General features: G+C 68.7%; 119 protein-coding genes and 1 tRNA gene (2 of these 120 only partly in view). 86 read left to right on the top strand and 34 right to left on the bottom strand.

What is annotated here, in order from left to right:
• From QE374_RS11235 to QE374_RS11285, 11 genes are all read right to left on the bottom strand, one after another.
• On the bottom strand, positions 1–394 hold the start of the coding sequence (locus QE374_RS11235; RefSeq protein WP_309734920.1) for a low specificity L-threonine aldolase. The gene continues 734 nt to the left of window position 1, outside the view; only the first 394 of its 1,128 coding nucleotides appear in the window; its start codon is at positions 392–394; the stop codon falls past the left edge of the window.
• Positions 395–583: 189 nt separating this feature from the next.
• Positions 584–2,032 carry a DUF6421 family protein gene (locus tag QE374_RS11240; protein WP_309734922.1) on the bottom strand — a complete coding sequence of 483 codons (1,449 nt, stop codon included), beginning with the start codon at positions 2,030–2,032 and terminating at the stop codon, positions 584–586.
• A gap of 83 nt (positions 2,033–2,115) precedes the next feature.
• A complete protein-coding gene (locus QE374_RS11245) occupies positions 2,116–3,609 on the bottom strand; it encodes a CoA-acylating methylmalonate-semialdehyde dehydrogenase (RefSeq protein WP_309734925.1) in 1,494 nt (497 codons plus the stop codon).
• A gap of 35 nt (positions 3,610–3,644) precedes the next feature.
• Positions 3,645–4,946, bottom strand: a complete 1,302-nt coding sequence (locus QE374_RS11250) for an aspartate aminotransferase family protein (protein WP_309734928.1) — start codon at positions 4,944–4,946, stop codon at positions 3,645–3,647.
• A gap of 57 nt (positions 4,947–5,003) precedes the next feature.
• Positions 5,004–6,179: an ABC transporter substrate-binding protein gene (locus QE374_RS11255; RefSeq protein WP_309734930.1), complete on the bottom strand. Its 1,176-nt coding sequence runs from the start codon at positions 6,177–6,179 to the stop codon at positions 5,004–5,006.
• Positions 6,180–6,231: 52 nt separating this feature from the next.
• Positions 6,232–7,014, bottom strand: coding sequence for an ABC transporter permease subunit (locus QE374_RS11260; protein WP_309734933.1), 783 nt, complete (start codon positions 7,012–7,014; stop codon positions 6,232–6,234).
• Entirely contained in the window at positions 7,011–7,805 is a 795-nt protein-coding gene (locus QE374_RS11265) for an ABC transporter ATP-binding protein (RefSeq protein WP_309734935.1), read from the bottom strand. Before QE374_RS11265 ends, QE374_RS11260 begins: the two co-directional genes overlap by 4 nt.
• A complete protein-coding gene (locus QE374_RS11270) occupies positions 7,802–8,692 on the bottom strand; it encodes an ABC transporter permease subunit (protein WP_309734937.1) in 891 nt (296 codons plus the stop codon). Before QE374_RS11270 ends, QE374_RS11265 begins: the two co-directional genes overlap by 4 nt.
• Positions 8,692–9,708, bottom strand: coding sequence for a TIGR03842 family LLM class F420-dependent oxidoreductase (locus QE374_RS11275; RefSeq protein ID WP_309734939.1), 1,017 nt, complete (start codon positions 9,706–9,708; stop codon positions 8,692–8,694). The genes QE374_RS11270 and QE374_RS11275 overlap by 1 nt, the downstream gene beginning before the upstream one ends.
• A gap of 122 nt (positions 9,709–9,830) precedes the next feature.
• Positions 9,831–11,267: a dihydropyrimidinase gene (gene hydA / locus QE374_RS11280; RefSeq protein ID WP_309734940.1), complete on the bottom strand. Its 1,437-nt coding sequence runs from the start codon at positions 11,265–11,267 to the stop codon at positions 9,831–9,833.
• Between the two features lie 14 nt (positions 11,268–11,281).
• The gene (locus tag QE374_RS11285) at positions 11,282–12,130 is read right to left on the bottom strand and encodes a nitrilase-related carbon-nitrogen hydrolase (protein ID WP_309734943.1); all 849 of its coding nucleotides are present in this window, start codon (positions 12,128–12,130) and stop codon (positions 11,282–11,284) included.
• A 146-nt stretch (positions 12,131–12,276) separates the two neighbouring features.
• Between QE374_RS11285 and QE374_RS11290 the strand changes: the two genes are divergently transcribed.
• The 5 genes from QE374_RS11290 to QE374_RS11310 all read left to right on the top strand — a co-directional run bounded on the left by QE374_RS11290 (position 12,277) and on the right by QE374_RS11310 (position 18,009).
• Positions 12,277–13,638, top strand: coding sequence for an aminotransferase class I/II-fold pyridoxal phosphate-dependent enzyme (locus tag QE374_RS11290; RefSeq protein ID WP_309734945.1), 1,362 nt, complete (start codon positions 12,277–12,279; stop codon positions 13,636–13,638).
• 59 nt (positions 13,639–13,697) lie between these two features.
• On the top strand, positions 13,698–14,864 hold the full coding sequence (locus QE374_RS11295) for a histidine kinase (protein ID WP_309734947.1): 1,167 nt from the start codon (positions 13,698–13,700) through the stop codon (positions 14,862–14,864).
• Entirely contained in the window at positions 14,861–15,505 is a 645-nt protein-coding gene (locus tag QE374_RS11300) for a response regulator transcription factor (protein ID WP_309734949.1), read from the top strand. The genes QE374_RS11295 and QE374_RS11300 overlap by 4 nt, the downstream gene beginning before the upstream one ends.
• Before the next feature lie 285 nt (positions 15,506–15,790).
• Positions 15,791–16,558: an ABC transporter ATP-binding protein gene (locus QE374_RS11305; RefSeq protein ID WP_309734951.1), complete on the top strand. Its 768-nt coding sequence runs from the start codon at positions 15,791–15,793 to the stop codon at positions 16,556–16,558.
• Between the two features lie 65 nt (positions 16,559–16,623).
• On the top strand, positions 16,624–18,009 hold the full coding sequence (locus QE374_RS11310; RefSeq protein ID WP_309736676.1) for an FtsX-like permease family protein: 1,386 nt from the start codon (positions 16,624–16,626) through the stop codon (positions 18,007–18,009).
• Positions 18,010–18,046: 37 nt separating this feature from the next.
• Here QE374_RS11310 and QE374_RS11315 read toward each other — a convergent pair whose 3' ends face one another.
• Entirely contained in the window at positions 18,047–18,544 is a 498-nt protein-coding gene (locus QE374_RS11315) for a hypothetical protein (RefSeq protein ID WP_309734953.1), read from the bottom strand.
• A 75-nt stretch (positions 18,545–18,619) separates the two neighbouring features.
• On the opposite strand from QE374_RS11315, the gene QE374_RS11320 reads away from it, so the two are divergent.
• Complete coding sequence (locus QE374_RS11320) at positions 18,620–19,228, top strand: 2-phosphosulfolactate phosphatase (protein ID WP_309734955.1); 609 nt, start codon at positions 18,620–18,622, stop codon at positions 19,226–19,228.
• Positions 19,229–19,232: 4 nt separating this feature from the next.
• Here the strand turns inward: QE374_RS11320 and QE374_RS11325 are convergent, their stop codons facing one another.
• The 3 genes from QE374_RS11325 to QE374_RS11335 form a co-directional block, all read right to left on the bottom strand.
• On the bottom strand, positions 19,233–19,721 hold the full coding sequence (locus QE374_RS11325) for a SprT-like domain-containing protein (RefSeq protein ID WP_309734957.1): 489 nt from the start codon (positions 19,719–19,721) through the stop codon (positions 19,233–19,235).
• Positions 19,722–19,758: 37 nt separating this feature from the next.
• Positions 19,759–20,286, bottom strand: coding sequence for a hypothetical protein (locus QE374_RS11330; protein WP_137418079.1), 528 nt, complete (start codon positions 20,284–20,286; stop codon positions 19,759–19,761).
• A 207-nt stretch (positions 20,287–20,493) separates the two neighbouring features.
• Positions 20,494–21,360: a fused MFS/spermidine synthase gene (locus tag QE374_RS11335; RefSeq protein WP_309734959.1), complete on the bottom strand. Its 867-nt coding sequence runs from the start codon at positions 21,358–21,360 to the stop codon at positions 20,494–20,496.
• A 33-nt stretch (positions 21,361–21,393) separates the two neighbouring features.
• On the opposite strand from QE374_RS11335, the gene pxpA reads away from it, so the two are divergent.
• From pxpA to QE374_RS11365, 6 genes are all read left to right on the top strand, one after another.
• Positions 21,394–22,149 (top strand): 5-oxoprolinase subunit PxpA, encoded by a 756-nt coding sequence (gene pxpA / locus QE374_RS11340; protein ID WP_309734961.1) that lies wholly within the window; start codon positions 21,394–21,396, stop codon positions 22,147–22,149.
• The gene (locus QE374_RS11345; RefSeq protein WP_309734962.1) at positions 22,143–23,678 is read left to right on the top strand and encodes an urea amidolyase family protein; all 1,536 of its coding nucleotides are present in this window, start codon (positions 22,143–22,145) and stop codon (positions 23,676–23,678) included. The genes pxpA and QE374_RS11345 overlap by 7 nt, the downstream gene beginning before the upstream one ends.
• A gap of 248 nt (positions 23,679–23,926) precedes the next feature.
• Positions 23,927–27,430, top strand: coding sequence for a DNA-directed RNA polymerase subunit beta (locus QE374_RS11350; RefSeq protein ID WP_309734964.1), 3,504 nt, complete (start codon positions 23,927–23,929; stop codon positions 27,428–27,430).
• A 44-nt stretch (positions 27,431–27,474) separates the two neighbouring features.
• Entirely contained in the window at positions 27,475–31,350 is a 3,876-nt protein-coding gene (gene rpoC, locus QE374_RS11355) for a DNA-directed RNA polymerase subunit beta' (RefSeq protein ID WP_243233149.1), read from the top strand.
• A gap of 120 nt (positions 31,351–31,470) precedes the next feature.
• Complete coding sequence (locus QE374_RS11360; protein ID WP_309734966.1) at positions 31,471–32,205, top strand: alpha/beta fold hydrolase; 735 nt, start codon at positions 31,471–31,473, stop codon at positions 32,203–32,205.
• Between the two features lie 62 nt (positions 32,206–32,267).
• Complete coding sequence (locus QE374_RS11365) at positions 32,268–32,879, top strand: hypothetical protein (protein ID WP_309734968.1); 612 nt, start codon at positions 32,268–32,270, stop codon at positions 32,877–32,879.
• 6 nt (positions 32,880–32,885) lie between these two features.
• Here QE374_RS11365 and QE374_RS11370 read toward each other — a convergent pair whose 3' ends face one another.
• Positions 32,886–33,473: a hypothetical protein gene (locus QE374_RS11370; RefSeq protein WP_309734970.1), complete on the bottom strand. Its 588-nt coding sequence runs from the start codon at positions 33,471–33,473 to the stop codon at positions 32,886–32,888.
• Between the two features lie 113 nt (positions 33,474–33,586).
• On the opposite strand from QE374_RS11370, the gene QE374_RS11375 reads away from it, so the two are divergent.
• The 10 genes from QE374_RS11375 to QE374_RS11420 all read left to right on the top strand — a co-directional run bounded on the left by QE374_RS11375 (position 33,587) and on the right by QE374_RS11420 (position 43,045).
• Positions 33,587–34,564, top strand: coding sequence for an ABC transporter (locus tag QE374_RS11375; RefSeq protein ID WP_309734971.1), 978 nt, complete (start codon positions 33,587–33,589; stop codon positions 34,562–34,564).
• On the top strand, positions 34,564–35,049 hold the full coding sequence (locus QE374_RS11380) for a hypothetical protein (protein ID WP_309734973.1): 486 nt from the start codon (positions 34,564–34,566) through the stop codon (positions 35,047–35,049). Before QE374_RS11375 ends, QE374_RS11380 begins: the two co-directional genes overlap by 1 nt.
• Before the next feature lie 69 nt (positions 35,050–35,118).
• Entirely contained in the window at positions 35,119–35,781 is a 663-nt protein-coding gene (locus tag QE374_RS11385; RefSeq protein WP_309734975.1) for a spermidine/putrescine ABC transporter substrate-binding protein, read from the top strand.
• A gap of 12 nt (positions 35,782–35,793) precedes the next feature.
• Entirely contained in the window at positions 35,794–37,347 is a 1,554-nt protein-coding gene (locus tag QE374_RS11390) for a DUF5684 domain-containing protein (RefSeq protein WP_309734976.1), read from the top strand.
• 288 nt (positions 37,348–37,635) lie between these two features.
• Positions 37,636–38,004, top strand: a complete 369-nt coding sequence (gene rpsL, locus QE374_RS11395) for a 30S ribosomal protein S12 (RefSeq protein ID WP_036318318.1) — start codon at positions 37,636–37,638, stop codon at positions 38,002–38,004.
• Between the two features lie 5 nt (positions 38,005–38,009).
• Positions 38,010–38,480, top strand: a complete 471-nt coding sequence (rpsG, locus tag QE374_RS11400) for a 30S ribosomal protein S7 (RefSeq protein ID WP_137418066.1) — start codon at positions 38,010–38,012, stop codon at positions 38,478–38,480.
• Positions 38,481–38,548: 68 nt separating this feature from the next.
• Positions 38,549–40,663 carry an elongation factor G gene (gene fusA, locus QE374_RS11405; RefSeq protein ID WP_137418065.1) on the top strand — a complete coding sequence of 705 codons (2,115 nt, stop codon included), beginning with the start codon at positions 38,549–38,551 and terminating at the stop codon, positions 40,661–40,663.
• Positions 40,664–40,827: 164 nt separating this feature from the next.
• Positions 40,828–42,021: an elongation factor Tu gene (gene tuf / locus QE374_RS11410; RefSeq protein WP_137418064.1), complete on the top strand. Its 1,194-nt coding sequence runs from the start codon at positions 40,828–40,830 to the stop codon at positions 42,019–42,021.
• A gap of 88 nt (positions 42,022–42,109) precedes the next feature.
• Positions 42,110–42,430 carry a hypothetical protein gene (locus QE374_RS11415; RefSeq protein ID WP_309734977.1) on the top strand — a complete coding sequence of 107 codons (321 nt, stop codon included), beginning with the start codon at positions 42,110–42,112 and terminating at the stop codon, positions 42,428–42,430.
• Positions 42,431–42,505: 75 nt separating this feature from the next.
• On the top strand, positions 42,506–43,045 hold the full coding sequence (locus QE374_RS11420) for a VanZ family protein (RefSeq protein ID WP_309734978.1): 540 nt from the start codon (positions 42,506–42,508) through the stop codon (positions 43,043–43,045).
• Positions 43,046–43,073: 28 nt separating this feature from the next.
• Here the strand turns inward: QE374_RS11420 and QE374_RS11425 are convergent, their stop codons facing one another.
• The 3 genes from QE374_RS11425 to QE374_RS11435 are packed head-to-tail and all read right to left on the bottom strand — an operon-like array spanning position 43,074 to position 45,741.
• Positions 43,074–43,595, bottom strand: coding sequence for a DapH/DapD/GlmU-related protein (locus tag QE374_RS11425; RefSeq protein ID WP_309734979.1), 522 nt, complete (start codon positions 43,593–43,595; stop codon positions 43,074–43,076).
• A complete protein-coding gene (locus QE374_RS11430; RefSeq protein ID WP_309734980.1) occupies positions 43,592–44,728 on the bottom strand; it encodes an acyltransferase in 1,137 nt (378 codons plus the stop codon). Before QE374_RS11430 ends, QE374_RS11425 begins: the two co-directional genes overlap by 4 nt.
• Positions 44,725–45,741 carry a hypothetical protein gene (locus QE374_RS11435; protein WP_309734981.1) on the bottom strand — a complete coding sequence of 339 codons (1,017 nt, stop codon included), beginning with the start codon at positions 45,739–45,741 and terminating at the stop codon, positions 44,725–44,727. The genes QE374_RS11430 and QE374_RS11435 overlap by 4 nt, the downstream gene beginning before the upstream one ends.
• A gap of 137 nt (positions 45,742–45,878) precedes the next feature.
• Here QE374_RS11435 and QE374_RS11440 point away from each other — a divergent pair, with 137 nt between their 5' ends.
• Complete coding sequence (locus tag QE374_RS11440; protein WP_309734983.1) at positions 45,879–47,237, top strand: hypothetical protein; 1,359 nt, start codon at positions 45,879–45,881, stop codon at positions 47,235–47,237.
• On the opposite strand, the gene QE374_RS11445 is transcribed toward QE374_RS11440, so the two are convergent.
• Genes QE374_RS11445 through QE374_RS11455 form a run of 3 tightly spaced genes read right to left on the bottom strand, consistent with a single transcriptional unit; the run spans position 47,223 to position 50,286 of the window.
• Complete coding sequence (locus QE374_RS11445; protein ID WP_309734984.1) at positions 47,223–47,786, bottom strand: acyltransferase; 564 nt, start codon at positions 47,784–47,786, stop codon at positions 47,223–47,225. The two genes, QE374_RS11440 and QE374_RS11445, sit on opposite strands and share 15 nt — an antisense overlap.
• Positions 47,787–47,797: 11 nt before the next feature.
• The gene (locus QE374_RS11450) at positions 47,798–49,324 is read right to left on the bottom strand and encodes a hypothetical protein (RefSeq protein ID WP_309734986.1); all 1,527 of its coding nucleotides are present in this window, start codon (positions 49,322–49,324) and stop codon (positions 47,798–47,800) included.
• Positions 49,321–50,286, bottom strand: coding sequence for a glycosyltransferase family 2 protein (locus QE374_RS11455; RefSeq protein WP_309734988.1), 966 nt, complete (start codon positions 50,284–50,286; stop codon positions 49,321–49,323). The genes QE374_RS11450 and QE374_RS11455 overlap by 4 nt, the downstream gene beginning before the upstream one ends.
• Positions 50,287–50,415: 129 nt before the next feature.
• Here QE374_RS11455 and QE374_RS11460 point away from each other — a divergent pair, with 129 nt between their 5' ends.
• Positions 50,416–51,453, top strand: a complete 1,038-nt coding sequence (locus QE374_RS11460) for a glycosyltransferase (RefSeq protein ID WP_396653330.1) — start codon at positions 50,416–50,418, stop codon at positions 51,451–51,453.
• Here QE374_RS11460 and QE374_RS11465 read toward each other — a convergent pair.
• Positions 51,432–52,616 (bottom strand): glycosyltransferase family 4 protein, encoded by a 1,185-nt coding sequence (locus tag QE374_RS11465; RefSeq protein WP_309734991.1) that lies wholly within the window; start codon positions 52,614–52,616, stop codon positions 51,432–51,434. The two genes, QE374_RS11460 and QE374_RS11465, sit on opposite strands and share 22 nt — an antisense overlap.
• On the opposite strand from QE374_RS11465, the gene QE374_RS11470 reads away from it, so the two are divergent.
• The 34 genes from QE374_RS11470 to rplQ all read left to right on the top strand — a co-directional run bounded on the left by QE374_RS11470 (position 52,616) and on the right by rplQ (position 73,740).
• Positions 52,616–54,619 carry a DUF4012 domain-containing protein gene (locus QE374_RS11470; protein WP_309734993.1) on the top strand — a complete coding sequence of 668 codons (2,004 nt, stop codon included), beginning with the start codon at positions 52,616–52,618 and terminating at the stop codon, positions 54,617–54,619. The two genes, QE374_RS11465 and QE374_RS11470, sit on opposite strands and share 1 nt — an antisense overlap.
• Positions 54,620–54,712: 93 nt before the next feature.
• Positions 54,713–55,921 (top strand): sugar transferase, encoded by a 1,209-nt coding sequence (locus QE374_RS11475; RefSeq protein ID WP_309734994.1) that lies wholly within the window; start codon positions 54,713–54,715, stop codon positions 55,919–55,921.
• 1 nt (position 55,922) lies between these two features.
• On the top strand, positions 55,923–56,207 hold the full coding sequence (locus tag QE374_RS11480; RefSeq protein ID WP_309736681.1) for a sugar transferase: 285 nt from the start codon (positions 55,923–55,925) through the stop codon (positions 56,205–56,207).
• Between the two features lie 188 nt (positions 56,208–56,395).
• Positions 56,396–56,962 carry an LPXTG cell wall anchor domain-containing protein gene (locus QE374_RS11485; RefSeq protein WP_309734996.1) on the top strand — a complete coding sequence of 189 codons (567 nt, stop codon included), beginning with the start codon at positions 56,396–56,398 and terminating at the stop codon, positions 56,960–56,962.
• Positions 56,963–57,376: 414 nt separating this feature from the next.
• The gene (gene rpsJ / locus QE374_RS11490) at positions 57,377–57,685 is read left to right on the top strand and encodes a 30S ribosomal protein S10 (protein ID WP_045246810.1); all 309 of its coding nucleotides are present in this window, start codon (positions 57,377–57,379) and stop codon (positions 57,683–57,685) included.
• An 8-nt stretch (positions 57,686–57,693) separates the two neighbouring features.
• Positions 57,694–58,353 carry a 50S ribosomal protein L3 gene (gene rplC, locus QE374_RS11495; RefSeq protein ID WP_137418052.1) on the top strand — a complete coding sequence of 220 codons (660 nt, stop codon included), beginning with the start codon at positions 57,694–57,696 and terminating at the stop codon, positions 58,351–58,353.
• A gap of 4 nt (positions 58,354–58,357) precedes the next feature.
• On the top strand, positions 58,358–59,017 hold the full coding sequence (gene rplD, locus QE374_RS11500; protein ID WP_274286321.1) for a 50S ribosomal protein L4: 660 nt from the start codon (positions 58,358–58,360) through the stop codon (positions 59,015–59,017).
• Entirely contained in the window at positions 59,014–59,313 is a 300-nt protein-coding gene (rplW, locus tag QE374_RS11505) for a 50S ribosomal protein L23 (RefSeq protein WP_137418050.1), read from the top strand. The genes rplD and rplW overlap by 4 nt, the downstream gene beginning before the upstream one ends.
• Before the next feature lie 24 nt (positions 59,314–59,337).
• On the top strand, positions 59,338–60,177 hold the full coding sequence (gene rplB, locus QE374_RS11510) for a 50S ribosomal protein L2 (RefSeq protein ID WP_274286320.1): 840 nt from the start codon (positions 59,338–59,340) through the stop codon (positions 60,175–60,177).
• Between the two features lie 11 nt (positions 60,178–60,188).
• Complete coding sequence (rpsS, locus tag QE374_RS11515) at positions 60,189–60,470, top strand: 30S ribosomal protein S19 (RefSeq protein WP_053546372.1); 282 nt, start codon at positions 60,189–60,191, stop codon at positions 60,468–60,470.
• 23 nt (positions 60,471–60,493) lie between these two features.
• On the top strand, positions 60,494–60,889 hold the full coding sequence (gene rplV / locus QE374_RS11520; protein WP_137418048.1) for a 50S ribosomal protein L22: 396 nt from the start codon (positions 60,494–60,496) through the stop codon (positions 60,887–60,889).
• Entirely contained in the window at positions 60,889–61,647 is a 759-nt protein-coding gene (rpsC, locus tag QE374_RS11525) for a 30S ribosomal protein S3 (protein WP_137418047.1), read from the top strand. The genes rplV and rpsC overlap by 1 nt, the downstream gene beginning before the upstream one ends.
• The gene (gene rplP / locus QE374_RS11530) at positions 61,647–62,066 is read left to right on the top strand and encodes a 50S ribosomal protein L16 (RefSeq protein ID WP_137418046.1); all 420 of its coding nucleotides are present in this window, start codon (positions 61,647–61,649) and stop codon (positions 62,064–62,066) included. Before rpsC ends, rplP begins: the two co-directional genes overlap by 1 nt.
• On the top strand, positions 62,066–62,377 hold the full coding sequence (rpmC, locus tag QE374_RS11535; protein WP_307322597.1) for a 50S ribosomal protein L29: 312 nt from the start codon (positions 62,066–62,068) through the stop codon (positions 62,375–62,377). Before rplP ends, rpmC begins: the two co-directional genes overlap by 1 nt.
• Positions 62,377–62,709: a 30S ribosomal protein S17 gene (rpsQ, locus tag QE374_RS11540; protein WP_267955120.1), complete on the top strand. Its 333-nt coding sequence runs from the start codon at positions 62,377–62,379 to the stop codon at positions 62,707–62,709. Before rpmC ends, rpsQ begins: the two co-directional genes overlap by 1 nt.
• A 34-nt stretch (positions 62,710–62,743) precedes the next feature.
• The gene (rplN, locus tag QE374_RS11545) at positions 62,744–63,112 is read left to right on the top strand and encodes a 50S ribosomal protein L14 (protein ID WP_045246799.1); all 369 of its coding nucleotides are present in this window, start codon (positions 62,744–62,746) and stop codon (positions 63,110–63,112) included.
• 5 nt (positions 63,113–63,117) lie between these two features.
• Positions 63,118–63,477: a 50S ribosomal protein L24 gene (rplX, locus tag QE374_RS11550; RefSeq protein ID WP_137418043.1), complete on the top strand. Its 360-nt coding sequence runs from the start codon at positions 63,118–63,120 to the stop codon at positions 63,475–63,477.
• Complete coding sequence (gene rplE, locus QE374_RS11555; protein WP_137418042.1) at positions 63,477–64,067, top strand: 50S ribosomal protein L5; 591 nt, start codon at positions 63,477–63,479, stop codon at positions 64,065–64,067. The genes rplX and rplE overlap by 1 nt, the downstream gene beginning before the upstream one ends.
• 88 nt (positions 64,068–64,155) lie before the next feature.
• On the top strand, positions 64,156–64,554 hold the full coding sequence (gene rpsH / locus QE374_RS11560) for a 30S ribosomal protein S8 (RefSeq protein ID WP_137418041.1): 399 nt from the start codon (positions 64,156–64,158) through the stop codon (positions 64,552–64,554).
• 6 nt (positions 64,555–64,560) lie between these two features.
• Positions 64,561–65,097 (top strand): 50S ribosomal protein L6, encoded by a 537-nt coding sequence (gene rplF, locus QE374_RS11565; protein WP_137418040.1) that lies wholly within the window; start codon positions 64,561–64,563, stop codon positions 65,095–65,097.
• Between the two features lie 2 nt (positions 65,098–65,099).
• Positions 65,100–65,459 carry a 50S ribosomal protein L18 gene (rplR, locus tag QE374_RS11570; protein ID WP_137418039.1) on the top strand — a complete coding sequence of 120 codons (360 nt, stop codon included), beginning with the start codon at positions 65,100–65,102 and terminating at the stop codon, positions 65,457–65,459.
• Complete coding sequence (gene rpsE / locus QE374_RS11575; protein ID WP_396653331.1) at positions 65,456–66,148, top strand: 30S ribosomal protein S5; 693 nt, start codon at positions 65,456–65,458, stop codon at positions 66,146–66,148. The genes rplR and rpsE overlap by 4 nt, the downstream gene beginning before the upstream one ends.
• A complete protein-coding gene (gene rpmD, locus QE374_RS11580) occupies positions 66,148–66,333 on the top strand; it encodes a 50S ribosomal protein L30 (RefSeq protein WP_137418037.1) in 186 nt (61 codons plus the stop codon). The genes rpsE and rpmD overlap by 1 nt, the downstream gene beginning before the upstream one ends.
• Positions 66,333–66,893 carry a 50S ribosomal protein L15 gene (gene rplO / locus QE374_RS11585; RefSeq protein ID WP_234074509.1) on the top strand — a complete coding sequence of 187 codons (561 nt, stop codon included), beginning with the start codon at positions 66,333–66,335 and terminating at the stop codon, positions 66,891–66,893. The genes rpmD and rplO overlap by 1 nt, the downstream gene beginning before the upstream one ends.
• Before the next feature lie 138 nt (positions 66,894–67,031).
• On the top strand, positions 67,032–68,357 hold the full coding sequence (gene secY, locus QE374_RS11590) for a preprotein translocase subunit SecY (protein WP_137418035.1): 1,326 nt from the start codon (positions 67,032–67,034) through the stop codon (positions 68,355–68,357).
• Entirely contained in the window at positions 68,354–68,944 is a 591-nt protein-coding gene (locus QE374_RS11595) for an adenylate kinase (protein WP_309735019.1), read from the top strand. The genes secY and QE374_RS11595 overlap by 4 nt, the downstream gene beginning before the upstream one ends.
• A gap of 3 nt (positions 68,945–68,947) precedes the next feature.
• Positions 68,948–69,775: a type I methionyl aminopeptidase gene (map, locus tag QE374_RS11600; protein ID WP_309735021.1), complete on the top strand. Its 828-nt coding sequence runs from the start codon at positions 68,948–68,950 to the stop codon at positions 69,773–69,775.
• Between the two features lie 11 nt (positions 69,776–69,786).
• Positions 69,787–70,458, top strand: a complete 672-nt coding sequence (locus QE374_RS11605) for a DsbA family protein (RefSeq protein ID WP_309735023.1) — start codon at positions 69,787–69,789, stop codon at positions 70,456–70,458.
• A gap of 167 nt (positions 70,459–70,625) precedes the next feature.
• Positions 70,626–70,847, top strand: a complete 222-nt coding sequence (gene infA, locus QE374_RS11610; protein WP_017201569.1) for a translation initiation factor IF-1 — start codon at positions 70,626–70,628, stop codon at positions 70,845–70,847.
• A gap of 58 nt (positions 70,848–70,905) precedes the next feature.
• Entirely contained in the window at positions 70,906–71,022 is a 117-nt protein-coding gene (rpmJ, locus tag QE374_RS11615) for a 50S ribosomal protein L36 (RefSeq protein WP_005050492.1), read from the top strand.
• A 209-nt stretch (positions 71,023–71,231) separates the two neighbouring features.
• Complete coding sequence (gene rpsM / locus QE374_RS11620) at positions 71,232–71,606, top strand: 30S ribosomal protein S13 (RefSeq protein ID WP_137418031.1); 375 nt, start codon at positions 71,232–71,234, stop codon at positions 71,604–71,606.
• A gap of 33 nt (positions 71,607–71,639) precedes the next feature.
• Positions 71,640–72,038, top strand: coding sequence for a 30S ribosomal protein S11 (gene rpsK / locus QE374_RS11625; RefSeq protein ID WP_039395885.1), 399 nt, complete (start codon positions 71,640–71,642; stop codon positions 72,036–72,038).
• Positions 72,039–72,163: 125 nt separating this feature from the next.
• Positions 72,164–73,153 carry a DNA-directed RNA polymerase subunit alpha gene (locus tag QE374_RS11630; RefSeq protein WP_137418030.1) on the top strand — a complete coding sequence of 330 codons (990 nt, stop codon included), beginning with the start codon at positions 72,164–72,166 and terminating at the stop codon, positions 73,151–73,153.
• 35 nt (positions 73,154–73,188) lie between these two features.
• Positions 73,189–73,740 (top strand): 50S ribosomal protein L17, encoded by a 552-nt coding sequence (rplQ, locus tag QE374_RS11635; protein WP_309735027.1) that lies wholly within the window; start codon positions 73,189–73,191, stop codon positions 73,738–73,740.
• A gap of 121 nt (positions 73,741–73,861) precedes the next feature.
• On the opposite strand, the gene QE374_RS11640 is transcribed toward rplQ, so the two are convergent.
• Positions 73,862–75,796 carry an acyltransferase family protein gene (locus tag QE374_RS11640; RefSeq protein ID WP_309735028.1) on the bottom strand — a complete coding sequence of 645 codons (1,935 nt, stop codon included), beginning with the start codon at positions 75,794–75,796 and terminating at the stop codon, positions 73,862–73,864.
• An 84-nt stretch (positions 75,797–75,880) separates the two neighbouring features.
• Between QE374_RS11640 and truA the strand changes: the two genes are divergently transcribed.
• Both truA and QE374_RS11650 read left to right on the top strand, forming a co-directional pair.
• Positions 75,881–76,720, top strand: a complete 840-nt coding sequence (gene truA / locus QE374_RS11645) for a tRNA pseudouridine(38-40) synthase TruA (RefSeq protein WP_309735030.1) — start codon at positions 75,881–75,883, stop codon at positions 76,718–76,720.
• A gap of 64 nt (positions 76,721–76,784) precedes the next feature.
• Complete coding sequence (locus QE374_RS11650; RefSeq protein WP_309735032.1) at positions 76,785–77,480, top strand: endonuclease/exonuclease/phosphatase family protein; 696 nt, start codon at positions 76,785–76,787, stop codon at positions 77,478–77,480.
• A 6-nt stretch (positions 77,481–77,486) separates the two neighbouring features.
• Here QE374_RS11650 and QE374_RS11655 read toward each other — a convergent pair whose 3' ends face one another.
• Complete coding sequence (locus tag QE374_RS11655) at positions 77,487–79,250, bottom strand: DUF4012 domain-containing protein (RefSeq protein ID WP_309735033.1); 1,764 nt, start codon at positions 79,248–79,250, stop codon at positions 77,487–77,489.
• A 66-nt stretch (positions 79,251–79,316) separates the two neighbouring features.
• On the opposite strand from QE374_RS11655, the gene QE374_RS11660 reads away from it, so the two are divergent.
• The 3 genes from QE374_RS11660 to QE374_RS11670 all read left to right on the top strand — a co-directional run bounded on the left by QE374_RS11660 (position 79,317) and on the right by QE374_RS11670 (position 82,430).
• Positions 79,317–79,934: a hypothetical protein gene (locus QE374_RS11660; protein ID WP_309735035.1), complete on the top strand. Its 618-nt coding sequence runs from the start codon at positions 79,317–79,319 to the stop codon at positions 79,932–79,934.
• Positions 79,935–80,071: 137 nt separating this feature from the next.
• Positions 80,072–80,785, top strand: a complete 714-nt coding sequence (locus tag QE374_RS11665) for a fructose 1,6-bisphosphatase (protein WP_309735037.1) — start codon at positions 80,072–80,074, stop codon at positions 80,783–80,785.
• A gap of 226 nt (positions 80,786–81,011) precedes the next feature.
• Positions 81,012–82,430: a glycosyltransferase family 2 protein gene (locus QE374_RS11670; protein WP_309736685.1), complete on the top strand. Its 1,419-nt coding sequence runs from the start codon at positions 81,012–81,014 to the stop codon at positions 82,428–82,430.
• A 66-nt stretch (positions 82,431–82,496) separates the two neighbouring features.
• Here QE374_RS11670 and QE374_RS11675 read toward each other — a convergent pair whose 3' ends face one another.
• Positions 82,497–83,495, bottom strand: coding sequence for a response regulator transcription factor (locus QE374_RS11675; RefSeq protein ID WP_309735039.1), 999 nt, complete (start codon positions 83,493–83,495; stop codon positions 82,497–82,499).
• 118 nt (positions 83,496–83,613) lie between these two features.
• A complete protein-coding gene (locus tag QE374_RS11680; RefSeq protein WP_309735041.1) occupies positions 83,614–84,648 on the bottom strand; it encodes a glycoside hydrolase family 6 protein in 1,035 nt (344 codons plus the stop codon).
• Positions 84,649–84,706: 58 nt separating this feature from the next.
• Here QE374_RS11680 and QE374_RS11685 point away from each other — a divergent pair, with 58 nt between their 5' ends.
• From QE374_RS11685 to QE374_RS11715, 7 genes are all read left to right on the top strand, one after another.
• On the top strand, positions 84,707–85,537 hold the full coding sequence (locus QE374_RS11685) for a universal stress protein (protein ID WP_309735043.1): 831 nt from the start codon (positions 84,707–84,709) through the stop codon (positions 85,535–85,537).
• A 91-nt stretch (positions 85,538–85,628) separates the two neighbouring features.
• A complete protein-coding gene (locus tag QE374_RS11690) occupies positions 85,629–85,835 on the top strand; it encodes a hypothetical protein (RefSeq protein ID WP_309735046.1) in 207 nt (68 codons plus the stop codon).
• 257 nt (positions 85,836–86,092) lie between these two features.
• Positions 86,093–86,230 carry a hypothetical protein gene (locus QE374_RS11695; RefSeq protein WP_309735047.1) on the top strand — a complete coding sequence of 46 codons (138 nt, stop codon included), beginning with the start codon at positions 86,093–86,095 and terminating at the stop codon, positions 86,228–86,230.
• 176 nt (positions 86,231–86,406) lie between these two features.
• Entirely contained in the window at positions 86,407–87,129 is a 723-nt protein-coding gene (locus QE374_RS11700; RefSeq protein ID WP_307322654.1) for an L-ribulose-5-phosphate 4-epimerase, read from the top strand.
• Positions 87,126–88,700: an FGGY-family carbohydrate kinase gene (locus QE374_RS11705; RefSeq protein WP_309735050.1), complete on the top strand. Its 1,575-nt coding sequence runs from the start codon at positions 87,126–87,128 to the stop codon at positions 88,698–88,700. Before QE374_RS11700 ends, QE374_RS11705 begins: the two co-directional genes overlap by 4 nt.
• A 20-nt stretch (positions 88,701–88,720) precedes the next feature.
• Positions 88,721–90,232, top strand: coding sequence for an L-arabinose isomerase (gene araA / locus QE374_RS11710; protein ID WP_309735052.1), 1,512 nt, complete (start codon positions 88,721–88,723; stop codon positions 90,230–90,232).
• Positions 90,232–91,176: an aldose 1-epimerase family protein gene (locus QE374_RS11715; RefSeq protein ID WP_309735054.1), complete on the top strand. Its 945-nt coding sequence runs from the start codon at positions 90,232–90,234 to the stop codon at positions 91,174–91,176. Before araA ends, QE374_RS11715 begins: the two co-directional genes overlap by 1 nt.
• 155 nt (positions 91,177–91,331) lie before the next feature.
• On the opposite strand, the gene QE374_RS11720 is transcribed toward QE374_RS11715, so the two are convergent.
• Entirely contained in the window at positions 91,332–91,529 is a 198-nt protein-coding gene (locus tag QE374_RS11720) for a hypothetical protein (protein ID WP_137418015.1), read from the bottom strand.
• A gap of 115 nt (positions 91,530–91,644) precedes the next feature.
• Here QE374_RS11720 and QE374_RS11725 point away from each other — a divergent pair, with 115 nt between their 5' ends.
• The 6 genes from QE374_RS11725 to QE374_RS11750 all read left to right on the top strand — a co-directional run bounded on the left by QE374_RS11725 (position 91,645) and on the right by QE374_RS11750 (position 95,870).
• A complete protein-coding gene (locus QE374_RS11725; protein WP_309735057.1) occupies positions 91,645–92,073 on the top strand; it encodes a YdeI/OmpD-associated family protein in 429 nt (142 codons plus the stop codon).
• Positions 92,074–92,151: 78 nt separating this feature from the next.
• Positions 92,152–92,841 (top strand): asparagine synthase, encoded by a 690-nt coding sequence (locus QE374_RS11730; RefSeq protein WP_309735059.1) that lies wholly within the window; start codon positions 92,152–92,154, stop codon positions 92,839–92,841.
• Positions 92,842–92,918: 77 nt separating this feature from the next.
• Positions 92,919–92,991 (top strand) — tRNA-Arg (locus tag QE374_RS11735).
• Between the two features lie 146 nt (positions 92,992–93,137).
• Positions 93,138–94,547 (top strand): ferric reductase-like transmembrane domain-containing protein, encoded by a 1,410-nt coding sequence (locus tag QE374_RS11740; protein WP_309735062.1) that lies wholly within the window; start codon positions 93,138–93,140, stop codon positions 94,545–94,547.
• A gap of 13 nt (positions 94,548–94,560) precedes the next feature.
• Complete coding sequence (locus tag QE374_RS11745) at positions 94,561–95,073, top strand: FMN-binding protein (RefSeq protein WP_309735063.1); 513 nt, start codon at positions 94,561–94,563, stop codon at positions 95,071–95,073.
• A complete protein-coding gene (locus QE374_RS11750; RefSeq protein WP_309735066.1) occupies positions 95,070–95,870 on the top strand; it encodes an FAD:protein FMN transferase in 801 nt (266 codons plus the stop codon). Before QE374_RS11745 ends, QE374_RS11750 begins: the two co-directional genes overlap by 4 nt.
• A 9-nt stretch (positions 95,871–95,879) precedes the next feature.
• On the opposite strand, the gene QE374_RS11755 is transcribed toward QE374_RS11750, so the two are convergent.
• Together QE374_RS11755 and QE374_RS11760 are read right to left on the bottom strand one after the other, a co-directional pair.
• Positions 95,880–96,839, bottom strand: a complete 960-nt coding sequence (locus tag QE374_RS11755) for a HAMP domain-containing sensor histidine kinase (protein ID WP_309735068.1) — start codon at positions 96,837–96,839, stop codon at positions 95,880–95,882.
• Positions 96,836–97,510: a response regulator transcription factor gene (locus tag QE374_RS11760; protein ID WP_309735069.1), complete on the bottom strand. Its 675-nt coding sequence runs from the start codon at positions 97,508–97,510 to the stop codon at positions 96,836–96,838. Before QE374_RS11760 ends, QE374_RS11755 begins: the two co-directional genes overlap by 4 nt.
• Before the next feature lie 55 nt (positions 97,511–97,565).
• Between QE374_RS11760 and QE374_RS11765 the strand changes: the two genes are divergently transcribed.
• The 4 genes from QE374_RS11765 to QE374_RS11780 are packed head-to-tail and all read left to right on the top strand — an operon-like array spanning position 97,566 to position 102,920.
• Entirely contained in the window at positions 97,566–98,144 is a 579-nt protein-coding gene (locus tag QE374_RS11765; protein WP_309735071.1) for a hypothetical protein, read from the top strand.
• A 50-nt stretch (positions 98,145–98,194) separates the two neighbouring features.
• Entirely contained in the window at positions 98,195–100,612 is a 2,418-nt protein-coding gene (locus QE374_RS11770; RefSeq protein ID WP_309735073.1) for an FdhF/YdeP family oxidoreductase, read from the top strand.
• 7 nt (positions 100,613–100,619) lie between these two features.
• Positions 100,620–101,483, top strand: a complete 864-nt coding sequence (gene fdhD, locus QE374_RS11775; protein WP_309735076.1) for a formate dehydrogenase accessory sulfurtransferase FdhD — start codon at positions 100,620–100,622, stop codon at positions 101,481–101,483.
• Positions 101,484–101,522: 39 nt separating this feature from the next.
• Complete coding sequence (locus QE374_RS11780) at positions 101,523–102,920, top strand: L-serine ammonia-lyase (protein ID WP_309735077.1); 1,398 nt, start codon at positions 101,523–101,525, stop codon at positions 102,918–102,920.
• Between the two features lie 8 nt (positions 102,921–102,928).
• On the opposite strand, the gene QE374_RS11785 is transcribed toward QE374_RS11780, so the two are convergent.
• Positions 102,929–103,363 (bottom strand): MarR family winged helix-turn-helix transcriptional regulator, encoded by a 435-nt coding sequence (locus tag QE374_RS11785; RefSeq protein WP_234074534.1) that lies wholly within the window; start codon positions 103,361–103,363, stop codon positions 102,929–102,931.
• A 39-nt stretch (positions 103,364–103,402) separates the two neighbouring features.
• Here QE374_RS11785 and QE374_RS11790 point away from each other — a divergent pair, with 39 nt between their 5' ends.
• Both QE374_RS11790 and QE374_RS11795 read left to right on the top strand, forming a co-directional pair.
• Entirely contained in the window at positions 103,403–105,223 is a 1,821-nt protein-coding gene (locus QE374_RS11790; protein WP_309735080.1) for a DUF2207 family protein, read from the top strand.
• 180 nt (positions 105,224–105,403) lie between these two features.
• The gene (locus QE374_RS11795) at positions 105,404–106,582 is read left to right on the top strand and encodes a nitrate/nitrite transporter (protein WP_396653350.1); all 1,179 of its coding nucleotides are present in this window, start codon (positions 105,404–105,406) and stop codon (positions 106,580–106,582) included.
• Here QE374_RS11795 and QE374_RS11800 read toward each other — a convergent pair.
• Entirely contained in the window at positions 106,579–107,616 is a 1,038-nt protein-coding gene (locus tag QE374_RS11800) for an alpha/beta hydrolase (RefSeq protein ID WP_309735082.1), read from the bottom strand. The two genes, QE374_RS11795 and QE374_RS11800, sit on opposite strands and share 4 nt — an antisense overlap.
• A gap of 109 nt (positions 107,617–107,725) precedes the next feature.
• On the opposite strand from QE374_RS11800, the gene QE374_RS11805 reads away from it, so the two are divergent.
• Entirely contained in the window at positions 107,726–108,847 is a 1,122-nt protein-coding gene (locus QE374_RS11805) for an AraC family transcriptional regulator (RefSeq protein ID WP_309735084.1), read from the top strand.
• On the opposite strand, the gene QE374_RS11810 is transcribed toward QE374_RS11805, so the two are convergent.
• On the bottom strand, positions 108,731–109,345 hold the full coding sequence (locus QE374_RS11810; RefSeq protein WP_309735086.1) for a GNAT family N-acetyltransferase: 615 nt from the start codon (positions 109,343–109,345) through the stop codon (positions 108,731–108,733). The two genes, QE374_RS11805 and QE374_RS11810, sit on opposite strands and share 117 nt — an antisense overlap.
• A 72-nt stretch (positions 109,346–109,417) precedes the next feature.
• Between QE374_RS11810 and QE374_RS11815 the strand changes: the two genes are divergently transcribed.
• A complete protein-coding gene (locus tag QE374_RS11815) occupies positions 109,418–110,032 on the top strand; it encodes a TetR/AcrR family transcriptional regulator (RefSeq protein ID WP_309735087.1) in 615 nt (204 codons plus the stop codon).
• 209 nt (positions 110,033–110,241) lie between these two features.
• Here QE374_RS11815 and QE374_RS11820 read toward each other — a convergent pair whose 3' ends face one another.
• The gene (locus QE374_RS11820; RefSeq protein WP_309735089.1) at positions 110,242–110,988 is read right to left on the bottom strand and encodes an alpha/beta fold hydrolase; all 747 of its coding nucleotides are present in this window, start codon (positions 110,986–110,988) and stop codon (positions 110,242–110,244) included.
• A gap of 159 nt (positions 110,989–111,147) precedes the next feature.
• Here QE374_RS11820 and QE374_RS11825 point away from each other — a divergent pair, with 159 nt between their 5' ends.
• Together QE374_RS11825 and QE374_RS11830 are read left to right on the top strand one after the other, a co-directional pair.
• Positions 111,148–111,294, top strand: coding sequence for a hypothetical protein (locus QE374_RS11825; RefSeq protein WP_309735091.1), 147 nt, complete (start codon positions 111,148–111,150; stop codon positions 111,292–111,294).
• 168 nt (positions 111,295–111,462) lie between these two features.
• Positions 111,463–112,061, top strand: the 5' portion of a protein-coding gene (locus tag QE374_RS11830) for a phosphatase PAP2 family protein (protein ID WP_309735093.1). It continues 25 nt past the right edge of the window; 599 of the gene's 624 nt are visible here — the first part of the coding sequence; its start codon is at positions 111,463–111,465; the stop codon falls past the right edge of the window.

The following is a 112,061-nucleotide window of genomic DNA, read 5'->3' on the forward strand; positions in this document are numbered from 1 at the left end:
AGCCCCAGGCCTCGCGGTCGACGAGCTCGGGGGTGAGCTTGCCGTCGGGCGAGGGGACCGTGAGCAGCTTCATGCCGCCCACGCGCTCCGGCGCACCGCCCTCGTCGACGTTGATGTGCGCGGTGGATGCGGCGATGACCGCACCCCAGCGAGGCAGCATCGACTGCAGGCCGGTGACGTTCGCACCCGTGCCGTTGAAGACGGGGAATGCCTCCGCGCGCTCGCCGAAGTGGGCGCGGACGACCTCCTGCAGGCGGGCCGTGTAGGCGTCCTCGCCGTAGGCGATCTGGTGCCCCGCGTTGGCGGCGGCGATCGCGGCCAGCACCTCGGGGTGCACGCCGGAATAGTTGTCGGAGGCGAAGCCGCGCACGGCGGTGTCATGCAGAGTCGTCACAGTCGTCCAATCTACGTCGGGTCGCCCCCGCATCCGCACGCCGGCTGCGGCGCACCGTGTCCCACTTTCTGCAGAAATCGGAGCCGAAACCTGCAGGAAGTGGGACACGGATTGCCGTAAGTGGGACATGCACTGCGGCAAGTGGGACATGCCGGAGGGGCGGATGCGGCGGCGGGCCGCTCGGGCGGGTCAGTCGGCGGCGCGGATGCCGGCGGTGGAGGCGATGACGTCGCGCATCTTCTTCTCCAGCGCCTCGTAGAACATCGACAGCGGGAACTCGTCGGTCAGCACCTGATCGGTGAAGCCCGCGGGCGGCCCCGACAGCACCTCGTCGGGAAGGCCCCGCGCCCACACGGAGGCCGGATGCGGGGTCACGACCGAGCTCACGAGTTCATACGCGGCCAGCCAGTGCGCCGTCTTCGGGCGGTCGATCGAACGCCAGTACAGCTCGTCGATCGCGTCCGCCAGCGCGACGACCGCGTCCGGGACCTGATCCCAGTCGATGCGCAGCCGGGTGTCCGTCCAGTGCAGCACGCCGCGGCGGTGCAGCCACGCGAACAGCAGCTGGCCGCCGAGCCCGTCGTAGTTGCGCACCCGGGTGCCGGTGATCGCGAAGCGGAAGATGCGATCGAAGAGCACCGCGTACAGCACGAGTCCGGCGTGCTCCCGCATCCGTTCGTCGACGTCGCTCAGCTGCTCGCCGGCAGCGACACGCTCGTCGAGGCGCCGGCGGATCAGCACGCACTCGCGGAACGCGGTCAGATCGCACCGCAGCTCCTCCAGCGAGTACAGGAAGTACGGCATGCGCTGCTTGATCATGAACGGGTCGAACGGCAGATCGCCGCGCATGTGGGTGCGATCGTGGATGAGATCCCACATCACGAAGGTCTGCTCGGTCAGAGCCTGATCCGTCAGCATCCGCGCCGCGTCCTCGGGCAGCTCGAGCTTCGTGATCTCGGATGCTGCCGCCACCACCCTGCGGTAGCGCGCCGCCTCTCGGTCCTGGAAGATCGCTCCCCACGTGAACGCGGGCACCTCGCGCATCGAGACGGTCTCGGGAAACAGCACGGCCGAGTTCGTGTCGTAGCCCGGCGTGAAGTCCACCAGTCGCAGCGATACGAACAGGGCGTTCGTGTACTGCGTCTCGAGCTGTGCGATGAACTCGGGCCAGATGACCTCGACGAGCACGGCCTCGATGTACCGGTTCGGCGAGCCGTTCTGCGTGTACATCGGGAACACGACGAGGTGGCGCATCCCGTCCACCCGGTGCCGCTGCGGCTGGAAGGCGACGAGGGCGTCGAAGAAGTCCGGCACGCCGAAGTCCTCCGCCGACCAGCGCAGGAAGTCCCCCACGAGGGCCTGCAGGTAGTCGGCGTCGTGCGGGAAGCGCGGGGCGAGCTCCTGCACGGCGGCGACGATCCGCTCGACCTCCACGCGTGCCGTCGTGCGGTCCTCCGCCTCGGGCACCGAGCCGTCCTTCGCCTGCACTGCCTGCAGCGCGACGGCAGCGTCCTTCAGCTCGAGCCAGGCCGGATCGTCCTCCACGCCGATCGCGAGGCTCGCTGCGTCCTCGACGACCTCGGGCTCGCCGATGATCGCCTTGAGCTCACGGGAAGGGTGGGCGGCGTCGATGGACATGGGAACCTCCGATCGTCGAAGTCGGCCGCGGATGCGGCGTGGTGATGGTGCGAACAGGCTACGCGGCCCGGGAGCGGGCGCGCTCAGGCGTTCTGCGGGAATCCGAGGTTGAGGCCGCCGTGCGAGGGGTCCAGCCAGCGGCTCGTGATCGCCTTCTCCTGGGTGAAGAAGGAGACGCCGTACGGGCCGTACGCCTTCGCGTCGCCGAACAAGGACGCTTTCCAGCCGCCGAACGAGTGGTAGGCGACCGGCACGGGGATCGGCACGTTGACGCCGATCATCCCCACCTGTACCTCGCGCTGGAAGCGGCGGGCAGCGCCGCCGTCGTTCGTGAAGATCGCGGTGCCGTTGCCGTAGGGCGAGGCGTTGATGATGTCGACCGCCTCCTCGTAGCCGCTCACACGGACGATCGACAGGACGGGGCCGAAGATCTCGTCGCGGTAGACGGCGGAGTCCAGCGGTACGCGGTCGATGAGCGAGGGGCCGAGCCAGAAGCCGTCCGCTTCGCCGTCGACATCGATGCCCCGCCCGTCGACGACGACCGTCGCGCCGTCGGATGCGGCCTGATCCAGGTACCCGGCGACCTTGTCGCGGTGCTCGCGGGTGATGAGCGGACCCATGTCGCAGCCGCGGGTGCCGTCTCCGGTGCGCAGCGTCGACATCCGCTCGGTGATCTTGGCGACGAGCGCGTCGGCGACCGCATCCACCGCCAGGATCACCGAGACCGCCATGCAGCGCTCGCCGGCCGAGCCGAAGCCCGCGTTGACCGCCGCATCCGCGGCGAGGTCGAGATCGGCGTCGGGCAGCACGAGCATGTGGTTCTTCGCGCCGCCCAGGGCCTGAACGCGCTTGCCGGCCGCGGCGGCGGTCGCGTAGATGTACTGCGCGATTGGGGTCGACCCGACGAACGAGATCGAGCGGATGTCGGGGTGCACGAGGAGGGCGTCGACCGCCTCCTTGTCGCCGTTGACGACGGTGAGCACGCCCTCGGGCAGCCCCGCCTCGGCGAACAGGCGCGCGAGCCAGATGGACGCGGACGGGTCCTTCTCGCTGGGCTTGAGCACCACGGCGTTGCCGGCCGCGAGCGCGATCGGCAGGAACCAGAGCGGCACCATCGCGGGGAAGTTGAAGGGGCTGATGACGCCCACGACACCCACCGGCTGGCGCAGCGTGTACACATCCACGTCCGTGGAGACGTTCTCCGAATAGGTGCCTTTCAGCAACTGGCCGACGCCGCAGGCGAAGTCGACGACCTCGAGGCCGCGGGCGATCTCGCCGAGCGCATCGGAGAGCACCTTGCCGTGTTCGGCCGTGAGGATCTCGGCGAGCTCCTGCTTGCGGGCGTTCAGCAGCTCGCGGAACGCGAACAGCACGGAGGTGCGCTTGGCGATCGAGGCGTCGCGCCAGGAGGGCCAGGCGGCCACGGTGGCGGCCACGGCCGCATCCACGTCGGTCGTGCTCGCCAGTCGCACCTGCTTGGTCACCGTGCCCCGTGCGGGGTTGTAGACCGGCGCCGTGCGCTCGGAGGCTCCGTCCCAGTCGCTTCCCGATACCCAGTGTCCGAGGGTGTGGGTCATGTCGTTTCTCCTGTCACGTCGTCGTGGGTGGGGGATCAGAGGGCCGCGAGCGCAGCGTCGTAGATGCCGATGGCCTCATCGACATCCTCGTCGGTCACGATGCACGGGGGAACGACGTGGATGCGGTTGTCCTGCACGAAAGGGAGCAGCCCGCGTCCGATGACGTCCTTCTTGAGCGCGCCCATCGCGGCGGCGGCGAGGGGCTCGCGCGTCGCACGGTCGGCGACGAGCTCGAGCGCCCAGAACACGCCCTCGCCGCGCACCTCGCCGATCACCTCGTGCTTCTGGGCGAGCGCATGCAGCGCGGGACCCAGGACGTCGCGTCCGATGCGCGCCGCATTCTCGACGATCCCCTCCGCCTCCATCGCGTCGAGGGTCGCGACGATGGAAGCCGCCGCCAACGGATGGCCGGAGTAGGTGAGGCCGCCCGGGAAGACGCGTTCGTCGAAGGCCGCTGCGATCGGGTCGGAGATGATGACGCCGCCCACCGGGACGTAGCCGGAGTTCACCCCCTTGGCGAAGGTGATGAGATCGGGCACCACGTCGTGGCCCTCGAAGGCGAACCAGCGGCCGGTGCGACCGAAGCCCGCCATCACCTCGTCGAGGATCAGCATGATGCCGTAGCGGTCGCAGATCTCCCGCACGCCGGCGAGATAGCCCGGCGGCGGTATGAGCACGCCCGCGGTGCCCGGCACCGACTCCAGCAGGATGGCGGCGATCGTCGCCGCACCCTCGGCCTGCACGACGCGTTCGAGGTGGTGGAGGGCGCGGGCGCATTCCTCCTCGGGCGTCGTCGCCCAGAACTCCGAACGGTAGAGGTAGGGGCCGAAGAAATGCACGTGCCCGCGTGCGAACTCGTTCGGGATGCGGCGCCAGTCGCCCGTGGCGACGATGGCCGCGCCGGTGTTGCCGTGGTAGGAGCGGTAGCGGGAGAGCACCTTGTCGCGTCCGGTCACGAGGCGGGCCATGCGGATCGCGTTCTCGTTCGCGTCGGCGCCGCCGTTGGTGAAGAACACCTTGTGGAATCCGTGGGGGGCGCGCGCGATGATGCGCTCGGCCGCCTCGCCCCGCGTGAGGTTCGCCGTGGACGGCGCGATCGTCGTGAGCAGTTCCGCCTGACGGGTGATCGCCTCGACGACGGCCGGATGCTGGTGGCCGATGTTGACGTTGACGAGCTGGCTCGAGAAGTCGAGGTAGCGCGTGCCTGCGTGATCCCAGACGCGGGTGCCCTCCCCACCGGCGATGACGAGCGGATCGAGGGCCGCCTGCGCCGACCAGGAATGGAACACGTGGGCGCGGTCGAGGTCCCAGGCGCGGCGGTCGAGATCGGTGGTCATGCTCTTCTCCTTCGATGAGCGGTGGGGGCGATGCGCGCATCACCCCCACCGCGGATCCTACTTACCGCCTTCGGTGAGCGTCACGTCGATGGGTGTGTAGGTCCCCTTGACCGCGACCCCTTCGGCTTCGAGCTCCTGCAGCGCCTTCTCGATGTACTCGTTGCTGTACGCGGTGTCGGCGGGTTCCTCGGTGATGAGGTTCAGGCCGTCCTGGTTGACCGCCTTGAGCGCGCCCGCGACCGTCTTCTTCCACGCGTCCTCGTTCACGACGCCGAAGTCGCTGTCGGTCCAGATCAGCTTGTTGACCTCGTTCATCTGCCACAGCTGGTGCACGGGGCCGACGGGGAAGGCGGCCTCGGCGTTGATCGCCGCGTCGTAGGTGATGGATGCCGCTTCTTCGGGGTTGTCGCGCGCGAAGATCCATCCCTTCGTGACCGCCTTCAGGAACCGCACGGCGGCGTCCGCGTAGGCGGGGTCGTCGGCCAGGCGTGCCGTGTCGGCCCAGAGGGCGTCCTGGAGCATGGCGCCCTCGGTGTCCTCGTACGAGATGACGTTGAAGTCCTCCGGCTGGTAGAGCTTGCCCGTCGCGGGGTTCACGACCTCCAGCACCTGCGCCCACTCGTTGTAGGTCATCGCCTGCGCCGCATCCACGTCGCCGTCCAGCAGCGCGTTCATGCTGAAGTCCTGCGTCGTGATCGAGACCGACGTGGAGTCGAGGTCGTCCGCAGCCATGGCGGCGAAGATCTCCCACTCGTTGCCGAAGCCCCACGAGCCGATCCGCTTGCCCTCGAAGTCGGCGACGGACGTGATGCCGCTGTCGGCCCAGGAGACCTGGAGCGTTCCGGACTTCTGGAACACCTGCGCGATGTCGGTGAGCTCGGCGCCCGTTGCCTCGAGGGTGCCGAGAACCTTGGGCACCCACGCGACGGCGAAGTCGACGTCGCCCGCGACGAGTGCGTCCTGCGGGACGATGTCGCCGCCGGAGGGCACGATCTCGACATCGTCGAAGCCCTCCTCTTCGAAGTAACCCTTGTCGAGGGCGACGTAGTAGCCGGCGAACTGCGCCTGGGGCAGCCATTGCAGCTGCAGCTTGAGTGAGGTGAGCGGCTCGAAGTCCGGGTCTCCGGAGGCGGCCGGTGCGCCGGAGTCTCCGCCTGCGCAGGCAGCCAGCGCCATCGAGGCGATGCCGACGGCGGATACGGCGACGAGGGTGCGTCGAATGCTGTGTCTCATGCTGTTCCTTTCGGGTTCGGTGGTGCCGGGTGGTGCGATGGAACGCCTCCGGTCAGACCGGGGCCCGCCTCGTCGACAGCCGCTCGAGGAGGCTGGTCACGAGGAAGAAGAGAAGGCCGATGAGGATGCCGCCGAGAACGAACGCCCACGCGAGGGCTGCGCGGCCCGATTTCGCGTAGCTCGCGATGGCGGTGCCGATGCCGTCGGCGGGGCCGCCGAAGTACTCGGCCACCAGAGCGGAGATGACCGCGAGGGATGCGGCGATCCGGATCCCGGACATCAGGTACGGCAGGGCGGTGGGCAGGGTGAGGAACCGGAAGGTCTGCGAGCGGGAGGCCGCGGCCGCGCGCAGGAGGTCGCGCTGCACCGGGCGCGTCTGGCGAAGCCCGCGCAGCACGTTGACGAACACGGGGACGAAGGCCGCGATCGTCGCCACGGCCTGGCGCCCGAACTGGCTCGAGGCGCCGAACATCGTGTTCAGGATGGGGGTGAGCGCGACGATCGGGATGACGGCCAGGGCGGCGACGAGAGGAGCGAGCATGCCGTCGATCGGTCGGGCCGACGCCGCCAGGGCGGCCAGCAGGATCGCGAGGAGCGTGCCGGCGACGAGTCCCACGAGGGCGTTGGTCGCGGTGATCGCCATGTCGGGCGCGATGATCGACCAGCGGGCGAAGAACTCCTCCAGGATGGCGATCGGGCTCGGGAGCATCCGCGGTGCTGCATCGGCGACATCGACGATGAGCACCCACACCACCAGCCCGATCAGGGCGACGCCCGCGGGTGCTGCGACCCGGAGCCATGAGGGCAGCCGGCGATCGACTCTCGCGGTGCTCATCGTTCGTTCGCCCTGGTCGCCGGCGTTCCGTGCAGGGCCTCGCGCACCTCGGTGACCTTCGCGAAGTAGGCGCTCGATTCCCGCAGCGCCTCGTCGCGCTCGCGCTCGAAGCTCGTCGCGATGACCGTCGTGATGCGCCCGGGGCGCGGACTCATCACGACGACCCGATCCGAGAGGAACACCGCCTCCGGGATCGAGTGCGTCACGAAGACGACGGCGGCGCCGGTCTCGGCCGCGATGCGGGTCAGCTCCGCCTGCAGCCGCTCGCGGGTCATCTCATCGAGCGCTCCGAAGGGCTCGTCCATGAGCAGAAGCTTCGGCCGGGTCGCGAGAGAGCGGGCGATCGCGACGCGCTGCTGCATCCCGCCCGAGAGCTGGTCCGGGTAACGCTGCACGAAGTCGGTCAAGCCGACGAGCTCGGCGAGTTCGGCGACCCGCGCTGCGCGCTCCGCCTTCGTGACCCGCTGGATCTGAAGGGGGAGCGCGATGTTCTCGGCGATCGTGCGCCAGGGGAGGAGCCCTGCCTGCTGAAAGGCCATGCCGTAGTCCTGGTCGAGCCGGGCGGTGGCGGCCGGCTTGCCGAAGATCTCCAGGGTGCCCGCGGTGGCGGCGTCGAGGTCAGCGATCAGGCGCAGCAGCGTTGACTTGCCGCATCCGGACGGGCCGATCAGCGAGACGAACTCGCCCGGCGCGACGTCGAGATCCACATCGGTGAGCGCGACGACATCGCCGGTTCGGGTCGGGAAGATCTTGCCCACGCCTCGGGCGCGGACGGCGGGTGCGGTCTTCATGCGGTCTCCTCGCCTCTGCGATAGTTCTTGAGCCCGGCGCCTACGAGGGCCACGGATGCGGCGGCGACGAGCCCGAGCGCGATCGTGCCGAAGGTGGGGCCCCACGGAGCTGCCGGATCGGACGATGCTTGACCTGCGAGCTGGATGAGCATGCGTCCGATGCCTCCGCGCATCCCGATGGAGACCTCGGCGACCACCGCCCCGACGACCGCGGCCGCGGCCGCCAGTCGCAGCGCCGGCAGCAGATACGGCACCGCCGCGGGCAGTCGCAACCGCCAGAGCGTCGTCCCGTAGCCGGCCGCGTACGTGCGGAGGAGATCGACGTGGATGCTGTCGGGTGCCTGCAGACCGCGCAGCATGCCGATCGCGACGGGGAAGAAGGCGAGATAGGAGGCGATGACGGCGACCGACAGCCACTGCGGCCAGGGGATCCCCTCACGCGCCAGTTGTCCTCCGAGGGCGTTCACGACCGGCGCGAACGCGATCAACGGCACGGTCTGGCTGACCACGATCCAGGGCAGCAGGCCCCATTCGATGAGCCGCCACCGCTGCATCGCGATCGCGAGGACGCCGCCGACGAGAACGCCGATCACCCACCCCGCTGCCGCGATACCGAGCGTCACGCCTCCCGCCGACAGCACCGACACCCACAGCGGCGGGGTGTCGCCGCCACTCGTCGAGGCGAACAGTCGCGCGATCATGTCCCACACGTGCGGCATGGCGCGGTCGTGGGTGCGGGGCAGGATCATCACGCCGCTGCCGGTCGAACCGTCGCTGCCGATGGTCACCCCCTCGGCGGGACCCAGAAGTTTGTAGAGCTCCCAGAGCGCGATGACGGCCGCGACGCCCACCACGCCCCAGATCGCGGCGGCCGCGCGGCGCGTCATCATCGCTTCGCCGTGATGTGCTCGGTCAGGGCGGGGATGACGCGCTCGCCGTACACGCGCATCGTCTCCTCCTTGTTGTCGTGCTGCAGATAGCCCGCGAACTGGGTGACCCCGATCTCCCGCAACGCCTCGAGCTTGGCGATGTGCTGCTCGGCGGTGCCCAGCAGGCAGAACCGGTCGACGATCTCGTCCGGAACGAAGTCGACGTGATCGTTGGCCGCCCGGCCGTGGCTGTTGTAGTCGTAGCCGGTGCGCCCCGCGATGTAGTCGGTGAGTGCTTGCGGCACCTCGCCCGACGTGCCGTACTTGGCGACGATGTCGGCGACGTGGTTGCCGACCATGCCGCCGAACCACCGGCACTGGTCGCGCATGTGCTCAAGGTCTTCGCCGATGTACATGGGTGCCGCCACGCAGAACGCGATGCTGTCGGGGTCACGGCCGGCAGCGGCGGCGGCGTCCTTGACGACCTTGATCATCCAGCTCGCGATGTCGAGGTCGGCCAGCTGCAGGATGAAGCCGTCGCCGACCTCTCCGGTCAGCTTCAGTGCGAGCGGGCCGTACGCGGCCACCCAGACGTCGAGCTCCGATCCCCGGCTCCAGGGGAACTGCAGCGTCGCGCCCTTGTACTCGACGGGGCGCGAGTTGGCCAGCTCCCGGATGACGTGGATCGACTCGCGCAGCTCCGACATCGAGACCGGTTTGCCGTTCGTGACCCGCACGGCGGAGTCCCCGCGTCCGATCCCGCAGATGGTCCGGTTGCCGTACATCTCGTTGAGCGTCGCGAACACGGATGCGGTCACGGTCCAGTCGCGGGTGGCCGGGTTGGTCACGAAGGGGCCGACCGTGATGCGTCTGGTCGCGTTCAGGATCGCGGAGTGCACCACGTAGGGCTCTTCCCACAGCAGGTGCGAGTCGAAGGTCCACACGTGGCTGAAGCCGTGCGCCTCGGCCAGCTGCGACAGCTGGACGGTGCGGGATGCGGGCGGGTTGGTCTGCAGGACGACGCCGAAGTCCATGGGTCACACCTTCCGGTCGTTGAGCGAGCGCAGCGAGCTGAGCCCCCGGTCGTTGAGCGAGCGCAGCGAGCTGAGCCCCCGGTCGTTGAGCGAGCGCAGCGAGACGAAACGCAGACGTGTCATCAGATCAGGTACTGGCTCAGGCCGCGCTTGACGAACCGGCCGTCGCCGGCCCGCCCCAGGTACCGGCCGGCGTCGACGACGACCTTGCCGCGCGCCATGACCGTGTCGACGTGACCGTCGATCTCGAATCCCTCCCAGGCCGAGTGGTCCATGTTCATGTGGTGGGTCTTGTCGACGCCGATCGAGGTGTGCCCGTTCGGGTCGTAGATCACGATGTCCGCATCCGCGCCGGGCGCGATGACGCCCTTCTGCCCGTACATGCCGAACATGCGCGCGGGGGTCGTGCTGGTCAGCTCGACCCAGCGTTCGAGCGTGATCTCGCCGGTCACGACTCCCTGGTACATGAGGTCCATGCGGTGCTCGACCGAGCCGATCCCGTTGGGGATCGCGCGGAAGTCGCCGAGACCGAGCTCCTTCTGCCCCTTCATGCAGAACGGGCAGTGGTCGGTGGACACCATCTGCAGGTCGTTCGTGCGCAGGGCCCGCCACATGTGGTCCTGGTGGCCCTCCGCCCGTGCGCGCAGCGGTGTGGAGCAGACCCACTTGGCACCCTCGAACGCCCCCCACTGTTCGCTCGAGGCCCCCAGCTGCTCCTCCAGGGAGAGGTACAGGTACTGCGGACACGTCTCGCCGAAGACGTTCTGGCCCTTGTCCCGCGCCGTAGCGAGCTGCTCGACGGCCTGCTTCGCGCTCACGTGCACGACGTACAGCGGCGCGCCGGTGAGGTTCGCGAGCATGATCGCGCGATGCGTCGCCTCCTCCTCGGCCTGCCAGGCGCGAGCGATCCCGTGGAAGTACGGATCGGTCTTGCCTGCTTCGACCAGCTGCTCGGCGAGCACATCGATCACGGGGCCGTTCTCGGCGTGCATCATCGTGAGCAGACCCGTGTCGGCGGCGACCTGCATGGCGCGCAGGATCTGCGCGTCGTCCGCGTAGAAGACGCCGGGGTACGCCATGAACATCTTGAAGCTCGTGATGCCTTCGTCGATGAGCCCCGGAAGGGCCGCCAGCGCGTCCGCATCCACGCCGCCGACGATCTGGTGGAACCCGTAGTCGATCGCGCAGTTGCCCGCGGCGAGCTCGTGCCAATGGGCGAGTCCGTCCTGCACGCGCTCGCCGGTGCGCTGGACGGCGAAGTCCACGATCGTGGTCGTGCCGCCCCAGGCTGCGGCGCGCGTGCCCGTCTCGAAGGTATCGGACGCACTCGTGCCGCCGAAGGGCAGCTGCATGTGCGTGTGGGCGTCGATACCCCCGGGGATGACGTACTTCCCCGTCGCGTCGATGACGGTGTCGACGGATGCGGTCAGGTCGCTGCCCAGCAGCTGGGATCCGGGCGCGAGTACGGCGACGATGCGTTCGCCGTCGACGAGGACGTCGGCCGTCACGCGGCCGGTGGCGGAGACGACGGTGCCGCCGGTGATGAGTGTGGTGGTCATGATCGCTCCGCCTCTCAGGGTGCCGTGATCTCGTCGTAGGTGTCGGGGCGGCGGTCGCGGAAGAACTGCCAGTCGTCGCGCATCTGCTGCACGAGATCCATGTCGAGATCGCGGATGAGGATCTCCTCGTGCTCGCCCGAGCCGAGCTCGCCCACGTAGTTGCCTCGGGGGTCGACGATCTGGCTCTTGCCGTAGAAGGTGACGGCCTCGTCGCCGTACTCGTTGTCCTCGCGGCCCACGCGGTTCGGTGCGAGCACGAAGTAGCCGTTCGCAACCGCCGCAGCCGGCTGCTCGACCTCCCACAGACGATTCGAGAGGCCGGGCTTGGTCGCATTGGGGTTGAAGGCGAGGTGCGCGCCGTTCAGGCCGAGCTCGCGCCACGCCTCGGGGAAGTGACGGTCGTAGCAGATGATCACGCCGACCTTGCCGACGGCGGTGTCGAAGACGGGGTAGCCGAGGTTTCCGGGACGGAAGTAGAACTTCTCCCAGAACTTCTCGACGTGCGGGATGTGGTTCTTGCGGTAGATGCCGGCGATCGAGCCGTCCGCGTCCACCACGACGGCGGTGTTGTAGTAGACGCCGGTCTGCTGCTCCTCGTAGATGGGCAGCACCATCACGAGCGACAGCTCCTTCGCCAGCGCGGCGAACCGCTGCACGATGGGTCCGTCCACGGGCTCCGCGTAGCGGTAGTACTTCTTGTCCTGGGTGATGCCGAAGTAGGGGCCGTAGAACAGCTCCTGGAAGCAGATCACCTGGGCGCCGGCGGCTGCCGCATCCCGAGCGAACTGTTCGTGCTTGTCGAGCATGGATGCCTTGTCGCCCGTCCACGTCGTCTGCGTGATCGCTGCGCGTACCGTCGTCATGATCGCCTCCCGGTTGTTTCTCGTGGAGGACCCTGGCAGCGACGGGGACCGGAGTGGTTCCGGCGGGTCATCCCCGTTCTGTTATCTTTCTGACTGAACATTTCTCTTCGGTTTCAGCCTGTGACGTGATGGTTAATGGTGCACCCGTGAGTGATTCGGCGAAAGACCCGGTCGGAGCGCGGATCGCCGCGGCCGGAGAGCGCAGTCCCGAGGGGATCGCCCGCGAACTGGGCCGCCTGGTGACCGACGGCGTGCTTGCGCCCGGCGATCGTCTGCCCACGGTGCGCGAGGTCGCTGCGCAGCTCTCGGTGAGCCCCGCGACGGTCAGCGCTGCCTGGCAGGCCCTCGCGCGCGCCGGCGTCATCGTGTCGCGGGGGAGAGCGGGAAGCTTCGTGCGTGCGCCTCGTCGTGCATGGCTCACCCCGCGCGTGAAGGGTCTGTCGGGGGCGGCCCCGGCCGGCTGGGATCTGGCGTCCGGCATGCCCGACCCCGCCCTCCTGCCCCCCTTGCGTGCAGCCTTCGAGCGTGTCGATCTGCGGGCGGGGGCGGGGCGTTACCACGACGTCCCGGTGCTTCCCGAGCTGGCGGACGTGCTGCGGGAGGGCTGGCCGTCGCGGGTGGAGACGCTGACCGTCGTCGACGGCGCGATGGACGGCATCGCGAGAGTGATGGAACAGACCGTGCGCTTCGGCGACCGCGTGGCGATCGAGTCTCCCGGGTACCCCTATTTCTTCGATCTGCTGGATGCTCTCGGAGCCGAAGCCGTGCCGGTCGAGGTCGACGACGAGGGCATGGTGCCCGCATCCCTCACCCGGGCCCTCGCCCGGCATCCGTCGGCGGTGCTGCTGCAGCCGCGGGCTCAGAACCCGACCGGTGCCTCGATGACCTCGATGCGGGCCCAGCAGCTCGCGGGCGCGATCGGCGCGGCGCGCGACGGCGGCCGGGTGCTCGTCGTCGAGGACGACCACTCCGGACTGATCGCGATGGCGCCAGCGGTGACGCTCGCGCGTTGGCTGCCCGATCAGGTCGTCCAGGTGCGCAGCTTCTCGAAGTCGCACGGCCCCGACCTCCGCATCGCTGCCATGGGCGGGCCGGCCCACGTGCTGGACCGCGTCATCGCGCGCAGGATGCTGGGGCCGGGGTGGACCTCGCGCCTCCTGCAGAGCGTGCTGCTGGACATGCTCACCCGGCCGGATTCCGTGTCGGCCGTGAAGCGCGCCCGCCTGGCCTACCGGGACCGGCAGGAGGCGATGGTGGGGGCGCTGCGCCGAGAGGGCATCCCCCTCGTGCCGCCGGACGGGATCAACCTCTGGGTGCCCGTGCTCGATGAGCGCGCGGCCCTGGTCGAACTCGCCGCCGCCGGGATCGTGGTCGCCGCGGGGGCGCCGTTCGTCGCGGGGGAGGCGCACGCGCCGCACGTGCGCGTGACGGCGGGGCTCATCGCATCCGCTGACGCCGAGGGCGCGGCGGCCGCCCTCGCCGCTGCCGCGCGGGCAACGGGTCGCTGAGCACCGGATACATCGCTGGGCGGATGCGGGCTCTATCGCCGTCCGCGTAGCGTGTCAGGGTGTTCCGCCAGCTCTCGCCCGTGCAATGGCTCGTGGACGCCGTCCTGGCGTTCGGGTTCTTCGGCCTCACGGGCTTCCTGTTCTACACACCCTCCTCGGGCGACCAGGTGTGGGGCGTGCTGGTGTCGCTCGGCATGGCGGTGGCGCTGGGGCTGCGCCGGTTCTCGCCGTTCCTGGCGTTGGCCGTCGCGTGGGTGAGCGCGCTCGCACAGATGGCGCTGGGTCTGCAGCCCATGCTCAGCAACGTCGCGATCTTCGTCGTGCTCTACGCGACAGCCGCCTACGGGACGCGGCTGTTGTTCTGGCTCGGCTTCTCCTCCGCGGTCGCCGGCTCCGCGGCCATCGCGATCTACCTCGTCTTCGTCAACTCCTACGTCGCCTCGTCCGGGCTCGACTGGCGGAGCCTGCCGATCGCCGTGTTCGTGATGCTCGCCGCGCTGTTCGCCCTCGGGCTGTCGTGGACAGCGGGCGCGCTGGTGCGCACCGCGGCGCGTGCCAGGGAGACACGGCAGGCGAGGGATGCGGCGCGCGCGCAGGTGGCCATCGAGTCCGAGCGGATGCGGATCGCCCGCGACATGCACGACATCGTCGCGCACTCCCTCGCGGTGGTGATCGCGCAGGCCGACGGCGCCCGCTACGCGGCGGCGGCCGACCCCGCTGCTGCGACGACCGCCCTCGGGACGATCTCTTCCACCGCGCGTTCCGCGCTGACGGATGTACGCCTGCTCCTCACCCAGCTGCGCCATCAGCAGGGGGCCGGGCCGCAGCCGACACTGGCGGATCTCGACGGCTTGTTCGCCCAGGTCCATGCGGCGGGCGTGGATCTGCGGGTGCAGATCGCGCCGGTGCCGCCGCAGGATGTGCCGGCGGCCGTGCAGCTCGCCGTGTTCCGCATCCTGCAGGAAGCGCTCACCAACGCCCTGCGGCACGGCGAGGGCCCCGTGGAGGTCTGGCTCGCGTGGCAGAGTGATCATGTGCGAGCAACCGTGCGCAATGCGCTGCGTTCCCCGGCCCGTGAGCAGCAGCGGATGCTCGAGGACGCCGGCGGGCACGGCGTCGTCGGGATGCGCGAGCGCGCGCAGCTGGTCGGCGGAACATTGTTCGCCGGTGCCACCGACGGCGCCTTCGTCGTCGACGCGCATCTGCCGATCGGGGTCGCGGCGTGAGCGCACCGGTACGCGTCGTCCTCGTCGACGACCAGGCGCTCTTCCGCGCCGGCATCCGCATGCTGGTGGATTCGCAGCCCGACCTGAGCGTCGTGGGCGAGGCGGGCGACGGCGTCGAGGCCATCGAGGTGGTGCGCCGAGAGCGCCCCGATGTCGTGCTGATGGACATCCGGATGCCGCGTCTCGACGGTCTTGCGGCCACGGCGGAACTGCTGCGCGACGCCGACGCGCCCCGCATCGTGATGCTGACGACCTTCGATCTGGATGAGGCGGCTGCTCGCGCGATCCGAGAGGGGGCCAGCGGGTTCCTGCTGAAAGACGCGGATCCCGAGTTCCTGCTCGCCGCCATCCGCACGGTGCACGCGGGATCCGCTGTCATCGCCGCGAGTGCTACGCGCGACCTGTTCGCACAGTTCTCGCCCCCGGCCGTCGCAGTGCCGCCGGCCTGGCAGGCGCTCACCGACCGCGAGCGGGAGATCTTCGCGCTCGCCGCCCGGGGGCTTTCCAACGCCGAGATCGCGGAGCGGGAGTTCCTGTCCGAGGCGACCGTGAAGACGCACATCAGCCGCATCCTCGCCAAGCTCGCCCTGCGCGATCGCGTGCAGCTCGTCGTCTTCGCCTTCGAACACGGCCTCGTCTGACCCGCCCCCGCCGCCCCGCGCCGCCCGCCCGCGCCGCCCGCGGTGCCCGAGCCCGGTGCCCGAGTTGCGTCGCAGTTGCGCAGATGCGCCACTTTTGCGCAGATGCCACTGTCAGTAACTGGCGCGGATGCGGAAAGGTGTGGCGTCGTCCGCAACGACTGGCGCGGATGCGGAAAAGTGTGGCGCCGTCCGCAGACGCGACCCCCGACGAATCATCCGGCAGAAGGATGCGGATACACCGGGCGGGCGACGCGTCGATCCCGGCCGATTCATAGCGTCGAAGACATGCACATCTCCTCCAGCGAACTCGGCCTCGCCGCGCGCGTCTCGCGGCTCACGAAGACCTACGGCAGCGGCGCCGGCACCGTCCGCGCCCTCGACGACGTCGCGGTCGGCATCCGACGCGGCGAGTTCACCGCCATCATGGGAGCCTCCGGCTCCGGTAAGTCGACGCTCATGCACATCATGGCCGGCCTCGACGCCCCGACGAGCGGATCCGTGTGGATCGGCGACACCGACATCACCGGCCTCGGCGACCGGGAGCTGACCGTCCTGCGGCGTCGTCGGGTGGGCTTCGTCTTCCAGTCCTTCAACCTCGTGCCGACGCTCGACGTCATCGGCAACATCACACTCCCCTTCGACCTCGACGACCGCCGCCCGTCGGCGATCGAGCGCGCGCGGATCGACATGCTCGTCGAGACGCTCGGCCTGCGTTCACGTCTCACGCATCGTCCCCACGAGCTCAGCGGCGGCCAGCAGCAGCGGGTGGCGATCGCCCGCGCGCTCGCCACGGCGCCCGATCTGCTCTTCGCCGACGAGCCGACCGGCAACCTCGACTCCCGAACCGGTCGCGAGGTGCTGGCACTGCTCCGGGCGGCGAGCAGCGAGCACGGGCAGTCGATCGCGATGGTCACCCACGATCCGATCGCCGCGAGCCACGCGGACCGCGTTATCTATCTGGGCGACGGCCGCGTCGTCGCCGACCACCGAGGGCAAAGCGCCGAGCAGATCGCCGCGTTCATGCTCGCCGCGGAGCAGGGAGCCGTCGCGTGAGCGCCGTCGTGCTGCCCGCATCCGGCAGAGGCGCAGCGCCCCTCGCCTGGCTGCGCGAGCGCGGGATGGGGGCGAGCATCCTCGTCTCCGCCATCTCCACGGCGTTCGGGGTCATCCTCATCTCCGCCACCGGATACATCGCCGCGCTCCTGCGGGCGGACCCTTACATCGGCGACAGCGGCACGCTCGCGTTCGTGCTCAGCTTCCTCACCGTCCTGCTGGTGGGCGTCGCGGTCTACGTGGCCGGGGTCGTCACGGCCAACACCTTCGCCACGGTCGTCGCCGGCCGGACGCGGCGGATCGCCCTGCTGCGCCTCATCGGCGCATCGGCGCGTTCGCAGCGTACGGAGCTCGCGCGACAGGGCCTGATCGTGGGCGCGATCGGGGCGGTCGTCGGTCTCGTCGGCGGAACGCTGGTCGCGATCATCGGGGTCGGAGCGGCCGATTGGATGCTGGGGCTCGACGTCTCCTTCACGCCCGTCGAGCCGATGCTCGTCGTCCCCGCGGTGATCGTCGCGCTCACCACGTGGGTCGCCGCATGGGCGGGTTCGCGGCGGGTGCTCACGGTGACGCCCCTCGAGGCGCTCGGCGGCTCCGTGGAAGCGCCCTACGCCCGCGCCGCCCGCCGCACCGGACGCAACGTCACCGCGTTGGTACTTCTGGTTCTGGGCGCGCTCCTTCTCGCCGGCGGAATCGCCTTCGGGCTTCTCAACCCCACCGGCGTGATCATCGCCTTCTTCGGCGGAGTGCTGTCCTTCACGGGGCTCGCGCTCGGCGCGACGTTCGTGATGCCACCCGTCCTGCGCCTGGTCGGCTCGATCTTCGGCCGTTCGGCCATGTCACGCCTGGCTGCCCAGAACGCACTCCGCTACCCCGAGCGCTCGAGCCGCATGGCGATCGGCGTCGTCATGGGCGTCACGCTCATCACGATGTTCGCCGTCGCCATCGCTTCGACGAAGGCGGTGCTCACCGCCGAAGGCGGAGGATCCATGCCGGACGAACTTTCGCGTGTGCTCGACACGTTCTCCGCCGTGATGATGGGACTCGTGGCCGTGTCGGCTGTCATCGCGGGTGTGGGGCTGGTCAACCTGCTGACACTGGGCGTCGTGCAGCGGCGCCGCGAGCTGGGACTGCTGCGCACCCTCGGCGTCTCGAACGCGCAGCTGCGAGCGATGGTGCTGCGCGAGGCCGCCCACATCACGATCGCGGCCACCGCGACCGGGTTGCTGCTCGGCATCGTCTACGGCTGGGCCGGAGCGCAGTCGCTGCTCGGCTCCATTCCGATCGATCCCACCCGCCCGTCAGACCCCACCTTCGTGCTGCCGGCCATCCCGCCGATCCCTGTGCTCGCGATCGTCGCGGCGACGACCGTGCTCACCCTGGTGGCGGCCGTCGTGCCGACCCGGCTCGCCACGCGCGTCGCCCCCATCGAGGCGCTCGCCGAGGCGTGAGTCGTAGGCGGGTCCGTGCCGCGCGGTGCGGACCCGCTCAGGCGGAGGCGGCGGCTTCCGGATCGTGGGCCCACGACGGCGCGAGCGCACGGATGCGGGAGGCCCGCCACTGCCACGTCGCCCACAGCACCGGCCAGAACAGCGGAGCGGTCCGCCCCTCGATCACGAGCCGCTCGCGCCAGAGTGTGCGGCCGTATCCCGCGGGGCTCACCGCCATCTGGTGGTCCCACACATCCAGCGAAGCGAGCGGACCGGTCAGCGGAGCACCGGAGTCGCGGAAGATCCGCACCGGACCGCGGAGCTCGTCGACCGCGCGGTCGCTGACCGAGATGAGCTGGGTCCCGAGGGGCAGGAGCCCACCGGCGAACAACCCCACGGCGACGTCCTGACCGCTCTCCCAGCTGGTCGGTAGCGGGCTGAGCGGCTGCATGTCGATCACAGGGCCGTAGAGCTCGGCGACGGCGCGCGGCGAATGCAGCGCCCGCCAGGCCGCATCCGGATCGCAGTCGATGACGAACTTCAGCAGGATGCGCATGACCCCAGTCTGCCCCGCGCGTCTCGTGACGTCACGCGGCTCGGCGCCGGCGCGGGGTCGTCCTAGTCTGGACGGATGCTCGAGTCCGCCGACCAGTCGCGCTATCAGATCCGCTTCGAGTGGGGGTCGCCGGGGGTGCGCCGGCTCGCCGCATCCGACGTGGTCGTGATCGTGGACGTGCTGTCCGCCTCGACCGAGGTCGTGGATGCGGTCGCCGCCGGCGGCGCGGTCCCGCTCACCGAGACGGGCCTCGCCGAGCTCGCGGGCACCGCCCACGATGCCGGTGCGATCGTCCTGCTCGGCGCGCTGCGCAACGCGGCCGCCGTCGCCGCGGCGGTGCTGGCGGAGCAGCAGCGTCGTGGCGCGCGCACCTCCGTGGCGGTGATCGCCGCGGGAGATGCGGATGCGGCCGGCTGGCGCGTGGCCGTCGAGGATCAGTTCGGCGCGGGGGCCGTCATCGACGCGCTCGGTGCGCTCGGGCTCGACCACACCTCGCCCGAGGCCGCAGCTGCGTGCGAATCGTTCCGCGGGCTGGGCAGCGCGGTGCGGCACCTGCTCACGGCGAGCGCGAGCGGGCAGGCGCTTCTGGAGGCGGGGGCGCGCGAGGCGGTGCTGTCCGCGGCGACGCTCGATGCCGCATCCGCGGTTCCGGTTCTGCGGGACGGCGTCTTCGTCGCGGCGTGAGCGCTCAGCGCGGCGTGGATGCCGCCATCCGCGCGGCACGTGTGATCTCGCGCCGGGTCCAGGTGAACGCGAAGCGCGGGTCGTAGCGCGGCGCGCAGCTCGCGCAGGAGGTCTGGCGGGTCGCCTTGCGGTGCCGGTAGACGACGTGTCCGTTGGGGCACACGCCCACCCAGGGGGCGAGATCCGTGGCCGTCTCGCCGTGGTGGGTGGCGCCGCCGACGTATCCGAGGTCGCGAGCGATGCGCTTCCAGGCCGGGCCGTGTCCGGCGGCCGAGCCCGCCAGCGCGTGCGCGACCTCGTGCAGCAGCGTCTGGTGATTGGTGTCGTCGTCGTAGCGGGCGCTCAGATAGCGCGAGAGGCTGATGCGGCGCTTCGTGTAGTCGCACAGACCCGCGCGGCGCTTCGCATTGTCGAAGCCGAAGCTCCAGCCGTCATCGAGATGCAGCGCGATCAGGGCTTCCGCCCAGACGCGCACGCGCTGCAGATCCGACATGGGAAGAGCGTAGAACGGGCCGCGGACAGCGGGCGGGTCAGCTGGCGACGCTCGCCGCGATGCGGCGGCGATCCACCGTGTCGATGGCGAGCAGCGTCGTCTCGAGCTGCTCCTCGGGCGCGCCGGCCTGCTGGCGCAGGAACAGCGTGCGCTTGAAGTCGGCGCGGGCCGCATCCAGGTCCTCGCCGTCCAGGTGCACCTTGCCGCGGTGCTGGTAGGCGAACGCGGCGATGCCCGCCCAGCCCTGACCCTCGGCCTCCTCGGCGCAGGTCGTGAGCTCGTGCGCCGCGGCGCCGAGCTGTCCGCGCTCCTGCTGGACGGTGGCGTGCAGGATGCGGGCGCGCAGCAGATCCTTGCGGGTGCCGGCCATCCGGGCGGTCCGCACCGTCTGTTCGGCCACGAGGAGCGCCTCATCGAGCTGGTCGGTCACCTTCAACAGCCAGACACGCTCCATCAGCGCGGCGAGGCTGCGCTGCGAGCCGATCTCTTCGAGCCGCTCCAGGCATTCCCGCTCGTCGACGATCTCACGCAGCGTCTCCGGGTGGTGCCCCCTGATATAGCTCACGTTGCTCCCTTCGTGCCGGCGCCGCATCCAGTGTCGCCGACCTCCGCCGCCGGGCGCTTCAGGCACGCCGCATCCACGCCTCCACGGTTCCCCGCGAGACTGCATTTCCCTGACGAGATCACGGGGTTCACCCGTGATCTCGTGCTCGAGATGCAGTCTCGCGGTCAGAGACGACGCTGAGGGGGCGCGGGCGCGCGCAGGCCGGGCTCAGAGCTCGAAGAGGGATGCGGCGGGCTTGGGAGAGGGGGTGGCGGTCGCATCCGTCGCGGGAACCGCGCCGCGCACGAACTCCTCGAGCTCCGCACCGGTCGCGACCTTCGCCGGATGCGGCCCCGCCGCCATCAGGCGCGGCAGCCATGCCGTCGGCAGGGGAGCTGCGGATGCGGCGATCACGAGGTTGCCGAAGCGTCGTCCCTTGAGCGTTTGCACCTCCGCGAGCAGCGCGATCTCCGGCAGAACCTCCCGCACGGTGGCGACCTGCCGCCGTGCGAAGGCGAGTCCCGCGCCGTCGGCGACGTTCACGAGCAGCACCCCGTCCGGGGCGAGCAGGCGGGCGGCGTCGCGGTAGAACTCCACGGTGGTCAGGTGGGCGGGCGTCTGCGCTCCTGCGTACACGTCGGACACGAGGAGATCGACGTTGCCCGCCAGCGATTCTGGCAGCCGCGCGAGTCCCGCCCTGGCGTCCCCGATGCGCACCCGGATCTGCGCCCCGCGCGGCAGCGGGAGGTTCGTGCGCACGAGGTCGACGAGGGCCTGCTCGAGCTCGATGACCTGCTGACGGGATCCGGGACGCGTGTGCGCGACGTAGCGGGGGATGGTGAGCGCGCCGCCGCCCAGATGCACAGCGGTCAGCGGCTGACCGGGCAGGCGCAGCTGGTCGATGACGGCCGCCATCCGTCCGATGTACTCGAAGTGCAGGTGGGTCGGATCGTCGAGGTCGACGTGCGACTGCGGCGTGCCGGCGACATCCAGCTCGAATCCGCTCGTGAACGACGAGGGGACGATGCGGGCGATCGAGCCGTCCGACAGTCGCGCCTCGGGATGCGAGACGTGCTCGTAACGCGCGCGGGCCATGAGTCCACAGTACGGCGGCACTACCGTGTGCACATGCCCTCGATCGATCTGAACGCGGACCTCGGCGAGACCGTCGAGGGAGAGCCGACCGCAGACGATGCGGCGATGTTCGCGCTCATCTCCAGCGCCAGCGTCGCGTGCGGCGGCCACGCCGGCGACCCCGACGCGATGCGGGCTGCGGTGGCGCTGGCCGCGGCGCGGGGCGTCGCCATCGGAGCGCACCCCTCGTATCCCGACCGCGCCGGATTCGGGCGCCGGGAGATGCGGATCGCGCCCGCCCGGCTGCGACGCGAACTCGCGACGCAGCTGCGTGCGCTGCGTGCGGCCGGCGCGGACATCCGGTACGTGAAGCCGCATGGAGCGCTGTACCACGCGGCCGGCGGCGATCCGCTGACGGCGGCGGCGGTCGTCGCCGAGATCGCCGCCCTCGCCGACGGACTCGGCCGACCCGTTCCCGTGCTGGGCCTCGGCGATCGCCTGCGCGAAGCGGCGGCGGATGCGGGCGTCCCGTTCTTCGGCGAGGCGTTCCTCGACCGCGGGTACCTGCCCGACGGCACGCTCGTGCCGCGGGGCATGCCGGGGGCGCTGCTCCACGACGCCGAGCAGGTCGCCGCGCGCGCGGTGCGCCTGGCGACGGCGGGGGAGGTCGTCGCGGTCGACGGCACCGTTGTGCGCACCGAAGCCGTCTCGCTGTGCCTGCACGGCGACACTCGCGAGGCGGTGGAGATGGCCGGAGCCGTCCGCGCGGCGCTGACGGCGGCGGGCGTCGAGGTCCGGGCGCCGTGGTGACCGGCGGGCGGCGCATCCTGCCGTACGGGGCGGGCGGCCTGCTCATCGAGCTCGACGACCTGGATGCGGTGCTGGGGCTGCACGCGGGTCTTGCCGCATCCGTTCCGGGCGGCGTCGAGGAACTCGTCGCAGCCGCGCGCACGGTGCTCGTCCGTTTCGATCCGCGCCGGATCCCGGCGCAGGCGGTGCGGGCGTGGATCGCGGCGACGGATGCGGCGGCGTCGCGGACGGATCCCGGTGCGCCGGAGGTGACGCTCCCCACTGTCTACGACGGCATCGACCTGGCCGCCGCGGGGGACTGGGCGGGGGTGTCGCCCGCGGAGCTCGTCGAGCGGCACGTGCGCACGCCCTGGCGGGTCGCGTTCACGGGGTTCGCTCCCGGATTCGCCTATCTGGTGGGGGAGGCGTGGGACCTCGACATCCCGCGCCTGGATGCCCCGCGCACGCGCGTTCCCGCCGGTGCCGTCGCGCTCGCGGCGGGCTTCACGGGAACCTATCCGCGCTCGACTCCCGGCGGATGGCGCCTCATCGGAACGACCCCCGCGCCGCTCTTCGACCCGGATGCGGTCGCCCCGGCACTGTTGACCGCCGGGACGCGGGTGCGCTTCCAGCCCGAGCGGGCGCGCGTCGCGCTCCCCGCCCCGCCGGCGCCCGCGACGTCGGGCGCGCCGGCGCTGCGCATCGACGCCCCCGGACCGCTGGCGAGCATCCAGGACCTCGGGCGACCCGGCGCCGGCGCGATGGGCATCGCCCTGTCGGGGGCAGCCGATCGTCGCGCGGCGGCCCTCGCCAATCGCCTCGTCGGCTCCGTGCAGACGGCCGCCGTCATCGAGATCCTCCTGGGGCCGTTCCGAGCGACGGCGCTGGCCGATCGATGGATCGCGGTGACGGGCGGCCTGGGCGCGATGCGTATCGACGGCAGGGCCGCCGACCCGCACCGTGCCGTGTTCTGGCCCGCGGGCTCCGTGCTCGAGATCGGCCCCCTCGCCACCGGCCTGCGCGCCTACCTTGCGGTGCGCGGCGGCATCGATGTGCCCCGCAGGGCGGGCTCCCGAGCCACGGACACCCTCGCGGGTCTCGGTCCCGCCCCGCTCGCCGCGGGCGACGAGATGCCCACGGCAGCGGAGATTGCGGGCGAGGTGCCGCCGATCGACGCCGTCGCATGGACGGCGCCCGCTCCCGGTGACGTGACCGTGGAGGTGGTGCCGGGACCGCGCGCCGACTGGTTCGCGGCCGACGCCGGACGCACGCTCTTCGCCGGTCCGTGGCGCGTGTCCGCGGACGCTGATCGGGTCGGTGTGCGTCTGGAGGGCCCCGGTCTGACCCGCATCCGCGCGGGGGAGCTGGCGAGCGAGGCCATGGTCCCCGGTGCGCTGCAGGTGCCGCCGGACGGGCGGCCGGTCGTGCTCGGAGTGGACGGTCCGGTCACCGGCGGCTACCCGGTCATCGCCGTCGCCACGGCCGAGTCCCTGGACCGCCTCGCGCAGGCGAGGCCCGGCACCCGCGTGCGGATCAGGCCCGTCGGATGAGGCCCGGCGGGGTCGACGCGCGGTTATACCGCAGGTCGTGAAACTCGTCAAGAATTCGACTGGACACGGCGCGTCATCTGACATATAGTTGGTCTTTGCGCTCCCTCCTCCCATGCCCTCATATGGTGGTCGGCCTGCGTGCGTGCCCCCGCAGATAGCGGCGTGCGGTGCGAACGCGTCGGGAAGATCGAGCACTCCATCTGACATCAGAATCACGAGCCCCCGCCCGGGCCCATGGAGGTTATCCCTTGGCTGCCGCGCCTCACGCAAGCACCCCCACCACCAAGACCCCCAAGAACGGACGCGGCGCTTCGCGTCTGTCCTTCGCGAAGATCACCGACACGCTGACGGTCCCCGACCTTCTCGCGCTGCAGACGGAGTCCTTCGACTGGCTCGTCGGCAACGACGCCTGGAAGGCGCGTGTCGCCGAGGCCCAGGCCGCCGGTCGCACCGACGTGCCGGCAACGAGCGGTCTCGAGGAGATCTTCGAGGAGATCTCCCCGATCGAAGACCTCAGCGAGACGATGCAGCTGAGCTTCACGAACCCCTACCTCGAGCCCGAGAAGTACTCCATCGAGGAGTGCAAGGAGCGCGGCAAGACGTACGCGGCCCCGCTCTACGTCGAGGCCGAGTTCATGAACCACCAGACCGGTGAGATCAAGACGCAGACGGTCTTCATGGGCGATTTCCCGCTCCAGACCGACAAGGGCACGTTCATCATCAACGGCACCGAGCGCGTCGTCGTTTCGCAGCTCGTGCGTTCGCCCGGTGTGTACTTCGACCGCGTCGCCGACAAGACGAGCGACAAGGACATCGTCTCGGCCCGCGTCATCCCCAGCCGCGGCGCCTGGCTCGAGTTCGAGATCGACAAGCGCGACCAGGTGGGCGTGCGCATCGACCGCAAGCGCAAGCAGTCGGTCACCGTCTTCCTGAAGGCGCTCGGTCTGTCCAGCGAAGACATCATGAACGAGTTCGCGGGCTTCAGCTCGATCGAGGAGACCCTCGAGAAGGACACGATCCTCACCAAGGAAGACGCGCTGCGCGACATCTACCGCAAGCTCCGTCCGGGTGAGCAGGTCGCTGCCGAGGCTGCGCGTGCGCTGCTGGACAACTTCTACTTCTCGTCCAAGCGCTACGACCTCGCCAAGGTGGGTCGCTACAAGATCAACCAGAAGCTCGGTCTCGACACCCCGCTGACCGACTCGGTGCTCACGGTCGACGACATCGTCGCGACCATCAAGTACCTCGTCCGCCTCCACCGCGGCGACACGAGCTTCGAGGGCGTGCGCGCCGGCAAGACGGCCGAGATCCGCATCGACGTCGACGACATCGACAACTTCGGCAACCGCCGCATCCGCGCGGTGGGCGAGCTCATCCAGAACCAGGTCCGCACGGGTCTGTCGCGCATGGAGCGCGTCGTCCGCGAGCGCATGACCACGCAGGACATCGAGGCGATCACGCCCCAGACCCTGATCAACGTGCGTCCCGTCGTCGCGGCGATCAAGGAGTTCTTCGGAACCTCGCAGCTGTCGCAGTTCATGGACCAGAACAACCCGCTCGCGGGTCTGACCCACAAGCGTCGCCTGTCGGCGCTGGGCCCCGGCGGCCTGTCGCGCGAGCGCGCCGGCGTCGAGGTCCGTGACGTCCACCCCTCGCACTACGGCCGCATGTGCCCGATCGAGACGCCGGAAGGCCCGAACATCGGTCTGATCGGTTCGCTCGCCTCCTTCGCGCGCATCAACGCGTTCGGGTTCATCGAGACCCCGTACCGCCGCGTCGTGAACGGTCGCGTCACCACCGACATCGACTACCTCACCGCCAGCGAGGAGAACGACTTCATCGTCGCCCAGGCCGGCGCCGAGCTCGACGCCGAAGGCTCCTTCACGCAGGACCGCGTGCTGGCCCGCCGTGGCCAGGGTGGCGAGGTCGACCTCTTCCCGGTCGACGAGATCGGCTACATGGACGTCTCCCCACGCCAGATGGTGTCGGTCGCGACCTCGCTGATCCCCTTCCTCGAGCACGACGACGCGAACCGCGCCCTCATGGGTGCGAACATGCAGCGCCAGGCCGTGCCGCTGGTTCGCAGCGAGTCGCCCGTGGTCGGAACCGGTATGGAGGGCTACGCGGCCGTCGACGCCGGTGACGTCGTCACCGCCAAGCGTTCCGGTGTCGTGGCCGAGGTCTCCGCCGACGTCGTCACCATCCAGACGGATGAGGGCGGCACCGACGACTACTTCCTGCGCAAGTTCGACCGCTCCAACCAGGGCACGTCGTACAACCAGCGCGTCGTGGTCTCCGCCGGTGAGCGCATCGAGGCCGGCGAGGTCATCGCCGACGGTCCCGCGACCGAGAACGGCGAGCTCGCCCTCGGCAAGAACCTGCTCGTCGGGTTCATGACGTGGGAGGGTCACAACTTCGAGGACGCGATCATCCTCAGCCAGGAGCTCGTGAAGGACGACACCCTCTCCTCGATCCACATCGAGGAGTACGAGGTCGACGCCCGCGACACGAAGCTCGGCAAGGAAGAGATCACGCGCGACCTGCCGAACGTGAGCCCCGACCTGCTGAAGGACCTCGACGAGCGCGGCATCATCCGCATCGGTGCCGAGGTCCGCCCCGGCGACATCCTCGTCGGCAAGGTCACGCCCAAGGGCGAGACCGAGCTGTCGGCCGAGGAGCGCCTGCTGCGCGCGATCTTCAACGAGAAGAGCCGCGAGGTCCGTGACACCTCCCTGAAGGTGCCCCACGGTGAGCAGGGCACGATCATCGCCGTCAAGGAGTTCAACGCCGAGGACGGCGACGACGAGCTCGGCTCCGGCGTCAACCGCCGGGTCGTGGTCTACATCGCCCAGAAGCGCAAGATCACCGAGGGCGACAAGCTCGCCGGTCGCCACGGCAACAAGGGCGTCATCGCGAAGATCCTTCCCGTCGAGGACATGCCCTTCCTCGCCGACGGCACGCCGCTGGACGTCATCCTCAACCCGCTCGGTATCCCCGGTCGAATGAACTTCGGTCAGGTCCTCGAGCTCCACCTCGGCTGGATCGCTCAGCAGGGCTGGAAGGTCGAGGGCAACCCGGAATGGGCCGCGAACCTGCCGAAGGAGGCCTTCGAGGCCCCCGCCGGCACCAAGGTCGCCACCCCGGTGTTCGACGGTGCGTTCGAGTCGGAGATCGCGGGTCTGCTCGACTCGACGAACCCCACCCGTGACGGCGTGCGACTGATCGACTCCAGCGGTAAGACCACGCTGTTCGACGGCCGCAGCGGAGAGCCCTTCCCGGCCCCCATCTCCGTCGGCTACATGTACATCCTGAAGCTGCACCACCTCGTGGACGACAAGATCCACGCGCGCTCCACCGGTCCGTACTCGATGATCACGCAGCAGCCGCTGGGTGGTAAGGCGCAGTTCGGCGGCCAGCGCTTCGGTGAGATGGAGGTGTGGGCCCTCGAGGCCTACGGTGCCGCCTACGCGCTGCAGGAGCTCCTCACGATCAAGTCCGACGACATCCTCGGCCGCGTCAAGGTGTACGAGGCGATCGTCAAGGGCGAGAACATCCAGGAGCCCGGTATCCCCGAGTCCTTCAAGGTGCTCATGAAGGAGATGCAGTCGCTCTGCCTGAACGTCGAGGTCCTCTCGGCCGACGGTACGGCTGTCAACCTGCGCGACACCGATGACGACGCCTTCCGCGCGGCGGAAGAGCTCGGCATCAACATCTCCAGCCGGTTCGAGTCCTCGTCCATCGACGAGATCTGACCCCGGCTCACTCACCGAGATTTATTAGGCACACAGGAGAACCAGTGCTCGAATCCACCACTTTCGACCAGATCCGCATCGGGCTGGCCACGGCCGACGACATCCGTCGTTGGTCCTTCGGCGAGGTCAAGAAGCCCGAGACGATCAACTACCGCACCCTGAAGCCCGAGAAGGACGGTCTGTTCGGCGAGCAGATCTTCGGACCCTCGCGCGACTGGGAGTGCGCCTGCGGCAAGTACAAGCGCGTCCGCTTCAAGGGCATCGTCTGCGAGCGCTGCGGCGTGGAGGTCACCAAGAGCTCCGTCCGTCGCGAGCGCATGGGCCACATCGAGCTCGCCGCACCCGTCACCCACATCTGGTACTTCAAGGGCGTCCCCTCGCGCTTGGGCTACCTGCTGGACATGGCGCCGAAGGACCTCGAGAAGGTCATCTACTTCGCCGCGTACATGGTGATCTCCGTCGATGAGGAGGGCCGCCACCGCGACCTTCCCACCCACGAGAACAACCTGCGTCTCGAGATCAAGAACCTCGGCGACCGCCGCGACGCCCGTGTGGCCGCTCGCCTGGCCGCCCTCGAGGAGGAGCTCGCGACTCTCGAGGCCGAGGACGCCAAGGCCGACGCCAAGAAGAAGGCCAAGGATGCGGCCGAGAAGGAGATGGCTCTCATCCGCAAGCGCGGTGACGAGCAGATCGCCAAGCTCGAGCGCGTCTGGGAGGAGTTCCGCTCCCTCGAGGTCGGCGCCCTGAAGCCCGAGGACGAGATCTTCAACGAGCTCGTCGACCGCTTCGGTCAGTACTTCGAGGCCCACATGGGTGCCGAGTCGATCAAGCGCCGCCTGGAGAGCTTCGACCTGGCCGCCGAGGCCGAGAGCCTGCGTCTGCAGATCTCGGAGGGCAAGGGCCAGCGCAAGATCCGTGCGATCAAGCGCCTCAAGGTCGTCAACTCGTTCCTGTCGACCGGCATGTCGCCGGCGTCGATGGTCCTGGACGTCGTCCCGGTCATCCCGCCGGAGCTGCGCCCGATGGTCCAGCTCGATGGTGGCCGCTTCGCCACCAGCGACCTGAACGACCTCTACCGTCGCGTGATCAACCGCAACAACCGTCTGCGTCGTCTGATCGACCTCGGCGCTCCCGAGATCATCGTCAACAACGAGAAGCGGATGCTGCAGGAGGCCGTCGACGCGCTGTTCGACAACGGTCGTCGTGGTCGCCCCGTCACGGGCACCGGCAACCGCGCGCTCAAGTCCCTCAGCGACATGCTGAAGGGCAAGCAGGGCCGGTTCCGTCAGAACCTGCTCGGCAAGCGCGTCGACTACTCGGGCCGTTCGGTCATCATCGTCGGCCCGCAGCTGAAGCTGCACCAGTGTGGTCTGCCCAAGCAGATGGCCCTGGAGCTGTTCAAGCCGTTCGTGATCAAGCGCCTGATCGACCTCGGTCACTCGCAGAACATCAAGGCCGCCAAGCGCGCCGTCGAGCGCACGCGTCCCGAGGTCTGGGACGTGCTCGAGGAGATCATCCGCGAGCGTCCGGTTCTGCTCAACCGCGCCCCCACGCTGCACCGTCTGGGCATCCAAGCGTTCGAGCCGCAGCTCGTCGAGGGCAAGGCCATCCAGCTCCACCCGCTCGTGTGTGCCGCCTTCAACGCGGACTTCGACGGTGACCAGATGGCTGTGCACCTGCCGCTGTCGGTCGAGGCGCAGGCCGAGGCCCGCATCCTGATGCTCGCGTCGAACAACATCCTGAAGCCGTCGGACGGCCGTCCGGTCACCCTGCCCTCGCAGGACATGATCATCGGCCTGCACCACCTGACCACGGTCAAGGAGGGTGCCGTCGGTGAGGGCCGCGTGTTCGGTTCCGTCGGTGAGGCGATCCTGGCGAAGGACGAGGGCACCCTCGACCTGCAGGCCAAGGTCCGCATCCGCGTCCCCGGTCTGACCTTCCTCGAGGGTGAAGCTCCCGAGGGCTACGAGCGTCACGGTCTCGTCGACGCCTCGCTCGGTCAGGCGATCTTCAACGACACGCTCCCCAAGGGCTACCCGTTCGTGCGCGAGCAGGCCGACAAGGGCAAGCTGTCGCAGATCGTCAACAAGCTGGCCGAGGAGTACCCCAAGGTCGAGGTCGCCGCGTCCCTGGACCGCATCAAGGACGCCGGCTTCTACTGGGCCACGCGTTCGGGTGTGACCGTTGCGCTCAGCGACGTGCTGACCCCGCCCAACAAGGCGGAGATCATCGCGGGCTACGAGAAGCAGGCCGCGAAGGTCCAGTCCCAGTACGAGAAGGGCCTCACGACCGACGCCGAGCGTCGTCAGGAGCTCATCAAGATCTGGACCGCTGCGACCGACGAGGTCCAGGCGGCCATGAAGAGCCACTTCCCGGCCGACAACACCATCAACCGCATGGTGAGCTCGGGCGCCCGTGGTAACTGGCTGCAGATCCGCAACATCGCGGGTATGCGTGGTCTGGTGAACAACCCGAAGGGTGAGATCATCGCCCGCCCGATCATCTCCTCGTACCGCGAGGGTCTGAGCGTGGCCGAGTACTTCATCGCGACCCACGGTGCCCGTAAGGGTCTCGCCGACACCGCTCTGCGTACCGCCGACTCGGGTTACCTGACGCGTCGACTCGTCGACGTGTCGCAGGACGTCATCATCCGCGAGGAGGACTGCGCCACGACCAAGGGTCTGGAGCTGCCCATCGCCGCCGCGGGTGCCGACGGGGTGCTCATCAAGGACGCCAACGTCGAGAACTCCGTGTTCGCCCGTACGCTGGCCGCGGACGTGGTCAGCCCCAGCGGCGAGGTTCTCGCCGAGGCCGGTTCGGATGTGGGCGACGTGCTCATCAACCGCCTGGTCGAGGGCGGCGTCACCTCCATCAAGGTGCGTTCGGTCCTGACCTGCGACTCCGCCGTCGGTGTGTGCGCGAAGTGCTACGGCCGTTCGCTCGCGACCGGCAAGGTCGTCGACATCGGCGAGGCCGTCGGCATCATCGCGGCCCAGTCGATCGGTGAGCCCGGTACCCAGCTGACGATGCGTACCTTCCACACCGGTGGCTCGGCCTCGGCCGAGGACATCACGCAGGGTCTGCCCCGCGTGCAGGAGCTCTTCGAAGCGCGTACCCCCAAGGGGTCCTCGCCCATCGCAGAGGCCGACGGGCGCATCACGATCGAAGAGACCGAGAAGCAGAAGAAGGTCATCCTCACGCCCGACAACGGTGACGAGCCGCACGTCTACCCCGTGCTCAAGCGCGCCACCCTGCTCGTCGAGGACGGCCAGCGCGTCGAGGTCGGTCAGCCCCTCCAGGTCGGCACGCTCGACCCGAAGGAGATCATGCGCGTCATGGGCGCCCGCGAGGTGCAGAAGTACCTCGTCGGCGGTGTCCAGGGTGTGTACCGGTCGCAGGGTGTGCCGATCCACGACAAGCACATCGAGGTCATCGTCCGCCAGATGCTGCGCAAGGTCACCGTGGTCGACCACGGCGACACCACGCTGCTGCCCGGTGAGATGGTCGACTCGCGTCGCTTCATCGACATCAACCGCGCATCCGTCGCCGAGGGCAAGCGCCCCGCGTCGGGCCGCCCGGAGCTGATGGGTATCACGAAGGCCTCGCTCGCGACCGAGTCGTGGCTGTCGGCCGCTTCCTTCCAGGAGACGACCCGCGTTCTGACGCAGGCCGCGATGGAGGGCAAGAGCGACCCGCTCGTGGGCCTGAAGGAGAACGTGATCATCGGAAAGCTGATCCCCGCGGGGACCGGCCTGTCGAAGTACCGCAACGTCACGGTCGAGGCGACCGAAGAGGCCAAGAGCGAGCGGTACCCCAACCGCATCTTCGCCTCGGACGGCGCGTACAGCGACTCCGATCTGAGCTATGTCGACTTCGACAGCTTCTCGACGGACGACTTCACGCCCGGGACCTATAACTGATCGAGGCGGTCCCCGACTGACGACGAAGGCCCCCGAGCTCCGGCTCGGGGGCCTTCGTCGTTCCCCGTCCGCATAGCGGGCATTCGGCTCGCGCCAAGCCCCGCCGGTTACCGTGTCGGCATGCAGCTCGCCGTCCGCTCCGCAGGTTCCGGTGCGCGCACCGCGATCCTCATCCACGGCATCATGTCCGACTCGCGGGCGTGGCATCGCGTGAGCGGCGACCTCGAGGCGGCCGGGTTCCGCGTGATCGCCGTTGACCTCGCCGGACACGGGCGCAGTCCTCGCGCCCGGAGCTACTCGCCGGGAGCCTGGGCCGAGGACGTCATCGAGACGCTGGAGCCGATGCTCGCGCACGCTCCGGATCTCATCGTCGGGCACTCCCTCGGAGCACTCGTGGCGAGCATCGTGGCCGAGCGGCTCGCGCCCCGCGCCGCCGTCTACGTCGACCCCGCCTTCGCCTTCCCTCGTGGAGTGCGCGGGCTCGCGTACAAGCTCGCTTTCGCCGTCGCCCCCAAGCCGCGTCGCGGGATGCTGCGCCGCATGAACCCCGGCTGGAGCACGCAGGACATCGACCTCGAGCTGGCGTCGCTGCAGGCATGGGACAAACGCACCATCCTCGGCCTCGCCGACACCCGCGCGCTCGTCGCGCCGCGTCGGCCCCGGCAGCCGAGTCTCGTGGTGCTGGCCGAGAAGAGTCTGCTGATCACGCGCGCCGTGGCCGCCGCGATGCGCGGGGACGGCCTCACGGTCACGGTGCTGCCGGGGGCGGGGCACACCGTCTTCCGCGACGACCACGCGGGGTTCATGGGACTCGTCCACGGCTGGATCGCCGATCACCTTTCCGCCCGCGCCTGAGGCCGCGTGCCGCTGCCTCGCTTCGCCGGATGCGGCGCGTAGCGTGGACGGGGGAGGACGGCGTGGCACGGATCGGCGGTCGCAACAGCTTCATGGCGTGGGTCGTGGGGCTCGGCAGCGCTGCCGTGGTGGCGGTGCTGGTGGTCCTCGCCCTCCCCGCGATCCCGGCGGGCATCCAGATGGTCGGCGACACCCTGCGGTCCTCAACATCCGCGCCCATCGCTCAGGGCGAGGAAGCCGCCCCCCGACCCACCTCGTCCACCCCGCTGTGTCAGGGTCTCTACACGGAGGCGCTGTGGGCGGAGCTGACCCAGCGCGCCGGCGGAGCGCCCGTGCAGGACACGAGTGCGCCGCGCGTGTCGGCGACCACGCTTGCGGCCTCTCTGGCCCCGGAGGTGACGGTCTCGTGCACGTTCACCGGCATCAACACCGGTTCGATCGTGACGACCGTGGCGAAGGTGGATGCGGGCGCCGCCCGTGTCGCGCGTTCGACGCTGGAGACGGCGGGCTACGAGTGCGGTGACTTCGGCGACGGCGTGCGCTGCCGCCTGACCACCGCGGACGGTGCGGAGGACCAGGTCATCCGTGACGGCACGTGGCTGGCGAGCGTCTTCACGGGGTGGCACCCCGATCGCTACACCGAACGCGTCGCGCTGCAGCTCTGGGCGAACTGAGCGCACTCAGCCGAAGACGCGCGAGATCACCGCATCCGTGTAGCCGGACGGCGCGAGGCCCACGTACTGCGTGTCCACCAGCACATCGTCGCGCCAGAACAGCGTGCGCCCGTCGTTGACCGGGTACTGCGGATCTACCCAGACCTTCTCGCACCGGGTCCCGTTGTCGGGGGTGTAACAGGTGAAGCCCTCGCCGACGAGAGCATTGAGCATGTCGAGGGCAGGACCCCTCGACTTCTTGGAGATGGTGGTCGTGAGCCTGCCGGTGTCGGTCGCCGGGCTTCCCCAGATGCAGGTGAGGCTTCCGTCGGCCTGCGCGCCGGCGGTGCCGAACGCCGGGTCGTTCAGAGGTACGTCGGCGAGCTGGGCGAGCACCGCGTCGGTCAGGATCTGGCGGCAGTCGGTGGGAATCGCCACCGGGGTCGCGGTGGGTGTCGGAGTCGCCGTCGCAGTCGGTGCGGGGGAGGACGACGCGCGCAGCGCGGAGCCAGTCGGTGCGGGCGAGGGATCCGGTGCGCAGCCCGCCGCGGCGAGAGCGAGAAGTGCAGCGGATGCCGCGAGCAGGGTCGTCTTCGAACTCCGGCGCAGCGTCATGGGGCCAGGTTAGCCGCCCGGATCGACGCGCGCCGCGCGCCTGACACGGCCCGACGCGACCCGGCGTTACCCTCGGGAAGCGGATGTGCACCCCCGCTGAAGGAGCGACAGCGATGACCGAGCAGAAGACGCCCTCGGCCGGCGAACCCGTGGAGGAGCCGACCGTCGTCGTGGACGACGTCGTGGGCAACGCGAACGAGGCCCTGGCCGACGCGGAGGTCGCTCAGCGTACGGCGACCGGAGACCAGGAGGTCGCCTCGGAGCGTGTCGTCGAGGAGGACGTGGTGGTCGTCGAGACCCCGACCTCCGACGGCGAGCGTGTCGTCGAAGAGGTCGTCGTCACCGAGGCGGCGACCGACCAAGGCCGTGCCGACGACGACGTCCCCTGGTACGACCGCCCGGAGACCGTCCCCATGGACCCCGAGCCCGCTGCGACGACAGCCATTCCGGCTGCTGCCGCAGCGACGACGGTGGCCCCGGTCGCGGCGCCGGAGCCGGCCTACACCAGCGCCGCTGCTCAGCCGATCTTCGTGCAGGCGCCGGAGGCGCCCCGTCCCCGCGGCAACCGCGGTGCCGCGGGTGCGATCGGCCTGCTCGCCGCCCTCGCCTTCGCCGTCCTGTCGTTCGGCGTGCTCTTCGCCTTCGGCTACTTCTACGGCGGTCTGGGATTTGTGGAGAACGACCCCGCCGAGCTCGCCCTCACCCTGACAGGCTCGTGGACCTTCTGGATGCCGGTGGTCGTCTTCTACCTCGGCTTCTGGTTCCTCGGCGCGATCCTCAACCGTGCGCGCTGGGCCCACTGGGTCATCTGGGGACTGCTCGTCGGCGTCGCCGCCTACGCGGGCTCCCTTCTCGGCATCCTGTTCCAGGCGCCGTTCTGGGAGCTGACCGCCCGTCAGGGGGCGGAGCTCATGCAGGTCTCGCTGTTCTCCCCCCTGCCGATCCTCGCCTTCGTGCTGGGGCGTGAGCTCACGGTGTGGTTCGGTGCGTGGGTCGCCGCTCGCGGACGCCGCGTCACCGCTCTCAACGACGAGGCGCAGCGCGAGTACGAGCGCACCCTCGAAGCGGGTCCGCAGCTCCACCAGGTCTGATGCCGCAGCCGGACGCACCTCGGACTCCGCCGGTGCGTCCGGCTGTCGCCATCGCCTTGACGCTCGCGGGGTTCTTCGCCCTGATCATCGCCGCGTTCGGGATGGTGAGCCTGCTCGCAGACGTCGAGGTCGTTCCGGTGGCGGGCGTCGGGCAGGCGCCCGGAATCGTCGGCGTGCTCCTCGCCTGCGGTGTCTACGCCGGTGGCACCGCGCTCGTGCTCCGACCGGGCAACCCCGCCTACACCGGGGCGCTGTTCATCGCGGTCGCCGTGTGGTTCGGCTACAGCCTCAGCGCGGGGATCGCCGGCGCCGTCGCCTCGGAGGACGTGGCGGTGGGGCTCTCTCTCATGGCCCGCCTGCTGATCGGCTGGCAGGGCGGTGTGGTGGGCGTCGCGGCGGCAGTCGCCGCCTGGTGCGCGATCGCGCTCGTACGCACCCGCGCGGGGCGGCCCCGATGGCCCTGGGAGGGCCAGGGCGACGCCTGATCGCGGACGCGACCGACCGGATCCGCGGATTTCCCGCGGAAAGACGCGGCCGGCGGCTACCTTTAGAGCGTGGAGCGCTCGCTCGAGACGCAGGTGAGCCAGGCCGTCGACGCCTGGCTGCGTTGGCTGCCCCGCTGGGAGCCGGCGACGCACCGCGGACGTCTCGCGGTGTGCCGCCGCTGCCTGGGCTCGCCGATCCTCTCGGCCGCGGGCCTCGGCGGCGACGTGCCGCACGCGGTTCAGCACGGCCTGTCCACCCGTCTGAAGACGGTCGTCGACCATGCGGTCGCCGAGTACACGGCGCGAAATCTTCCCCTGCTCCAGTCGGAGCTCGACCAGCAGGCGACGCGCAACAGAGCCCGCAGCTACCGCCCCACGGAGGACCTCGAACCCGAGTACGACGGTCTTCCGCTGGATCCGGACCCCATCCCGGGGGCGCCCTTCCTCTTCACCCTCGCGGGTATGGCCGCGGACGCGGATGTGGGCATACCCGCGCTTCCGCCTCTGTCCGACGAGGCGAAGGCGGCGCTGCGTCACGAGGTTGCGCTGGCCGACGACTACGCGAACCTGATCGGACGCGAAGTATGCCAGGTGCTGCTGCACCACCGCATCCGTATCCAAGCAGCGGTCGCGAAGTATGTAGAACCGCAGATCACCGCCATGCTGGAAGAGTTGACGCGTTCGCTCGACGTTCCTTTCGACCCCCGAGACCTCGACGGTCCCACTCCCTGAGGCAGTTCATCCATGCTCAACGCACTCGTCGCCGCTTACTCCTCGCCGTTGGTCCCCGACGCAGGAACCGTCGTGCTCCTGGTCCTCGTGTCGCTCGTGCCGTCACTCCTGGTCTACGTCTGGGGTGCGCTCGCGCTGTCACGGGTGTACGCGAAGCTCGGCATCGAGGGCTGGAAGGCCTGGATCCCGGTCTACAACGTCGCCGTCCTGTTCATCATCGGCGGCCTGAGCCCCTGGCTCCTGCTCCTCTACCTCATCCCGTTCTTCGGGCAGATCTTCGTCTATGTCGCCTTCATCACCGCCGCGCACCGCGTGAACGTCATGTTCGGGCAGGGCGTGGGGATGACGGTGCTGGCGGCCCTGCTGTTCCCGGTCTGGGCGAGCGTTCTGGGCTTCGGCTCCGCCAGACCGCTCGAGCAGGGCGCTCCGCGACAGGCGGCGGCGGGCGGAGTAGAGGACCTTCTCGGTTTCGCGCCGCAGTACGCCCCGGCCGCCGAGGAGTTCGGTGCCCGCCGTGACGTCCCGGCGCCGTCGGCGTGGATCCCCCCGGCACCTCCGGCACCCGGCGCCCCGGCCGCGGCACCCGCCACCGCCGCGATGCCGATCGCCGGAGCGTGGGGCGAGCCGCCTCTGCCGCCCGCGCCCGTGGCGCCTGCCGTCGATCCCTACGCGCCGGCGGACCCGTACGCCGCAGCTCCGGCAGACCCGTACGCCGCCCCGGCGCCCGCCGTCGATCCGTACGCCGCGCCCGCCGTCGATCCGTACGCCCAGCCGGCTCCGGCGACCCCTGCTCACGACGCGTACCCGGCGCCCGCCGCCGACCCGTACGCGCCGCCCGTCGCCGATGCGCCCTCGGCCCCGATCGACGACCCCTATGTCGCCCCTGCCTCGCCCGAGCCCGCCCCCGTGATGTCGTGGTGGCAGCCGGCCATCGTCGAGGAGGAGGCCGCGCCCGCGGCCGCTGCGCCCGCGTGGGTGGAGCCGGAGACGCCCGCGGCGCCCGCCGTCGCAGAACCCGCGCCGTCCGATTCCTTCGTGCCGCCCGCGGCGCCTCCCGTGCTGCGGGAGTCCTTCGTCGCGGAGCCCGACGCCTTCCCCGAGGCCTCGGGCGAGGTGTCGGCCGTGGCCGGAGCGCCGATCGCGGGGATGCCGCGGCCCGCTGCCGCATCCGTCGCCGCCTCGCGGCCCGGTGTCGGCGACATCGTCGAAGACACCGTCATCGCATCGCGCCGCCGGCCCAAGTGGGCGCTGCTGCTGCCCGACGGATCGCCCATGGAGCTCACCGGCGATGCGGTCGTGCTCGGACGCCGGCCCGTTCCCGTGCACGCCGCGCCCGGGGCGCAGCTGGTGACCGTCGTCGACGACACCCGCACGGTCTCCAAGACCCATGCGCTGCTGCGTCGTCGTGCGGATGCATGGATGGTGAGCGATCTGGACTCCACGAACGGCGTCGTCGTGTTCGCCGCGCAGGAGGAGGTCGACGTGGCACCGGGGACCGAGCACGAGGTGACGGAGCGTTTCCTCCTGGGTGATGCGGAGTTGCGCATCGTGCGTGCAGACGCATGATCGCGGTCGTTTGACCGCATCCCGATTCGGCGCGTATCATTGAGCGGGTGTGCGCTCTCGCGCGCCCTGCGTCGTGCCCGGCACGAACAGGGTGAACAGGAGCACACCATCTCAGGGAACGGCCTGCGAACAGGCCACCCCCACGGCATATCCACCAACGAAACGGGCGTCAGTCATTCTGTCGCCCCGGTGGGTCCGCGTGAGCCCTCTCCGACACGAATCGAAAGAATCCGTCGGAGCGGGGGAGACCACGACGCTGTCACCGTGCAGCACTGACAAGGAGAGAACGTGCCAACTATTCAGCAGTTGGTTCGCAAGGGGCGCACGCCGAAGGTCACCAAGACCAAGGCTCCCGCGCTGAAGTCGAACCCGCAGCAGGCCGGTGTCTGCACCCGTGTGTACACCACCACCCCGAAGAAGCCGAACTCGGCGATGCGCAAGGTCGCTCGTGTGAAGCTCCGCAACGGGACCGAGGTCACCGCCTACATCCCCGGCGAGGGCCACAACCTGCAGGAGCACTCGCTCGTGCTGGTGCGCGGCGGTCGTGTGAAGGACCTCCCCGGTGTGCGTTACAAGATCGTTCGTGGCGCCCTGGACACCCAGGCCGTCAAGAACCGCAAGCAGGCCCGTAGCCGCTACGGCGCGAAGAAGGGTTGAGTTAGATGCCTCGTAAGGGTCCCGCCCCGAAGCGTCCGGTCGTCAACGACCCGGTCTACGGCGCACCGATCGTCAGCCAGCTCGTCAACAAGATCCTCGTCGACGGCAAGAAGTCGCTCGCCGAGTCGATCGTCTACACGGCCCTCCGCGGCGTCGAGGCCAAGAACGGCCAGGACGCGGTGGCGACGCTGAAGAAGGCGCTCGACAACGTCCGTCCCACCCTCGAGGTCAAGAGCCGCCGCGTCGGTGGCTCGACCTACCAGGTGCCGGTCGAGGTCAAGCCGCACCGCGCCAACACCCTGGCGCTGCGCTGGCTCGTCAGCTACGCGAAGGGTCGTCGTGAGAAGACGATGACCGAGCGTCTGCAGAACGAGATCCTCGACGCCTCGAACGGCCTCGGTGCCGCGGTCAAGCGCCGCGAAGACACCCACAAGATGGCCGAGTCGAACCGCGCCTTCGCGCACTACCGCTGGTAATCAGCAGCTCGGCGCCGGCCGGGGCCACCGCCCCGGCCGGCGCACCCGACAACACGTAAGGACATCCCGTGGCACAAGAAGTGCTCACCGACCTCAACAAGGTCCGCAACATCGGCATCATGGCGCACATCGATGCCGGCAAGACGACGACGACCGAGCGCATCCTCTTCTACACGGGCGTCAACCACAAGATCGGTGAGACGCACGACGGCGCTGCGACCACCGACTGGATGGAGCAGGAGCAGGAGCGTGGCATCACGATCACCTCCGCTGCTGTGACCTGCTTCTGGAACAAGAACCAGATCAACATCATCGACACCCCCGGCCACGTGGACTTCACGGTCGAGGTCGAGCGCTCGCTGCGCGTGCTCGACGGTGCCGTTGCCGTCTTCGACGGCAAGGAGGGCGTCGAGCCCCAGTCCGAGACGGTGTGGCGTCAGGCCGACAAGTACGACGTGCCGCGCATCTGCTTCGTCAACAAGATGGACAAGCTGGGCGCCGACTTCTACTTCACCGTCGACACGATCGTGAACCGCCTGAAGGCCAAGCCGCTCGTGCTGCAGCTGCCCATCGGCGCCGAGAACGACTTCGTCGGTGTCATCGACCTCGTCGAGATGCGCGCTCTGGTGTGGCCCGGCGATGCCAAGGGTGACGTCACGATGGGCGCGAAGTACGAGATCCAGGAGATCCCGGCCGACCTCGCCGACCGTGCTGCCGAGTACCGCGAGAAGCTGCTCGAGACGGTCGCCGAGAGCGACGAGTCGCTGCTCGAGAAGTACTTCGGCGGCGAGGAGCTCTCGCTGGCCGAGATCAAGGGCGCGATCCGCAAGCTCACGATCAACTCCGAGGTCTACCCGGTCCTGTGTGGCTCGGCGTTCAAGAACCGCGGCGTGCAGCCGATGCTGGACGCGGTCGTCGACTACCTCCCCTCGCCCCTGGACGTGCCCGCCATCGAGGCTCACGACCCCAAGGACGAAGAGATCGTCATCGAGCGTCACGCCGACCGCGACGAGCCGTTCGCAGCCCTCGCGTTCAAGATCGTCACGCACCCCTTCTTCGGTCGCCTGACCTACATCCGCGTGTACTCGGGTCACCTCGACTCCGGTGCCCAGGTCGTGAACGCGACCAAGGGTAAGAAGGAGCGCATCGGAAAGATCTTCCAGATGCACGCCAACAAGGAGATGCCGGTCGACTCGGTGACCGCCGGTCACATCTACGCCGTCATCGGTCTGAAGGACACCACCACCGGTGACACCCTCTCCGACAGCACCAACCAGGTCGTCCTCGAGTCGATGACGTTCCCGGAGCCGGTCATCGAGGTCGCGATCGAGCCCAAGACCAAGGCCGACCAGGAGAAGCTGGGTCTTGCGATCCAGAAGCTCGCTGAAGAGGACCCGACGTTCCGCGTCGAGCAGAACGCCGAGACCGGTCAGACGGTCATCAAGGGCATGGGCGAGCTCCACCTCGACATCCTCGTCGACCGCATGAAGCGCGAGTTCAAGGTCGAGGCCAACGTCGGAAAGCCCCAGGTCGCGTACCGCGAGACGATCCGCAAGACCGTCGAGCGTCACGACTACACGCACAAGAAGCAGACCGGTGGTTCGGGTCAGTTCGCCAAGATCCAGTTCGCGCTGGAGCCCCTCGAGGTCACGGCGGACAAGACGTACGAGTTCGAGAACAAGGTCACGGGTGGCCGCATCCCGCGCGAGTACATCAGCCCCACCGATCAGGGCTTCCAGGACGCTATGAACGTCGGCGTGCTCGCCGGCTTCCCCATGGTGGGCGTGAAGGCGATCCTGCTCGACGGTGCCTCGCACGACGTCGACTCCTCGGAGATGGCGTTCAAGATCGCGGGCTCCATGGGCTTCAAGGAGGCCGTCCGCAAGGCGAACCCCGTCATCCTCGAGCCGATCATGGCCGTCGAGGTGCGTACTCCCGAGGAGTACATGGGCGACGTCATCGGTGACCTGAACTCCCGTCGCGGCCAGATCCAGTCGATGGAGGATGCGGCCGGCGTCAAGGTCGTCCGTGCCAACGTCCCGCTGTCCGAGATGTTCGGTTACATCGGTGACCTGCGTTCGAAGACCTCCGGTCGCGCTGTCTACTCCATGGAGTTCGACAGCTACGCCGAGGTCCCGCGTAACGTCATGGACGAGATCGTTCAGAAGACGAAGGGCGAGTAATCTCCTCGGAGGTCTCGTCTGCGGACGGGGCGGTTTCGTCCCGTCCGCACTTCTGGCTCACAACTTCACACGACCCCTCTCTATTACACTGAGAACAATCCCCGTAGCGAGCCGGTCGCAACCCAGCGACCGGAGTCTCTACACGACGTCCTGAGGAGGACCCAGTGGCTAAGGCCAAGTTCGAGCGGACCAAGCCGCACGTGAACATCGGAACGATCGGTCACGTCGACCACGGCAAGACCACGCTCACCGCCGCGATCTCGAAGGTGCTCGCCGACAAGTTCCCGTCGGCCACCAACGTGCAGCGCGACTTCGCGTCGATCGACTCCGCTCCCGAGGAGCGCCAGCGCGGCATCACGATCAACATCTCGCACGTCGAGTACGAGACGCCCAAGCGTCACTACGCTCACGTCGACGCTCCCGGTCACGCTGACTACATCAAGAACATGATCACCGGTGCCGCTCAGATGGACGGCGCGATCCTCGTGGTCGCCGCCACCGACGGCCCGATGGCTCAGACCCGCGAGCACGTGCTGCTGGCCAAGCAGGTCGGCGTGCCGTACCTGCTCGTCGCCCTGAACAAGAGCGACATGGTCGACGACGAGGAGATCCTGGAGCTCGTCGAGCTCGAGGTTCGCGAGCTGCTGTCGTCGCAGGACTTCGATGGCGACAACGCCCCCGTCGTCCGCGTCTCGGGCCTGAAGGCTCTCGAGGGTGACGAGAAGTGGGTCAACTCGATCGTCGAGCTCATGGAGGCCGTCGACGAGTCCATCCCGGACCCGGTGCGCGACAAGGACAAGCCGTTCCTGATGCCCATCGAGGACGTCTTCACGATCACCGGTCGTGGCACCGTCGTCACGGGCCGCGCCGAGCGTGGCACCCTGGCGATCAACTCCGAGGTCGAGATCGTCGGTATCCGTCCGACGCAGAAGACGATCGTCACCGGTATCGAGATGTTCCACAAGCAGCTCGACGAGGCGTGGGCCGGCGAGAACTGTGGTCTGCTCCTTCGTGGCACCAAGCGTGACGACGTCGAGCGCGGCCAGGTTGTCGTCAAGCCCGGTTCGGTCACCCCGCACACCAACTTCGAGGGCACGGCGTACATCCTGTCCAAGGAGGAGGGCGGCCGTCACAACCCGTTCTTCACGAACTACCGTCCGCAGTTCTACTTCCGTACCACGGACGTGACCGGCGTCATCACGCTGCCCGAGGGCACCGAGATGGTCATGCCCGGTGACACCACGGAGATGTCGGTCGAGCTCATCCAGCCGATCGCCATGGAAGAGGGCCTCGGCTTCGCGATCCGTGAGGGTGGCCGCACCGTCGGCGCCGGCACGGTGACCAAGATCCTCAAGTAAGTCCTTCGGACTTCGCCGACAGGGGTCGGGCCTTCGGGCCCGGCCCCTGTCGGCATTCGTGGAGTACGCCATCCGATACGCTCGTCTGGTGGCATCCCGATACCCCGTCTCGAAGCTCGCGCGCGCATTCGGGATCATCGCCATCGTGGACGCTCTGATCGCGGTGGCCGTGCCGTTGGGCATCGCCTTCGCCATGTACCGAGGCCTCACCTCCGAGGTCCTCAGCACCCCGCTCATCGGTCTCGTGGGCGCCGCGATCGCGCTCATCGGCTTGATCCTCTGCGTGCTCGGAGCGATCGCCGGACGGGGACAGCAGTCGGCGACGGTGATCATCGGCGCCTTGATGAACGCGGGAGTCCTCCTGGGGCTGCTGCTCGCGGTCTTCCTCCCGATGCTCACGGGGGCGTAGGACGCCTCACAGCCCGGGTGCCCTAGTATTGCCGTCAACGCATGCCACGGGGGACGGCGGGGAATGAGCATGTCGATGTCTGCGCACGAGACCGAGAGCCTGCTGGAGCAGTGGAGCACAAGCGAATCGCCCGCGCGTAAGCCCGCTCCCAGCCGGCTGAGAATCGGCATCGCGCTGGCGGGGCTGCTCGCCTACGTCGGCGTCGTGCTCGCCGCCACTCTGTCGCCGACGCCCTTGGACGCCGGCTACGACGTCGCCATCGAACGTTTCCTCGGGGTGCTGCATCGCAACGGCATCCCGGAGTGGTTCGGATACAGCAAGCTGGAGTTCACCGCGAACATCGCGATGTTCGTCCCGCTCGGGTTCCTGCTCGCGCTCGCTCTGCCCCGCAAGGCGGTGTGGGCAGCCATCCTCATGATCCCGGCGTTCTCCGGGGCGATCGAACTCTTCCAGGCGACCTTCCTCGCCGCGCGCTTCGCCTCGGTGCTCGATGTCGTCGCGAACACGACGGGGGGCTACCTGGGGGCGATCTTCGCGATCGCGCTTCGCGCGGTCGTCGACGCCCGCGACAGCAAGCTCATCGCCCGAGCCCTGTGGGAGCGCGGGATGCGCTGAGGCGCGCACAGCGGGTCGGGTAGGAGTCTCAGGCGGAGTCGGTACGGGAAAGCGTCCGGACTGCCCGCGCAGGGACGCCTGCATAGAGCGTGTGCGGCTCGCAGTCGCGGGTCACGAGGGCGCCGGCAGCAATCACCGCACCGTCGCCCACGGTGACGCCGGGCAGGAGGGTTGCCCGTGCGCCGATCCATACGCCCGCGCCGATGGACACGCTCATGTGTTTCTCTGCGCCAGCCCGCCGCGTCTGGTCGTCCATGAGATGAGTGGTCGTCAGGATCGAGACCTGGGGACCGAGGTCGCATCGCGGGCCGATGCGTACCCATGCGGTGTTGTCGATGCGGCAGCCGTAGTTGATGAACGACTCTCTGCCGATCTCCAGGCGACGGGTGCCGAGCCATAGGCCCGCGCAGACCGCTGACTTCTCGGCACGGACGCCGACAAGTCGAAGCAGGCGCCACCTGACGAACCGGGGGACGATCCCAGAGGCGAGCAGCCCGTTGACGAGAACGTCGCGTACCCAGACGGCCCCTTGCTCCCGCACCTTGTTCACGATCGTGCCTCGGAAGTCGTCAACGGTGTGCGCTCCAGCCGATCGCGCACGCGCTTTCCGACCCACACGGAGAAACGGTGGGCGGGACGCTCGACGGCCCAGTAGAACAGTACGCCGGCGATGAGAGAAGCGACGAAACCCGAGACGATGCAGGCCCATAGCGGCAGACTCGCCGAACTTGCAGCGACGACGGCGAACAACACCGGCATGTGAACGAGGTAGAGGCTGAAGGAGATCGTTCCCAGGAACTGCGAGACACGGGTGTTCCCGAAAGATGCTGCACCGTGCCAGGAGAGGTAGAGCCAGACGAGGACAGTGGCACCGAGAGCGACCAGCGCTTCGTGGGCGTACACCCCCGTGGGGTGGATCCACTGAGCATTGAGGAGAACAAGTGCGAACACCAGCAACGGTACGCCCGCCCAGGATGAGACTCGCCATTGGGCAATGCGCTTGCTCTCGATCGCCATCACCGTGCCGATGGCGAACACCGGAAGGTAGATCAGCGGTTCACTGTTTAGTAGGCTCCCGCACGCCGTCAGTACGAGGCACAGCAGGATCTTGAGCGTCCAGGCCCGGCGCGCGACCAGCCCGAACGCGAGGTACAGGGGCAGAGCAAGAGAGAAGACGACCTCCCAACGCAGCGACCAGAGTGCCGGGTTGAGGGTGGTGCCACCGAACGCGAGGGTCATGGAGGCCGCAGCCGACTGTGGGGTGACGGGGCCGGCGTAGAGGGCGACCCACTGCCCGATGTCCGCGAGGGGAGCGCGTGAGATCAGCAGCCCAAGGACGACTGCGAGCAAGACGGAGCCCCATACCGGCAGGTAGAGGCGCAGCAGCCGCCGCGCGAAGTACGCCCCCCAGTCGACGCGCGAGCGGCGTTTGATGAACGGCAGTACGAGCACATATCCGGAAAGAACGAAGAAGACGGACACTGCCGCCGTTCCGTTCCACGCCACGTGGAGCGGTGAATAGACGGCCCAGGTCTCGGCAGGCCCCAGCGGTGCGAACCTGTTGAGGAAGATCTGCCCCAGCGATGGGAAAACAGCGACGCTGTGGCACAGGAGTACAACGAGAGCCGCGATGCCGCGCAGGCCGTCGAGCTGCGTCAGCCTCGTCGGCGCGGCGTCGCTCACCTCTTCTCCTTGGTGTCGCGGCCAATGAGAGCGCCACCGCGGACGCTGACATCGAGTTCGTCGAGCGTCTCCAACGCGTGGGCGAGCTGGGTCTTGAGCGTGCTCCCACGTCTCGTGAGGAGAAGTGCAGCATCATGTCCCGCAGCGCCGAGCGCGGCAGTCGTCGCGACTCGCACGCCCTGCGCGTCTGCTCCGCTGCTCACAGCCGGCGAACAGACAGCGATCGAGACACGCGTCGAACCCGGAGCGCTCGCACGCCGCTGCTCGACATTACGAGCGATGTTCTCCGAGTCGATCGACCCGCCTAGGTCGACAAGCGCCACAGACCTGACGCCGGCCGCGGCGAGGACGTCTAGCCGATCGATCAGCGCGTCAACGAGAGCACCCTCGACGGCGGTTCTGCCGCGCGCACGTGTCACATCCATGACGGGCCTCACGCCAGCGAGCTGGAGGTCGACGTCCCACAGCACGACGCGACGGCGGTATTCGCCCACGACCACGATGAGAGCGCCGAGGGCGAGACCGGAAGCGGTTGCGATCGTAAGGTAGGACTGCGCATCGGGGGAGCGTGGTTCGGACGGCAGCGCGGCGCTCTGGGCGAGTTCGAGGTCTGTATCCAGGGCCGGGCTGTCCGCGTCAGCAACGCGTCGCAGTACGGCGTCAGCTACCGCATCCGCCGCATTCGCCGCGCCCTCGGCGGACCCTCCGGTCGCGCTGACGCGGACGAGGAATGTGCCGTAGACGTTGAACGCGGTGATCCGGTTCTTCAGGTCTGCGCCTGAACCTTCTCTCGCCAATTGCGCAGACGCAGCGTCGAGGACCGGCGAAGAAGTGGCGAGCTCAGCGACGGTGGGGATTCGGCTGGCGTCGCCCACGAGAATGTCTGCTGATGCCGCGTAGACGCGAGGCGTCGATGCCGCCAGGCCGAGACCGCATGCTGCACCGAGAAGAGCTGCGCCGAGGAGCAGGCCCCACATGCGCCGCAGTGCGAGCAGATAGAGTCTGGCGTCCACATTCCCCCATCTCGACGGCCGACGACGGCTCCGTCGAGGAGAAGATCGGCGCTGCCAGCATCCCTCGGCGTGCACCGCCGCATCGAGCTTACCGTCGGCCGGCTTCTGGAACGAGTCGCCCTTGGTAGTCTCGCCAGGTGACCGCGCTCGGATTCGTCTTCCTTGCGCTCTACGTCGTCTCGTTGCGCTGGGGGCGTGTCGGTATCGCGTCCGTCATGGCGCTCAGCATCGGATTCGCGGATTCGGCGATGGTGAACGTGGGACCGGTCTCCTTCTCGCCGTACTACTTCGGTGCACTGCTGATCGTCCTCTTCACGCTCGTTCTGGCCGTGATGGGGCGAAGGCCCCTCGCTCAGTCGCGCACGGTCCTCATCCTGTGGGTGTGGGCCGGGGTTGTGACGATCCTGGGGCCGATCCTGTTCGCGGGCATCCCCGTCATCTCGTCGGCGATCGGCCTGGACCAGCAGGTCGACAACCCAAGCTCGTTGGGTTTCTCCATCTCGAATGTCGCTCAGTTGGGCTATCTCACCATCAACCTTGTGGTGCTGCTCGCTGCGATGCGATCGCGCCTCGTGCGGTCCGCGGCGGTCTCTGCGGGGCTCGGCTTGGGCGTCGCGGTAGCACTCAGCGAGCCCCTTTCAAGGATCGTGAGGCTGTCATGGCCCGCGGATTTCTTCCACAATTCGGAACGCGGTTTCTATACAACAGAGGTCGCACGCACGAGCGCTCAGTTCTCCGAACCTTCCCACCTCGGGGCGTTTGCGGCTGTGGCGAGCGTCTACTTCGCCGTGATGATCGTTACCGCGGATGCCCGGCGGAGTCGAGTGGCTGCGGTAGTCGGGACCGTGGCAAGCGGTGCGGCCTTAGCCGCATCCGGCGCCGCGACGGGATACGCGGGCGCGGCGATCGTGGCGGGTGGTCTAGCGCTCTGGGGTGTGTGGAGACTCCTTCGTAGACGGTTTGCGGTGAAGATCCCCATGCCGTGGCTGGTTGCCTTCTCGGTACTCACGCCGTTTGTTCTCTTGGTCGGCCCTATCCTCGCGGCGAAAGAGATCTTGGAGCTGAACGCAGTGAAGGAGGCGACCGGGTCGAGTGACAATCGAGCCTTCGTCGACGTGCACGGGCTGGCGGTGCTCTTCGATACGTATGGGATCGGCGCTGGGCTCGGCGCCAACCGTACGTCCTCGCTCCTGCCTCTTCTGTTGAGCACGATCGGGATACTCGGCACTGTGCTCGTGATCGTGTTGTTCGTCCGAGTCCTCCGCAACGGATGGTCTCTGCCCGGTCGCAGGCCCGCGGCCTTTGCACTCCTGACATACCTCGCGGCCGCCGTCGTGTCCTTCGCGGATTTCACGAACCCGATGCTCTGGGCCCTGCTGACCCTTCTGGCCGGGGCCGCACGTGTTCCGGGTGGATCCCGACTGAGCAATGAGTCGAAAGAGGTCCGAGCCGAGCCGTCGTCAGCGGAACTGGGGACCAGTTCATCCAGCAGCTGACGACGTGCTTCCGATGACTCGGGCGGGTACACCTGCCGCAATGGAATTCGGCGGTACATCTCGACTGACGACGGAGTTCGCCCCGATGAACGAGTTCTCGCCAATCGTCACGTTGGGCAGCACAACGACGTTCGCTCCGAGGAAGACGCGCCGTTCGATACGGACCGATGAGCGTTCGTCGGAGATCTGACCGACGCGGCTCCCTTCGCTCTCGTCGCCGTATGGGTGAGTCGTGTCGATGATCGTGCAGCGCGGGCCGAGGCTGACATCGTCTCCGATCTCTACCCTGTCGCACACGACGATGTGTGCATCCTGTTCGATCGTCACGCGGTTCCCGAGGGTCAGGCGGCCTCCGGGCAGGCCAGGGCGGTTGATGATCTGCAACCGAGCGCCATCACGAATGAAGCAGCTCTGACCAGCCGAGATCGAGCGAGGGCTCGTGATCACGAGCGGGCGGCGGATCCAGGACCGCGGACCGAAGCGACCGAACCGGCGCGCGTAGTACAGGCGCGAGACGATCTTCCAGTAGGTATCCGAGAGCTGGGGCATCTACACCTCGTTCATCGAGACGAGCCGCGACGGGCTCGGATCATCTGGAATACGCGCGACCACTCGGCGCGGGGCATCACTATTGCGGCCTGCCACGATACTCCGACAGCGATCGCCGCGAGTGTCCACACCAGGCCGATACCGACCGGCGCTGATGACGTCACCAGCGATCCGGCAACCAGGGCCAGGGCCAGAATCAGGCCGACGAGGGGTACGTAGAGCGCCCAGCGCCCCGCATCCACTCCTCGAAGGCCCGGGATGGATACGCGGGGGATCGCTTGATGACAGGTCACAGCTACCCCGACGGTGGAGCCGAGAACGGCTCCCAACGCCACCCCGAGCCCACCCCACCACTGCACGAGCAAGAGCGACGCGGCGATCGTCGTTGCGGCTTCCAGGATGGGTGACAGGATGAGCTTGCCATGCTGTGCGGTGGCGATGAAGCCCATGCTCAGCGGCGACGCGGCGAGATGAACTGTGGCTGCGCAGATGAGCGCGAGCGTGATGCCCCAGGTTTCTAGGTCGGCGAAGCGATCGGCGCCGGCGGCGATGAACAGGTACAGCGGTGTCGCGGCTACTGCGCAGATCGCGATTGAGAAGAGCAGCGCGGAGTGCGCCCGTGTCGCTCGCAGGATCTTGTCGCCGATGCTCATCGAGTCTGAGACGTGTGAGCGGCTGAGTTCGGGCAACAGAGGCGCACCGACCGCCGCGCTGAGGCCGTACATCGCGGTGTACACGACCTGTCCGATCGAATACGCGACCAGGTCTTGATAAGCGAATCTCGCGACGATCACGATTCCGAGGCTTGTTGTGGGAAGCAGCGCCGCCGTCCACAGCACGATCGGGCCGGAGAAGCGGATGAGCCGACGAACGGTGTGCTGCCTGTCGGCCTCGCGCGGCGCGGACCGAGTCTCCCAGAGAGCGCGGGTGGTCAACATGGCCGCCGCGGCAACGCAAGGAATCGTGTAGGCCACCGCGGTGATCACAAGGTCCTGGGTCAGCAGCGCGACCGTCCCTGCGAAGAGCAGCGAAAGGATGCGAGCTGGCGCGACGATCAACGTCGGCACGACATTCCGCTGGAGGCCCGCGAAGTACGCCGCAGCCGCGTTGCTCAGGAGATTCGCGCTCTGCCCGACCCCCACGATCACGAGCGCGATCCCGGCGGGGGCGACGAGCGCGCTGTTCATGTCCGGGCTCAGCGTCGGCAGCGCCCACGCGAGAATGGCCGAAGCGACGGTGAACAACGCGATGACCAGCAGAGTGATCTTCAATCCAGCGACCGTCGCCTCGCGGACGCGTCCGGGGCGGTGCTCCTCATTGCTCCGGGCAACGAGAGTCTGAACGCTGGCGGGCATTCCGACATCGAAGAACATGACATACCCGGCGATGCTGAAAATCAACGCCCATGCCGCGTACGACACGTCGGAGAGGACTGCCAGCAGCACGAGCGGCAGAATGACCCCGACCGCACTGGAGGCCACTGCCCGGATGAGATTCGCCGCGCCGTTTCTCGCGAGAAGCGCGCGTCGCTGGCTCATCGGTTGTCTCGCGTCGCGCGACCCGGGATTCGCCGGTCGACGGGGACTGAGAGATCACCTGTGTCAAGGCGGAACGCCGCCCGCATCGCGGCCAACCGAAGCCGCGTCTGGCGCCACGGGTCCCGGCGGAGGATGAATCGTCCGCCCACCCACACGAGCATGTAGAGAAGGGCCAGCGGTATCCTCGGGCGCGGAAGATGCTTGCGCGCCACGAGCACCCAGTTCCGGGTGAGCCACCACACCGAGAAGTCTGAGCTCACCCCGCCCGTCGACCCGCCGTCCTTGTGGACCATCCGCGCGCGCGAGGTGATCGATGTCATGAAGCCGGCATTCGTGCAGCGTATGGAGAAGTCGACGTCGTCCGAGTACACGAAGAATGATTCGTCCATCAGGCCGACGGTCTCGAAGACGTCGCGGCGTACGAGCAGAGCGCACGTGGGGGCATAGGCGGTGCGCTCGCTCGCCGTGGCGATCACGCGTTCGATTGCCGGGTGTCGGTACATGCCGTCATGGACGACTCGGAAGCCCTGCCAAGGATGGATGCTGCCTCCGCCGTACCAGAGTGAGCTCGCATCGTCGTCGGTCGAGATGACGGGGGACAGCAGCGGCAGCTCTTCACTCTCCGCGACATCCAGGAGATCACGCAGGAAGCGTGCGTCGAACTCGGTGTCGTTGTTGAGCAGCAGGATCCAGTCATGCCCGTCTGCGAGGGCCGCCCGTATCCCGGCGTTGTTGCCGGCCGCCACGCCGACGTTGTCACTGTTGCGGACGACGGTGACAGGACCACTCGCAAGACCGGTTGCTTCCACGATCAGGGCTCCGTCGTCGGGCGAGGCATTGTCGACGAAGTACAGGTGCGGTTCGACTCCGCGCTGGGCGCCGAGACTGCGCATGAAGCCAGGAAGATGACGAGCACTGTTGTAGCCCACGGTCACGACACCGACACGGTGGACAGGCGACATAGAGATCCGACTTTCTTCTTCACCGCACACGATCGCAGGTGACCCCCGTCATTCCTACCATTCGGCGGCTGAGGGCGAGCGCCGAGCGCTCCGGAGGGCGGATACCGTTGGAAGCTGGGAGGCGATGCGGTGAGGATTCTGCACGTTGTGGAGTGTTGGGGCGCAGGCGTGAGGCGCGCGGTCGATGCCCTTGTCGTCGCAGCCGACGGTGATGAGCACCACCTGCTCTGGGAGGGTGAGGAGACTCCGGACGAGTCGATGTTCGCGTCGGTACAGCGACTGCCGAGAGGAACGCTCGCGCGCATATCCGCGGTGGGTGAGCGGACGGTGGCCTTGCGTGCGGACGTGATCCACGCGCACTCCAGCTGGGCCGGACTGTACGCCCGAGCTCGGAAGCTTCCCGCACCGGTGGTCTACGAACCGCACTGCTACAAGTTCGATGACCCACAACTGGCGCTGCCGGTGAGGTCGGTGCTGCGTGGCGCCGAGCGGATTCTGGCCGTGAGGACATCGGCCGTGTTCGTGCTCTCGGATCACGAAGAACAGTTGGCTGAGGGCTTGTCGCCGCGGGTCCCCCGTTATCGCGTGTCGAACAGCCCGACAGTGCCGATCACGACGCCGCAGACTTCCGCGCCCACCCGGGTCGTGATGATCGGCCGAGTCTCGGGGCAGAAGGACCCCGGCTTCTTCGGTCGGGTCGCCCGACAGGTCTCGGCTATTCACCCTGGGCTGCCATTCGTCTGGGTCGGTGACGGAGATGCGGAAGGCGTCGACACGCTTCGAGCGGCGGGCGTGACAGTGACCGGATGGCTCGATGCCGGCGCGATTCGCGCTCTACTGGACGGAGCGCTCTACCTGCACACGGCGCGGTACGAGGGTTTCCCGATCTCCCTTCTGGACGCCGCGGCCTCGGGGTGTGCCATCCTGGCGCGCGACATCGCAGCCTTCCGCGGCTCACCCGTCGAGACGGTGACGGATGAGAGCGACGCCGCAGCCCGCGTCATGACATTGCTTTCGGATGCGAGCGCCTTCAGTGCCAATGTCGCGCGCTCGCGAGCAGTGCTCTCGGGCACCTCACCCGCGGAGCGAAAGTCAGAACTGGCCGCCGCCTACACCGAAATCGTGCGGCGCAATGTTGGCGAACGTCAGCGCTCGACCGAGGAGTAGATCCCGAGGTGGCGTTCCACCACGGCATCCCACCCGTATCTTGCGGCGCGACGGGCGACCGGCTCTCCGCGCAGCTGCTTCCTGAGCCCCTCATCGCTCAGAAGCCGATGCAGACCGTCTGCGAGTGAGGCGACGTCCGCGCCGCGGGTGACGAGCTCCGGGGAGAGTCCCGAGACGACCTCCGGGTTGGCTCCCACCGGCGTCACCAACGGCACGGCGCCGCAGAGCATCGCTTCGGCCGTGGACAGCCCGAATCCTTCGAGCTCCTGTGTAGGCGTGACGGCGATATCCGCTGCCTGGTACCACGAGACGAGCTCTTGCTCCTCGACGTAGCCGAGAAGCAGGACCCGGTCACCCAGGCCGCTGCGAGTGACGAGGTCTTCGACCTGAGCGCGTCGTGAACCGGTTCCCGCCAGGACGAGGGAGGCAGTGGGGTGCTGCGCGGCAATTCGGGCGAATGCCTCGACGAGTTGCTCGACCCCGGTGCGTGGGACGAATCTCCTCGCGGCGAACACGATCGGGCCGTCGTGAACGAGAGCCCGGGGCGCCGCTGCGCCGGGTTTGAGTTGGAAGCGGCGCTGGTCGACGCCTCCGGGGATGAGGGTGGAACGCGCGGCGGCGGCCGCATCGAGTTGTGCGACCTCGTCCCGGATGAACTCGCTCAGAGTCACCAGACGTTCGGCGCGGCGCGCGATCGCTCGTTCGAGGCGACGCAGTCCGCCCTCGGCCAGCTTGACGGCGGGCCCTGGGAGTGCGTAGGTGCCCTGCCGTTCTGCCGCGATCTCTTTGTAGACAGGGGCGTGAAAGGTGTAGACGAATCTCTTCCGTCGCAGCAGCGGGAGCATCGGGACGGCGAAGTGGCCGTGGACGACAGCCCGCGAACCGGACGGCATGCCCTGGAGAGCGCGTCTCACGCCTGACGAGATGGCTCGTGGGTACTTCACGGCGAACAACGGGTCGGACTTACGCGGGGGCCGATAACGGAGCACACGGACTCCGTCGGCTCCCAACTCGTCGGCGGGTGCGTCGTCATCGACTGTCTTGGAGACGACTGTCACCGGGACGTCACGTTCCACCAGCTGCGCGGAAAGCTCTCTGACGTATCGTTCGAGCCCTCCGAGCTTGTCCGGCGCGATCACGTTGGTCAGCATGATGACGCTCATTGGCACTCCCCGATTCCTGCCCCAGTAACCCACCCACTCTACGTAAGTCGGCGCGACTGACGTGGCGAACGGTCCCGTCGCGCTGCGGGCTTAGGGCGTGCGTGCAGGATAGGGAGACGGCGCCTGGATATCATCATGCGATGGGGAACTCCGAAGGAACTCGCCCTGCCACGAGTAGGCGCGAGGCTCGTCAGCTGCGGGCTGAGCAGGCGTCGTCTTCTCGACGCCGGCGCCGGTGGCCGTGGGCTGTCGGCGTGCCCCTTGCCCTTGTGGCGGTGGTGCTCGCCGTCGCCGGGGTTCTCGCTGTGCAGGCGATGGCGGTCAAGAACGATCTCGAAGCCGCTCGAGCGGCGATCGGTTCACTCCCCGATGCCGTGCGCGCCGGAGACTCGCAGGCGATCGACGCGGCGGCCGATGAGGCGACGCGATACGCGGGTCGCGCCGCGGGGACTGTGACCGGTCCGTTGTGGGATGCGGCCGCGACGGTGCCCGGAATCGGAGCCAACGTCGCTGCTGTTCAAGCGGCGACCGAGGCGACGAACATCCTTGTGCGCGACGCACTTCCGCCGGCGACGACTCTCCTGTCCGCAGTCGATCTCAACAACCTCACGCTGGAGGGCGGCGGCATAGACCTCGCGCCCTTCCGCGAGGCGCAGTCGACGTTGCCCGCTGTGAATGACGCCTTTGCGCAGGCCAAGGGCAAGGTTGATCTCATCGACCGAGACGCCCTCCTGCCCCCCGTCGACGCAGCGCTGGGCCAGTTGATCGACGTGGTGAATCAGGCTGCGCCCGCTGTTGATCAGCTCGAGAAGTATCTCCCGACTCTTCTGAAGGTCGCCGGCGACGGACAGCGTCGCAGTTACATGATCATCTTCCAGAACACCGCCGAGGCGCGCGCCAGTGGCGGGAGCCCGTCGGCGAGCATCCGGCTGGTGGTCGACAACGGAAAGTTCGAGTTCCAGGAGCAGGAGAGCTCTGACACCTACTATCAGTCGGGCCTTGCTGGGGAATCCTTCCTGAAGCTGCCCCGCGATACCACCGAGCTCTACGAGTCCGACTTCACCCGGTTCTCGCAGAACTACACGCGTACTCCCGATTTCCCGACGACGGCGGCGCTCTTCGGCGCTCTGCAGGACGCATCCGGCGCGGAGCCGCTGGACGGAGTGATCTCGATCGATCCGACCGTGCTGTCGTACATGCTTGCCGCAACAGGGCCGATTCAGGTTTCAGACGGTGGGTGGATCGACTCCGAGAACGTCGTACGAATCCTGCTGAGCGATACGTACGAGCGTTTCGGCACCGACGGACTCGCCGCCGATGCCTACTTCTCTGAAGTCACGGACGGCGTCTTCTCGACGCTGATCGGGGGGCGCTGGGACCCTGTCGTCATGCTGCAGCAACTTCAGCGGGGGATGGACGAAGGACGCATCAAGCTCTGGTTCTCCGACCCCGACGCGGAGCAGATGTCTTCGGAACTGGGTGCCGACGGTCAGTTGACCACCGACAACTCGACGAAGACTCAGGTGGGTCTCTACGTCAATGACGCGGCGTACTCGAAACTCGAGTACTACCTCACGACATCGGTGGCGATGACCTGCGACGCGCAGGCCCGGACGGCCACCGTGAGCCTGACGCTCAACAACGGCGTACCGCGCTCGGATCTCAGCGGTTGGACGCTCGGCTGGCGCAACGAGAGTCTTGGGCTACCAAGCACCAGCATGATCCTCGACGTCGTGGCCTTCGCTCCGCCTGGCGGGTCGGTGAGTTGGATCGATCCGACGACGAGCGATGTTCGGGGATGGGACAGGGAAGGCATCGAGAAGGGCCACCCGGCTTCGAGTCGCACAGTCGTGATTCCGATGGGGGAGTCGCGAGCGATCACGACCACGTTCGCCATCCCCGCTGACGCGTCGTCACCGCTTGAATTGGGTTACACGCGTACCGCTTCCAATCCCGAGGTCACGGTGGACGGATCGTGTTCGGCTCTGTTCCCGCAGCGGTGACAGAGGTCGAGTGCAATACACCCAGGCGCAGGATATGAATACACTGTTGACAAAGCGTGTGCGGGGGTGCGTACGCCGAGTTGAGGGGGCCATGTGACGGTGGAAGCTCATTCCGCGCTCAGCGGAAGCGCGGCGACGTCGTTCCCGGTCGAGCGAACCGGCACCGTCCGGTCGCTGAAATGGCCGCGGCGGTACGCGGGGCGGCTGCTGTTCAGCGACCTCGCCGTCGTGGCGGCGACCCTGACCGCCTACACGCTGTGGCTGCCGGAGGCTGCCGACAGTCTCGACTGGCCCGCGGGCCCGACCGTCCCGTACTGGGTGGTCGTCATCGTCGTCGGCGTCATCTGGCTCGTCACCCTCGATGCGGTCGACTCCCGCGATCGGCACATCGTCGGGCACGGCTTCACCGAGTACCAACGGATCATCCGGGCGTCGGTCTTCGCGTTCGGCCTCATCCTCGCGGCCTGCTTCTTCCTCCGTATCGATCTGGCTCGTTCCCTCTTCCTGTTCGCGCTGCCCGTCGGGGCTGCGCTGCTGATCCTTTCGCGCTGGATCTGGCGCCAGTGGCTGCGCCGGCAGCAGCGCCACACCCGCTATGTGCACCGCGCAGTGGTCATCGGCTCCGCGGCCAAGGTCGCGCACGTCGTCCGCATGATCCACACGACCGAAGGCACCGGCATCGCGATCGTCGGCGCTGTCACCGATGCGGGTCTCGGCCCCCGCATCGGACCCGTTCCCGTCTTGGGGACCTTCGACGACACCGAGGCCGTGGTGGACTCTGTTCGCGCCGACACGGTCATCGCTGCGGGATCGGATGACCTGGACCCGAAGACGATGCGGAGGCTGGGCTGGGCCATGGCGGAGCGCGACGTCGACTGGGTGGTCGCTCCCGCCCTCACCGATGTCGCAGGCCCCCGCATCCATGCGCGTCCCGTCGCAGGACTTCCCCTCGTGCACGTCTCATTCCCGAAGCTGGACGGCGCCAAACGCTTCCTCAAGCGGGCATTCGACATCGTCGGTTCGGGTCTGCTGATCGTCGCCGCATCCCCGCTCATGCTCGTCGTGGCGATCGCCGTGAAGGCGGAGAGCCGCGGGCCGCTCATCTACCGGCAGGAACGCATCGGCAGGTTGGGTCAGCCCTTCGGCATGATCAAGTTCCGCTCCATGGTCGCGAACGCCGACGACCAGCTGGCATCGCTGCTCGATCTGCAGGGAACGACGGACGAGCCGCTGTTCAAGGTCGTCAACGACCCGAGGATCACCGCGTGTCGGGCGCTTCATCCGCAAGCACTCCATCGATGAACTGCCCCAACTCTTCAACGTCTTCTCGGGTGACATGAGCCTTGTGGGTCCGCGTCCCCAGCGTCACGCCGAGGTGGCTCTCTACGACGAGGCGGCGCACCGTCGTCTTCTGGTCAAGCCCGGTATGAGCGGTCTCTGGCAGGTCAGCGGGCGCTCGTCACTGTCGTGGGAGGACGCGATCCGCCTCGACCTCTACTACGTCGAGAACTGGTCGTTCACTCAAGACGTCATCATCCTGTTCCGAACGGTGCGGGCGGTGCTCGCGCCGGGCAAGACCGCCCACTGATCGAGTGGTTCGGCGAGGTTACGGAGACGTAAAGAAAAGACGTTCAGCATGCCCTCGACTTGTGAGTGCGCTGGGAGTAGGGCTAGCGTGGCCTGCGGGGGTAGGCTGGGCGATTCGTCCCTCAGTCCAACTCCCGGACCATCCTGGTACCCATTGAGGCCGCGCCTCACACCCCCACGGAGTTGAAAATGAAGAGCCTTCGCACCAAGATCGCGGCGGTCATCCTGACCGCTGCAGCCCTCGTTGCCGCTCCCGCGGCAGCGCAGGCCTACGTACCCACGCCCGGCGAGCCCGACGCGGCCGTCTCCGGCGCCCCGACCCCCGGCGGCACGGTGACGCTCGTCGCCACCGCCTTCGACGGCAACACGCCGATCAGCTTCGTCGTCACCGGCGAGAACGGCGCCGGCATCACGCAGGCCTCGGTCAAGCTGGCCATCAGCTCGTCGCCGACCTTCACCACCACGACGAACGCCGCGGGCAACGCATCGTTCAACGTCAAGCTGCCGTCGAACGCGACCGGCTCCTACGACGTCGCGGTCACCGGCCAGAAGAACGGCGTCTCGGTCACCGAGACCACGAGCTTCGCGGTGGGCACCGGAAGCGGTGGCACCGGCACCGGCAGTGGCACGGGACTTCCCGCGACCGGTGTCGATAGCGGTTCGCTGATGGGCGTCTGGATCGGTGGCGGCGTGCTGCTGCTCGGCGGCCTCGCGGTCACCGTGTTCGCCGTTCGTCGTCAGCGCCAGGGCGCCTGACGCACCACGCTCAACGACAGAACCCCCGGGCTGCGGTCCGGGGGTTCTGTCGTTGTTGCCGACACGCCGCCCCGACACGCCCGAGTTTGCGACACGCCCGGGCGACACGTAGACTAGTCAGGTTCCACATTCCGGGTGCTTTGCTGCCCGGATCACTGCCAGGGCAGTGCATAGATCAGCGCCGCGAGCGCGGGGTCTAGGCCGCGGGCAGCAGAACGACATCTCCCACACTTCTTCCCGGAAACGGGCGTGCACTGCGCGTGGAGTGAGGGGCCGGCGTCCGCAGGATGCCGGTTTGACACGAGAACAGTGGTGCAGCATCACCGCGAAAGCGGGAGAAGTGCCCGGCGCGCAAGCGTCACCGTGCGTCCGATGCCCTCAGAGGTATGACGCGAGAAAGAGAGTGAGCAGACTATGGCGGGACAGAAGATCCGCATTCGCCTGAAGTCGTACGATCACGCGGGGCTCGACAGCTCGGCGCGCAAGATCGTCGACACCGTGACCCGAGCCGGCGCCACCGTCGTCGGCCCCGTGCCGCTGCCGACCGAGAAGAACGTCGTGGTCGTCATCCGGTCGCCCCACAAGTACAAGGACAGCCGCGAGCACTTCGAGATGCGCACCCACAAGCGCCTCATCGACATCATCGACCCGACGCCCAAGGCCGTCGACTCGCTGATGCGTCTCGACCTTCCGGCCGACGTCAACATCGAGATCAAGCTCTGAGGTTCGACATGGCTGACATCAACTCCAAGATCTCCCAGGGCCTCCTGGGCACCAAGCTCGGCATGACCCAGGTCTGGAACGAGCAGGGCAAGCTCGTCCCCGTGACGGTCATCCAGATCACCCCGAACGTGGTCACGCAGATCCGCACCCCCGAGAAGGACGGCTACAACGCCGTTCAGATCGCCGCGGGTCAGATCGACCCCCGCAAGGTCACCAAGCCCCTCGAGGGCCACTTCGAGGCTGCCGGCGTCACGCCGCGCCGCCACGTCACCGAGATCCGCACCGCGAACGCCGCTGACTACTCACTCGGTCAGGAGCTCACGGTCGACGGTGTCTTCGAAGCGGGCAAGCTGGTCGACGTCGTCGGCACCAGCAAGGGCAAGGGCACCGCGGGTGTCATGAAGCGCCACAACTTCAAGGGTGTCTCCGCCTCGCACGGTGCGCACCGCAACCACCGCAAGCCCGGTTCCATCGGTGCCTCGTCGACGCCCAGCCGCGTCTTCAAGGGCATGCGCATGGCCGGTCGCATGGGTGGCGAGCGCGTGACCGTCCTCAACCTCACGGTGCACGCCGTCGACGCCGAGAAGGGTCTGCTGCTCGTCAAGGGCGCCGTGCCCGGCGCTCGTGGCCGCATCGTCTACGTCCGCAACGCAGTGAAGGGTGCCTGAGAACATGGCTGACTCGACTCTCGCGCTCGACGTCGTGAAGGCAGACGGCAAGAAGGCCGGCTCCGTGGAGCTGCCCGCCGCCCTGTTCGACGTCAAGACGAACATCCCCCTCATCCACCAGGTCGTCGTCGCGCAGCTCGCGGCGGCTCGCCAGGGCACGCACTCGACCAAGCGTCGTGGCGAGGTCTCCGGTGCCGGCCGCAAGCCCTTCAAGCAGAAGGGCACGGGTAACGCCCGTCAGGGCTCGATCCGCGCGCCGCACATGACCGGCGGTGGCATCGTCCACGGCCCGAAGCCGCGCAACTACTCGCAGCGCACGCCCAAGAAGATGATCGCAGCCGCCCTCCTGGGCGCGCTGAGCGATCGTGCTCGCGGCGAGCGTCTGCACATCGTCGACTCGTTCGGCGTCGAGGGTGCTCCCTCGACCAAGGCCGCTGCCGCGGTGCTGAACACGCTGACCCCTGCGAAGAACGTCCTCGTCGTCATCGAGCGTGACGACGAGCTGAGCCTGCTGAGCGTGCGCAACCTCGCGTACGTCCACGTGCTCGCCTTCGACCAGCTGAACGCCTACGACGTGCTCGTCTCCGACGACATCGTCTTCACCAAGGCCGCCTACGACGCGTTCGTCGCGTCGCGGACCGCCACCGAGGAGGTCTCGGCATGACCGCCGTCAACAAGGACCCGCGCGACATCATCCTGAAGCCGGTCGTCTCCGAGAAGAGCTACGGGCTGATCGACGAGGGCAAGTACACGTTCTACGTGGACACCCGCGCCAACAAGACCGAGATCAAGCTCGCCATCGAGAAGATCTTCGGTGTCAAGGTCGCTTCGGTCAACACGATCAACCGCGTCGGCAAGGCCCGTCGCACCCGCTTCGGCATCGGCAAGCGCAAGGACACCAAGCGCGCCATCGTCACCCTGAAGTCGGGCACCATCGACATCTTCACGGCAGTCGGCTGACGGTCGGGATAGAGGACACAGATTATGGCTATTCGCAAGTACAAGCCGACGACCCCCGGTCGTCGCGGCTCGTCGGTGGCGGACTTCGCCGAGATCACGCGATCGACGCCCGAGAAGTCCCTGCTGCGCCCGCTGAGCAAGACCGGTGGACGTAACAACCAGGGCCGCATCACGACGCGTCACATCGGTGGTGGCCACAAGCGCCAGTACCGCGTGATCGACTTCCGTCGCAACGACAAGGACGGAATCAACGCGAAGGTCGCTCACATCGAGTACGACCCCAACCGCACCGCGCGCATCGCGCTGCTGCACTACGTGGACGGCGAGAAGCGTTACATCCTCGCGCCGAACAAGCTGCAGCAGGGTGACGTCGTGGAGTCGGGCGCCGGTGCTGACATCAAGCCCGGCAACAACCTCCCGCTGCGCAACATCCCCACGGGTACCGTCATCCACGCCATCGAGCTCCGCCCCGGCGGCGGCGCGAAGATGGCCCGCTCGGCCGGCGCCAGCGTGCGTCTGGTCGCGAAGGACGGCCCCTACGCGCAGCTCCGTCTGCCCTCCGGTGAGATCCGCAACGTCGACGCGCGCTGCCGCGCGACGATCGGCGAGGTCGGCAACGCCGAGCAGTCGAACATCAACTGGGGCAAGGCCGGCCGCAAGCGCTGGAAGGGCGTCCGCCCGACCGTCCGCGGTGTCGCGATGAACCCGGTCGACCACCCGCACGGTGGTGGCGAGGGCAAGACCAGCGGTGGACGCCACCCGGTCACGCCGTGGGGTAAGGCCGAGGGCCGCACCCGCCACGCCAACAAGGAAAGCGACAAGTACATCGTCCGCCGTCGCACCGCCGGCAAGAAGCGCAAGTAGGAGTCAAGAAGATGCCACGCAGTCTGAAGAAGGGCCCCTTCGTCGACGAGCACCTGCTTCGCAAGGTTGTCTCGCAGAACGAGGCGGGTTCCAAGAACGTCATCAAGACCTGGTCGCGCCGATCGATGATCGTGCCCGCGATGCTCGGTCACACGATCGCGGTCCACGACGGTCGCAAGCACATCCCCGTGTTCGTGAGCGAGACCATGGTCGGCCACAAGCTGGGCGAGTTCGCGCCCACCCGCACCTTCCGCGGCCACGTGAAGGACGACAAGAAGGGCCGTCGCCGCTGACGCGGTGACGCAGAGGAGAAGAAATGGTGGAGTCCATCGCACGCGTGCGACACATCCGCGTGACCCCTCAGAAGGCTCGTCGTGTCGTCGCTCTCATCAAGGGCAAGCAGGCTGAAGAAGCTCTCGCGATCTTGAAGTTCGCGCAGCAGAGCGCCAGCGAGCCCATCTACAAGCTGGTCGCCTCGGCGATCGCGAACGCCCGTGTGAAGGCGGATGCGGCAGGCGAGTTCTTCGACGAGCAGGATCTGTTCGTCAAGAACGCGTTCGTCGACGAGGGCACGACGCTCAAGCGTTTCCAGCCCCGTGCCCAGGGCCGCGCGTTCCAGATCAAGAAGCGCACCAGCCACATCACCGTCGTCCTGGCGACGCCCGAGGTGGCAGAGACCGCCCCGGCCCAGAGCAAGAAGGCGAGCAAGTAATGGGACAGAAAGTCAACCCGTACGGCTTCCGCCTCGGCATCACCACCGACCACGTGTCGCGGTGGTTCTCGGACTCGACGAAGCCCGGACAGCGCTACGCCGACTACGTGGCCGAGGACATCAAGATCCGTAAGCTCCTGCTGTCGAGCCTCGACCGCGCAGGCGTGAGCAACATCGAGATCGAGCGCACCCGCGACCGCGTGCGCGTCGACATCCACACCGCGCGTCCCGGCATCGTGATCGGCCGTCGTGGTGCGGAGGCCGAGCGCATCCGTGGCGACCTCGAGAAGCTCACCGGCAAGCAGATCCAGCTGAACATCCTCGAGGTCAAGAACCCCGAGGCCGACGCTCAGCTCGTCGCACAGGGCATCGCCGAGCAGCTCTCCGCTCGTGTGGCATTCCGCCGCGCGATGCGTAAGGGCCTGCAGGGTGCCCAGCGCGCCGGTGCCAAGGGCATCCGCATCCAGGTCTCCGGCCGTCTCGGCGGCGCCGAGATGAGCCGTTCGGAGTTCTACCGCGAAGGCCGTGTGCCCCTGCACACCCTGCGCGCGAACATCGACTACGGCTTCTACGAGGCCAAGACCACCTTCGGCCGCATCGGCGTGAAGGTCTGGATCTACAAGGGAGACCTCACCAACAAGGAACTCGCTCGCGAGCAGGCCAACGCGCCGAAGTCCCGCGGTCGCGACGACCGTGGTGGCGACCGCCGCCGTGGCCCCCGCAACGAGGCCCCCGTCGCAGAAGGAGCGTCTGCCTGATGCTTATTCCCCGTAAGGTCAAGTACCGCAAGCAGCACCACCCGAAGCGTGACGGCCAGGCCACCGGCGGCACGCAGGTGTCGTTCGGTGAGTTCGGCATCCAGGCGCTGACCCCCGCTTACGTGACCAACCGTCAGATCGAGTCCGCTCGTATCGCCATGACGCGTCACATCAAGCGTGGTGGGAAGGTGTGGATCAACATCTACCCCGACCGTCCGCTGACCAAGAAGCCCGCCGAAACCCGCATGGGTTCGGGTAAGGGCTCGCCCGAGTGGTGGGTCGCGAACGTCAAGCCGGGCCGCGTCCTCTTCGAGGTCGCGGGCGTCAACGAGCAGCTCGCTCGCGAGGCGCTGACCCGTGCCATCCACAAGCTGCCGCTGAAGGCACGCATCATCAAGCGCGAGGAGGGCGACGCGTAATGGCGATCGGCACCAAGCAGCTCGCCCCGAGCGAGCTCGACACGTTCGAAGACCAGCGCCTCGTCGAGGAGCTGCGCAAGGCCAAGGAAGAGCTGTTCAACCTGCGCTTCCAGTCGGCCACCGGCCAGCTCGAGAGCCACGGCCGCATCCGCGCGGTCAAGCGCGACATCGCGCGGCTCTACACCGTGATCCGCGAGCGCGAGCTGGGCATCCGTGCCACGCCCGTCGCCGCTGAGCCGGCGAAGGCGAAGAAGACGAAGGCGAAGAAGACCGAGGAAACCTCGGCCGCCGCCGAAGGAGAGGCTGAGTGATGGCCACCACGAAGAAGGCTGCAGAGGTCGAGCAGGCCGCTGGGCACGAGAGCTCGGAGCACGACGTCCGTGACGCCGGCGCCCGTGGCTACCGCAAGGCGCGCCGCGGCTACGTCGTCAGCGACAAGATGGACAAGACCATCGTCGTCGAGGTCGAGGACCGCGTGAAGCACCCGCTCTACGGCAAGGTCATCCGCCGCACCTCCAAGGTCAAGGCGCATGACGAGGGCAACACCGCCGGCATCGGCGACCTGGTGCTCATCAACGAGACCCGCCCGCTGAGCGCCACCAAGCGCTGGCGCCTGGTCGAGATCCTCGAGAAGGCCAAGTAAGCCTCGGGCTTACTTGGAATCCAAGGAGTAACAAGTGATTCAGAACGAATCCCGCCTCAAGGTCGCCGACAACACCGGCGCCAAGGAGCTGCTCACGATCCGTGTGCTCGGCGGCTCCAACCGGCGCTACGCCGGCCTGGGTGACGTCATCGTCGCCACGGTCAAGGACGCGATCCCCGGCGGCAACGTCAAGAAGGGCGACGTGGTCAAGGCCGTCGTCGTCCGCACCGTCAAGCAGACCCGTCGTCCCGACGGTTCCTACATCAAGTTCGACGAGAACGCCGCCGTCATCCTGAAGAACGACGGGGAGCCCCGCGGCACCCGTATCTTCGGCCCGGTCGGTCGTGAGCTTCGTGACAAGAAGTTCATGAAGATCGTCTCGCTCGCTCCGGAGGTGATCTGACCCTCATGGCCAAGATCAAGGCAGGTGACCTGGTTCAGGTCATCACTGGTAAGAAGCAGGACAAGGGCGGCGACCGCGGCAAGCAGGGCAAGGTCCGGAAGGTCCTGACCGAGCAGAACCGCGTCATCGTCGAGGGCGTCAACTACGTCACCAAGCACACGCGGGTCGGTCAGACCCAGCGCGGCACCAAGACCGGTGGCATCGAGACGACCGAAGCCCCCATCCACATCTCCAACGTCGCCCTCGTCGACCCCTCGACCAAGAAGCCGACCCGCGTCGGCCGTCGCGTCGAGGAGCAGGTCAAGGACGGCGTCAAGCGCACCGTCCGCGTGCGCTACGCGAAGAAGTCAGGTAAGGACCTCTGATGAGCACCGCCACTGCCGCGGAGGCTGGCAAGACCCAGCCCCGCCTGAAGCAGAAGTACAACGCCGAGATCAAGAAGGCGATGCAGGACGAGTTCGGCTACGCGAACGTCATGCAGATCCCCGGCCTGGTCAAGGTCGTCGTGAACACCGGTGTCGGCGAGGCAGCTCGCGACAGCAAGGTGATCGATGGTGCGGTCGACGACCTCACCAAGATCACCGGCCAGAAGCCGGTCGTCACGAAGGCCCGCAAGTCCATCGCGCAGTTCAAGCTGCGTGAGGGACAGGCGATCGGTGCGCACGTCACCCTGCGTGGCGACCGCGCCTGGGAGTTCATCGACCGTCTCGTGAACCTCGCGCTGCCCCGCATCCGCGACTTCCGCGGCCTGAACGAGCGCCAGTTCGACGGCCACGGCAACTACACGTTCGGTCTGCAGGAGCAGTCGGTCTTCCACGAGATCGACCAGGACAAGATCGATCGCGTCCGCGGTTTCGACATCACGATCGTCACCACGGCGAACACGGACGACGAGGGTCGCGCTCTGCTGCGTCACCTCGGCTTCCCGTTCCGCCAGGCGGACGCTCAGGCGTAACACCCCCGTGCCGGCATCCGCCGGCATCCACCACAGGTCGGCCGTCGTGTAACGGCGGTCGAAACCTGGTGAACGAAGGAAAACCATCATGACGATGACAGACCCGGTCGCAGATCTGCTGACCCGTCTGCGCAACGCGAACTCGGCGCACCACGACTCCGTGTCGCTGCCGAGCTCCAAGCTCAAGACCCACATCGCCGAGATCCTCCAGCAGGAGGGCTACATCTCCGGCTGGGAGGTCACCGACGCGCGCGTCGGGCAGACGCTGACGCTCACGCTGAAGTACGGCCCCAACCGCGAGCGGTCGATCGCCGGCATCAAGCGCGTGTCGAAGCCCGGCCTCCGCGTGTACGCGAAGTCGACCGAGATCCCCAAGGTCCTCGGCGGCCTCGGCGTCGCGATCCTGTCCACCTCCTCTGGCCTCCTCACGGACCGTCAGGCCGAGTCGAAGGGCGTGGGTGGGGAAGTCCTCGCCTACGTGTGGTGACCTGATATGTCGCGTATCGGACGTCTTCCCATCGACATCCCCGCCGGCGTCACCGTCTCGGTGTCCGGTCAGGATGTCTCCGTCAAGGGCCCGAAGGGTGAGCTCACGCTCACCGCTGCCCACCCGATCGAGGTCAAGGTGGAGGAGAACCAGGTTCTCGTCACCCGCCCCGATGACGAGCGCGAGTCGCGGTCGCTCCACGGCCTGACCCGCACGCTCATCAACAACAACATCATCGGCGTCACCCAGGGCTACACCAAGGGCCTCGAGGTCGTCGGTACGGGTTACCGCGTCGCGCAGAAGGGCTCGTCCGTCGAGTTCGCGCTGGGCTTCTCGCACCCCGTCCTGGTCGACCCGCCTGCCGGCATCACGTTCACGGTGGAGGGCAACAACAAGCTCACCGTGAGCGGCATCGACAAGCAGGCCGTCGGTGAGGCCGCTGCCAACATCCGCAAGATCCGCAAGCCCGAGCCGTACAAGGGCAAGGGTGTGCGCTACGCCGGCGAGGTCGTCCGGCGCAAGGCCGGAAAGGCTGGTAAGTAACCATGGCCGTGACTTCCAAGTCCGAGGCCCGCGCTCGTCGCCACTCGCGTCTTCGCAAGAAGATCGTCGGCACCGCCGAGCGCCCCCGCCTCGTCGTGACCCGTTCGGCCCGCCACGTCTTCGTGCAGGTCGTCGACGACAGCAAGGGCCACACCGTGGCCAGTGCGTCCACCCTCGAGACCGATCTGCGCGGCTTCGACGGCGACAAGACCTCGAAGGCCCGCAAGGTCGGCGAGCTCGTCGCCGAGCGCGCGAAGGCTGCCGGCGTGGCTGACGTCGTCTTCGACCGTGGCGGCAACCGCTACGCCGGTCGTGTCGCCGCGATCGCCGAGGGCGCCCGCGAAGGAGGGCTGAACCTGTGAGCGATGCAACGAACACCAACCAGGAGACCGAAGTGACCGATGCCACTCAGGCGGCGGCGACGGAGACGGCGCCCGCCGAGCGTGAGCGGGAGCCGCGTCGCGGTGGCCGTGAGCGCAACGCCAACCAGCGTGACCGTGGGTCGCGCGATCGCTCGGAGAGCCAGTTCCTCGAGCGCGTCGTGACCATCAACCGCGTGTCCAAGGTCGTCAAGGGTGGCCGTCGTTTCAGCTTCACCGCTCTCGTTGTCGTCGGTGACGGCAACGGTGTGGTGGGTGTCGGCTACGGCAAGGCCCGCGAGGTTCCGCTCGCGATCTCGAAGGGTGTCGAGGAAGCCAAGCGCAACTTCTTCCGCGTCCCCCGCTCGGGATCGACCATCCCGCACCCGGTCCAGGGTGAGGCCGCTGCGGGCGTCGTCCTGCTGCGTCCCGCCGCTGCCGGTACCGGTGTTATCGCCGGTGGCCCCGTGCGCGCCGTTCTCGAGTGCGCCGGTATCCACGACGTCCTTTCGAAGTCGCTCGGCTCGTCGAACACGATCAACATCGTGCACGCGACCGTCGCGGCCCTGAAGCAGCTCGAGGAGCCGCGTCAGGTGGCGGCCCGTCGTGGCCTCGACTTCGACCAGGTCGCTCCGGCCCGTCTGGTTCGCGCCGAGGCTGAGGCCGCGGCCGCATCGAAGGTAGGTGCCTGATGGCTCAGCGTCTGAAGGTCACGCAGGTCAAGTCCAAGGTGAGCGAGAAGCAGAACCAGCGTGACACGCTGCGCAGCCTCGGCCTCAAGCGGATCGGCGACTCGGTCGTCCGCCCCGACGACGCGCAGACGCGCGGTTACGTCAAGGCCGTCGCTCACCTCGTGAAGGTTGAGGAGATCGACTAATGGCTGAGAACGAGAACGTCGAGCAGGCGGCTGAGAAGCCCGCTGCCAAGACGACCCGTAAGCCCGCCGCCAAGAAGGCCGCAGCGCCCAAGGCGGAGAAGAAGGATGTCGCCGTGGCGCGTCCGGGCGTGCTGAAGGTGCACCACCTTCGTCCCGTCCCCGGATCCAACACCGCCAAGACCCGCGTTGGTCGTGGTGAGGGCTCCAAGGGCAAGACCGCCGGCCGTGGCACCAAGGGTCAGAAGGCCCGCTACCAGGTCAAGGCCGGCTTCGAGGGTGGGCAGATGCCGCTGCACATGCGCACCCCCAAGCTGCGCGGGTTCAAGAACCCGTTCCGCGTCGAGTACCAGGTCGTGAACCTGGACAAGCTCGCGGAGCTGTACCCGTCCGGTGGCGACGTGACCGTCGTCGACCTGGTCGCCAAGGGTGCGGTTCGCAAGAACGAGAAGGTCAAGGTGCTCGGCACCGGCGAGATCTCGGTGAAGCTGAACGTCGAGGTCGACAAGGTCTCCGGCTCCGCTGAGCAGAAGATCGTCGCCGCGGGCGGCACCGTCAAGTAAGCCGCGTGCAGGGGCCGGAGGACATCTCCGGCCCCTGTCGCATACCCGGAGGATGCGGCCGCTCGGTCACGCGCGGGGTGGGATACCCTGGTGATCTGTGCGCCTCCTGCGCCGGGAACCCTTTCTGGAGGAATCCACGTGTTCAGCGCCATCGCGCGCGTGTTCCGCACGCCTGACCTGCGTCGGAAGATCGCTTTCACCCTGGGCATCATCGTGCTGTACCGTCTCGGTGCACATGTGCCGTCGCCGTTCGTCGACTTCCCGAACGTTCAGTCGTGTCTCGCCGACACGTCGAACACGCAGGGCGTGCTCTCGCTCGTCAACCTCTTCTCGGGCGGCGCGCTTCTTCAGCTGTCGATCTTCGCGCTGGGCGTCATGCCCTACATCACCGCGACGATCATCGTCCAGCTGCTGCGCGTGGTCATCCCGCACTTCGAGACCCTCTACAAGGAGGGTCAGTCGGGGCAGGCGCGTCTGACGCAGTACACGCGTTACCTGACCATCGCCCTCGCCCTGCTGCAGTCCACGACCCTCGTGACCGTCGCGCGCAGCGGCCAGCTCTTCGGCAACACCGGTGTCGCCTCGTGTGAGCAGCTGCTGACCAACGACGCGTGGTGGGCCCAGCTGCTCATGATCATCACCATGACCGCCGGTACCGGCCTCATCATGTGGTTCGCCGAGCTCGTCACCGAGCGCGGCATCGGCAACGGAATGTCGCTGCTCATCTTCACCTCGATCGCCGCCACCTTCCCGGCAGCGATGTGGTCGATCTGGCAGGCACGCGGTTTCGAGGTCTTCCTGCTCGTGCTGGCTGTCGGTGTCGTGATCGTGGCACTCGTGGTCTTCGTCGAGCAGTCCCAGCGGCGGATTCCGGTGCAGTACGCGAAGCGCATGGTCGGACGCCGCACCTACGGCGGGACGAACACCTACATCCCGATCAAGGTGAACATGGCCGGTGTCGTGCCGGTGATCTTCGCCTCGTCGCTCCTGTACATCCCCGCGCTGATCTCGCAGTTCAACCAGACCCCGGACGCCGACGGCGCACTCCCGGGCTGGGTCGTCTGGATCCAGAACTACCTCACGCGCGGCGACCACCCGCTGTACTGGCTCCTGTACTTCCTGCTGATCGTCGGGTTCACCTACTTCTACGTGGCGATCACGTTCAACCCCGTCGACGTCGCGGACAACATGAAGAAGTACGGCGGGTTCATCCCCGGCATCCGTGCCGGCCGTCCCACGGCCGAGTACCTCGACTACGTGCTCACCCGCATCACGCTGCCGGGATCGATCTACCTGGGTCTGGTCGCACTCATCCCGCTGATCGCACTTGCGACGGTGGGGGCGAACCAGAACTTCCCGTTCGGCGGCACCTCGATCCTCATCATGGTGGGTGTCGGACTCGAGACCGTGAAGCAGATCGACGCCCAGCTGCAGCAGCGTCACTACGAAGGGCTCCTGCGATGACCGCGCGCCTGCTGATCGTGGGGCCTCAGGGCTCCGGCAAGGGCACACAGGGTGTGCGGATCGCCGATGCGTTCGGCGTACCGGCGGTGTCGACGGGCGACGTGTTCCGCGCGAACATCTCCGAGGGAACCGCTCTCGGCCAGCAGGTGCAGGCGATCATCGCGGCGGGCAACCTGGTTCCCGACGAGCTCACGAGCGCCGTCGTGCGCGACCGGCTCGCGCAGGACGACGCAGCTCCCGGCTTCCTCCTCGACGGCTACCCCCGCAACCTCGGTCAGGTGGGAGACCTCGATGCGTTCCTGGAGGAGCGCAGCGAGAGCCTCGACGCCGTGATCGAGCTCGACGTGCCCCGCGATGAGAGCATCGCCCGCCTGACCAGGCGCGCCGCGGAGCAGGGGCGCACGGACGACACCGCGGAGGTCATCGCGCACCGGCTGAGCATCTACGAGAACGAGACGGCCCCGATCCTCGACGTGTACCGCGAGCGCGGTCTGGTCGTCGCGATCGACGGCATCGGCTCTCTCGATGTGATCACCGAGCGCATCCTCACGGCTCTCATCGCCCGCGGGCTGACGCCGGCATCCTGAGCCGTGCTGCGACGCTCCATCTACAAGACCCCGGCGCAGTTGCGCCAGATGATCGAGCCGGGGCTGATCACGGCGGCCGCTCTTCAGGCGGTGCGTGAGATGATCGCCCCCGGTGTGACGACGGCCGAGCTGGATGCCGCGGCCGCCGCCGTGATCACCGGCCGCGGTGCGGAGTCGAACTTCCAGCTCGTCCGCGGCTACCGTCACACGACGTGCGTGTCGGTCAACGAACAGGTCGTCCACGGGATCCCCGGCGACCGGGTGCTCGAAGCCGGCGACATCGTCTCGATCGACGCGGGGGCGCAGTTCCGCGGATGGAACGGCGACTCGGCCATCACGATCGTGCTGGGCGACCCCGACCGTCCTGAGCTCGTCGCGGCGCGGCAGGAGCTGTCGCGGGTGACGGAGGGCTCCATGTGGGCCGGGATCGCGGCGATGGCGACCGGACGCCACATCGGTGAGATCGGCGCGGCCGTCGAGGATCACATCACCGCGGCGGGGGAGTACGGCATCCTGCGCGACTATGTCGGGCACGGAATCGGCCGCAAGATGCACGAGGCGCCCTCGGTGTTCAACTACCGCGTGCCGGATCCGGGCCCTCGCATCCAGCCCGGGCTCGTGCTCGCCATCGAGCCGATGGTGGTCGCCGGGTCCGAGGCGACGTTCGTCGAAGACGATGAGTGGACGGTCTCCACCGTCGACGGTTCAGCCGGCTCCCACTGGGAACATAGCGTCGCCGTCCATGATGGAGGCATCTGGGTTCTCACGGCCCCCGACGGCGGAGCCGCGGGGCTTGCTCCGTATGGTGTGAAGCCGGTCGAAATCGAGTAGGAAAGAGCGTCATGGCAGCGGCAAAGGGCAAGACAAACTGGTTCGCGATCTGGATCAGCGTCGTCGCTGTCGTCGCCGTCGTGGTCGTCGGCGGTCTCGTGGTCGTCTTCAACAACGTGGCGTCGGACCCGGGCAAGGCCCCCGAGGCCTCCAACATCGACTCCTCCACCGGGGCGATCTCCTTCGGCACGGGTGAGCACACCGTCGACACGTACATCGACTTCATGTGCCCCTACTGCAACCAGTTCGAGCAGACGGAGGGCGAGACCATCCAGGGACTCGTGTCGTCGGGCGACATCACGCTGAACGTGTACCCCGTCGCGATCCTGGACCGCCTCTCGCAGGGCACCGAGTACTCCAGCCGTGCCGCGAGCGCCATGTACGCGGTCGCCGCCGCGGACCCCGACAACGCCTACGCCTTCCTGCAGGCGCTCTACGCGAACCAGCCCGCCGAGAACTCGACCGGTCTGACCGACGAGCAGCTGGTGGAGCTGGCCCGCGGGGCCGGCGTGAACGTCACCTCCGACCTCGAGAACGCGATCACCTCGAACGAGTACATCAAGTTCGCGAAGTCCCGGTCGTTGCCCGACGGCGCGACCGGAACGCCGACACTGCGCGTGAACGGCGACCTCGTGCAGATCACCTACAACCCGCAGACGGACATCGTCAGCAGGATCTCCTGAGCGGGGTGGAGCGATCGCGCCACTGCCCGAGTGGCGCGATGCGGCTCTATCACCTATAGTTGATCTTTGGTGCTTTGCGCCTTCGTTGGCGTGTCGCCGTCGAGGCGTTTCCGGCACCGAATCCCATCCACCGCAGATCGACCGGTCTGCACGAGGGTAGCGAGGCTATGGCTAAAAAAGACGGTGTCATCGAGATCGAAGGCGTGATCTCCGAGGCTCTGCCCAACGCGATGTTCCGCGTCGAGCTGAGCAACGGGCACAAGGTGCTCGCCACGATCTCCGGCAAGATGCGGCAGAACTACATCCGCATCATCCCCGAGGACCGCGTCGTCGTGGAGCTCTCGCCCTACGACCTCACGCGCGGCCGCATCGTCTATCGCTACCGCTGATCCGGTCGAGAAGTAACGGCTCCGCCTCGGAGCACGAAGACAGCGAACAGGAAGCATCATGAAGGTCAACCCCAGCGTCAAGCCGATCTGCGATCACTGCAAGGTGATCCGTCGTCACGGACGCGTCATGGTCATCTGCAAGTCCAACCCGCGCCACAAGCAGCGCCAGGGTTGACGTGAGGCGTGTCAATGCCGCGCAGCGGCATTGACACGCGAACGTCAAGGTTGAGCGAGGCCGCGCAGCGGCCGAGTCGATACTTCGGCACCAAGACACAACTGAACAACGAACAACAGGCAGGATCAGAACCCGCGAGGGGGACACCTCGGGCGGAGGCCCGGGCACCGATCCTGCTCCACACCTCCACTCACTCCTAGGAGAGCCGCATGGCACGTCTTGCCGGCGTCGACATCCCGCGCGACAAGCGCGTGGTGATCGCACTCACGTACATCTACGGCATCGGCCGTACCCGCTCCGTCGAGATCCTGAAGGCGACTTCGATCGACGAGAGCATCCGCGTCAAGGACCTGACCGACGACCAGCTCGTCGCGCTCCGTGACTACATCGAAGGCACCTACAAGGTCGAAGGTGATCTTCGTCGCGAGGTCGCCGCCGACATCCGCCGTAAGGTCGAGATCGGCTCTTACGAGGGCCTGCGCCACCGCCGCGGCCTGCCTGTGCGCGGTCAGCGCACGAAGACCAACGCCCGCACGCGCAAGGGTCCCAAGCGCACCGTCGCCGGCAAGAAGAAGGCGCGCTAAGGCGCGGCCCCCAGGGTTTAGGAGAACACGCACATGGCACAGGCCAAGTCCGCGGCGCGCAAGCCCCGCCGCAAGGAGAAGAAGAACATCGCCGTGGGTCACGCCCACATCAAGTCGACGTTCAACAACACGATCGTTTCGATCACCGACCCGTCCGGCGCTGTCATCAGCTGGGCGTCCTCGGGTGGAGTGGGCTTCAAGGGCTCGCGCAAGTCGACCCCGTACGCGGCCGGCATGGCCGCCGAGTCGGCCGCCCGCCAGGCCGCCGAGCACGGCGTCAAGAAGGTCGACGTCTTCGTGAAGGGTCCGGGTTCGGGTCGCGAGACCGCGATCCGCTCGCTGACCGCTGCCGGCCTCGAGGTGGGGTCGATCCAGGACGTCACGCCGCAGGCGCACAACGGCTGCCGCCCGCCCAAGCGTCGCCGCGTCTGACGTCTCACAGCTTCTGGATGCCGGGGCGCGCCGCCTGACGGTGCGCCCCGGCATCCGCGAGAAAAACTCAACACCTCATCCACGCAAGTGTCATATAGCGGGCACTTAGCCGAAAGGAACACATCGTGCTCATCGCACAGCGTCCCACTCTGACCGAGGAGAAGATCGGGGAGTTCCGCAGCCGCTTCGTCATCGAGCCGCTCGAGCCCGGCTTCGGTTACACCATCGGCAACGCGCTGCGTCGCAGCCTCCTCTCGTCCATCCCCGGTGCTGCTGTCACCAGCATCCGCATCGACGGCGTGCTGCACGAGTTCAGCACCATCCCCGGTGTGAAGGAGGATGTCACCGAGATCATCCTGAACATCAAGCAGCTGGTCGTCTCGAGCGAGCGCGACGAGCCCATCACCGCCTACCTGCGCAAGACGGGTGCGGGCGAAGTGACCGCCGCCGACATCTCGGCTCCGGCCGGTGTCGAGGTGCACAACCCCGAGCTGGTCATCGCGACCCTCAACGACACCGCTCGTTTCGAGCTCGAGCTGACGATCGAGCGCGGTCGCGGCTACGTGTCGGCCACGCAGAACCGCAACGAGTACGCCGAGGCTGGTCAGATCCCGATCGACTCGATCTACTCGCCGGTGCTCAAGGTCAGCTACCGCGTCGAGGCCACCCGTGCCGGTGAGCGCACCGACTTCGACAAGCTCGTGCTGGATGTGGAGACCAAGCCCTCGATCGCCCCGCGCGACGCCGTCGCGTCGGCCGGTCGCACCCTGACCGAGCTGTTCGGCCTCGCGCGCGAGCTGAACGTCGAGGCCGAGGGCATCGAGATCGGTCCCGCGCCGGTCGAGACCGTCCTCTCCAACGAGCTGTCGATGCCCATCGAGGACCTCGATCTCTCGGTGCGCTCGTACAACTGCCTGAAGCGCGAGGGCATCAACACGGTGTCCGAGCTGGTCGCCCTCTCGGAGACCCAGCTCATGAACATCCGCAACTTCGGTCAGAAGTCGGTCGACGAGGTGCGCGACAAGCTCGTCTCGCTCGGTCTGTCGCTGAAGGACTCGGTGCCCGGTTTCGACGGCGCCCACTTCTACGGCGGATACGAAGAAGACAACGCCTGATCCGGCTCACCCGCGAAATCCTGGAGTAACTGAGAATGCCCAAGCCCACGAAGGGACCCCGCCTCGGAGGCGGCCCCGCACACGAGCGTCTTCTGCTGGCGAACCTTGCCGCGGCACTGTTCACGCACAAGTCGATCACGACGACCGAGACCAAGGCCAAGCGCCTGCGTCCGCTCGCCGAGCGTCTCATCACGTTCGGCAAGCGCGGAGACCTGCACGCGCGCCGTCGCGTGCTCTCGGTCATCGGTGACAAGGAAGTCGTGCACGTCCTGTTCACCGAGATCGCGCCCCTGGTCGCCGAGCGTGAGGGTGGCTACACCCGCATCACGAAGATCGGCAACCGCAAGGGCGACAACGCTCCCATGGCCGTGATCGAGCTCGTGCTCGAGCCCGTCACCAAGAAGAAGGCCGCGCCCGCCAAGAAGGCCGCCAAGGCCGAGAAGGCTCCTGTCGAGCAGGCTCCGGCCGAGGAGACGGTTGTCGAGGAGGCCCCGGCCGAGGAGACTGTCGTCGAGGAGGCCCCCGAGGCGTCCGAGGCAGCCGCTGACGAGGCTCCGGCCGAGTCGGAGGAGAAGAAGTCCGAGTAATCGGACCCGCCGGGATCCGTCCCGGCCCCTTTGCACCGCGAACCCCGCGTGATCTTCGGATCCCGCGGGGTTCGCGCCGTCTGTGGGGGCGTCTCCGACGGCTGACGGGCCGACGGTGCCCTCAGCCCGCCTCGGACGACCCGGGGGCTTGGAACAGCTGCGACTGACGTAGCTCCTGCTCGAAGGCGCGCTGCTCGGAGAACGCGGAGAAGCGCGCCTTGGCTCGCTGCGCGTCGGCGAGAGCGGCCACGACGGTGTCGGCATAGATCCTCCCGCCCGCATCTCCGGGGTGCACCTCGTCGCCGGCGAGCAGGTCGAGGTGCGGCGCGATCGCCGACTGCCAGTCCGCGACCTGTACCCCGCGATGCGTCCGAGCGAACGCGGCGATATCGGCGTTGACGCCGGGAATCCAGGATCGAGGCGCGGACGCGGTGACGAGTACGAGCTGACGGTCGGGCCCGATGACCTCGAGCACCTGATCGAGCGTGCGCTGCGAGATCGACCCGTTGGTGCCGAGACCCAGGACCACGAACTCGCGCAGTCGGCCCGAGTCTGCGAGGGAGCGCAGGATGTCGGGCGCTGCGTTCATCTGCCGCGAGACGACGGCATCCACGTCCGCCCCGGGAAGCGCGGCGATCAGGCTGGGGGCCGAGGCGAGCATGACGGAGTCGCCGATGGCGGTGACCTCGTCGCCCGTGACGACATCGTCGTCGGGGTCCCCGCCCGCGTTCGTCGGCGCGGGTTGCGTCTGCAGGGCATCCGCGCCGGCGGCGACCACGGCCTCGCCGCTGAACACCGCCGGAGCCGAGATCAGGGCCGCGGCGGTGCCGGCGACGAGCAGGACGGCGACCGCCGTGACGGCGAAGGAGCCTGCGCGGCGCCGCGCGCTCGACGCGAACGCCCGTCGGAGCCCGCCGATGACCCGACCGGCGCCGCGTCGGCGCACCGGGACCTCGAGGAACCGGTACGACAGCGCGGACAGGAGCACCGTCACGACCAGCGCAGCCGCGCCGAGCGCCGTCGGGAACGGGCGATCGGCGCTCGTGCCCTGCCAGGCGGCGACCAGCAGCACGAGCACCGGCCAATGCCAGAGGTACAGCCCGTACGAGCGTTCGCCGATCCACCTGAGCGGTGCCGCATCCAGCCCGCGCCCCAGCGGCGACCCGGGCCAGACACCCGCCACGATGACGAACGCGGAGAGTGCGCTCGCTGTGACGAGAGCACCGGGGAAGGTCGCGGTGCTCTGACTCTGACCGACCGTCGCCAGCAGGACGAGGCCCGCAAGAGCGCAGATGCCGAGCGTGGATACACCGCCGCGAACGCCGCGTCGCCGCATCCACGCGCGCTCGACGCGCACGACCGCGCGCCACGCGACCGCGACGGCGACCCCGAGCAAGAGGCCGAATGCGTGGGTGTCGGTGCCGAAATAGGCGCGGGTGACGCGTGCTCCCAAGGTCAGCGGGTCGGCGGAGCCGGACGCGACGATCACCGCCATCCACACCGCGGATGCGGTCGCCGCAGCGAGCGCAGCGACCGCCCGCATCCAGGCGCGAGGGAGCAGGAGAAGCGCGAGCAGGAGCGGCGGCCACACGAGGTAGAACTGCTCCTCGACGGCGAGGGACCAGAGGTTGCGGAAGAGCTCACCGCCCCCGGAGCCGAAGTAGTCGGCGCCGTCGGCGACGGCCGTCCAGTTGTATCCGAACACGAGCGCGCCGACGAGCTGTCGTCCGAGCCCCACGAGCACGTCGCCGCCGATCAGCCACGCCGCGCTCGCGCACACCGTCAGGACGAGCAGAAGAGCCGGCAGCAGCCGCCGGGCACGTCGGCGCCAGAAGGCGCCGAGCGCGACGCGGCCGGTCTGATCGTGCTCGCGTAGCAGCAGCGAGGTGATGAGAAACCCGCTGATCACGAAGAACACATCGACGCCGATGAAACCGCCCCGCATCCACCATCCGGGAAACAGGTGGTACACCACGACGAGTGTCACCGCGACCGCGCGGAGGCCGTCAAGACCCGCATAGCGGGCGCGCGGAAGGAGAGGTGCGTCAGCGATCATGGGGGAGGATCCGAGGTGGGAAGCCCGGCCATTCTACGATCCGCGCATGGGCGACTCCGCCGGGTGCACCCGTAGGCTTGTGCAGTGCGGATCCGACTCGACATCGCTTATGACGGCACGCACTTCCGCGGCTGGGCGCGCCAGCCCGGCCTGCGCACGGTTCAGGGCACGCTCGAGGAGGCCTTGGCGCGGATCGTCGCCGGAACGCCGCAGCTGACGGTGGCCGGTCGCACGGATGCGGGCGTGCACGCGAGCGGCCAGGTCGCCCACCTCGATCTCGACGACGCGCAGCAGACGAGGCTGGCGGCCTCGCGCCGGTCGGAGTCCGATCCCGTTGCGGCCTTGGCTCGACGGGTCCGTGGCGTCCTGAGCTCCTACTCGGACGTGACCGTGCACCGCACCTCGCTGGCTCCCGACGGATTCGATGCGCGATTCTCGGCCGTCTGGCGCCGGTACGCGTACCGGATCGCCGACGACGTCACCGGTTACGATCCGCTGCGACGGGAGTTCACCACGACCGTTCGCGCCGCGCTGGATGTGGCGGCGATGGATGAGGCCGCGCAGTCGCTCCGGGGGCTGCACGACTTCGCCGCGTACTGCAAGCCGCGCGAGGAGGCGACGACCATCCGCACGCTCCTCGAGTTCGATTGGCGCAGGGATGACGAGGGCGCGATCGTCGCGAACGTGAAGGCCGACGCATTCTGCCACTCGATGGTGCGCGCGCTCGTGGGGGCCTGTGTCGCGGTGGGCCAGGGACGCCTCGCGGTCGAAGACGTCGTGCGTCTGCGCGAGCAGGCGACGCGCACCAGCGAGTTCGCGGTGCTCGCCGCGCGCGGGCTGGTCCTGACAGAGGTGGGCTACCCGGAGCTGGAGCTCATGGCGGCGCGGGCCGAGCAGACGCGCGCGCGCCGCGATCAGGAATGAATTCGCTGGGCGTTGCGCAACCGGCATCCGTCGTTCATGTGCCGGGCATAGTGTGGATGGCCTGATGAAGGTCATCTCCTACAACCTGCGCAAGCATCGCGCTGCGGGCGAGATCGCGGATCTGGCCGAGCGGCACGGCGTCGACGTGCTCTGTCTCCAGGAAGCGGACACGACCGACATCCCTGAGGTCAGCGGCGGCCTGCGCTTGGCGGACGCCACGAGCCGCAACCGGTTGGGCCTGGCGGTCTACTACCGCGAGAGCAGCTTCCGGTTGCAGGAGGTGCGCGCGCTCTCACTCAAGAAGTCGCTGCACGACCGGGTGCTCAAGCCGGCAGAGGAGCGGATGCTGGGCGTGCGCCTGCACGACATCGACGCGGGGCGCGAGATCATCGTCGCGTCCTTCCACGCCGCACCCCTCACCGCGCTCAATTCGCTGCGTCGCCACCAGATCCGCACGGCACTGGCCGAGCTGCAGGATCTCGGACCCCAGCTTCCCGCGCTGATGGTGGGCGATTACAACTACCCCGTCTTCAAGGAACGTCTCGGCGAGCGGGTGAGGGATCAGGGGTACGAGCTCACGCTGAGCGACACCCGCACCTACACGCGCTATCGCTTCTTCCGCGGACACTACGACTTCGCGACTTCGACCGGATTCGACATCGAGCACATCCGGACGCTGCCGCAGGGACTCAGCGACCATCTGCCGATCCTCGTGACGGCCACACTCTCCTCGTCGCGTTCGCGCGTCGAGGTGGGCTGAGCCCGCTCAGCCGCAGGAGGCGACGAGCGCGGAGTCCGTGCCCGGCAGCACCGGCGTGACCTGTGCGCTCAGCTCGGGAGTCCAGGGTGTGCGCACGCGGATGCTGGCGCTCGCCGACTCGCCGGGAGCGAGCAGTGACGACCACACGAGAACCGGTCGTCCCTGGTCGGTGCCGGACTGGAAGCCGCTGCCGTCCGAGTTCGCTGAGGAGAGCACGGAGGCGCCCTCGGGGAGGTACAGGTATCCCGTCGTGCGCGTCAGCCCGGCCGTGGTGCCGAAGCTGCCGCCTCCGGTGATCGAGGAGGGGAACCCGGCGACGTCGGCCGGCGCGTCGTTGGTGAGCGACACGTCGAGCACGGCTTCGGCCGATCCGCCCGCGGTGGTGCACCACTGCACGCCGGTGCCGACCTTCATGTAGTAGTCCAGCTTGGAGCCGGTGGCGTCGTTGAGGTACACGCCGAAGCTCGTCCGCTGACTGTCGGTCACCGGCAGCAGGCCCTGCAGAGTCGTGCCGTCGAGGATCGCCTGTTCCTCGGGGGCGTTGCTCCAGATGAGCAGGCGCTCCTCCTCTCCGGCCTTCGCCAAGGCCGAGACGAGGGCGGACGGGGCCACATCCCCTGCGGCGAGTTTGCCGAAGACCGATGCCGCGGCCGTCTGGAAGAACGCGTCCTGAGTCGCGGGGTCGTACCTCAGGTAGACCTCGTTCAGAAGCAGCGGGATCGCATTCTCGCTCGTGAGCTCATCGCCTGTGGGCAGTGCGACAGGCCCGGTCGCCGCCAGCATGTACGACAGGGTGACCGGGTCGAGCGAGATCACCCCGTCGACCTTGAGGCCGTACTCGCGCTCCCACATCGCCTGCGCGATCTGCGCCGCCAGGGGGAAGGAGGGGACCTGCGTCGCGTTCTGCATGTAGCGCGCGGGACGCGTCTCCATGAAGGCCGTGAGCTCGGGGCCGATGTCGAGCACGGGGTCTCGCAGCTTGCCGATGTCACCGGAGGCGGATGCCTGAGCCGCGAGGGAGATCTGGCCGTTCTCCGTGTGCACGAGCGCCATCGCGCCCACGATGCCGCCGAGCGAACGCCACTCGGCGTTGTTCTGGAAGACGACGAGGTAGTTGCGCGGACCGTCGGCGCCCAGGACGGCCGGCATCAGCGCCGTCGCGCGGCTGACCGCATCCGATCCCGTCTCGACGGAGGCGAGCAGCCCGGACACGTCCTCGACGGCCTTCGCCAGCGGGGGGAGCAGGGTGGTCCGATCGATCTCGTCGACGGCGTCGGAGGCGAGCGTCACCTGCGCGGTGGTGCTCTGGGCTGCGTCATGCATCGCGCCGAACCCGCTCACGTCGATGCGCCCGTCGACGGGCTTCAATGCGCCGGCCGAGAAGTCGGACGCGACGCGCACGAGGGGAGTCAGTGCTTTGCCCGCCACATCGTCGACGGCTGCGGTGACGGTGGCGACGGCCGAGAGCTGGTCGCCGACCCACGGCAGGACCTCGGCGGCCTGCCACACGGGGTCGGATGTCAGAGATCGCGCCGCGGCGGTGTCTGCGGCGATGTCGGCCAGTCGTGCGGTCGCCGCATCCGTGTCGTCGAGGTTGCGGGTGACCTCTCCGGCGGCGCGCTGCGCCGCGGTCAGGTGGCCGTACGCGAGGTATCCGCGCACCCCCAGCCAGGCTGCTGCGGCCACGAGGATGACGAGGAGCGCGAGCAGTGTCCAGACGAGGATGCGTCCGGCGGTTCTGGCGGGAGCCGGCAGCAGGGGATTGGTCACGCCTTCACCTTAAGCGGTCATGCCGCGCCGCTAGAGTGGGAAGTCCACCTCACACCGGGAGTCGACATGCGCCGCAGACATCGGACGCCCGTCGCGGTCGTCGCTCCGCTGCTCGCCGTGTCGCTGCTGACCGGATGCGGTCCGGCACCGTGGAACACCGGTGCGCAGACGCCGAGCCCGACATCGCCATCGCGTTCGAGCACTCCCGTTCCGACGCCCGTGACCAACGATCTGTCCAGCGGGTCGACTCAGCGCGTCGTGCCCGCCGGTGCGGTCAGCGCGACGATCAACTACTGGTCGACGCTGTCGATGGACCGCTGGACGGCCACGGCCCTGAAGCCGGTCAGCATCTCCATGGTGACCACCGTCACCCCCAACGACGGACAGAAGGTGTTCCTCCAGAAGGCCACCATGGTCGCCGTGCCCGGCAATGCCTCGCGCTCCTTCGACCCGCTCCAGCCCCAGACCGACCAGTCGTCGGTCAGCCCCGGCTACCTCGTTCTCGACCCCTACAGCTACTCGCAGACCTTCAACATCGGCGACGTGCCGGCAGAGGCGACGTTCGTGCAGGTCCAGTTCACCTACGACTTCCTCGTGCAGACCACCCCCACGTCCGCGGAGTATGCCAAGCAGACCGCCAGCGACACGCTGACGATCGCCATCGCGGGAGCGTCGCAGAACTGACGCGGAAACCCGTGCATGGTGCGCGGGGGTGGATCGCGTATACTTTCGGCGCCGACCCTGGGGTTTGTCTGGAAACGGGTCGGCACCGACCCGAAATCCTGTGAGCCTCGTGAGGCCACGTCTCCGAGGAGCGCCCTGTGAGAATCCCCTTCGCCGATCGCAGCATGCGTCGGCTCAGCGCGGGGGCCGCTCTCGCCCTCGCGAGCACCCTGGCTCTGACCGGCTGTTCGCAGATCGTCGACGGTTTCAACTCCCTGCAGGGCACCAACACCGCAGTGCAGCCGACGACCGTCGTGCCCTCGCCCGCGCCGTCGGCGAGCATGGCCTTCAACTCGCAGTTCACGTACGACGGCTCGGTCGAGCTGCGCAGTGACGTGGCGCAGGATCTGGAGCTCGTGCTGAACGTGTGGGCCGTCGACCCCAAGCGCACGCAGGAGTGGACCGCGAACAACGAGAAGGTCTTCGGCTTCGCGGTCAACGTCTACGATCACCGCGTCGATGAGAAGGCGGTGCTCACCGACAAGCGTCGGGTGTACATCTCCTCGGTGCAGATCAACTCCACTACGACGCAGACCTCCAACCAGATGCAGTCGCCCTACCAGTTCAGCGCCGACCCGCGCACGCTGGTTCCCAGCGACACTCTGCGCTCCGACCGGGGGCTCCTGCTCAACAGCTTCCAGGGCGGGCTCTACGTTCCCCAGCAGAGCATCCATCAGCTGCCCGCGGACACATTCGGTCTTACTCTCGAGTTCGCCCTGACCATCTCGGTCGAGGGCACGGCGAACACGGACGCCTCGTTCCAGCAGCAGACGGTGTACCAGTACCTGCCGATCGCGATCTTCCCGGGCTGAGCCCTCGACCACCGGCGCCGATCTTGCGCCAATCTTGCGCTGAGCTTCTCGCCGGACCGGCCACGATCTTGCGGTTCAGCGTGCAGTCTGGACTCATCGCACGAACAGCGTGCTGATCTCCCGCCGCATCGCGGCCCTTGAACGTCAGGAAGTGATCACTGTGTCGGACCCCCGCATGGCGTATCAGCAGATGCCTTCGCAGCAGCTCGAGCCGGTCTACCCGGCGATGACGCCCGGCGCCGACTTCGAGTCCCACTTCGAGCAGGACTTCATGTCGGTGCTCGAGAACGCGACCACGCACCGCTCCACGATCGGCTGCGTCATCCCCGCCTACAACGAGGAGGAGTCGATCGCGGATGTGATCGAGGCCCTTCTCGCCCAGACGCGGGTCCCCGACGTCATCCACGTGGTCATCAACAACACCTCCGACAACACCGCGAAGATCGCTTCGGAGTACGCCGGTCCGCACGAGATCATGACCGACCTCGGCGAGCAGTTCACCGAGGTCTTCGTCCACGACATCGGCAAGAACCCCGACAAGAAGGTCGGCGCGCTCAACTACGGCTACTCGCTGGTCGAGGGATGCGACTATCTGCTCGGTGTGGACGGCGACACGATCGCCGAGCCGCGCGCCGTCGAGTACCTCGAGACCGAAGCCGTCAGCGATTCGCGCATCGGAGGCATCTCGGCGATCTACACGATCGACGACCGCCCCATCAAGGGCCTGACGGCCAAGTGGCTCATCGCCGGCCAGCGCACGCAGTTCGCCGCCTTCAACCTGCAGAACCTCCTCCGCGGCCGCAACATGGCGGTGCTCGGCGGCCAGTTCTCGATCTTCTCGACGAACGCCCTGCGCGACGCGATGAAGCAGAACCACCAGAACACGCCGTGGGTCAAGGACAGCGAGGTCGAGGACTCCCTGCTCTCGCTGCAGATCAAGAGCGCCGGGTACCTCACGAAGATCAGTCCCTACGCCCGCGCAGCGGTGGGCGGGATGACCACGCTCAAGGGATACGACGCCCAGCAGGTCAAGTGGACCTTCGGCGCGATCGAGCTCATGTGGCCGGGCCAGCGCGGCGACACGAAGGGGCAGCCGTTCCACCCCAACCTGCGCCTGCGGTGGTTCGAGAACTTCGGCATGCTCACCAACCTCTTCGTCCGCGTCGCCTTCCTCGTGCTGCTCGCAGGATCCCTGTCGATCAACGCCTTCGTCTTCTCGCCCCTGTGGCTGATCCCCGTGCTGACGGCCGTGCTGCTGAACCTGCGCATCGCGCGCACCATGAAGTACTGCAATCAGCGCGACATCCTGTTCGCCCTGTTGGTCTTCCCGGCGGAGATCTTCATGTGGATCCGTCTGAGCCACTTCCTGCGCTCGTGGACCCGCTTCCTCTCGCGCAAGAAGGTCGACAACTGGGCCATGCAGGCCAAGGCGGAACGCGGTGGCGCATCGATCGGCCACTGGACGCCCTTCATCCTGTTGGCCGCTGCGCTGGTCGCCATGGCGATCATCTGGAACATGCTGGGCCCGGTCGTGCAGTCCTCCATCCTCTGGATCGGGTGGCCCATCGTCGGCGTCGTGACGGTCCTGCAGACGCTGCTCATGTTCTCGAAGCTGCTGCGCCGGTACCAGGGCTACAAGGTCTGACGCGCAGCATCCCAACGAAGAGGGCCCACGGTCTCCCGTGGGCCCTCTTCGTCGTCATCCGCTGTATCAGGGTGCGAGTAGCTCGGTCGTCAGCCGGTAGCCGACTCCGCGGACGGTCTCGATGTAGCGCGGGTTGCTGGGATTGTCGCCCAGCTTGCGGCGGAGGTTGGTCATGTGGGCTTCGACGGCGCGCTTGTCGGCCTCGCCGACGTAGTAGGAGGTGACATACGACTCCCCGCGCAGCACGAGGGTCAGGTCCGCCTTGCTGCGCACGCGGCGCTTGGATTCGAGAAGTGTCGCCAGCAGATCGAACTCGGTACGCGTCAACTCGACCTGCTGTCCGTTGATGAGCACGATGCGCGTCTCGGGGTTCAGCTGGAGGTCGCGGTGGGTCACCCAGAAGCCGCCGCCCGGGACGAGGGCGCCCTGGGCGTGAGGGGCCAGCTCGGTCCCTGCCGCCGGGGCGGGCGTCGGCTGCGGCGGCGCAGGGGTCGGCTGCGGCGCGTAGGTCATGCGGTCGGCCGGCATGGCGGCCTCGGGCGGGTACGCCGTCTCCTCGACATAGGCGGGCGCGATGGGCTGTCTGGCCTCGGGCTGCACGGGGATGGACTGTGTCTGCGGGCGCGCTCCGGGGAAGGACGGTCCGACGCTCTCCTGGCGGCGGGCCTGACCGGCGGGCTCAGGCCGGGGGCGGCGCAGCAGCGCTTCGACGCGCGCGCGGAACTCCCGAGGACGGAACGGCTTGACGATGTACTCGTCGGCGCCGGCGCCGAGTCCCAGGACGACGTCGGCCTCGTCGGCGAGCCCGGTCAGCATGATGATGAACGTGTTCGACTTCTCGCGGATGCGGCGGGCGGCCTCGAACCCGTCGATGCCGGGCATGTTGACATCGAGCGTCGTGATGAGCGGCTGGTAGGCGAGCACCGCGCGCACGCCGTCGATGCCGTTCCCGACCGAGACGGTGGAGAAACCCGCCGCCTCGAGGACCTCGGCGAGGAGGTGGCGAACGTCGGGATCGTCTTCGACGATGACCGCGGTCTTCTGCCCGTCAGAAGCGTCGCTCATGAGTCCGGCATCCTCGATTCTCGGTTCAAGGCCGCGGCTCGTGGCACCGCACGCGTCGCCATTGTTCCATATCCGCCGGATCGCCCGCGATTCACGGCGCACGCCGCGTCGCAGGCGGTCAGAACGCGTTGCGTGTGAGCTGCACGGAGCCCTCCGGCCACCAGGATCCGGCGCGCGGCCCGCCGTTGCAGACGCCGTCGCTCTCACCGGGCGGCTTGATCCACAGGTTCGTGTCGACGACGTCGTCGCCGTAGGTGCCGCCGGGGTCGCCGACGAGCGCTCCGGGGTCGTTGCACCACTCGCTCGTCGAGACGCCGGCGCCGTTGCGAGAGGTGTCGATGAGGGCGTGACTGCCGCCGAGGAGCGTGGACACCTCGTGGGCGTAGGCGAATTCGGCGGTGGTGGGGTTGTAGTTCGACACGTTGGTGGCGAAGCCGCGCACCTTGTCGGTGACACCGACCCGCTGGATGAGCGAGGCCATCTCCGACGCGGGGCGCCAGTTGGAGTGTCCGCCGTCGAGGTACACCCACGTGTCCACTCCGACGAGACGCAGCGCGGCATCGTGGAGAGCGCTCATGCGTTGGTCGATGTTCGCGTCGCAGTCGGGTGCCTGGGCGAGGCTGTCCGGCTCGAGGACGACGATCTTCTGCACGTCTTTCACGCTCGCCAGCGCCTGGCCGATCTCGGCTGTCCACGTGGCGTAGGAGGCGTCATCCAGTCCGCCGGCGGACTGGCTGCCGCAGTCGCGCTCGGGCAGCCCGTAGACCACGACGGCGAGCGCGGCGTCCTGATCGCGCGCCTCGGCGGCGAGGTTCAGGATGCGGGGGCCCGCCTCGCCGATCGGATCGATCTCGGGCGTGAGCCAGTAAGCGGTCGGTTGAGCGGAGAGATAGTCGGCCGCCGCCTGCGCGTCGGCGTCCAGCCCGCCCCCGGCGGCGGCCTTGCTCGCCTTGGACTCCTCCGGCACGACGATGCGGGTGCCGACGCCCGGCGCCTGCGCGCCGAGGAACTGGAGTCCGGAGGTGATGGCCCAGCCGACGACGCCGATGGCGGTGATCACGATCACGAGGCTCGCCGCGAGCACGGTGATCAGCAGCCAGCGGGGGAAGGCACGCCGGCGCGGACGGGCGGGCCTTGCTGGCGTGGAACTCACGCAAGGACTGTACCGTGCGCCCGCGCTACCCTGACTGCAACGACCGGAAGGACACAGGATGTCGGACTCGATCATCGTGGGCGTGACGGATGCGGAGGGCTCGCAGCGCGCGGTCGACTGGGCGGCGGCTCGCGCGCGGCGTGGCGGGGAGCGGCTCGTGCTCTTCTCCGTCGTCGGCGGTGCCACCGGAGCGGTGGGCGAGGACGACGTGCTGACGGCGGCGGTCGCCGCCACGCGCGCACGCCTCGAGAAGCAGGCCGACCTCCTGCGGTCGACGGGTGTCTCGTGCGAGGTGCGTGTCTCGCACGGCAATCCGGTCGCGGAGCTCGTGGAGGCCTCGAAGGATGCGCGGCTGCTCGTGATCGGTGGGGAGAAGCGCGGGCAGGGACGCCGTGGCCAGCACGGCTACCGGATCGCCGCGGGATCTCATTCGCCCGTCGTCGTGGTGCCGCTGGAGGCGCCCGCCGACGGTGACGGCGTCGTGGTCGGTGTCGACGGCTCCGAGGTCTCCGACGCGGCGGTGGCCTTCGCGGCAGCCGAGGCGGAGCGCTTCGGCGAGGCGCTGACGATCGTCTCGGCGTGGATGCCGGTCGCCGTTCCCGGCGACTTCGGCGTGTACCCGGACCTCTATCTCACGGATCTCAACGCGATCACCCAGTCGGCCGTCGACCGTGTCGCGGAGGCGGTGAGCGAGATGTACCCGGATCTTCGCGTGCAGACCCGCGTCGTCGAGGGCGATCCCGCCGCGGCGATCGCGGATGCGGCGGGCGCGGCCAGACTCGTCGTCGTCGGTTCGCACGGGCGCGGCGCCTTCGCGCGCTTCCTTCTCGGATCGGTCAGCGAGGAGGTCGTTTCTCAGGTGACGACCGCCACAGCCGTCGTCCGCTGATCGGATTCCCACAATTCCGGCGCGTGCGGCCCAAAGGCGCCTGCGCGGGACTACCTTTGTGCCACCACGGTAGGCGGACGAAGGAGTCCTCATGGATCGTGCAACACAGATAGCTGTCACCGCTCTCGCGCTGCTCGCGCTCGTCGCGGTCGCCGTCGGCGTCTTCGCCGCGGGGGCACTCCCTGGGCTGGAGCTGCACGCGCAGCGTGTCGCGAGCCTCGTCCCCTTCGTCGTCGCGACGCTCGCCGTGCTGGGTGCGCTCGCGCTGTCGGTGTCGCGACGACGTCTGCATCGCTGATCGGCGTCACGGCGAAAAGCGGAGAGGCCCTCTGCGGCCTGGGGGAACCGGAGAGGACCTCTCATCACACGGGCGAAACGCTCCGTGCCTTCGCTCGCCGTCGATGACCCGAACACGTTCGGCGTGCGGTGTTGCCTCTTCAGTATGGGAAGTGCGCGTACCCGGATGAAGGGGGCTTGACAAGCGCGTCGCTGTTGGTTCGTCATCCGACGCGCCGCGTCACACGATCGTCATCCTTTCTCAGTAGCATGGCGCTCATGGCGCGCGAGGGGCAACGCAATCCGGAGCCGGGCGGGTCCCGATGGCTCATCTACGTCGGGGTGGCGCTGCTGGCGCTCGGGGTGGGGGCCCTCGTGTACGCCTCGATCATCAGTTACCTCAACGCCATCCTCTAGCGGGCTGCGCTCGCCGGCGTGCGCATCGACTCGCACGGCGACGGAGTGTTCTGCCGCGGTCGGCGTGCGGCGTCCCTCGGGGGAGGAGTCGTTGCACACCTGATGTGTGACCGGTAACATTTGTTTCGGCCGGCCGGGTATGGGACCCCGCGGGCCATGAGACCAATGGAGCATCCGTGACAGGCAGCGCAGCCACGCCCTTCCCCTCTGACGTCCAAGCGGCCATCGACGCCGTCCGCGATGATGTCGCGACTCTGCACGGCGAGCTTGTGCGCTACGGCCTGGTGGTGTGGACAGGAGGCAATGTCTCCGGTCGCGTGCCGGGCGCCGACCTGTTCGTCATCAAGCCCTCCGGCGTCTCCTACGACGACCTGACGCCGGCGAACATGATCCTCTGCGATCTCGACGGCAACGTGATCCCGGGAACGCCCGGCAGCGAGCGTTCACCCTCCAGCGACACGGCCGCGCACGCGTACGTCTACCGCAACATGCCCGACGTGGGCGGGGTCGTGCACACTCACTCCGACTACGCCGTCGCTTGGGCGGCCCGCGGTGAGGAGATCCCCTGTGTGATCACCGCGATGGCGGACGAGTTCGGCGGTCCGATCCCGGTCGGACCCTTCGCGATCATCGGCGACGACTCGATCGGTCGCGGCATCGTCGAGACGCTGCGCGGGCACCGCTCCCGCGCCGTCCTCATGCGCAACCACGGTCCGTTCACGATCGGGGTGAGCGCGAAGGATGCGGTGAAGGCGGCCGTCATGGTCGAGGACGTCGCCCGCACGGTGCACATCGCGCGTCAGGGCGGAGAGCTGGTGCCCATCCCCCAGGAGGCGATCGACAGCCTGTACGCGCGGTACCAGAACGTCTACGGACAGAGTGGGGACGACCGGCGATGACCGCTGCAGACGCCATCACGACGGGGCGCACCTGGCTCGGCATCGAGCTCGGCTCCACGCGCATCAAGGCGTGCCTGATCGACGAGACCGGCGCGGTGATCGCGGTGGGGGCTCACGCATGGGAGAACAGCTACGTCGACCGCCTCTGGACCTACTCCCTGGACGAGGTCGTCGACGGTCTGCAGAGCGCGTACGCCGCGCTCGTGGCCGACGCGGTCGAGCGTCACGGCGTGCGCCCCGAGACCCACGCCGCCATCGGCGTCTCCGCGATGATGCACGGCTATCTCGCGTTCGACGCCTCCGGTGAGCTGCTCGTGCCCTTCCGTACGTGGCGCAACACCAACACGGGACCCGCATCGAGCGCGCTGAGCGAGCTGTTCGGCGTCAACATCCCGCTGCGCTGGTCGATCGCGCACCTGCACCAGGCGGTTATCGACGCCGAGCCGCACGTGCCCCACATCGCCTCGATCAACACCCTCGCGGGTTACGTGCACCGACGTCTGACCGGTCGGTCGGTGCTGGGCGTGGGCGACGCGTCGGGCATGTTCCCGATCGACGCGGCGACGCGCGACTACGACGCGGAGCTGCTTGCCCGCTACGACGCGCTCGGCGCGCTGGGCGTCCCGCTCGTCGACATCCTCCCGGAGGTGCTCCCCGCCGGACGCGAAGCGGGCACGCTCACCCCCGAAGGCGCAGCGCTGCTCGACCCGTCGGGCGTGCTCCGTCCCGGCATCCCGCTCTGTCCGCCGGAGGGAGATGCCGGGACCGGCATGGTCGCCACCAACGCCGTGGCGCCGCGCACGGGCAACGTGAGTGCGGGAACGAGCATCTTCGCGATGGTCGTCCTGGAACGTCCCCTCGAGCGGGTGCATCACGAGCTCGACCTCGTCACCACGCCCGCGGGAGATCCCGTCGCGATGGTGCACTGCAACAACGGGGCGAGCGAACTCGCGGCCTGGGTCGAGATGTTCTCGCGCTTCTCGGCCGCATCCGGTCGTCCGCTCGACGCGGACGCCGTCTTCGAGGCGCTCTTCCGCGAGGCGGTCGCGGGCGAGGCGGATGCGGGTGGGCTGCTCGCCTACAACCACCTCGCGGGCGAACCCATCGCCGGACTCGAGGAGGGGCGTCCGCTCGTCGTGCGCACGCCCGACAGCCGCCTGACCCTCGCGAACTTCATGCGCGCCCAGCTCTACGGCGTGTTCGGAACCCTGGCGCTCGGGATGCGGGTGCTCGCCGAAGAAGGCGTCGCGCTCGATCTGATGTTCGCGCACGGCGGCATGTTCCGCACGGCCGGCGTCGCCCAGCGCTTCCTCGCCGGCGCGCTCGCCGCCCCGGTCGCGGTCGGCGAGACCGCATCCGAGGGTGGCGCGTGGGGGATCGCCGTGCTCGCGGCGTATCTCGGCGAGTCCGACCTGTTCGATCTGTCCACCTACCTCGAGCGCCGAGTGTTCGCCGGCGCCGAAACCTCGACCGCGGAGCCCGACGCCGATGACGTCGCCGGCTTCGCCGCCTACCTCGAGCGCTACCGGTCCGGCCTCGCCATCGAAGCCGCCGCCGTGGCCGCGCTCTGAAAACCGAAAGAGAGATATCCATGCCTCGTACCCCCTTGTCCAGCTCCCTCGACGGCTACGAGGTCTGGTTCGTCACCGGCAGCCAGAACCTCTACGGCGAGGAGACGCTCGCGCAGGTCGCCGAGCAGTCGCAGGCGGTCGTTGCGGGCCTGGGCGGGCTCCCCGTGAAGGTCGTCTGGAAGCCCGTGCTGAAGGACGCCGATTCGATCCGTCGGATGGCGCTGGAGATCAACAGCCGTGACGACGTGATCGGCGTGATCGCGTGGATGCACACCTTCAGCCCCGCCAAGATGTGGATCTCGGGACTCGATGCCCTGCAGAAGCCGCTGCTGCACCTGCACACGCAGGCCAATGTCGAGCTGCCGTGGGCCGACATCGACTTCGACTTCATGAACCTCAACCAGGCCGCTCACGGAGACCGCGAGTTCGGCTACATCCAGACGCGGCTGGGCGTTGCGCGCAAGACCGTGGTCGGACACGTGTCGAACCCGGTCGTCCGCCAGCAGATCGAGGACTGGGAGCGCGCCGCGGCCGGCTGGGCTGCGGTCCGCACGCTGAAGCTCGCCCGCTTCGGCGACAACATGCGCTACGTCGCCGTCACCGAGGGCGACAAGACCGAGGCGGAGCTGCGCTTCGGTGTTCAGGTGAACACCTGGGGCGTCAACGAGTTGGCGGATGCGGTCGCCGCCGCATCCGAGTCCGACATCGACGCTCTCGTGGCCGAGTACGAGGAGCTGTACGACGTCGTCGACGAGCTGCGCGTCGGAGGCGAGCGGCACCAGTCCCTGCGTGACGGGGCCGCGATCGAGCTCGGTCTGCGCTCGTTCCTCGAGGAGGGCGGCTTCGGCGCCTTCACGACGAGCTTCGAAGACCTCGGCGCCCTGAAGCAGCTCCCGGGCCTGGCCGTCCAGCGCCTCATGGCCGAGGGTTACGGCTTCGGCGCCGAGGGCGACTGGAAGACGGCGATCCTCGTGCGCGTGGCCAACGTCATGGGCGCCGGCCTGCCCGGCGGCGCGAGCCTCATGGAGGACTACACCTACGACCTCGTGGCCGGCGACGAGAAGATCCTCGGCGCGCACATGCTCGAGGTCGCCCCGTCGCTGACCACCGCCAAGCCGCGGCTGGAGATCCACCCTCTCGGCATCGGCGGCAAGGAGGACCCGGTGCGCCTGGTCTTCACGGCCGACCCGGGCTCTGCCGTCGTCGTCGCGATGAGCGACATGCGCGACCGGTTCCGCCTGGTGGCCAACGTGGTCGAGAACGTCTCCGCGCCGGAGCTGCCGAAGCTGCCCGTGGGGCGTGCCGTGTGGAAGCCCGCTCCCGACTTCGCGACCTCCGCCGCGTGCTGGCTCGCCGCGGGAGCCGCCCACCACACGGTGATGTCGACCGCCGTCGGCATCGAGGTGTTCCGGGACTTCGCCGAGATCGCGAAGACCGAGCTGGTCGTCATCGACGAGTCGACGACGGTGCGCGACTTCCAGCGCGAGCTGCGCTGGAACCAGGCGTACTACCGCCTCGCGCAGGGCCTGTGATGACGGGCTCGGTGCCACTGTCGGGAACGCAGCACCTGCTGCGGTCGGGTGATGTGGAAGCGTGCATCGCGAGCGTCGGTGCGTCGCTGCGCACCCTGACGCACGCCGGACGCGACCTTGTCGTCCCCTTCGCGGCGGACGAGGTCCGCCCCGCCTATCGAGGGGCGACGCTCGCCCCGTGGCCCAACCGGGTCGTGGACGGCCGCTACACCTTCGGGGGCGAGGAGTACCGCCTCTCCCTGACCGAGCCCGCACGCGGCCACGCGCTGCACGGACTCGCGGCATGGCTCGACTACACGGCGATCGACAAGGGCCCCGACCACGTCACCCTGTCGGCGGTGGTCGAGGCGCAGGACGGCTACCCGTGGCGTGTGCGCGTCGAGACGCGTTTCGCGTTGGATGCGGACGGCCTGACACAGACGGTGACCGCGTTCAACGAGTCCGACACAGCGGCGCCGTACGGCACGGGCCCGCATCCGTATCTGGTGGCGGGCGACGGGCTCGTCGACGACTGGAGCTTCGAGCTGCCCGCCGCCGAGGTGCTGCACGTCACGGAGGATCGGCTGGCCCCGACCGAGCTGCGCGCGGTCGAGGCGGACGATCCGTCGCGGTTCGACTACCGTGCCGCACGGCGGATCGGCGCGGCCGAGATCGACCACGCGTACACCGGACTCATCCGGGATGCCGACGGCGTCGCGACGGTTCGCGTGACGGATGCGGACGGCCGCGGCGTCGCCATGGCCTGGGACGCGGCGTGCCCCTGGGTCCAGGTGCACACGGCCGACCGCCCCGGGCTCTCGGGGCACCGCGTGGGGCTCGCGATCGAGCCCATGACCTGCGCGCCGGACGCGTTCAACGCGCACCGGTACCCCTACGACGCGGGCCTGCAGGTTCTCGAGCCCGGAGGGTCGCTGTCGGCGAGCTGGACCATCCGCGCCATCTGACCCGCATCGCCCCCTCCTACGACACGTTCGCCTGTCACAGATCGCGCCTCCAGCGTCGATCTGTGACAGGCGAACGTCGTTAGGGGGATGCAGAAGGCCCCGGAGAGGAACGGATCCTTCTCCGGGGCCTTCGATGACAGGGTGCGCGCCGGGCGTCAGCTGTCGCGCAGGTTCTCCTTGACCTCGTTGCGACGCTCGACCGACTCCTTCTCGGCCTCGGCCTTCTTGACGTTCGCGTCGGCCTTGGCCTCGTCGATCTTGTCGCCGATGCGGTCCGTGGTGTCGTCCCACTTGTCCTTGAGCTTGCGACCGGCGGTCTCCGCGGTCTCCTTCGCATCATCGATGAAACCCATGATGTGCTCCCTTCGTCGAGGTGTGCCGTCAGGCTAATACCGCGATCCGACGAGAGCGGCGGGGTTGCACCGGTTCCCTCTGGTTGCTAGCGACGAGCGGGTGCATACTCGGGTCATGCGGTTCGAGACGACCATGTCGCAGTTCGGCAACGACACGGGCATCGAGATTCCCGCGGACGTCATAGAGCAGCTCGGCGGCGGCCGTCGTCCCGCGCTGGTGGTGACCGTCAACGGGTTCACGTATCGCTCGACCGTCGGGGTGATGGCGGGCAAGCACCTGATCCCGTTCAGCGCGGACAAGCGTCGCGAGACGGGCATCGGCGGTGGCGATGCGCTCACCGTCGACGTCGAGCTCGACACCGCTCCGCGCACGGTCGAGGTGCCGGACGACCTCGCCGAGGCGCTGGCATCCGAGGGGCTCCGGGCCACCTTCGACGCCCTGTCGCCCAGCGCGCAGAAGGCCCATGTGACCGCGGTGACCGGCGCCAAGGCGGCCGAGACGCGGCAGCGCCGCGTCGCGCGAGTGGTCGAGTCCTTGCGGTGAGGCGCCGAGGGCGGTTTTCCCCGTTCTCGACCAGTGAGTCGCCGAGACCCCTCGGATAGAATCGGGGGAGGGGGTGCTGTGGCATCACGAGCGGACGAACCGACGGAGCACAAGGGACTCGGAGCCCTGTGGGCCGCCCGCGCGTCGCGCCCGAAACTCGCCGATGTCGTCGCCGAGGGCGTCTACATCGCCGCTGCCGCCACGCGCTTGTCGCTGAAGAATCACATCCTGGTCGACATCCTCTCGGCGGGAGAAGGCTTCGACGCCGACCGGTTCGTGCCCGACGCGAAGGACGCGCTGCTGAAGCTCGCCGAGGAGGCCGAGGAGGATGCGGAGCGCGCGGAACGGGAGCGCAAACTTGCGCGCGGCCGTTTCAGCGACTCCGGCGGCACCCACGACTATCGCAGTCGCGACGTGCGCAACCTCCGGCGCAGACGCAAGCAGTCCTTGCGTATCGCGGAGGAGCTCCGTGAGCGCGCCGAGGACCTCGACGGGCTCCGCGAACTGGTCGAGGCGGCACGTGAGGCGGCGTGGGCGGAGGTCGCGCGCAACATCGACAGCTCGCTGCGGATCGAGGCCGCCCGACCCGACCTCGAGCCGGGCTACGACAAGATGCGTCAAGCGCGGATGCAGAGCTTGCGTCTCGTCGACCTTCCTCGTCTCGCCGCTCATCGACGCAGATTGAACGCGAAGGAGGAGGATGCGGCGCCCGCGGTGTCCGCCGGGAGCGAGCGGCGCGGCGGGATCGACCTCAGCGAGCTCGAGTAGTCGCCTCGATTCGCGACCACGCCCGTTGTGTTGTAGTCTCTCCTAGTGCCCGCGCGCAGGAATGCGACGGGAAACATGCGCCCGTAGCTCAATGGATAGAGCATCTGACTACGGATCAGAAGGTTAGGGGTTCGAGTCCCTTCGGGCGCACACTGTGTTGAGACAGTAGCGGCCCGGCCAGGAAGAGATTCCGGCCGGGCCACTTTTTTCTCACGACGTCTATCCGTCTCTTATGAGAATGCTGTGCGGCGCTCATTCTTGGAGCCGTCTCAGAACCGTGCCGCCAGCATGGCGACATGACCGCCTCTCCTCTCATCGCCGCCGCACCGCCGACTGCCCTCCGCACGCGGCGTCGGCATCGTGCCGTGTGGCGATCGGGCTCCGTCGCGGTGATCTGGATGACGTCGCTCGCCGTCGTCGCTCTCTGGGTCGCGGGCGGCGGCGTGCAGGCGACCTGGGGGATGAGCGCGGAGACGCTCAACACCCTCGGTCGGCTCACGGGCCTCGTCTCCGCGAACCTCCTCATGTATCAGGTGCTGCTCATGGCCCGCGTGCCGTTGTTCGAGCGGGGCTTCGGTCGTGACGGCATCACGCGGATGCATCGCATCGTCGGGTTCTGGTCGTTCTGGCTGTTCCTGGCGCACATCGCGCTGCTCGTGGCGGGATACGCCGCACAGGCGGGCATCAACCCGCTCGTGCAGCTGTGGCAGTTCGTCTGGGACTACCCCGGCATGCTGCTCGCGGCAGCGGGCACCGCGCTGCTGCTGCTCGTGGTGGTGCTGTCGATCCGGCGCGCGCGGCGACGTCTGCGGTACGAGTCGTGGCACCTCCTGCATCTCTACGGCTACCTCGGCGTCGCCCTGGCGATTCCGCACATGCTATGGACGGGCGCCGACTTCGTCGGGCACCCGCTCGCGCAGGTGTATTGGTGGACGGTGTGGGCCGCGACGGCGACCGCTGTGGTGCTGTACCGGATCGGGCTGCCTCTCGTGCGATCCCTGCGGCACGACATCCGCGTACGCGACGTCGTCGCCGACGGGGTGCGAGGGGTGAGTGTGCGGATGTCGGGCCGCGACCTTCGGGCGCTCCGCGCGGAGGCCGGCCAGTTCTTCGTCTGGCGGTTCCTCGACGGACCGGGCTGGACGCGCGGGCATCCCTTCTCGCTCGCGGAGGACCCGGCACGCGGCGATCTGGTGATCTCCGCCCGCGTCACAGGAGACGGGACGGCGCGTCTCACGGGGCTGCGCCCCGGCACGAAGGTGCTCATCGAAGGCCCCTACGGCACGATGACCGGCGGTGAGCGCACCGGCACGCGGCTGCTGATGCTCGGGGCGGGCGCGGGAGTGGCTCCCTTGGTGTCCTTGCTCCAGTCCGAAGGCTACGGTCCCGGCGAGGCCACGTTGCTCACCCGCGATCACGTTCCCGAGGAGGCATTGCGACGGGAGGCGATCGACGAACTGGTCCGTCATCGCGGACTCCGCCACGTCTCGCTCGCCGGTGGCCGACGCCGCGACGCCTCCTCGTGGATGCCCCAGTCGCACGCCGCGTGGGCAGGCGCCGATCTGTTGCGACACATCGAGTCGAGCATCGATGACGCCGACGTCTTCGTCTGCGGTCCTGAGGCGTGGATGCGGGCCGTCATCGCCGACCTGCGCGCCGCGGGCGTCGATCCCGCCCGCATCCATCGCGAATCGTTCACCGTCTGATCCGGGAGGGATCATGAAGAAGATCTTCTACGGCCTGATGATGACCCTCAGCGGTCTGGTCCTGCTGATGAGCTGGCGTACGTCGTGGGGCGAGCAGCTGACCGCATCGGACGCGACGGCGGGCACGGCGGGACTCTCCGGCCAGAGCAGCACCTCGGGCTCCGCGGCCACCGGGGGCGGCTCCTCGACCGGGGGCGGCTCCTCGACCACGAGCGGCGGAGCATCGACCACCTCGGCCACGCGCCTGGCCGACGGCACCTACACCGGTGACGCCGTCAGCACCCGCTACGGGAACGTGCAGGTGTCGGTCACCGTCTCGGGCGGCGTCATCGCGTCCGTCGACGTGCCGCAGTACCCGGACTCGAACGGTCGCGATCAGCAGATCAACGCGCGGGCGATCCCCACGCTGGTGTCGGAGACCCTCGACGCGCAGAGCGCCCAGATCAGGCTGGTGTCGGGCGCGACGTACACCAGCCAGGGCTACGCCCGCTCGCTCCAGTCCGCTCTCGACCAGGCGCAGTCATGAACGGCGCGACGCGGGTCTCGACGGCCGAGGTGATGGGAACGGTCGCCAGCATCCATGTCCTCGGCCCGGGAGCTCACGAGCACGAGGTGACGCGGGCGATCGAAGCGGTTGTCGAGATGCTCCGCGACGATGAACGGGTCTTCTCGCCCTTCATCCCCGACTCCGACATCTCGAGGATGCGGACGGGGGCGCTCTCGCTGCGAGAGGCCGATCCCCGCGTCGACCAGGTGCGTGCCCTGTGCGCGGATCTGCTCGAGAGCAGCGACGGCCGGTTCGATGCGTGGTGGCGTGGATGGTTCGACCCGACGGGGATCGTGAAGGGCTGGGCCGTCGACCGCGCCGCCCAGCGGCTGCTCGCTCCGCTCGTCGAGCGAGAAGGCATCGACGCGGTCGGCATCGGCGTCGGGGGCGACATGCGCCTGTTCTCCGCCGAGGCGACGACGCTGCCGTGGCGGATCGGCATCGTGGATCCAGGCGTCCCCGACGCGCTCTGCGCGACGGTCGAGCTGTTCGAAGGCGCCGTCGCGACCTCGGGGACGGCCGAACGCGGTGCGCACCTGGTCGACCCGCTGCGCGGGGGTCCTGTAACGGGACTCATCAGCGCCACCGTCGTGGCCGAGTCGCTCACGCTCGCAGATGCGTGGGCCACGGTCGCCGCGCTGACGGGCACGGAAGAGCTGTCCGCGCGTGAGGTGCCGGGCATCGTCTCCGGCCTGGTCGCGGACGGGCGGACGCTGCGCCGATGGGCGGGCGGCATCGAGATCGTCGCGCCGGACCCCCTCAGCGCGGCCGTCTGAGCACAGCCGTCAGGCAGACGGAAGCCGCAGGGCGAAGGTCGTCCCGCGGGGCGACGTCTCGGCGATGGTCACGGCTCCGCCATAGCGGGTCGCCGCCTCCCGGACGAGCGCGAGGCCGAGCCCGAACCCACGGCGCCGCCCGGCCTCGCCGCTGCGTGCGAATCGCTCGAAGACACGTTCCCGGTGTGCCGGGTCGATACCCGGCCCGCGGTCGGCGACACGGATCTCGACGTGCTGCGGGTCCGTGACGACCGTCACGTCGACCTCGCCTCCGCGAGGCGAGTGCTGCACGGCGTTGTCCACGAGGGCGACGCACAATCGGGCGAGCGTGATCTCCGGGATCCGTGCGCGGGCGCTGGTGGCCTGGGCGCGAAGAGTGACCCCTGCGTCGTCCGCGAGCGGCGCGAGGGTGTCCATGGCGCGTGCGAGGGCCTGCGCCACGTCGCAGGCTGCCTCGGTGGACGAGGCGCCTTCTGCGGCGAGGAGCATATCGGTGAGGACGTCGTCCATGACCTGGACGTCCCTTCGCAGGTCGGCGATCAGCTGCGCGGTGGGCTCCTCGCGCGCCTGCCGCCGTTGCAGGAGCTGGATGCGGGAGCTGAGCGCCGTCAACGGCGTGCGCAGCTCGTGGCTGGCGTCCGAGACGAACGCGCGCTGTGTCGCGAGGGCCTCTCCGAGCGGGCGCACGGCTCGGCGTGCGGCGAGCCAACCGACCAGTCCCAGCAGGGCCACTCCGATCAGCCCGAGGACCAGGACGACCGGGAGGATGCGGTCGAGATCGACCACCACGGCGTCGCCGTCCGGTCGAACGCCGTGCGATTCGCCGTGCTCGGGACGAGCAGCGCGAAGCAGGACGAACACGAGCACGCCGATCCCGCCCAGGACCACGGCCGCGGATACGACGGCGACGAGCACGCCCACGCGCACCGCGGCGCGACGGACGCGCCGCCGGTCGGCCTCGACACTCATCTCGGAGCTCCCGCTCTGTAGCCGCGTCCCCGCACGGTCTCGATGATGTCGGGCTCGCTCTTGCGGCGGATGTAGTGCACGTACGTGTCCACGGAGCTGGCCGAGTCGCCGACGGTGAAAGCGCCCGCGAGGATCTCCTCTCGGCTGAACACGTGCTCGGGACTCGCTGTCAGCAGCTCCAGCAGCGTGCTCTCCGTCTGGGTCAGCGCGACCCGCGCTCCCGACGGCGCGTACAGCGCCTGCGTGTCGGGCGTGAACGTCCACGCGCCCAGCTCGCGGCGGCGTCCTTCGGCACGGTATCCCCGGACGAGCGCCCGCAGCCGCGCGAGGAGCTCGTCGTAGTCGAAGGGCTTGACGAGGTAGTCGTTGGCTCCCGCATCCAGACCCTCGACACGGTCGGCCACGGAGCCGAGCGCTGTCAACAGAAGCACGGGAGTCGTGATGCGCGCGGTTCGCACCGCTGCCACGAGATCGGCACCGTCGAGTCCGGGAAGCCGCCGGTCCACGAGCATCACGTCGAACCGCGCATTCAGGGCGCGGTCCAGCCCGGCTCTGCCGTCGCCGACGTGCTCGAGCTCGTACGCCTCCGAGAGCACCTCAATCGTCATGGAGGCGATCTCGGGGTCGTCCTCGACGTACAGGAGCCGGGGTCGGCGCGGCGAGCTGGTCACGCTGTCATTCTGCTCCCCGACGGGTCGCCCCGCGCGGCGGGCTACGATCGCGCCCATGGACGCGTTGCAGCAGTTCGTCGATGACTGGGGCCGTCGCTGGGAGGCGGCGCTCGTCGCCGCCGTCCGAGCACTGCCCGCGGATGTGGTCGCCGGGCGCATATACGCCGCGGCGATCGCCGTGGCGGACGGCAACACCGTGCCCGCCCTGTTCGCCCACACCGAGAGCCGCCTCGCAGAGGTGGCAGATGCCGACCTCGATCCTGACGAGGCCGCGTACTTCCGCTGGTGGCCCGACGAGTCCGGCATCGAGGTTCAGAGCGAGGAACTCGCGGCGCTGGCTGCGGAGCTGGGCGAATGGGCGGATGCGCACCCGGAGTTCAGCGCGGACCCGGAGGACGAGTTCGCCTGGAGCGACCGGTGGATCGCCGAGACCGACCGCGCGCTCATCCGTGCACTGGGTTCGGATGCGGTACGCCGGACCTTTGCAGCGATCGGCATCGACCCCGTGCTGGTGGTCACCGAAACCGACGGTGATCCGGCTCGAGCGAGCGCCGCCTTCGAGGCGCTCAACGGGAACCGGGATGACGCGGCGGCCCGCGACGCGCGGGCGTTCTGGGGGGCTGCCGACGACTGAGGCGCGTGAGCGCGGATCCCGGTCCTCGCGCTTGGGCGTACTCTGGCGGCATGCCGATGAAGCCGCCGACGGCCAATATCGATGAGACCCGCGTGCACGTGTCGCGACCGAAGAAGGTCGCGGTGGGCGTGCCGGCCGTGCTCCACGCGCTCCAGATCGCGAACGAGCAGATGGGCCTCAAACGATCCGCCGAGACCCTCCTCCGCGTCAATCAGAAGGACGGTTTCGACTGTCCCGGCTGCGCGTGGCCGGAGGAGGACAAGCGCCATGTCGCGGAGTTCTGCGAGAACGGAGCCAAGGCCGTCGCGGAGGAGGCGACCGTACGTCGCGTCGGACCGGAGTTCTTCGCCGCGCACTCGATCGAGGACCTTCGCCAGGGCGACGACTGGTGGCTCGGACAGCAGGGGCGGCTGACGCATCCGATGGTGCTCGACGAAGGGGCGACGCACTACCGCCCCATCTCGTGGGATGCCGCGCTCGAGATGATCGCGGACGAGCTGAGGTCACTGTCTCACCCCGACGAGGCGGTGTTCTACACATCCGGTCGCACCTCGAACGAGGCGGCGTTCCTGTACCAGCTGCTCGTGCGCGGCCTCGGTACCAACAACCTGCCCGACTGCTCGAACATGTGCCACGAGTCGAGCGGCTCGGCGCTGACGGAGACGATCGGCATCGGCAAGGGCACCGTCTCCATCGAGGACATCCACGAGGCGGACCTGTTGATCGTGGCAGGACAGAACCCGGGCACCAACCATCCCCGCATGCTCTCGGCCCTCGAGAAGGCCAAGCAGCGCGGAGCGCGCATCATCGCGGTGAACCCGCTGCCCGAAGCGGGCCTCATGCGGTTCGAGAACCCCCAGACCCCGCGCGGGGTCGCTTTCGGCGGCACGAAGCTCGCCGACCGCTTCGTGCAGATCCGCTCCGGCGGCGATCAGGCGCTCTTCCACGCGATCGGCAAGCACCTGCTCGAGGCGCAGGACCGCGACGGCGACGTGCTGGACACGGCCTTCATTAGCGCCCACACGAGCGGGTTCGAGTCGTACCGCCGTCAGATGGCGGATGCGGAGTGGTCCCAGCTGGAGGAGGCCACCGGCCTCAGCGAGCAGGAGCTGCGCGCCATCGGCGACGAGGTGCGCGCCTCGAAGGCGACGATCGTGTGCTGGGCGATGGGGCTCACTCAGCACAAGCACTCCGTGCCCACCCTCCGTGACGTCGTGAACGTGCTCCTGCTGCAGGGCAACATCGGCCGCCCGGGGGCGGGGGTCTGCCCGGTTCGCGGTCACTCGAACGTGCAGGGAGACCGCACGGTCGGCATCTACGAGAAGCCGGCGGATGCGTTCCTCGACGCGCTCGATCGGGAGTTCTCCTTCTCCGCGCCCCGTGCCCACGGTTTCGACACCGTCGCCGCCATCCGTGCGATGCGCGACGACAGGGTCCGTTTCTTCATGGGAATGGGAGGCAACTTCGTGTCGGCGACGCCCGACACCGCGGTCGTCGAGGCGGGCATGGCGCGCGTGGGGCTCACGGTGCACGTGTCGACCAAGCTGAACCGTTCCCACGTCATCACCGGCCGACGTGCGCTGATCCTCCCGACGCTCGGACGCACGGACCGCGATCGTCGTGGTGGCCGGGAGCAGCGCGTCACGGTGGAGGACTCGATGGGCGCCGTGCACGCCTCGCGCGGCCGGCTGGCGCCGCCCTCGGACGACATGCTCAGCGAGGTCGCGATCATCGCGCGGCTGTGTGCGCTCGTCTTCGGCGGCGGATCCTCGCCCCAGGACGCGCCGGCCGCGCACGACGGCGATCACGAACGCACGCTTCCCGAACACGGAACCGTCGAGCCGGAAGGCCTGGATGCGGCCGGCCTCCACGATCCGGCCAACGTGCCGCACGCCGACTGGGCCGCCCTCGAGGCGGACTATGCGCTCATCCGCTCGCACATCGAGCGGGTCATCCCGGGGTTCGAGGACTACGAGAGCCGCATCCAGAAGGGGCGCACCTTCTTCCTGCCGAACGGTCCGCGCGACGAGCGCCGGTTCGCGACGATCGACGGGAAGGCGCGTTTCACCGTCAATCCGCTCGAGTACCCGCGCATCCCTGCCGGGCGTCTGCTGCTGCAGACGCTGCGCTCTCACGATCAGTACAACACCACCGTCTACGGCAAGGACGACCGGTACCGCGGGATCCACGGCGGCCGGCGCGTGGTGCTCGTCAACGCCGAAGACATCCGCGAACTCGGCTTCGTCGACGGGGAGATCGTCGACCTCGTCTCCGAGTGGACGGACGCGGACGGCAGGCTGGAGGAGCGCCGCGCCGAGAGCTTCCGCATCGTCTCCTACGACACGCCCCGTCAGAATGCTGCCGCCTACTACCCCGAGACGAACGTGCTCGTGCCCCTGGAGTCGGTCGCCGACGTGAGCGGGACGCCGACCTCCAAAGCGGTCATCGTGCGCCTCGAGCACCGCTGAGGGCGGCATGGGAAGACTCACCGAGCGCACGCCGGTCACGCGCATCGCCTTCACGGACGACGGCGTCTCGACACGTCGCCGCGCGGACACGGTCGTCGTGGAGGAACCGCTGGAGGTGCGCGTGAGCGGGGAGCCGCTCGTCGTGACGATGCGCACCCCGGGTCACGATCTCGAGCTGGCCGCCGGGTTCCTCACGGGGGAGGGCGTCATCGCCGCCGGCTCCGACGTCCGCAGCGCGATCCACTGCGGAGGGCCGGGAAGCACCCCCGTCGGTGCACCCCAGAGCGAGAACACCTACAACGTGCTCGACATGGCCCTCGCGCCCGGCAGCGAGATCCCCGCCAAGGATGCGGCCCGCAACTTCTACACGACGAGCTCCTGCGGCGTCTGCGGAGCCGCATCCATCGAACAGATCACCAAGGTGTCGCGTTTCGACCTGTCCGCCGACGACAGCCGCGCTCCCGCGCGGTGGCTCGCCTCGCTCCCCGACACGTTGCGCAGCGGTCAGGCACTGTTCGAGAAGACGGGCGGCCTGCACGCGGCGGCGCTCTTCGACATCGCGACGGGCGAGCTGCTGGTGCTGCGTGAGGACGTGGGGCGCCACAACGCCGTCGACAAGGTGGTCGGCTGGGCGCTGCTCGCCGATCGGCTGCCCCTCGCAGGCACCGTGCTGCAGGTCTCGGGTCGTGCCAGCTTCGAGCTCGCGCAGAAGGCGATCATGGCGGGCATCCCCGTGCTGGCCGCGGTCTCGGCGCCGTCCTCGCTCGCGGTGGAGCTGGCCTCGTCGATGCACCTCACCCTCGTGGGGTTCTCCCGCGGCACCTCGCTGAACGTGTACGCGCACCCCGAGCGGGTGGCCGTCGAGGAGTGAGCCCGTCGCATCCGGACGAGCCGAGCGTAGGCTGACGGGGTGAGCGCATACGTCTCGGCGTTCGAGTTGTTCTCCATCGGTGTCGGACCCTCGAGCTCCCACACCGTCGGGCCGATGCGCGCCGCCGGGGTCTTCGTCGACCGTCTCGCGGATGCGGGGCTGCTCGAGCGCGTGCATCGTGTGCGGTGCGAGCTGTTCGGCTCCCTGGGTGCGACGGGCATCGGGCACGGCACCCCCGACGCGATCGTCGCGGGGCTGGCGGGTCACCGACCCGACACGGTGGACCCGGATCTCGTGCGCGGCGCGTGGTCCGCGATCGGTGACGACGGGATGCTCCTGCTCGCAGGCATCCATCCGGTCCGCTTCCAGAGAGCCGACATCGTGCTCTCGCCCCGCGTGCGTCGTCCGGAGCACCCCAACGCCCTCACGCTGACGGCGTGGGATGCGGCGGGGGAGCCCCTCGCGAGTGAGACCTACTTCTCGGTCGGCGGCGGCTTCATCCGCCGCGACGGCGAGGCGCTACAGGCCCCTGCGGCCGTGCCCCATCCGTACTCCAGCGCCGCCCAGCTGCTCGCGCTGTGCGCCGAGACCGGCCTCTCCATCGCCGAGATCGCCCGCCGCAACGAGGAGGCCTGGCGCAGCGAGGACGACGTGCGCACCGGACTCGACGCGATCTGGGACGCGATGAGCGCCTGCGTCGCGGCCGGGCTCGCCCACGACGGCGTGCTCCCGGGCCGGCTCGGTGTCAAGCGTCGCGCCGGATCGCTGCGCGCGCAGCTCGAGAGCGCCCAGGCGATCGGCCATCGTGAGCTTCCCGGCGAGTGGCTCGGAGCCTTCGCGCTCGCCGTCAACGAGGAGAACGCCGCGGGCGGGCGGGTGGTGACGGCGCCCACGAACGGGGCTGCCGGCATCCTTCCCGCCGTCGCCATGTACTGGTGGCGCTTCCTCGCGGATGCGGGCGTCGGCCTCGACCGGGCGATCGCCGACGACGAGCGGCCGCGCGGCATCCGGCGCTTCCTGCTGACGGCCACCGCGCTCGGATCCTTGTTCAAAGCGAACGCCTCGATCTCAGGGGCGGAGGGCGGATGCCAGGCCGAGGTCGGCTCGGCCTGCGCGATGGCGGCGGGTGGGCTCACGGCCGTCATGGGAGGAACCCCGGCGCAGATCGAGAACGCGGCCGAGATCGCGATGGAGCACCACCTCGGTCTCACCTGCGACCCCGTCGGCGGGCTCGTGCAGATCCCGTGCATCGAACGCAATGCCATCGCCGCCGCCACGGCGGTCACCGCCTCCCGTCTCGCGCTGCGCGGCGACGGTTCGCACTACGTCTCGCTCGACACCGTCGTCGAGACGATGCGTCAGACGGGCATCGACATGTCGACGAAGTACAAGGAGACGAGTGAGGGCGGTCTCGCCGTCAACGTCGTCGAGTGCTGAGCGGGTGCTCAGTCCCGACGGGGCCGGAGCTTCTGCGTGAGATCCAGCAGGGTGCGCAGCTCGTCGTCGTCGAGGGTCGACATATGCTCGGCGATCGATCGGCTGTGCACTGCTGCGATGGAGCGGAACAGCCGTGCACCCGTGTCGGTGGCCCGGACGATGGCGCCGCGGCCGTCGTCGGGATCGGTGCACTTGGAGAGCAGTCCGCGCGCGACCATCCGGTCGACCAGACGCGAGACGCTGGGCTGGCTGATGAGCATGTTGCGCGTCACGTCGCGCAGCCGCGCCGACATGTCGGGGGCCCGGGTGACGGTCAGGAGCACGTCGTACTCGCCCTGCTGCAGGCCGCTCTGCTCGAAGTCGGCCCCCACCTCCGCGAAGATCTCGTGCTGGGCCCGGAACAGGCTCTCCCAGGCATCGATGGCCAGACGGCGGTCGCTCATGCCCGATAGCGTACGCCGTGCCCGGCATAGGCTGGTGCCATGATCGCCGGGGCACTCACGCGCGTCATCGCCGCCGCATCCGCTCTCGCCCTCGCTCTCACGGTGACGGGTTTCGCCGCCGCACCGCAGGCGCCCGCGCCCCCGAAGCCCGCGACGGTCGTGGGGGCCGGCGTCGACGACTTCACGTTCCGCAGCCTCGATGTCGACTACACGCTGACCCGCACGGACGACGGCACCTCCCGGCTGCATGTCGTCGAGCGTTTCGTGGCCGACTTCCCCGAGATCGATCAGAACCACGGCATGCGCCGCACCATCCCCGATACCTACAACGGTCAGCCGCTGCGGCCCGAACTCGTCTCCGTCACCGACGAGACGGGCGCGCCGCGAGACGCCGAGGTCGACAGCGACGACGGGACGTGGAGCGTGACCTCGCGCGTGGACGACTTCGTGCACGGTGCGCAGACCTACGTCTTCACGTACGACCTGAGCAACGTCACCTGGTACTTCCCGAAGACGGGGACGGAGGAGTTCTACTGGGACGTGAACGGCGTCGACTGGGGGCAGGTCTTCGGCTCCGTCTCCGCGACCCTCCACGTCGACCCCGCCCTCGCCGATTCCCTCACCGGCCAGGCCGCCTGCTACGTGGGCGAGCAGGGCGATGCGACGACGTGCCCGATCACTCTCGATACGGATGCGGCGGCCGCATCCGTATCGGTGGCGAACGTCGCGCCGCGCCAGACGGTCACGCTGTCGGTGGGGTTCGAGCCGGGCACCTTCGTGATGTTCGACAGCAGCTACTTCGCCTCCGCGTGGGGCTGGGCCCAGAGCGCATCGTTCCTGGCTCTGCTGGGCGCGTTCGCGTGGGCGATCGTCGTCTGGCGTCGGGTGCTGCGCGACTCTCCCGGCCGTGGCCTCGTCGTCGCCGAGTACGAGCCCCCCGCGGACGTCACGCCCCTGACCGCTGCGGTGCTGCTGTCGAAGCCCACGAAGGCCGCGCCCGCGGCGCTTCTCGAACTCGCCTTGCGGGGCGCGATCCGTATCGAAGAGGTGCCGGGCGGATCCCGGGCGCGGCCGAAGCTGCGGGCCGTGCTGGTCGATCCATCCCTCGCCGGCGAGGACGGCCGCGAGTTCATCGACGCGCTGTTCGACGAGAACGCCCAGCCCGGTGCCGAGTTCGCGTTCGGCGAGCGCAGCACGCGCCTCGCGAAGACGGCGGAGGACATGCGGATGTGGGCGGGGGCCGAGCTGGACGAGCGCGGCATGTATCGCACCGTGCCGCCGGGGCGCAGGCGACTGGCGGTCTGGGCGCTGATCCTCACGACGGCGGCGACCATCGTCACGGGAGCGCTGGCGCTGTCCGCGCAGGTCGACCCGGCCCCACCCGTGATCGTGTTCATCGTCGCGGCTCTGTTCGGTGCCGCAGGCCTCCTCCTCCTGTCGCACCGTCCCGTCAGTCCGAAAGGCGCCGAGACCCGGGAGCAGCTCGCGGGGCTCCGGCTCTTCATCAGCTGGGCGGAGGCCGACCGCATCCGTATGCTGCAGTCGCCTCAGACGGCCGAGCGGCGTCCGGTCGATGCGACGGATGCGGCTGCGGTCCTCGCGATCTACGAACCGCTGCTGCCCTACGCTGTCGTGTTCGGCCTCGAGAAGCAGTGGGCGGCCCAGCTGGCCGTCTACTACGAGAGCACCGGCGCGCCACTCTGGTACGCCGGGGCGACCGCGTTCAACGTGAGCGCCTTCACGAGCGGCATCAGCTCGCTCTCGGCTGCGGCCGTCTCCAGTTCGAGCAGCTCCGGCGGCTCGACCGGTGGCGGGTCCGCGGGCGGCGGCGGTGGTGGCGGCGGCGGAGGCGGCGTCTGAGCGCTCGGTAGAATGGCCTCGATGTCTTTCGCTCGCGGAGTGCGCCCCTTCTCGGCTGCCCCGCACCCGAAATGACCGACTACGGGGCCTCGACCGGCACGATCCGCGTTCCGGGCCCAGCCCGCGGGGCCCTGCCCTGGATCATCTGGGTCGCCGGCGCGCTTCACGTACCTCGTCGCGATCGTCGGCCGCAGCTCGCTCGCGGGGCTCGGCACCGACATGGCGGTGCGGTTCGACGCCGGATCCAGCACGCTCGCTCTGTTCACCACGCTCCAGCTCGCGGTCTACGGCGCCATGCAGATCCCAGCGGGTCTGCTGCTGGATCGCTGGGGTGCCCGTGTCATCGGGGCGGTCGGGATGCTGACCATGGCCGGCGGCTCGCTGTGGCTGGCGTTCGCCCCCGACGTACCCTCGGCGATCCTGGCGCGTCTTCTGACCGGTGCCGGGGATGCGCTCATCTTCCCGAGCGTGTTGCGCCTCATCGCTCTCTGGTTGCCCGCCAAACGGGTGCCGGTGCTGCAGCAGATCACCGCGCAGTTCGGCCAGCTCGGGCAGGTGCTCAGCGTGGTGCTGCTCACCTCCCTCGCGCACGGCATCGGCTGGGAGAGCGCCTTCGCCGCCGTCGCGGGGGTGTTCGTCGTCTTCGCCGTGCTCGACGCGCTGATCATCCGCGAGCGGGGTCGGCCCGTTGCGGCCGACGGCCGGCCGCGCCCGCGCCAGTTCGCGCTCGTCGTTGCGGCGCTGCGCGAACCGGGCACGCGGCTCGGGTTCTGGATCCACTTCGTCACGCCCTTCGCCGGTACCGCGTTCGCGCTGCTGTGGGGCATTCCCTTCCTCATGGCGGGCGAGGGGCTCTCCCGTGATGCGGCCGCGGGCCTGGTGACCGTGTTCGTGCTCAGCGGCGCGGTGTTCGCCCCGCTGATGGGCATGCTCTCGGCCGCGCATCCGGGTCGGCGTGCGCTGGTCGCGCTGGGCTCCGTCGCGGCCCAGGCCGTGGCGCTGGCCGCTGTGCTCATCACCCCGGGCGAGGCTCCGCTGTGGCTGCTCGTCGTGTGGGTCGTCACCCTCTCCAGCGGCGGCGCCGCATCCATGATCGCCTTCGACGTGGTGCGCCGGGACAACCCGCTCTCTCGGTTGTCGACCGCGACCGGCGTGGTCAACATGGGCGGCTTCATCGCGGCGCTCGTGCTCGTCTACGTGATCGGTGTCGTGCTCGACCTGCAGGGAGCCGATCCCGCCGCGTACACGCGCGACCAGTTGCGGTTGGCCATGACCGCGACGTTCGCGCTGTGGGTCGTGGGCGCCGTCGGGGTCCTCGTCGAGTCCCGCGCACGTCGGCGCGCCCACGGCGCGTACTAGCGCGTCAGCCGCGCCGTGCGCATGCCCGCTACGAGCGCGTCGACCGCTTCGGCCAAGGCGGCGCTGCTCGTCCGGCCGACACCGGTGGCGTTGACGAACGCGTGGATGTGGCCGGGCACGACCTGCAGCGTGGTGGGCACTCCGGCCTCGCGCAGACGGGTCGCATACGCGATGCCCTCGTCGCGCAGCACGTCGAACCCCGACACGGCGACGTGCGCGGGTGGTTGCCCCGCGAGCGCGCCCAACAGGGGCGATGCGCGGGGATCCGTGCGGTCGGCTTCTCGAGGCAGGTAGTGCTGGATGTACCAGTCCATCTGCCGCTCGGTGAGGAAGTAGCCCTCGCCGAAGAGGGCGTACGACGCGTGCTTCCTGCTCGTGTCGGTGACAGGGAAGAAGAGCAGCTGGAAATCCGGCGGAGCATCCGCGGTGAGCTGGCAGACGACCGCGCTCAAGTTGCCGCCGGCGCTGTCGCCCGCGACGGCCACCGTGGTGCCCCACTCCGGATGCTCGCGTACCCAGCGGTACGCGTCGACCGCGTCCTCGACGCCCGCGGGGAACGGATGCTCGGGAGCCAGGCGATAGTCCACCGACACGACGCGCAGGTCGGTGTGTGCCGCGATGAAGCGGCACACGGAATCGCACGAGGTGAGAGAGCCGACCACCCAGCCGCCCCCGTGGAAGTAGACCACGGTGCCGGTCGGTGCCTTCGTCGCCGACCCTCGATAGAGACGTGCGCCGACACCACCGCCCCGCGTCGGGATGCGGATGTCCTCGACGAGGGCGACGCGGTCGCTGCGTCCGAAGATCCGCGCCTCCGCATCCACCTGCGCGCGCGCCTGCGCCAGCGGCAGCTCCTCGAATGCGGCGCCGGGCAGTGCGTTGAGCAGTCGGAGCGCCATCTGCACCTCGGTGAGAAGGCGCTGGCCGTCGATCTCGACCGGCCGGCCCGCGATCAGGCGTTGGAGTGGGGCGGGCAGCGCCCCGAGGGTGCGGATGACGGTGCGCGTGACGCGCTCCTGTGCGGTGGGGCTCACGGGCGTCCTCTTCGTGGGTGGGTGCGCAACACGTTAGGGGGCGCTCGTCGCGCGGTGCGGGCCCCGGCGGTCGTTCCTGCGGACCCCGGCGGTCAGACAGAATGACCCCATGAGCGTCCCCCGCGTGGCCACCGTCGGCCCTCACCTCCTCCGCCATCTGGTGAGCCTCGCCGACGAGCGCGACGTGAGCATCGACGAAGCGCTGCGGCGCGCGGGGGTCGACCGCGGCTCTCTCGATGCCGACAGCACGCGGGTGTCGCTCTCGCAGATGCGGCTGATCGTCGCCGCGGCGGGCGCCGCCCTCGACGACCCCGCACTCGGAGTCGAGCTCGGGCGGCGGCAGCCGGTGACCGTCCTCGGGATGCTCGGCCTCGCGATGCTCTCCGCCGCCCGAATCCGCGACGCGATCGAGGTCGCCGTGCGGTTCCAGCTGCTCGCCGGGTCTCCGGTGCGCTGGCGTCTCGAGCAGCACGAGCGCTCGCTCGCGGTCGTCGCCGAGACCTACACGGGCGACCCGTCCGTGGATCGGGTACTGATCGATGCCGCCTTCGCGCACTTCACGCGCATGGTGCACGACGTCTCGGCGGGCACGGTGCGACCGGAGCGCGTGGATCTCGCGCGTGCGCGCCCCGCGGACACGAGTGCCTACGAGCGCGGCCTGGGCGCGCCGGTGCGGTTCGCCGCCGCGCAGGACGCCTGGTGGGTCGATGCGCGTCTGACCGAGCGGGCGAACCCCTACGCGGATCCGTGGACGTTCACATCGACGTGCGCCGGGCTCGAGGCGGAGGCGGCGTCGGCGGTGGATCGCCGCGAGCTGGTCGCCCGCGTCGCCGCCCGGATCGCGGCCGAGCTGCCGGATGTGCTCCCGCTCACGGCGCACGCACGTGCCGCGTCGATGAGCGAGCGCACTCTCCGCCGGCGTCTCGCCGACGCCGGCACGTCGTACGGCGCGCTCGTCGACGATCAGCGACGCCGTCTGACGGAGCGGCTGCTCGCCGCATCCGCTCCGTCGTTGGGTGAGGTGGCGGCCGCGGCCGGCTTCGCGGATGCGCGGTCGCTCCGGCGCGCGACCCGGCGATGGGTGGGGATGTCGCCGACCGAGTGGCGTCGCGTCTCAGCCCACCGGGCGGCGCAGCATTGCGACGGGCCGGGCCCCGGGAAGGCCCGTGATGGGGGCGAGCTCCTCGAAGCCGAGTCGCCGGTACAGACGGCGGTTGTCGGGGGTCGATGACTCGAGGTACGCGTTCTGGCGCATCGCGTCGAGTGCGCGCAGATGCGTGGCCAGCAGCGTCGCCCCGACGCCTTTCCCGCGGGCACGGGCGCTGACACCGATCTCGGCCAGATACCAGTGCGGAGTCTTCGGCCGGTACTGCTCCATCCGGTTGAGCAGTCCGAATGCGCGGGCGAGCCGCATCCATCCCATCGAGCGGACGAACAGGGGGAGTCGCTGCGCGAGACGCCCGAACGCCCCGCGGCGTGCTTCGGGCCCCTCCCATGCCGCGACGCCCAGCAGCTCTCCGTCGCCGTCGCGGGCGAGGTCGACCGTCCCCGTCGCGTAGGGGCCGGCGCTCAGCGTGCCCTCGAACAGATCCGTCAGTCGTTCGCGACGTCGGTCGCGCTGCGGCACGATGACCCCGAGAACCGGGTCGTGCTCGAAGGCCTCGGCGAGGATCTCGGCCGCAGGGCGCAGTTCTTCGGCGCGGGCGGGAGCGACGGTGATGTTCGACATGGCGACTCCAATTGGTCCGAGTGGATAAAACTAGTATGGATGCGGGGATCGACCACCGGCTCGGAGGATGCTGTGAAGGATGAAGTGCAGTCGCGGCCCTATCTCGGAGTGGCCGAACGTCGCAGACAGCTCCTGGATGCGGCGGTGGAGGTCATGGTCGAGGACGGTGCCGGCGCTCTCTCCTTGCGCTCTGTGGCGCAGCGTGCCGGCGTGGCGCATCGTGTCGTGAACTACGCGTTCGGGTCGAAGGCCGCTCTTGTCGCCGCGTTGCTGGATCGGGAGTCCGAGCGCCTCGCCGCGCGGGTCTGGGCTGAGCCGTTGCCTGCCCAGACGTTGGATGTGGCGGTGGCCGCGGCGCTGGGCTCCTTCCTTGCGGAGGTGCGCTCGGACCCCCGCAGATTCGAGCGGCTGGCGGAGCTGACCGCTCTCGCCCGTGCATCCGATGCTCTGGTGGATGCGGCTCGCGTCGAATCCGCGGCGTACCGGCGGATGATCGCCGAGCGGCTCGAGCTCTGGTGTGCGCAGCGAGGCGTGCGTCTGGCATCGCCGCAGGTGGTGGTCTCGGCGATCCATGCCGCGGCGGACGGGCTCGCGGAGTGGTGGCTCACGACGCGGGACGACGCTCAGGTCGACGCGGTGGTCGCGGTGCTCGCGGGCGGTTTCGCGAGCGTTGCGGTGATGCAGTAAGGGCCGGTCGGAGAGGCTTCCGACCGGCCCTTGTCCCTTTGCACCAAGAGTGTCCTGCGATCACATGTCGGTAGCTGCCACAGCAAAACAACTACCGTGCAAGCACTCTATAACGGTGCGATAACGGAGGGGAAGAGGTTTCCGTTACCTTTTCGTGATTCTTTGCCGACGCATAGGTGGAGCCCAGGTTTCGCGGGTCGACGCGCTGCTCAGTTCGCCGCCGCGAGCCACACGCGCACGCGGTCGGCGAACCAGTCGGGGCGCTGCAGGGGAATCCCGTGCCCGCATCCGTCGACGACCTCGAGGGCGCTCGCCGGCTGCGCAGCGTGGATGGTCTCGGCGGAGCCGCGCATGATGCGTCGCTCCTTGCTGCCCACGAGCACCAGTGACCTGCCCTCGAAGTGCGACCAACTGTCCGGGAGGGTGAATCGCAGATTGCCGCCGACGGCGGCGAGCAGGTTCATGCGCGACATCGTCCTGCTGGTGCGGATGTAATCGTCCATCATGGCGGGCGGGATGAAGAGCTCTCTCGCCTGGAGCTTCGCGAACCAGCGCCTGCGTGCGAGCGGGGCGGAAAGGGTGAGCAGTGCCAGCGTCAACCCGGTGAGCGGCACGCGCTCGACCTGCGCGCTCACGATGACGGCGTCCCGGATGAGGGAAGGGTGCGTCGCCGCGAGTTCCAGAGCCAGCTGCGCGCCGAGCGAGAATCCGATGACGGAGACGGGGCTGTCGGGAGACTCCTGCTCGAGCAGACTGACCAGCCGCGAGACGGTGTCTGCGTGGGACACGTACGGTTCTCGCGAGGATCGGCCGTGACCGGGCAGATCGGGGACGATCACGCGGTGGTCGGCGGCGAGACGGTCGCGCAGCGGAGCCCACATCCATCCGGCAACACCTCCGCCGTGCAGCAGCAGAACGGTGTGAGCGTCTCGGGGGCCGGTCGATATCGCGTACATCGCCTTCGATCTTGGCAGTCAGTCGGGGCGGTCGGCAGCGCGGTGAAGGCTGACATGCGCCCCATACGTCTGGCGCGCAACCCCCCTGTGCAGGTCGCAACGAAGGAGTGGACTGGACGTGTCCCGAATCCGAAGGCAACGAACACGAGGGAGATCGTGATGAGCAACGCCGAGAGCACCGGACGCGACGAGCACAATGAGAAGACCCACGACTCCGCCGCATCCGGCGGGTCGGAGTCGCAGGAAGAGGGCGAGGCGGCGATGGACGCCGCCGAGGAAGCGGTCGTCGACCACGGTCGCGACTGACCGCATCCCGTGTCGGCGAGGGTGAAGGGGCGCCGCCGGGTGGCGCCGGAGATCGCGGCGCTCTGCCGAGGCTGACGGCGCGCCGCCCGAAAGATCCGACTTCGGGGGGAGGCGAATACAGCGGGAGGACGATCCGCGGCCGACCGTGTCATCGTTAGCGTTCGTGAGATGCACCGCGTTCTTCCGGCCCGACTCTCGCTGACCTTGTTGATGACCGGCGTTCTCGCCCTGCTCATCCTGCTTGTTCCGCTGTCCGGCCAGAGTCTCAGCGTGGCGGTGACGCGCGCGATGTCGGCGTTCGGCTTCGCTGTGCCCGCGGTGGAACGCCTCTCCGACGGCGCGCTTCTGGCTCTCGCGGTCGTCACCGCGATCGTCGGCACATGGTCGTGGAGGCGTCGGAAGGATCGGCGCGCCGCCACCATGGGGGCGGCCATCGGTGTGGTGATCGCCTACGCGGCGAGCGAAGGGCTCAAGCTCCTGCTCGCCCAGTCCCGTCCGTGCACGAGATGGCCTGCGGCGGGCGTGTGCGACGCCGCCGACTTCTCTCTGCCGTCGAACCACGCCGCTCTCGCGTTCGCGGCCGTGGTCGTGATCGCCGTCGCGGCGCGCGGGGGCTGGCTCACGCTCGCCGCGCTCTTCTTCGCCTTCATCGTGGCAGCCGCCCGCATGCTGGAGGGAGCGCACTACCTGCACGACGTCGCAGCCGGGGCGCTGATCGGCCTCGCGGTTCCTGCCATCACGGCGTGGGCGGCGTGCCGGATGCGTGC

Origin of the sequence: Microbacterium sp. SORGH_AS_0428 (assembly GCF_031453615.1) — a bacterium.
Taxonomy (GTDB): Bacteria; Actinomycetota; Actinomycetes; order Actinomycetales; family Microbacteriaceae; genus Microbacterium.

Bases quoted from the DNA above. Each gene is read 5' to 3' on its own strand.
- QE374_RS11240 (WP_309734922.1), bottom strand. From the start codon at position 2,032: ATGTCCATCGACGCCGCCCACCCTTCCCGTGAGCTCAAGGCGATCATC.
- QE374_RS11245 (WP_309734925.1), bottom strand. From the start codon at position 3,609: ATGACCCACACCCTCGGACACTGGGTATCGGGAAGCGACTGGGACGGA.
- QE374_RS11250 (WP_309734928.1), bottom strand. From the start codon at position 4,946: ATGACCACCGATCTCGACCGCCGCGCCTGGGACCTCGACCGCGCCCAC.
- QE374_RS11255 (WP_309734930.1), bottom strand. From the start codon at position 6,179: ATGAGACACAGCATTCGACGCACCCTCGTCGCCGTATCCGCCGTCGGC.
- QE374_RS11260 (WP_309734933.1), bottom strand. From the start codon at position 7,014: ATGAGCACCGCGAGAGTCGATCGCCGGCTGCCCTCATGGCTCCGGGTC.
- QE374_RS11265 (WP_309734935.1), bottom strand. From the start codon at position 7,805: ATGAAGACCGCACCCGCCGTCCGCGCCCGAGGCGTGGGCAAGATCTTC.
- QE374_RS11270 (WP_309734937.1), bottom strand. From the start codon at position 8,692: ATGACGCGCCGCGCGGCCGCCGCGATCTGGGGCGTGGTGGGCGTCGCG.
- QE374_RS11275 (WP_309734939.1), bottom strand. From the start codon at position 9,708: ATGGACTTCGGCGTCGTCCTGCAGACCAACCCGCCCGCATCCCGCACC.
- hydA (WP_309734940.1), bottom strand. From the start codon at position 11,267: ATGACCACCACACTCATCACCGGCGGCACCGTCGTCTCCGCCACCGGC.
- QE374_RS11285 (WP_309734943.1), bottom strand. From the start codon at position 12,130: ATGACGACGGTACGCGCAGCGATCACGCAGACGACGTGGACGGGCGAC.
- QE374_RS11305 (WP_309734951.1), top strand. From the start codon at position 15,791: ATGCACATCTCCTCCAGCGAACTCGGCCTCGCCGCGCGCGTCTCGCGG.
- QE374_RS11310 (WP_309736676.1), top strand. From the start codon at position 16,624: ATGGGGGCGAGCATCCTCGTCTCCGCCATCTCCACGGCGTTCGGGGTC.
- QE374_RS11315 (WP_309734953.1), bottom strand. From the start codon at position 18,544: ATGCGCATCCTGCTGAAGTTCGTCATCGACTGCGATCCGGATGCGGCC.
- QE374_RS11320 (WP_309734955.1), top strand. From the start codon at position 18,620: ATGCTCGAGTCCGCCGACCAGTCGCGCTATCAGATCCGCTTCGAGTGG.
- QE374_RS11325 (WP_309734957.1), bottom strand. From the start codon at position 19,721: ATGTCGGATCTGCAGCGCGTGCGCGTCTGGGCGGAAGCCCTGATCGCG.
- QE374_RS11335 (WP_309734959.1), bottom strand. From the start codon at position 21,360: ATGGCCCGCGCGCGTTACGAGCACGTCTCGCATCCCGAGGCGCGACTG.
- pxpA (WP_309734961.1), top strand. From the start codon at position 21,394: ATGCCCTCGATCGATCTGAACGCGGACCTCGGCGAGACCGTCGAGGGA.
- QE374_RS11360 (WP_309734966.1), top strand. From the start codon at position 31,471: ATGCAGCTCGCCGTCCGCTCCGCAGGTTCCGGTGCGCGCACCGCGATC.
- QE374_RS11370 (WP_309734970.1), bottom strand. From the start codon at position 33,473: ATGACGCTGCGCCGGAGTTCGAAGACGACCCTGCTCGCGGCATCCGCT.
- QE374_RS11375 (WP_309734971.1), top strand. From the start codon at position 33,587: ATGACCGAGCAGAAGACGCCCTCGGCCGGCGAACCCGTGGAGGAGCCG.
- QE374_RS11380 (WP_309734973.1), top strand. From the start codon at position 34,564: ATGCCGCAGCCGGACGCACCTCGGACTCCGCCGGTGCGTCCGGCTGTC.
- QE374_RS11390 (WP_309734976.1), top strand. From the start codon at position 35,794: ATGCTCAACGCACTCGTCGCCGCTTACTCCTCGCCGTTGGTCCCCGAC.
- rpsG (WP_137418066.1), top strand. From the start codon at position 38,010: ATGCCTCGTAAGGGTCCCGCCCCGAAGCGTCCGGTCGTCAACGACCCG.
- QE374_RS11420 (WP_309734978.1), top strand. From the start codon at position 42,506: ATGTCTGCGCACGAGACCGAGAGCCTGCTGGAGCAGTGGAGCACAAGC.
- QE374_RS11445 (WP_309734984.1), bottom strand. From the start codon at position 47,786: ATGCCCCAGCTCTCGGATACCTACTGGAAGATCGTCTCGCGCCTGTAC.
- QE374_RS11450 (WP_309734986.1), bottom strand. From the start codon at position 49,324: ATGAGCCAGCGACGCGCGCTTCTCGCGAGAAACGGCGCGGCGAATCTC.
- QE374_RS11455 (WP_309734988.1), bottom strand. From the start codon at position 50,286: ATGTCGCCTGTCCACCGTGTCGGTGTCGTGACCGTGGGCTACAACAGT.
- QE374_RS11465 (WP_309734991.1), bottom strand. From the start codon at position 52,616: ATGAGCGTCATCATGCTGACCAACGTGATCGCGCCGGACAAGCTCGGA.
- QE374_RS11485 (WP_309734996.1), top strand. From the start codon at position 56,396: ATGAAGAGCCTTCGCACCAAGATCGCGGCGGTCATCCTGACCGCTGCA.
- rpsJ (WP_045246810.1), top strand. From the start codon at position 57,377: ATGGCGGGACAGAAGATCCGCATTCGCCTGAAGTCGTACGATCACGCG.
- rplC (WP_137418052.1), top strand. From the start codon at position 57,694: ATGGCTGACATCAACTCCAAGATCTCCCAGGGCCTCCTGGGCACCAAG.
- rplD (WP_274286321.1), top strand. From the start codon at position 58,358: ATGGCTGACTCGACTCTCGCGCTCGACGTCGTGAAGGCAGACGGCAAG.
- rplW (WP_137418050.1), top strand. From the start codon at position 59,014: ATGACCGCCGTCAACAAGGACCCGCGCGACATCATCCTGAAGCCGGTC.
- rplB (WP_274286320.1), top strand. From the start codon at position 59,338: ATGGCTATTCGCAAGTACAAGCCGACGACCCCCGGTCGTCGCGGCTCG.
- rpsS (WP_053546372.1), top strand. From the start codon at position 60,189: ATGCCACGCAGTCTGAAGAAGGGCCCCTTCGTCGACGAGCACCTGCTT.
- rplV (WP_137418048.1), top strand. From the start codon at position 60,494: ATGGTGGAGTCCATCGCACGCGTGCGACACATCCGCGTGACCCCTCAG.
- rpsC (WP_137418047.1), top strand. From the start codon at position 60,889: ATGGGACAGAAAGTCAACCCGTACGGCTTCCGCCTCGGCATCACCACC.
- rplP (WP_137418046.1), top strand. From the start codon at position 61,647: ATGCTTATTCCCCGTAAGGTCAAGTACCGCAAGCAGCACCACCCGAAG.
- rpmC (WP_307322597.1), top strand. From the start codon at position 62,066: ATGGCGATCGGCACCAAGCAGCTCGCCCCGAGCGAGCTCGACACGTTC.
- rpsQ (WP_267955120.1), top strand. From the start codon at position 62,377: ATGGCCACCACGAAGAAGGCTGCAGAGGTCGAGCAGGCCGCTGGGCAC.
- rplX (WP_137418043.1), top strand. From the start codon at position 63,118: ATGGCCAAGATCAAGGCAGGTGACCTGGTTCAGGTCATCACTGGTAAG.
- rplE (WP_137418042.1), top strand. From the start codon at position 63,477: ATGAGCACCGCCACTGCCGCGGAGGCTGGCAAGACCCAGCCCCGCCTG.
- rpsH (WP_137418041.1), top strand. From the start codon at position 64,156: ATGACGATGACAGACCCGGTCGCAGATCTGCTGACCCGTCTGCGCAAC.
- rplF (WP_137418040.1), top strand. From the start codon at position 64,561: ATGTCGCGTATCGGACGTCTTCCCATCGACATCCCCGCCGGCGTCACC.
- rplR (WP_137418039.1), top strand. From the start codon at position 65,100: ATGGCCGTGACTTCCAAGTCCGAGGCCCGCGCTCGTCGCCACTCGCGT.
- rpmD (WP_137418037.1), top strand. From the start codon at position 66,148: ATGGCTCAGCGTCTGAAGGTCACGCAGGTCAAGTCCAAGGTGAGCGAG.
- rplO (WP_234074509.1), top strand. From the start codon at position 66,333: ATGGCTGAGAACGAGAACGTCGAGCAGGCGGCTGAGAAGCCCGCTGCC.
- QE374_RS11595 (WP_309735019.1), top strand. From the start codon at position 68,354: ATGACCGCGCGCCTGCTGATCGTGGGGCCTCAGGGCTCCGGCAAGGGC.
- QE374_RS11605 (WP_309735023.1), top strand. From the start codon at position 69,787: ATGGCAGCGGCAAAGGGCAAGACAAACTGGTTCGCGATCTGGATCAGC.
- infA (WP_017201569.1), top strand. From the start codon at position 70,626: ATGGCTAAAAAAGACGGTGTCATCGAGATCGAAGGCGTGATCTCCGAG.
- rpmJ (WP_005050492.1), top strand. From the start codon at position 70,906: ATGAAGGTCAACCCCAGCGTCAAGCCGATCTGCGATCACTGCAAGGTG.
- rpsM (WP_137418031.1), top strand. From the start codon at position 71,232: ATGGCACGTCTTGCCGGCGTCGACATCCCGCGCGACAAGCGCGTGGTG.
- rpsK (WP_039395885.1), top strand. From the start codon at position 71,640: ATGGCACAGGCCAAGTCCGCGGCGCGCAAGCCCCGCCGCAAGGAGAAG.
- rplQ (WP_309735027.1), top strand. From the start codon at position 73,189: ATGCCCAAGCCCACGAAGGGACCCCGCCTCGGAGGCGGCCCCGCACAC.
- QE374_RS11640 (WP_309735028.1), bottom strand. From the start codon at position 75,796: ATGATCGCTGACGCACCTCTCCTTCCGCGCGCCCGCTATGCGGGTCTT.
- QE374_RS11650 (WP_309735032.1), top strand. From the start codon at position 76,785: ATGAAGGTCATCTCCTACAACCTGCGCAAGCATCGCGCTGCGGGCGAG.
- QE374_RS11660 (WP_309735035.1), top strand. From the start codon at position 79,317: ATGCGCCGCAGACATCGGACGCCCGTCGCGGTCGTCGCTCCGCTGCTC.
- QE374_RS11670 (WP_309736685.1), top strand. From the start codon at position 81,012: ATGACGCCCGGCGCCGACTTCGAGTCCCACTTCGAGCAGGACTTCATG.
- QE374_RS11675 (WP_309735039.1), bottom strand. From the start codon at position 83,495: ATGAGCGACGCTTCTGACGGGCAGAAGACCGCGGTCATCGTCGAAGAC.
- QE374_RS11685 (WP_309735043.1), top strand. From the start codon at position 84,707: ATGTCGGACTCGATCATCGTGGGCGTGACGGATGCGGAGGGCTCGCAG.
- QE374_RS11690 (WP_309735046.1), top strand. From the start codon at position 85,629: ATGGATCGTGCAACACAGATAGCTGTCACCGCTCTCGCGCTGCTCGCG.
- QE374_RS11695 (WP_309735047.1), top strand. From the start codon at position 86,093: ATGGCGCGCGAGGGGCAACGCAATCCGGAGCCGGGCGGGTCCCGATGG.
- QE374_RS11705 (WP_309735050.1), top strand. From the start codon at position 87,126: ATGACCGCTGCAGACGCCATCACGACGGGGCGCACCTGGCTCGGCATC.
- araA (WP_309735052.1), top strand. From the start codon at position 88,721: ATGCCTCGTACCCCCTTGTCCAGCTCCCTCGACGGCTACGAGGTCTGG.
- QE374_RS11715 (WP_309735054.1), top strand. From the start codon at position 90,232: ATGACGGGCTCGGTGCCACTGTCGGGAACGCAGCACCTGCTGCGGTCG.
- QE374_RS11720 (WP_137418015.1), bottom strand. From the start codon at position 91,529: ATGGGTTTCATCGATGATGCGAAGGAGACCGCGGAGACCGCCGGTCGC.
- QE374_RS11725 (WP_309735057.1), top strand. From the start codon at position 91,645: ATGCGGTTCGAGACGACCATGTCGCAGTTCGGCAACGACACGGGCATC.
- QE374_RS11740 (WP_309735062.1), top strand. From the start codon at position 93,138: ATGACCGCCTCTCCTCTCATCGCCGCCGCACCGCCGACTGCCCTCCGC.
- QE374_RS11745 (WP_309735063.1), top strand. From the start codon at position 94,561: ATGAAGAAGATCTTCTACGGCCTGATGATGACCCTCAGCGGTCTGGTC.
- QE374_RS11750 (WP_309735066.1), top strand. From the start codon at position 95,070: ATGAACGGCGCGACGCGGGTCTCGACGGCCGAGGTGATGGGAACGGTC.
- QE374_RS11755 (WP_309735068.1), bottom strand. From the start codon at position 96,839: ATGAGTGTCGAGGCCGACCGGCGGCGCGTCCGTCGCGCCGCGGTGCGC.
- QE374_RS11765 (WP_309735071.1), top strand. From the start codon at position 97,566: ATGGACGCGTTGCAGCAGTTCGTCGATGACTGGGGCCGTCGCTGGGAG.
- QE374_RS11770 (WP_309735073.1), top strand. From the start codon at position 98,195: ATGCCGATGAAGCCGCCGACGGCCAATATCGATGAGACCCGCGTGCAC.
- fdhD (WP_309735076.1), top strand. From the start codon at position 100,620: ATGGGAAGACTCACCGAGCGCACGCCGGTCACGCGCATCGCCTTCACG.
- QE374_RS11785 (WP_234074534.1), bottom strand. From the start codon at position 103,363: ATGAGCGACCGCCGTCTGGCCATCGATGCCTGGGAGAGCCTGTTCCGG.
- QE374_RS11790 (WP_309735080.1), top strand. From the start codon at position 103,403: ATGATCGCCGGGGCACTCACGCGCGTCATCGCCGCCGCATCCGCTCTC.
- QE374_RS11805 (WP_309735084.1), top strand. From the start codon at position 107,726: ATGAGCGTCCCCCGCGTGGCCACCGTCGGCCCTCACCTCCTCCGCCAT.
- QE374_RS11810 (WP_309735086.1), bottom strand. From the start codon at position 109,345: ATGTCGAACATCACCGTCGCTCCCGCCCGCGCCGAAGAACTGCGCCCT.
- QE374_RS11820 (WP_309735089.1), bottom strand. From the start codon at position 110,988: ATGTACGCGATATCGACCGGCCCCCGAGACGCTCACACCGTTCTGCTG.
- QE374_RS11825 (WP_309735091.1), top strand. From the start codon at position 111,148: ATGAGCAACGCCGAGAGCACCGGACGCGACGAGCACAATGAGAAGACC.